The 115,343-nt window shown below is 65.4% G+C and carries 98 protein-coding genes, 1 tRNA gene and 8 pseudogenes (2 of these 107 running past the window's edge); 50 read left to right on the forward strand and 57 right to left on the reverse strand.

The window, feature by feature from the left end; all coding sequences use genetic code 11:
• Both OG874_RS34480 and OG874_RS34485 read left to right on the forward strand, forming a co-directional pair.
• Positions 1 to 1,164 carry the final stretch of an arabinosyltransferase domain-containing protein gene (locus OG874_RS34480; protein ID WP_330251237.1) on the forward strand. Its footprint begins 2,163 nt before the window's first position, so only the last 1,164 of its 3,327 coding nucleotides appear in the window; its start codon lies beyond the left edge, outside the window; its stop codon occupies positions 1,162 to 1,164.
• A 141-nt stretch (positions 1,165 to 1,305) separates the two neighbouring features.
• A complete protein-coding gene (locus tag OG874_RS34485; RefSeq protein WP_330251238.1) occupies positions 1,306 to 1,467 on the forward strand; it encodes a hypothetical protein in 162 nt (53 codons plus the stop codon).
• A gap of 175 nt (positions 1,468 to 1,642) precedes the next feature.
• Here OG874_RS34485 and OG874_RS34490 read toward each other — a convergent pair whose 3' ends face one another.
• The gene (locus OG874_RS34490) at positions 1,643 to 5,008 is read right to left on the reverse strand and encodes an arabinosyltransferase domain-containing protein (RefSeq protein ID WP_442943168.1); all 3,366 of its coding nucleotides are present in this window, start codon (positions 5,006 to 5,008) and stop codon (positions 1,643 to 1,645) included.
• A 245-nt stretch (positions 5,009 to 5,253) separates the two neighbouring features.
• Between OG874_RS34490 and OG874_RS34495 the strand changes: the two genes are divergently transcribed.
• The gene (locus OG874_RS34495; protein ID WP_330251239.1) at positions 5,254 to 5,751 is read left to right on the forward strand and encodes a peptidylprolyl isomerase; all 498 of its coding nucleotides are present in this window, start codon (positions 5,254 to 5,256) and stop codon (positions 5,749 to 5,751) included.
• A gap of 67 nt (positions 5,752 to 5,818) precedes the next feature.
• On the opposite strand, the gene OG874_RS34500 is transcribed toward OG874_RS34495, so the two are convergent.
• From OG874_RS34500 to OG874_RS34580, 17 genes are all read right to left on the reverse strand, one after another.
• Positions 5,819 to 7,378: an acyl-CoA carboxylase subunit beta gene (locus tag OG874_RS34500; RefSeq protein ID WP_330251240.1), complete on the reverse strand. Its 1,560-nt coding sequence runs from the start codon at positions 7,376 to 7,378 to the stop codon at positions 5,819 to 5,821.
• 12 nt (positions 7,379 to 7,390) lie between these two features.
• Entirely contained in the window at positions 7,391 to 12,757 is a 5,367-nt protein-coding gene (gene pks13, locus OG874_RS34505; RefSeq protein ID WP_330251241.1) for a polyketide synthase Pks13, read from the reverse strand.
• Positions 12,758 to 12,865: 108 nt separating this feature from the next.
• Positions 12,866 to 14,782 (reverse strand): long-chain-fatty-acid--AMP ligase FadD32, encoded by a 1,917-nt coding sequence (fadD32, locus tag OG874_RS34510; protein WP_330251242.1) that lies wholly within the window; start codon positions 14,780 to 14,782, stop codon positions 12,866 to 12,868.
• Positions 14,783 to 14,974: 192 nt separating this feature from the next.
• Positions 14,975 to 16,015 carry an LLM class F420-dependent oxidoreductase gene (locus tag OG874_RS34515; RefSeq protein ID WP_330251243.1) on the reverse strand — a complete coding sequence of 347 codons (1,041 nt, stop codon included), beginning with the start codon at positions 16,013 to 16,015 and terminating at the stop codon, positions 14,975 to 14,977.
• Positions 16,016 to 16,205: 190 nt separating this feature from the next.
• Positions 16,206 to 17,198 (reverse strand): cutinase family protein, encoded by a 993-nt coding sequence (locus tag OG874_RS34520; protein WP_330251244.1) that lies wholly within the window; start codon positions 17,196 to 17,198, stop codon positions 16,206 to 16,208.
• Entirely contained in the window at positions 17,195 to 17,722 is a 528-nt protein-coding gene (locus OG874_RS34525; RefSeq protein ID WP_330251245.1) for a DUF732 domain-containing protein, read from the reverse strand. The genes OG874_RS34520 and OG874_RS34525 overlap by 4 nt, the downstream gene beginning before the upstream one ends.
• Positions 17,723 to 17,927: 205 nt before the next feature.
• Positions 17,928 to 19,805 carry an alpha/beta hydrolase-fold protein gene (locus tag OG874_RS34530; RefSeq protein WP_442943169.1) on the reverse strand — a complete coding sequence of 626 codons (1,878 nt, stop codon included), beginning with the start codon at positions 19,803 to 19,805 and terminating at the stop codon, positions 17,928 to 17,930.
• A 181-nt stretch (positions 19,806 to 19,986) separates the two neighbouring features.
• Complete coding sequence (locus tag OG874_RS34535; RefSeq protein WP_330251246.1) at positions 19,987 to 21,024, reverse strand: alpha/beta hydrolase; 1,038 nt, start codon at positions 21,022 to 21,024, stop codon at positions 19,987 to 19,989.
• A 334-nt stretch (positions 21,025 to 21,358) separates the two neighbouring features.
• Positions 21,359 to 22,060 carry an alpha/beta hydrolase-fold protein gene (locus OG874_RS34540; protein ID WP_330251247.1) on the reverse strand — a complete coding sequence of 234 codons (702 nt, stop codon included), beginning with the start codon at positions 22,058 to 22,060 and terminating at the stop codon, positions 21,359 to 21,361.
• A 457-nt stretch (positions 22,061 to 22,517) separates the two neighbouring features.
• The gene (locus OG874_RS34545; RefSeq protein WP_330251248.1) at positions 22,518 to 23,489 is read right to left on the reverse strand and encodes an alpha/beta hydrolase family protein; all 972 of its coding nucleotides are present in this window, start codon (positions 23,487 to 23,489) and stop codon (positions 22,518 to 22,520) included.
• A gap of 407 nt (positions 23,490 to 23,896) precedes the next feature.
• A complete protein-coding gene (locus OG874_RS34550; RefSeq protein ID WP_330251249.1) occupies positions 23,897 to 24,904 on the reverse strand; it encodes an alpha/beta hydrolase in 1,008 nt (335 codons plus the stop codon).
• Positions 24,905 to 25,367: 463 nt separating this feature from the next.
• Positions 25,368 to 27,338: a flagellar motor control protein ZomB gene (gene zomB / locus OG874_RS34555; protein WP_330257552.1), complete on the reverse strand. Its 1,971-nt coding sequence runs from the start codon at positions 27,336 to 27,338 to the stop codon at positions 25,368 to 25,370.
• Positions 27,339 to 27,342: 4 nt separating this feature from the next.
• On the reverse strand, positions 27,343 to 28,275 hold the full coding sequence (locus OG874_RS34560; protein ID WP_330251250.1) for a decaprenyl-phosphate phosphoribosyltransferase: 933 nt from the start codon (positions 28,273 to 28,275) through the stop codon (positions 27,343 to 27,345).
• Between the two features lies 1 nt (position 28,276).
• Positions 28,277 to 28,831, reverse strand: a complete 555-nt coding sequence (locus OG874_RS34565) for a phosphatase PAP2 family protein (protein ID WP_330257553.1) — start codon at positions 28,829 to 28,831, stop codon at positions 28,277 to 28,279.
• A gap of 68 nt (positions 28,832 to 28,899) precedes the next feature.
• Positions 28,900 to 30,834: a glycosyltransferase gene (locus tag OG874_RS34570; protein ID WP_330251251.1), complete on the reverse strand. Its 1,935-nt coding sequence runs from the start codon at positions 30,832 to 30,834 to the stop codon at positions 28,900 to 28,902.
• Positions 30,831 to 32,063 carry a UDP-galactopyranose mutase gene (glf, locus tag OG874_RS34575; RefSeq protein WP_330251252.1) on the reverse strand — a complete coding sequence of 411 codons (1,233 nt, stop codon included), beginning with the start codon at positions 32,061 to 32,063 and terminating at the stop codon, positions 30,831 to 30,833. The genes OG874_RS34570 and glf overlap by 4 nt, the downstream gene beginning before the upstream one ends.
• A 348-nt stretch (positions 32,064 to 32,411) precedes the next feature.
• A complete protein-coding gene (locus OG874_RS34580; RefSeq protein WP_330251253.1) occupies positions 32,412 to 33,134 on the reverse strand; it encodes an SDR family NAD(P)-dependent oxidoreductase in 723 nt (240 codons plus the stop codon).
• Positions 33,135 to 33,239: 105 nt separating this feature from the next.
• Between OG874_RS34580 and OG874_RS34585 the strand changes: the two genes are divergently transcribed.
• Complete coding sequence (locus OG874_RS34585) at positions 33,240 to 33,866, forward strand: TetR/AcrR family transcriptional regulator (RefSeq protein WP_330251254.1); 627 nt, start codon at positions 33,240 to 33,242, stop codon at positions 33,864 to 33,866.
• Between the two features lie 149 nt (positions 33,867 to 34,015).
• On the opposite strand, the gene OG874_RS34590 is transcribed toward OG874_RS34585, so the two are convergent.
• The 5 genes from OG874_RS34590 to OG874_RS34610 all read right to left on the reverse strand — a co-directional run bounded on the left by OG874_RS34590 (position 34,016) and on the right by OG874_RS34610 (position 38,580).
• Positions 34,016 to 34,744, reverse strand: coding sequence for a hypothetical protein (locus tag OG874_RS34590; RefSeq protein WP_330251255.1), 729 nt, complete (start codon positions 34,742 to 34,744; stop codon positions 34,016 to 34,018).
• A gap of 69 nt (positions 34,745 to 34,813) precedes the next feature.
• Positions 34,814 to 35,353: a hypothetical protein gene (locus OG874_RS34595; protein WP_330251256.1), complete on the reverse strand. Its 540-nt coding sequence runs from the start codon at positions 35,351 to 35,353 to the stop codon at positions 34,814 to 34,816.
• Positions 35,354 to 35,413: 60 nt separating this feature from the next.
• A complete protein-coding gene (locus OG874_RS34600) occupies positions 35,414 to 35,608 on the reverse strand; it encodes a hypothetical protein (RefSeq protein ID WP_330251257.1) in 195 nt (64 codons plus the stop codon).
• Between the two features lie 172 nt (positions 35,609 to 35,780).
• Positions 35,781 to 36,542: a MerR family transcriptional regulator gene (locus OG874_RS34605; RefSeq protein WP_330251258.1), complete on the reverse strand. Its 762-nt coding sequence runs from the start codon at positions 36,540 to 36,542 to the stop codon at positions 35,781 to 35,783.
• A gap of 436 nt (positions 36,543 to 36,978) precedes the next feature.
• Positions 36,979 to 38,580 carry a SpoIID/LytB domain-containing protein gene (locus OG874_RS34610; RefSeq protein WP_330251259.1) on the reverse strand — a complete coding sequence of 534 codons (1,602 nt, stop codon included), beginning with the start codon at positions 38,578 to 38,580 and terminating at the stop codon, positions 36,979 to 36,981.
• Between the two features lie 271 nt (positions 38,581 to 38,851).
• On the opposite strand from OG874_RS34610, the gene OG874_RS34615 reads away from it, so the two are divergent.
• On the forward strand, positions 38,852 to 41,092 hold the full coding sequence (locus OG874_RS34615; RefSeq protein WP_330251260.1) for an N-acetylmuramoyl-L-alanine amidase: 2,241 nt from the start codon (positions 38,852 to 38,854) through the stop codon (positions 41,090 to 41,092).
• An 87-nt stretch (positions 41,093 to 41,179) separates the two neighbouring features.
• Here the strand turns inward: OG874_RS34615 and OG874_RS34620 are convergent, their stop codons facing one another.
• The gene (locus OG874_RS34620) at positions 41,180 to 42,019 is read right to left on the reverse strand and encodes an HAD family hydrolase (RefSeq protein WP_330251261.1); all 840 of its coding nucleotides are present in this window, start codon (positions 42,017 to 42,019) and stop codon (positions 41,180 to 41,182) included.
• A gap of 372 nt (positions 42,020 to 42,391) precedes the next feature.
• Here OG874_RS34620 and OG874_RS34625 point away from each other — a divergent pair, with 372 nt between their 5' ends.
• The 13 genes and pseudogenes from OG874_RS34625 (at position 42,392) to OG874_RS34685 (ending at position 58,300) form a co-directional block, all read left to right on the forward strand.
• Positions 42,392 to 43,369, forward strand: a complete 978-nt coding sequence (locus tag OG874_RS34625; RefSeq protein WP_330257554.1) for an ABC transporter permease — start codon at positions 42,392 to 42,394, stop codon at positions 43,367 to 43,369.
• Positions 43,366 to 44,289 carry an ABC transporter permease gene (locus OG874_RS34630; protein WP_330251262.1) on the forward strand — a complete coding sequence of 308 codons (924 nt, stop codon included), beginning with the start codon at positions 43,366 to 43,368 and terminating at the stop codon, positions 44,287 to 44,289. Before OG874_RS34625 ends, OG874_RS34630 begins: the two co-directional genes overlap by 4 nt.
• Positions 44,286 to 46,157 carry an ABC transporter ATP-binding protein gene (locus OG874_RS34635; RefSeq protein WP_330251263.1) on the forward strand — a complete coding sequence of 624 codons (1,872 nt, stop codon included), beginning with the start codon at positions 44,286 to 44,288 and terminating at the stop codon, positions 46,155 to 46,157. The genes OG874_RS34630 and OG874_RS34635 overlap by 4 nt, the downstream gene beginning before the upstream one ends.
• 12 nt (positions 46,158 to 46,169) lie before the next feature.
• Positions 46,170 to 47,861: an ABC transporter family substrate-binding protein gene (locus OG874_RS34640; RefSeq protein ID WP_330251264.1), complete on the forward strand. Its 1,692-nt coding sequence runs from the start codon at positions 46,170 to 46,172 to the stop codon at positions 47,859 to 47,861.
• Positions 47,858 to 49,543 (forward strand): ABC transporter family substrate-binding protein, encoded by a 1,686-nt coding sequence (locus OG874_RS34645; RefSeq protein WP_330251265.1) that lies wholly within the window; start codon positions 47,858 to 47,860, stop codon positions 49,541 to 49,543. Before OG874_RS34640 ends, OG874_RS34645 begins: the two co-directional genes overlap by 4 nt.
• The gene (locus OG874_RS34650; protein WP_330251266.1) at positions 49,540 to 51,213 is read left to right on the forward strand and encodes an ABC transporter family substrate-binding protein; all 1,674 of its coding nucleotides are present in this window, start codon (positions 49,540 to 49,542) and stop codon (positions 51,211 to 51,213) included. The genes OG874_RS34645 and OG874_RS34650 overlap by 4 nt, the downstream gene beginning before the upstream one ends.
• 434 nt (positions 51,214 to 51,647) lie before the next feature.
• A pseudogene (locus OG874_RS44955) lies at positions 51,648 to 52,088 on the forward strand (hypothetical protein); the annotation flags it as partial.
• A 71-nt stretch (positions 52,089 to 52,159) separates the two neighbouring features.
• Positions 52,160 to 52,573, forward strand: a pseudogene (locus OG874_RS34660) (alpha/beta fold hydrolase).
• Between the two features lie 39 nt (positions 52,574 to 52,612).
• Positions 52,613 to 53,335, forward strand: coding sequence for a FadR/GntR family transcriptional regulator (locus OG874_RS34665; protein WP_330251268.1), 723 nt, complete (start codon positions 52,613 to 52,615; stop codon positions 53,333 to 53,335).
• A 113-nt stretch (positions 53,336 to 53,448) separates the two neighbouring features.
• The gene (locus OG874_RS34670) at positions 53,449 to 54,153 is read left to right on the forward strand and encodes a sterol desaturase family protein (protein WP_330251269.1); all 705 of its coding nucleotides are present in this window, start codon (positions 53,449 to 53,451) and stop codon (positions 54,151 to 54,153) included.
• Between the two features lie 303 nt (positions 54,154 to 54,456).
• A complete protein-coding gene (locus OG874_RS34675; protein WP_330251270.1) occupies positions 54,457 to 55,359 on the forward strand; it encodes a hypothetical protein in 903 nt (300 codons plus the stop codon).
• A gap of 34 nt (positions 55,360 to 55,393) precedes the next feature.
• Positions 55,394 to 57,673, forward strand: a complete 2,280-nt coding sequence (locus tag OG874_RS34680; RefSeq protein ID WP_330251271.1) for a heavy metal translocating P-type ATPase — start codon at positions 55,394 to 55,396, stop codon at positions 57,671 to 57,673.
• A 396-nt stretch (positions 57,674 to 58,069) separates the two neighbouring features.
• Positions 58,070 to 58,300 carry a hypothetical protein gene (locus OG874_RS34685; protein WP_330251272.1) on the forward strand — a complete coding sequence of 77 codons (231 nt, stop codon included), beginning with the start codon at positions 58,070 to 58,072 and terminating at the stop codon, positions 58,298 to 58,300.
• A 115-nt stretch (positions 58,301 to 58,415) separates the two neighbouring features.
• Here the strand turns inward: OG874_RS34685 and OG874_RS34690 are convergent, their stop codons facing one another.
• Positions 58,416 to 58,901, reverse strand: coding sequence for a carboxymuconolactone decarboxylase family protein (locus OG874_RS34690; RefSeq protein ID WP_330251273.1), 486 nt, complete (start codon positions 58,899 to 58,901; stop codon positions 58,416 to 58,418).
• 171 nt (positions 58,902 to 59,072) lie between these two features.
• Here OG874_RS34690 and OG874_RS34695 point away from each other — a divergent pair, with 171 nt between their 5' ends.
• Positions 59,073 to 59,963, forward strand: coding sequence for an RNA polymerase sigma-70 factor (locus tag OG874_RS34695; protein ID WP_330251274.1), 891 nt, complete (start codon positions 59,073 to 59,075; stop codon positions 59,961 to 59,963).
• 410 nt (positions 59,964 to 60,373) lie between these two features.
• Complete coding sequence (locus OG874_RS34700; RefSeq protein WP_330251275.1) at positions 60,374 to 61,411, forward strand: alpha/beta hydrolase; 1,038 nt, start codon at positions 60,374 to 60,376, stop codon at positions 61,409 to 61,411.
• Between the two features lie 217 nt (positions 61,412 to 61,628).
• Here the strand turns inward: OG874_RS34700 and OG874_RS34705 are convergent, their stop codons facing one another.
• Complete coding sequence (locus tag OG874_RS34705; RefSeq protein WP_330251276.1) at positions 61,629 to 64,454, reverse strand: aminotransferase class I/II-fold pyridoxal phosphate-dependent enzyme; 2,826 nt, start codon at positions 64,452 to 64,454, stop codon at positions 61,629 to 61,631.
• Positions 64,455 to 64,860: 406 nt separating this feature from the next.
• Positions 64,861 to 65,652, reverse strand: a complete 792-nt coding sequence (locus OG874_RS34710) for a GTP-binding protein (protein ID WP_330251277.1) — start codon at positions 65,650 to 65,652, stop codon at positions 64,861 to 64,863.
• A gap of 157 nt (positions 65,653 to 65,809) precedes the next feature.
• Between OG874_RS34710 and OG874_RS34715 the strand changes: the two genes are divergently transcribed.
• The gene (locus OG874_RS34715) at positions 65,810 to 66,232 is read left to right on the forward strand and encodes a Zn-ribbon domain-containing OB-fold protein (RefSeq protein WP_442943460.1); all 423 of its coding nucleotides are present in this window, start codon (positions 65,810 to 65,812) and stop codon (positions 66,230 to 66,232) included.
• The gene (locus tag OG874_RS34720) at positions 66,225 to 67,427 is read left to right on the forward strand and encodes a lipid-transfer protein (RefSeq protein WP_330251279.1); all 1,203 of its coding nucleotides are present in this window, start codon (positions 66,225 to 66,227) and stop codon (positions 67,425 to 67,427) included. The genes OG874_RS34715 and OG874_RS34720 overlap by 8 nt, the downstream gene beginning before the upstream one ends.
• Positions 67,428 to 67,665: 238 nt before the next feature.
• Here OG874_RS34720 and OG874_RS34725 read toward each other — a convergent pair whose 3' ends face one another.
• A complete protein-coding gene (locus OG874_RS34725) occupies positions 67,666 to 68,064 on the reverse strand; it encodes a PPOX class F420-dependent oxidoreductase (protein ID WP_327094627.1) in 399 nt (132 codons plus the stop codon).
• A gap of 345 nt (positions 68,065 to 68,409) precedes the next feature.
• Between OG874_RS34725 and OG874_RS34730 the strand changes: the two genes are divergently transcribed.
• Positions 68,410 to 68,613, forward strand: coding sequence for a hypothetical protein (locus OG874_RS34730; RefSeq protein WP_330251280.1), 204 nt, complete (start codon positions 68,410 to 68,412; stop codon positions 68,611 to 68,613).
• Between the two features lie 97 nt (positions 68,614 to 68,710).
• On the opposite strand, the gene OG874_RS34735 is transcribed toward OG874_RS34730, so the two are convergent.
• Positions 68,711 to 69,604: a helix-turn-helix transcriptional regulator gene (locus OG874_RS34735; protein WP_330251281.1), complete on the reverse strand. Its 894-nt coding sequence runs from the start codon at positions 69,602 to 69,604 to the stop codon at positions 68,711 to 68,713.
• Between the two features lie 181 nt (positions 69,605 to 69,785).
• Here OG874_RS34735 and OG874_RS34740 point away from each other — a divergent pair, with 181 nt between their 5' ends.
• Both OG874_RS34740 and OG874_RS34745 read left to right on the forward strand, forming a co-directional pair.
• Positions 69,786 to 70,766, forward strand: coding sequence for an aldo/keto reductase (locus OG874_RS34740; protein ID WP_330251282.1), 981 nt, complete (start codon positions 69,786 to 69,788; stop codon positions 70,764 to 70,766).
• Positions 70,763 to 70,969: a hypothetical protein gene (locus tag OG874_RS34745; RefSeq protein ID WP_330251283.1), complete on the forward strand. Its 207-nt coding sequence runs from the start codon at positions 70,763 to 70,765 to the stop codon at positions 70,967 to 70,969. Before OG874_RS34740 ends, OG874_RS34745 begins: the two co-directional genes overlap by 4 nt.
• Before the next feature lie 130 nt (positions 70,970 to 71,099).
• Here OG874_RS34745 and OG874_RS34750 read toward each other — a convergent pair whose 3' ends face one another.
• Positions 71,100 to 71,447 (reverse strand): CAP domain-containing protein, encoded by a 348-nt coding sequence (locus OG874_RS34750; RefSeq protein ID WP_330251284.1) that lies wholly within the window; start codon positions 71,445 to 71,447, stop codon positions 71,100 to 71,102.
• Between the two features lie 272 nt (positions 71,448 to 71,719).
• Here OG874_RS34750 and OG874_RS34755 point away from each other — a divergent pair, with 272 nt between their 5' ends.
• Together OG874_RS34755 and OG874_RS34760 are read left to right on the forward strand one after the other, a co-directional pair.
• Complete coding sequence (locus OG874_RS34755) at positions 71,720 to 72,277, forward strand: alpha/beta fold hydrolase (protein WP_330251285.1); 558 nt, start codon at positions 71,720 to 71,722, stop codon at positions 72,275 to 72,277.
• A complete protein-coding gene (locus OG874_RS34760; RefSeq protein ID WP_330251286.1) occupies positions 72,274 to 72,660 on the forward strand; it encodes an alpha/beta fold hydrolase in 387 nt (128 codons plus the stop codon). The genes OG874_RS34755 and OG874_RS34760 overlap by 4 nt, the downstream gene beginning before the upstream one ends.
• Positions 72,661 to 72,746: 86 nt before the next feature.
• On the opposite strand, the gene OG874_RS34765 is transcribed toward OG874_RS34760, so the two are convergent.
• The 4 genes and pseudogenes from OG874_RS34765 to OG874_RS34780 all read right to left on the reverse strand — a co-directional run.
• Positions 72,747 to 72,869 carry a hypothetical protein gene (locus OG874_RS34765; protein WP_330251287.1) on the reverse strand — a complete coding sequence of 41 codons (123 nt, stop codon included), beginning with the start codon at positions 72,867 to 72,869 and terminating at the stop codon, positions 72,747 to 72,749.
• A gap of 23 nt (positions 72,870 to 72,892) precedes the next feature.
• The gene (locus OG874_RS34770) at positions 72,893 to 73,213 is read right to left on the reverse strand and encodes a YybH family protein (protein WP_330251288.1); all 321 of its coding nucleotides are present in this window, start codon (positions 73,211 to 73,213) and stop codon (positions 72,893 to 72,895) included.
• Entirely contained in the window at positions 73,179 to 73,523 is a 345-nt protein-coding gene (locus OG874_RS34775; protein ID WP_330257555.1) for an NADPH-dependent FMN reductase, read from the reverse strand. The genes OG874_RS34770 and OG874_RS34775 overlap by 35 nt, the downstream gene beginning before the upstream one ends.
• Positions 73,524 to 73,587: 64 nt before the next feature.
• A pseudogene (locus OG874_RS34780) lies at positions 73,588 to 73,812 on the reverse strand (NADPH-dependent FMN reductase); the annotation flags it as partial.
• A 128-nt stretch (positions 73,813 to 73,940) separates the two neighbouring features.
• Between OG874_RS34780 and OG874_RS34785 the strand changes: the two are divergent.
• Both OG874_RS34785 and OG874_RS34790 read left to right on the forward strand, forming a co-directional pair.
• Positions 73,941 to 74,414: pseudogene (locus OG874_RS34785) on the forward strand (sigma factor); the annotation flags it as partial.
• Positions 74,393 to 74,887, forward strand: coding sequence for a LysR family substrate-binding domain-containing protein (locus tag OG874_RS34790; protein WP_330251289.1), 495 nt, complete (start codon positions 74,393 to 74,395; stop codon positions 74,885 to 74,887). The pseudogene OG874_RS34785 and the gene OG874_RS34790, both read left to right, overlap by 22 nt.
• 236 nt (positions 74,888 to 75,123) lie before the next feature.
• On the opposite strand, the gene OG874_RS34795 is transcribed toward OG874_RS34790, so the two are convergent.
• Positions 75,124 to 75,732, reverse strand: a complete 609-nt coding sequence (locus tag OG874_RS34795) for a hypothetical protein (protein ID WP_330251290.1) — start codon at positions 75,730 to 75,732, stop codon at positions 75,124 to 75,126.
• Between the two features lie 286 nt (positions 75,733 to 76,018).
• On the opposite strand from OG874_RS34795, the gene OG874_RS34800 reads away from it, so the two are divergent.
• A complete protein-coding gene (locus tag OG874_RS34800; protein ID WP_330257556.1) occupies positions 76,019 to 76,195 on the forward strand; it encodes a hypothetical protein in 177 nt (58 codons plus the stop codon).
• 139 nt (positions 76,196 to 76,334) lie between these two features.
• Positions 76,335 to 77,284: pseudogene (locus OG874_RS34805) on the forward strand (IS3 family transposase); the annotation flags it as partial.
• A gap of 62 nt (positions 77,285 to 77,346) precedes the next feature.
• On the opposite strand, the gene ltrA reads toward OG874_RS34805, so the two are convergent.
• Positions 77,347 to 78,624 (reverse strand): group II intron reverse transcriptase/maturase, encoded by a 1,278-nt coding sequence (gene ltrA, locus OG874_RS34810; RefSeq protein ID WP_330251291.1) that lies wholly within the window; start codon positions 78,622 to 78,624, stop codon positions 77,347 to 77,349.
• A gap of 548 nt (positions 78,625 to 79,172) precedes the next feature.
• On the opposite strand from ltrA, the pseudogene OG874_RS34815 reads away from it, so the two are divergent.
• The 10 genes and pseudogenes from OG874_RS34815 to OG874_RS34860 form a co-directional block, all read left to right on the forward strand.
• Positions 79,173 to 79,385 (forward strand): annotated as a pseudogene (locus tag OG874_RS34815) (IS3 family transposase); the annotation flags it as partial.
• A gap of 114 nt (positions 79,386 to 79,499) precedes the next feature.
• Positions 79,500 to 80,594 carry an ADP-ribosylglycohydrolase family protein gene (locus OG874_RS34820; protein ID WP_330251292.1) on the forward strand — a complete coding sequence of 365 codons (1,095 nt, stop codon included), beginning with the start codon at positions 79,500 to 79,502 and terminating at the stop codon, positions 80,592 to 80,594.
• A 223-nt stretch (positions 80,595 to 80,817) separates the two neighbouring features.
• Entirely contained in the window at positions 80,818 to 81,753 is a 936-nt protein-coding gene (locus tag OG874_RS34825; protein WP_330251293.1) for an ADP-ribosylglycohydrolase family protein, read from the forward strand.
• Positions 81,754 to 82,223: 470 nt separating this feature from the next.
• The gene (locus tag OG874_RS34830; RefSeq protein WP_330251294.1) at positions 82,224 to 82,358 is read left to right on the forward strand and encodes a hypothetical protein; all 135 of its coding nucleotides are present in this window, start codon (positions 82,224 to 82,226) and stop codon (positions 82,356 to 82,358) included.
• Positions 82,359 to 82,543: 185 nt separating this feature from the next.
• Entirely contained in the window at positions 82,544 to 82,744 is a 201-nt protein-coding gene (locus tag OG874_RS34835) for a hypothetical protein (RefSeq protein ID WP_330251295.1), read from the forward strand.
• A gap of 163 nt (positions 82,745 to 82,907) precedes the next feature.
• Positions 82,908 to 83,198 (forward strand): WXG100 family type VII secretion target, encoded by a 291-nt coding sequence (locus OG874_RS34840; RefSeq protein WP_330251296.1) that lies wholly within the window; start codon positions 82,908 to 82,910, stop codon positions 83,196 to 83,198.
• 33 nt (positions 83,199 to 83,231) lie between these two features.
• A complete protein-coding gene (locus OG874_RS34845) occupies positions 83,232 to 83,522 on the forward strand; it encodes a WXG100 family type VII secretion target (protein ID WP_330251297.1) in 291 nt (96 codons plus the stop codon).
• Positions 83,519 to 85,030, forward strand: coding sequence for an ADP-ribosyltransferase (locus OG874_RS34850; protein WP_330251298.1), 1,512 nt, complete (start codon positions 83,519 to 83,521; stop codon positions 85,028 to 85,030). The genes OG874_RS34845 and OG874_RS34850 overlap by 4 nt, the downstream gene beginning before the upstream one ends.
• Before the next feature lie 18 nt (positions 85,031 to 85,048).
• Positions 85,049 to 85,273, forward strand: coding sequence for a hypothetical protein (locus OG874_RS34855; RefSeq protein ID WP_330251299.1), 225 nt, complete (start codon positions 85,049 to 85,051; stop codon positions 85,271 to 85,273).
• 429 nt (positions 85,274 to 85,702) lie between these two features.
• Positions 85,703 to 86,017 (forward strand): hypothetical protein, encoded by a 315-nt coding sequence (locus OG874_RS34860; RefSeq protein ID WP_330251300.1) that lies wholly within the window; start codon positions 85,703 to 85,705, stop codon positions 86,015 to 86,017.
• Positions 86,018 to 86,984: 967 nt separating this feature from the next.
• Here OG874_RS34860 and OG874_RS34865 read toward each other — a convergent pair.
• From OG874_RS34865 to OG874_RS34880, 4 genes are all read right to left on the reverse strand, one after another.
• On the reverse strand, positions 86,985 to 87,509 hold the full coding sequence (locus OG874_RS34865; RefSeq protein WP_330257557.1) for an RHS repeat-associated core domain-containing protein: 525 nt from the start codon (positions 87,507 to 87,509) through the stop codon (positions 86,985 to 86,987).
• Positions 87,510 to 87,560: 51 nt separating this feature from the next.
• Positions 87,561 to 87,887, reverse strand: coding sequence for a putative quinol monooxygenase (locus OG874_RS34870; RefSeq protein ID WP_330251301.1), 327 nt, complete (start codon positions 87,885 to 87,887; stop codon positions 87,561 to 87,563).
• Positions 87,888 to 87,908: 21 nt separating this feature from the next.
• Positions 87,909 to 88,355 (reverse strand): NADPH-dependent F420 reductase, encoded by a 447-nt coding sequence (locus OG874_RS34875; RefSeq protein ID WP_330251302.1) that lies wholly within the window; start codon positions 88,353 to 88,355, stop codon positions 87,909 to 87,911.
• A gap of 209 nt (positions 88,356 to 88,564) precedes the next feature.
• On the reverse strand, positions 88,565 to 89,299 hold the full coding sequence (locus OG874_RS34880; RefSeq protein ID WP_330251303.1) for an SDR family NAD(P)-dependent oxidoreductase: 735 nt from the start codon (positions 89,297 to 89,299) through the stop codon (positions 88,565 to 88,567).
• Positions 89,300 to 89,424: 125 nt separating this feature from the next.
• Here OG874_RS34880 and OG874_RS34885 point away from each other — a divergent pair, with 125 nt between their 5' ends.
• Entirely contained in the window at positions 89,425 to 90,144 is a 720-nt protein-coding gene (locus OG874_RS34885) for a TetR/AcrR family transcriptional regulator (RefSeq protein ID WP_330251304.1), read from the forward strand.
• Positions 90,145 to 90,432: 288 nt separating this feature from the next.
• A complete protein-coding gene (locus tag OG874_RS34890) occupies positions 90,433 to 91,884 on the forward strand; it encodes an amidase (RefSeq protein ID WP_330251305.1) in 1,452 nt (483 codons plus the stop codon).
• Between the two features lie 305 nt (positions 91,885 to 92,189).
• Here the strand turns inward: OG874_RS34890 and OG874_RS34895 are convergent, their stop codons facing one another.
• The 4 genes from OG874_RS34895 to OG874_RS34910 all read right to left on the reverse strand — a co-directional run bounded on the left by OG874_RS34895 (position 92,190) and on the right by OG874_RS34910 (position 94,703).
• Complete coding sequence (locus OG874_RS34895) at positions 92,190 to 93,080, reverse strand: class I SAM-dependent methyltransferase (protein WP_330251306.1); 891 nt, start codon at positions 93,078 to 93,080, stop codon at positions 92,190 to 92,192.
• A 106-nt stretch (positions 93,081 to 93,186) separates the two neighbouring features.
• Complete coding sequence (locus OG874_RS34900) at positions 93,187 to 93,471, reverse strand: hypothetical protein (RefSeq protein WP_330251307.1); 285 nt, start codon at positions 93,469 to 93,471, stop codon at positions 93,187 to 93,189.
• A 61-nt stretch (positions 93,472 to 93,532) separates the two neighbouring features.
• Positions 93,533 to 93,605: transfer RNA gene (locus OG874_RS34905), tRNA-Gly, on the reverse strand.
• A gap of 222 nt (positions 93,606 to 93,827) precedes the next feature.
• The gene (locus OG874_RS34910; protein ID WP_330251308.1) at positions 93,828 to 94,703 is read right to left on the reverse strand and encodes an SDR family NAD(P)-dependent oxidoreductase; all 876 of its coding nucleotides are present in this window, start codon (positions 94,701 to 94,703) and stop codon (positions 93,828 to 93,830) included.
• Between the two features lie 102 nt (positions 94,704 to 94,805).
• Between OG874_RS34910 and OG874_RS34915 the strand changes: the two genes are divergently transcribed.
• Positions 94,806 to 95,588, forward strand: coding sequence for an AraC family transcriptional regulator (locus OG874_RS34915; RefSeq protein ID WP_330257558.1), 783 nt, complete (start codon positions 94,806 to 94,808; stop codon positions 95,586 to 95,588).
• A gap of 114 nt (positions 95,589 to 95,702) precedes the next feature.
• Here OG874_RS34915 and OG874_RS34920 read toward each other — a convergent pair.
• Positions 95,703 to 96,542, reverse strand: a pseudogene (locus OG874_RS34920) (lysophospholipid acyltransferase family protein).
• Positions 96,543 to 96,550: 8 nt separating this feature from the next.
• Positions 96,551 to 97,303 (reverse strand): lysophospholipid acyltransferase family protein, encoded by a 753-nt coding sequence (locus tag OG874_RS34925; protein WP_330251309.1) that lies wholly within the window; start codon positions 97,301 to 97,303, stop codon positions 96,551 to 96,553.
• Between the two features lie 124 nt (positions 97,304 to 97,427).
• Between OG874_RS34925 and OG874_RS34930 the strand changes: the two genes are divergently transcribed.
• Entirely contained in the window at positions 97,428 to 98,333 is a 906-nt protein-coding gene (locus OG874_RS34930; RefSeq protein WP_330251310.1) for a hypothetical protein, read from the forward strand.
• A 42-nt stretch (positions 98,334 to 98,375) separates the two neighbouring features.
• On the forward strand, positions 98,376 to 99,914 hold the full coding sequence (locus OG874_RS34935) for a Rieske 2Fe-2S domain-containing protein (RefSeq protein WP_330251311.1): 1,539 nt from the start codon (positions 98,376 to 98,378) through the stop codon (positions 99,912 to 99,914).
• A 63-nt stretch (positions 99,915 to 99,977) separates the two neighbouring features.
• Here the strand turns inward: OG874_RS34935 and OG874_RS34940 are convergent, their stop codons facing one another.
• From OG874_RS34940 to OG874_RS34955, 4 genes are all read right to left on the reverse strand, one after another.
• Positions 99,978 to 100,313 carry a BP74-related protein gene (locus OG874_RS34940; protein WP_330251312.1) on the reverse strand — a complete coding sequence of 112 codons (336 nt, stop codon included), beginning with the start codon at positions 100,311 to 100,313 and terminating at the stop codon, positions 99,978 to 99,980.
• 174 nt (positions 100,314 to 100,487) lie between these two features.
• Positions 100,488 to 101,519, reverse strand: a complete 1,032-nt coding sequence (locus tag OG874_RS34945) for a peroxiredoxin family protein (protein WP_330251313.1) — start codon at positions 101,517 to 101,519, stop codon at positions 100,488 to 100,490.
• Between the two features lie 502 nt (positions 101,520 to 102,021).
• On the reverse strand, positions 102,022 to 102,975 hold the full coding sequence (locus tag OG874_RS34950; RefSeq protein WP_330257559.1) for a DMT family transporter: 954 nt from the start codon (positions 102,973 to 102,975) through the stop codon (positions 102,022 to 102,024).
• A gap of 88 nt (positions 102,976 to 103,063) precedes the next feature.
• Complete coding sequence (locus OG874_RS34955; RefSeq protein WP_330251314.1) at positions 103,064 to 104,320, reverse strand: oxygenase MpaB family protein; 1,257 nt, start codon at positions 104,318 to 104,320, stop codon at positions 103,064 to 103,066.
• Positions 104,321 to 104,411: 91 nt separating this feature from the next.
• Here OG874_RS34955 and OG874_RS34960 point away from each other — a divergent pair, with 91 nt between their 5' ends.
• Positions 104,412 to 105,056: a TetR/AcrR family transcriptional regulator gene (locus OG874_RS34960; protein WP_330251315.1), complete on the forward strand. Its 645-nt coding sequence runs from the start codon at positions 104,412 to 104,414 to the stop codon at positions 105,054 to 105,056.
• A 114-nt stretch (positions 105,057 to 105,170) separates the two neighbouring features.
• Here OG874_RS34960 and OG874_RS34965 read toward each other — a convergent pair whose 3' ends face one another.
• The 3 genes from OG874_RS34965 to serS all read right to left on the reverse strand — a co-directional run bounded on the left by OG874_RS34965 (position 105,171) and on the right by serS (position 110,105).
• Positions 105,171 to 106,763: an MFS transporter gene (locus OG874_RS34965; protein WP_442943171.1), complete on the reverse strand. Its 1,593-nt coding sequence runs from the start codon at positions 106,761 to 106,763 to the stop codon at positions 105,171 to 105,173.
• Positions 106,764 to 106,865: 102 nt separating this feature from the next.
• Complete coding sequence (locus tag OG874_RS34970; protein ID WP_330251316.1) at positions 106,866 to 108,728, reverse strand: putative bifunctional diguanylate cyclase/phosphodiesterase; 1,863 nt, start codon at positions 108,726 to 108,728, stop codon at positions 106,866 to 106,868.
• A gap of 114 nt (positions 108,729 to 108,842) precedes the next feature.
• Positions 108,843 to 110,105 carry a serine--tRNA ligase gene (serS, locus tag OG874_RS34975; RefSeq protein WP_330251317.1) on the reverse strand — a complete coding sequence of 421 codons (1,263 nt, stop codon included), beginning with the start codon at positions 110,103 to 110,105 and terminating at the stop codon, positions 108,843 to 108,845.
• Between the two features lie 65 nt (positions 110,106 to 110,170).
• Between serS and OG874_RS34980 the strand changes: the two genes are divergently transcribed.
• The 3 genes from OG874_RS34980 to OG874_RS34990 all read left to right on the forward strand — a co-directional run bounded on the left by OG874_RS34980 (position 110,171) and on the right by OG874_RS34990 (position 113,494).
• Positions 110,171 to 111,889: an aldehyde dehydrogenase family protein gene (locus OG874_RS34980; protein ID WP_330251318.1), complete on the forward strand. Its 1,719-nt coding sequence runs from the start codon at positions 110,171 to 110,173 to the stop codon at positions 111,887 to 111,889.
• Between the two features lie 115 nt (positions 111,890 to 112,004).
• Positions 112,005 to 113,144 (forward strand): septum formation family protein, encoded by a 1,140-nt coding sequence (locus tag OG874_RS34985; protein WP_330251319.1) that lies wholly within the window; start codon positions 112,005 to 112,007, stop codon positions 113,142 to 113,144.
• Positions 113,144 to 113,494: a metallopeptidase family protein gene (locus OG874_RS34990; RefSeq protein WP_330251320.1), complete on the forward strand. Its 351-nt coding sequence runs from the start codon at positions 113,144 to 113,146 to the stop codon at positions 113,492 to 113,494. Before OG874_RS34985 ends, OG874_RS34990 begins: the two co-directional genes overlap by 1 nt.
• Before the next feature lie 88 nt (positions 113,495 to 113,582).
• On the opposite strand, the pseudogene OG874_RS34995 reads toward OG874_RS34990, so the two are convergent.
• From OG874_RS34995 to OG874_RS35010, 4 genes and pseudogenes are all read right to left on the reverse strand, one after another.
• Positions 113,583 to 113,681 (reverse strand): annotated as a pseudogene (locus OG874_RS34995) (enoyl-CoA hydratase-related protein); the annotation flags it as partial.
• A gap of 29 nt (positions 113,682 to 113,710) precedes the next feature.
• The gene (locus OG874_RS35000) at positions 113,711 to 114,208 is read right to left on the reverse strand and encodes a nuclear transport factor 2 family protein (protein ID WP_330251321.1); all 498 of its coding nucleotides are present in this window, start codon (positions 114,206 to 114,208) and stop codon (positions 113,711 to 113,713) included.
• 4 nt (positions 114,209 to 114,212) lie between these two features.
• On the reverse strand, positions 114,213 to 115,085 hold the full coding sequence (locus OG874_RS35005) for an enoyl-CoA hydratase/isomerase family protein (RefSeq protein ID WP_330251322.1): 873 nt from the start codon (positions 115,083 to 115,085) through the stop codon (positions 114,213 to 114,215).
• 102 nt (positions 115,086 to 115,187) lie between these two features.
• On the reverse strand, positions 115,188 to 115,343 hold the 3' portion of the coding sequence (locus tag OG874_RS35010) for an SDR family NAD(P)-dependent oxidoreductase (RefSeq protein ID WP_330251323.1). It continues 537 nt past the right edge of the window; 156 of the gene's 693 nt are visible here — the last part of the coding sequence; the start codon falls outside the window, past its right edge; it ends in the stop codon at positions 115,188 to 115,190.

A 115,343-nucleotide genomic window follows, 5' to 3' on the forward strand; every position in this document is an offset into this window, starting at 1 on the left:
CTGGCCAAGGCGGCGGTCACCCAGTACCCGGCGTACTCCATCGCCAAGTCGAATCTCGAATCGCTGAGCGGCAATACCTGCGCGCTGGCCAACGAGGTGCTGGTCGAGACCGACACCGCGAACTCACTGCTGCTCCCCTATACCGGCTCCCCCGCCGACGGATTGGCCGCGGAATCGAAGGGATTCACCCCGAACGGGGTGGCCGCCGACCTCACCGCCGATGCTGAGGAAACCGTGTCGGGCGGCGCGAATTCGATCAACAAGGATTCGAAGAACAAGACCACCAACACCACCGGTGCAGGCACCGGCGGCGGCACCAGCCAGCAGCCCGGAATCAATGACAGCACAGTGGCATTGCCGTTCGGCCTGGATCCGGCGCGGACGCCGGTCCAGGGCAGCTACCAGGACAGCGAGCAGCAGCAGGCCAAGCTCACCTCGCAGTGGTACCGGCTCGACCTGACCGACAGCATGCGCCACGACCCCGCCTACCAGGTGCTCGCCATCACCGCGGCGGGCCGGATCCGCTCGGTCGACGCCGACGGCGTGGTCACCTACGGGCAGGAACTGCACCTGGAGTACGGCGTCCGCGGACCCGACGGCGAGGTGCGGACGCTCGGTTCGGTGGATCCGCTGGATATCGGCCCCGCACCATCCTGGCGCAATCTCCGTGTGCCACTGGATAAATTGCCCGCCGAGGTCAATGCGGTGCGCCTGGTCGCGGTCGACAACGACATCACTCAGAAGCAGTGGCTGGCCCTCACCCCGCCCCGGCTGCCGCATCTGGCCACCCTGAATTCCGTGGTCGGCGAGAGCGATCCGGTGCTGCTCGACTGGCACGTCGGCCTCGCCTTCCCCTGCCAGCGCCCATTCGACCACCATGACGGCGTCGCCGAGGTCCCCGACTGGCGCATCCTGCCCGACCGCGTCGGCTCCGACGCCTCCAACGCCTGGCAGGACGATATCGGCGGCGGCCCCCTCGGCTGGACCGGCCTGCTCCTGAAATCCCAGACCATCCCCACCTACCTCACCCACGACTGGTCCCGCGACTGGGGCTCGCTCGAAAAGTTCACCTCCTACGCCCCCACCGCCCATCCCGCAACCATCACCACCACCGTCGAACCCGTCAACGGCTGGACCAAGACCTCCCCCATCCGAGCCCGGTGAGAACCCCGAGGTCAGGAAGGCGACGGAGTTGGGTTTTGTTCGCGTCTCGGGCAGGTTACGACAGTGCACCAGCGTGACCATGTCGTAAATGTTGAAGCTGAAATCCTTCCCAGGAGGTGGAGGAACCGTAACCTTTTATGCATGACCGCGGCCTTCGATGATATGGATCTGCGCGACCTCGTCGGACTGCTCACCGAAGAAGAACAACGGGAGCTTCGACCGGCGGTGCTGCGTGTGTTATCCCGCCAACCCTCCCAGGAAATCCTTCGCCGTGAGCTCGGCCTACGCATGACAAAGGTCTGAGCTCACCGCACCACCAACCACACCCACACCTGGCCGTCGCAAGGGCGCGAATCGCCCTCGGCGGCCTTTTCGCTGTCGAGAGCACGTCAATGCGTCCTCGACCAGCGACCGGAAACGACAAAGCCCGTCGATCGACAGAACGTCGATCGACGGGCCTGCGTAACAGAGCAGCGGGTCAGAACACCCGCAGCTGTCCGGGCGACCAGAGCCCGGACCTGGTGGCCGTGCTGGTTTCCAGCTTCGCGGGGGTCGCGCTGTAGTACTGGTCGTACCGCTCCAGCGAACCCCAGTCGCGCGCCCAGTCGTTCTTCATATACGTCGGGATCGTGCTCGACTTGGACAGCATCTGCGAGAAGCCGAGCAGACCGCCGAACTCCTCGGCCTGCCAGGTATTCGTCGAGCTGATGGCCAGCGGCCGGTCCGGCAGGATGCGGTAGCCGGGCACCTCGGCGACGCCGTTCTTGTGATCCAGCGGCCGCTGGCACGGGAACTGCAGACCGACCGCCCAGTCGAGCAGCACCGGCTGCTCGGAGCCGATGAAGGTGTTGAGCGACGCCAATTTCGGCATCCGCGGCGGCGTGAACGCCAGCCACTGATCGCCGATCAGAATCGGGTCATTGGCGACGATGCGCACCGCATCGGCATCCGGCGCGATCTCGTCGAGCGGGACGCGCAGGTTGCGCCACGACGGGAACGGGCCGATATCGCGCGGCAGATAGGTGCCGAGCATCTGCACGCTGCCGTCGGGCAGGTGCTTGCCGTAGTCGACGGTCAGCGACTGGCCGTACCTCATGTCGCCGGTGTCGTCGACGGACAGGATGCGGCCCGCGGCCGAAATGACAACCAGTGGATGATCATCCGAGCGCGGCGCCAACTGGTACCAGCTGGACACCAGATGCGCGGGCTGCTGCACACCGTTCTGGTAGCTGCCCATCACCGGCGTGGTCGCCGGATCGAGACCGAAGGGCAGGGTGGCCCGGCTGCCGTTGACACCGGTGACGCCGAAGCCGCCGTCGGTGCCCGCGTTCTGTCCGTCCGCGCCGACCGGGCCGACCGACTGCGTGGAGGTGTTACCGGTGCCCGGCTTCACCTCGATGGAGTCGGCGCTCAACTTCTCCGGCACGCCATTGGGATCGAAACCGACCGGATCCGCACCGGCCAGCGGATCGCCGTCCTTCGGCGGATTCGCCGGATCGGCGATCGGCGTCAACATGCCGTTGCCCTTGTTCACATCCGATTCCACCAGCACGTCATTGGCGAGACCGCACGAACTACCCTGCAGCGAATCGAAATTCGAACGCGCCAGCGAGTAGGCCGGGTACTGCGCCGCGGCGCCCTTAACCAGCGAGAACACCTCGAGCAGCACCATCATCGCAGCGACCACGGTCAGCGGGATGGCGGCGAACTTGCGAATCCGCTTGCCACGCACCGACTTCGCCGACGGCTGCGGTTTGGCGTAGTCCTCGCGCAACGTGGACCAGCCGACCAGGGCCAGTGCGAACCCGAACAGCACGAGCATCAGCGTGTTCGACTGGTAGCCATGCAGCGAGATCCGCTTGTCGAACCATGGCACGCCGAAGCTGGACACGTACCAATAGCCGTTGATGCCCGAGAACGCGATCGCCAGTACGAACAGCAATCCGGCGAGGAATATCGCGCGATTCTTCCTGGCCCGCAAGGCACTTGCCGATACCGCCACCGCCGTCACCGCGGCCAGCGATCCGGCGATGCCCGCGTACGCGCCGAAGTGGTGGGTCCACTTCGTCGGGTTGAACATCATGAAGAAGATGGTGCCGAAGACAACGCCCATCAGCCGCCAGGTCGGACCGCTCGCGATGCCGGGCACCAGCCTGCGCCGCAACAGCACCAGCATGGTGGTGAACAGGCACAGCAACATGATCAGGAAGGCGAACCGGCGCGACAGCGATCCGTCGACGGTCTCCACGAACAGGTAGTAGTAGCGCAGGTAGTCCTCGTACCAGGCCAGGTTCGGGCCGGTCACCTGACGTACCCGGTTGGCCTCTTGGATACCGGCGAAGGTCTGGTCGCTGTAGACCACGATCAGCACCAGCAACCCCGCGGCCGCGATCGGTGCGAGCAGCGGCAGTGTCGAACCCCATTTACCGGCACCCTGCGCGGCCAAGTGGCGGTGCCTGCGCACCACGATCCGCACCAGCGGCCGAATTCCGGCGAGCAATGCCGCCACACACATCAGACCCGTCGGTGCGGCCGCCAAGGTGAACGCGGCCACCAGAATCGCGATCGCCGCCGGCAACAACCGACCGGTCGCGATGGCCCGCTCGATCGACACCCAGGTCAGCAGCGCACCCAGTGCGACGATCGGCTCCGAACGCAGACCGTTGTCGAACGGCAGCCAGAACGCCAGGAAGACCAGTCCGCCGGTCCACAGTGCCACCTTGCTGTTGCGCACACCGCGGCCGAGACGGGGCACCACCTCGCGGCTGATGACCATCCAGCACAGGATCGCGCAGAACAGCGCGGGCAAGCGGACCCACGGGCTCGCGGTGGAGATCTCCGAGAAGATCTGGACAACGTAGTAGTACCAGCCGAACGGCGCTTCGGGCACGCCGTACCAGCGGAAGTAGTTGGCCATATAGCCCGCGTGCGGTGCCACCCGGACCATGCTGAGGATATAGCCGTCGTCGGAGGTGTTGGCGCCGACGAAATGCCACAGCAGCAGCGTGCCGATGACCGCGCCGTCCGCCCAGGTCGGCTTCAGCCAGTTGGCGGGCAGGAACCGGCGGTGCCCGCGCCCGTCGCTGCCGTCGAGCTTGGCCAGCGCGCCGAGCGCGATCAGCGTGCACAGCACCGCCGCGATCATCGCGATCAATTTGACCGGAGTCGGGCTGGAGGAGAACCGCGTATCCACCGTCATGTGGAACGACAGTCCGGTGGGCACCGCGCCCTTCAGATCGGTGAAGACGCCGACCACCTGCGGCCGCAGATCACCATTCAGCTGCCCCTCGACCGGTACCGCGACCTTCTGCGCCACGCCGGGCGCCGCACCCTCGACCGGCCGCTCGACCATCGTGGTCAGGCCGCCGAACGACGCCCTGGTCCGATTGATATCGGAGCTGATGGTGATCGCGCCGCATTCGCCCATCCGCGCGCGCTCGGCCGAGGCGACCACGGCATTGCGGTCGATCACGTCCACCGTGGCGTCGGAGACCCGCACGAACATCGCCTCCAGCGACGCCCGGTCACCCTGCGGCGGCGCGGTGGCCAGCAGCATGCCGCCGTAGCTCGGCAGCTGATCGACCGCGGCGCACGGGATGCTGGCGTCGAGGTCGATCGGCACCTGCGACATCAGCGGTGCCTGCACGCTGCCGAGCGTGCCGCCTTGGGGCCAGTTCAGCGTCGCGGTCGTCTGGCTCACCGGTAAGAACGGAGCCGCCAGCGCGAACAGCGCACCGAGTACGCCAGCGACCAGCGCGACGAGGCGCGCGGTTCGGAAGTCGCTCGGTGCGACTTCTGGCGCGGCGGGCGGTTTTGTCAAGACAGCAGTAGCGGCGTCGGGCACGGTTCGCAATGCTAGCTGCACGCGTGTCGCCACGGGCGATGGCTGCACACAAGTTGCGCTCCGCTCCCAGCAACTTCTGAGACGACTCCAAGGTGGGCTGCCCGAACTCCCTGTTGAACGCGGAAAAATGCCGCCGAAACCGGATTCATCGGAGGATGCGCGAAGCGGAGCGGCTATTGGAATAGGGCAGAAAAGGTGACCCCGAAGTGCTGACCGGTAACGGGCACGATGGAAAGGTGGGGGGTATGACAAAGGTGAATCTCGAAACCAACTACGGACCGATCGTGCTCGAGCTCGACGATGCGAAGGCACCGGGCACCGTCGCGAACTTCGTGAATTACGTGAACGCGGGCCACTACAACGGCACCATCTTCCACCGCGTCATCCCCAACTTCATGATCCAGGGCGGCGGTTTCACCCCCGACATGCGTCAGAAGGGCACCCAGGCCCCGATCCAGAACGAGGCCAACAATGGCCTGAAGAACGACAAGTACACCGTCGCGATGGCGCGCACCAATGATCCGCACTCGGCCACCGCGCAGTTCTTCGTCAACGTCTCCGACAACGGCTTCCTGAACCACTCCGCGCCGACCCCGCAGGGCTGGGGCTACACGGTCTTCGGCAAGGTCGTCGAGGGCACCGAGGTGGTCGACAAGATCGCCGCGGTGTCCACCGGCAACAGCGGAGGCCACCAGGACGTGCCGCAGGACGACGTCATCATCGAGTCGGCGACCCTCGCCTGACTTCGGCTGCCACGGAACGGAATCGGGCTGCTCCCTTCGGGGCGCGGCCCGATTCTGCCGCTGTTGGTCAGAGTGGGAGCAGGTGGTGTTTGCGTGGGTTGCGGATGAGGGATTTGTCGCGCAGCAGGTGTAGGGCGCGGCGTATTTCCAGGCGGGTGGTCGCCGGTTCGATGACGGCGTCGATGTAGCCGCGCTCGGCGGCGACCCATGGTGTCGCCACCGTCGCGTTGTAGAAGTCGATCATCTGCTGACGCACGGCGGCACGCTGCTCCTGCGGCGCGGCCTCGATCTGCTTGCGCCCGATCAGACTGACCGCGCTCTCCGCGCCCATGACCGCGATCCGGGCCGTCGGCCAGGCCAGATTCACGTCCGCGCCGAGCTGTTTGGAGCCCATCACCGCATATCCGCCGCCGTAGGACTTGCGGATCACCACGGTCACCTTGGGCACGGTGGCCTCCACGTAGGAGAACAGGAAGCGGCCACCGCGCTTGATGACGCCGATCTTCTCCTGTTCCACCCCGGGTAGGAATCCCGGTGTGTCCACGACGAATACGAGCGGAATGTCGAACGCGTCGCATAGGCGCACGAAATGCGAGGCCTTATCCGAGGCCCTGGCGTCCAGCGCACCGGCGGACACCATCGGCTGATTCGCGACCACGCCGACACTGCGCCCGTCCACCCGCGCGAAGCCGGTGATGACATTGCGCCCGGCCGCCGCGCCGATCTCATGGAAATCGCCGTCGTCGAAGATCCGCAACAGGATCTCGTGCATATCGTATCCGGCGTTATCCGAGTCCGGCACAATGGAATTCAGTTCCAAATCCGAGCTGGTGAGTTCCGGCTCCAGACCCGGATTCACGACCGGCGGCACTTCCTGGCAGCTCGTCGGCAGGAAGCCCAGATAGGCTCGCACCCATTCGAACGCGGCCTGCTCGTCCTTGGCGATATGGTGGATATTGCCGTACTGCGCTTGGCTATTCGCGCCACCGAGTTCCTCGAGGCTGACATCCTCGCCGGTGACCTCGCGAATCACATCGGGCCCGGTCACGAACATGTAGGCCTCTTCGGTGGCCACCACCACGTCGGTATTGATCGGCGCGTACACCGCACCGCCCGCACACTTGCCGAGAATCAGCGACACCTGCGGCACCATGCCCGAAAGCGGTTCGACCTTGAGACCGAGCTGGGCGTACCAGGCCAGCGACGTAACAGCCTCCTGCACGCGCGCGCCACCGGAATCGTTGATACCCACTACGGGGCAGCCGACTTTCCCGGCGTACTCCATGATGTTGGCGACCTTACGGCCGAACATCTCACCGACCGAACCGCCGTAGACGGTCTGATCGTGGGAGAACACCGCGACCGGCCGACCCTCGACCAGACCGTGCCCGGTCACCACACCGTCACCGTAAAGCGCCGATGGATCACCCGGCTTGCGCACCAGCGCACCGATTTCCACGAAGGTACCCGGATCGAGCAGCATATTTATCCGGTCGCGGGCGCTGGGAATTCCCTTGTTCGCCCGCTTCTGCACCCCCGCTTCACCCGCCGGTTCCTGCGCTAATTCCAATCTCTTGCGCAGGTCGGCGAGTTTCTCGGCAGTCGTGTTCACTTGGTCTCTCTTCATCAGGTGCACCCACTAAGGGGCAATCACAGCAAGCTTCGCGGTGAGGTCGGCTCCGATCTTTCCGATCCGCGGCTCGTCAACGATCTGGAGGTGGTCACCCGGAATATGAATAACCTCCAGGTTCGGAATGTATTCATCCCAGCCACCATTGGGAAGGCGATGCGCGAAACGCGGCTCCAACTCGATCGCGCCGTCGTGGTAGCGATCAGCGAGATAGAGCACGACATCACCCTCATAGCGGGCGGGCCGCATCTTCTGCAACGCCCGGTTCTCGATCCACGAGGTGCGCTGATGTTCGAGCACACCGCCCGGAATCTTGGTCCCGCTGATCTTGACCAGATCGCTGATCATCTTGAACTGATCTTCGTCGTTCGCCAGTGCCAACTCTTCCAACTGTTCCTGCGGCAGTTCGCCTTCCACGCCGTAGGTCTTCTTGGCGAATGCCTGGTAACGCTGGATACGGCGGATCCGCTCCGCCGGACTGTTGTCCTCCGGCTCGGTCGGAATGGCCAGGTCGATCAGGCCGACCATCCGCACGTCCGCGCCCTCGGCGCGCAGAATGTGCGCGACCGCCATCGCGAGGACCGCGCCCAGCGACCAGCCGTACAGCACGTACGGACCGTCACCCTGGATTTTGCGCAGCTGCGGCACGTACTGCTTAGCACGTTCCTCGATCGCACCGTCGGCCCGTTCGATGCCGTACATCGGAGTGTCAGCGGGCAGTCGCTTCAGCAGCGGCTCGTACACCAGCGTGTTGCCGCCCGCGGGGTGGAATACGAAGACCGGCACCGCATTCGAACCCTCGACGCGCGGCCGCAGCGGACGGACGTACCCGTCCACATCGGCACCGCTGTCCTGCAGCACACGCACGATATCGGCGAGCTGCTCGATGGTCTCGCAGTCGAGCACATCATCGACGGTGACCTCGGCCTTGACCCGCTCAGTGAGTCGGGTCGCCAACTTCTCGGCGACCTCCTCTTCGAGGATCGGCAGGGTATTGAAGATGCCACCCGCCGACTTGCCCGTCACGATCGCCCAGGTGGCAAAGGTCAACCGCTCGGCGGCATCGCGGGGCGGCACATCGTCCTCGTCGGCACCGGAGGGCTGCCCACCGAAGATCGCGGTGGCGTCGGCAGCAGCCACGGCCTCGGCCGCGCCGACCGCGGTGGTGTTCTCGGTGTCGAGAGCTCGTTCGATCGCGGCCTCGTTCGCCTCGACCGCAGCGACCTGCTCCGGCGCGGCCGGAGCTGGTGCGGCAGTGCCTGCGGCGGCACCGGTGATGCCCGCGGCCGTCTCGGCCGCCGCGACAACAGCCTCGGCCTCCGCCTCCACCGAGGTGTTCTCCGCACCCAGCGAAACCCCTTCGGCGGCAGCCGCATTCGCCACCGCAGCCGCCGGGTCCTGACCGGCCGCGACAGCCGCGCGCGCGGCCGCGATGAATCCGCCGTCGACCGCGATTTCCGCGCCGGCGGCCTGCTTGTCCGCCATCGCCCGCACCTCTTCGCGGTGCTCGATGGCGTAGTGCAGCACCTTGGCGACCTCGTTCAGGTTCGCATCACGCACGGCCTGGACCTGCAGCTGCGGAATATCGAATTCGTATTCGACCCGGTTCTTGATCCGCATCGCCATCAGCGAGTCGAGACCGAGCTCCATCAGCGGGATCTCCATCGGCAGATCCTCGACCGCGTAACCCATCGACTCGGCGACGATCAGCGACAGCCGCTCCTCGAGGGTCTGCGTGCCTTCCGGATCCCAACGCTCACCGAAGGTTTCGACGATCTCGATATCCGCACCACCGGTGGTCGCGACCTCGGTGCTCGAAACGGGCACGGCGACAACGGGTTCGGGCAGCGGCGCACCCGAGGCGACGACCGCCTCGAACAACAGCTGGAAGCTCGCACCCGCGCGAGCATGCACCTGCACCGACGCGCCACCGAGGTGCGGCGTCAGCGTGGTGGTCAGGGTTGCGCTGGTCGGCAGCACCGCATGCGGGATCGACGCACCGATCGAAACATCGCTGAGCACCTGTGCCGCAGCGGTTTTCACCAGCACGGCCAGATCGGTGACGGCCGCGGCCTGCACCTCCCACACATGCCGACCGTCGGGCAATGCGACATGCGCGCCCGGCACCCGACCGTTACCGCTGCCGGAAATCATGCGCGCCTTCGGCCAGTACTCCTTGCGCAAGAACGTGGTTCGCGGCACGTCGGCGAACTCGCCGGCGGGCAGCAGCGACGACAGATCGACCCGGTGCCCGTGCACATACAGCTGCGCGAGCGCGGCGATCACGCCCGCCGACTCGTCTTCCTTGCGCTTGAGCGTCGCGATGAGCTGCGCGTCGTGCAGTCCGGCCGCGAAGGTGGTGCCCAGCACCTGCATCAGCGCAACGGAATTCGGCGCCAACTCCAGGAAGGTGGTGTGGCCGGAGTCCACCGCGAGCTTCACCGCATTGGTGAAGTACACGCTGTGGCGCATGTTCTTGACCCAGTAGTCCTCGTCGTGCACCGGATCGCTGCCCGCGCGGTAGAACTGCTCCTTGTTGACCGTCGAGTACAGGCCGACCTTCAGCTTGGTCGGCTCGATACCGGCCAGCTCGGCCGCCAACTCGCCGAGCAGCGGATCCATCTGCGAGGTGTGGCCCGCGCCGCGGGTCTGCAGCACCCGGGCGAATTTGCCCGCCTCCTCGACCTTCGCCACGATCGCCGCGACCTGATCCTGCGGTCCGCCGATCACGGTATTGGTCGGTGCCGCGTACACCGCGCACTCCACGTCCGGGTAATCGACGAGCATCGCCTCGATGGCCTCGGCGCTGAGCTCGACCAGTGCCATATTGCGCACGTCGTCGTCGCTGATCATCGCCTCGCCCTCGCCCATAAGGCGCGAGCGGGCGCAGATCACGCGCACCGCGTCCTCGAGCGGCAGACCACCGGCGAGGTAGGCACCGGCCACCTCACCCATCGAATGACCGACCACCGCATCGGGCCGCGCGCCGTGCGCGCGCAGCAGCGCGGCCAAGCCGAGCTGGATGGTGAAGATGCCGACCTGCGAGGTACCGACGTTGTAGTCTTGCGCGTCGTCCAGGATCATCTCGCGGATCGAGTAGCCCGCCTCGTCCTGCACCAGTTCGTCGACCTCGTCGACGGCCCGGCGGAAGATCGAATTCTCCTGGTAGAGCTGCTTGCCCATCTTGCGGTGCTGCGCGCCGAAACCGGACAGCACCCAGATCGGCCCCTGCGCGGCGGGCGCGTCCGCGGTGAACACACCGGCGCCCGGCTTACCCGTCGCGATGGCACGCAGCCCGGCGACCGCCTCTTCATGCGTCCTGGCGATGACCACACCGCGCGAACGCCAGTGACTGCGCTTGGCCAGCGACCGCGCGACATCCGCCAGCGCAACCTCGCGGCCGGCCTCGGACTCCAGCCAGTCGGCGAGCTCGGCGGCGGCACGGCGGCGACGCGAAGGGAGATAACCGGAGACGGCGAGGATCACCGGCAGCGGCTCGGTCCGATCCTCGGACCATTCGGGCTCGACCACATCGGTCTGCTCAGCGTCCTCGGCGAGAATCTCATCCGCCTCCGCGACCACATCGGTGGTCTCCTCGTCGAGCTCATCGACGATCGCGGGAGTTTCGACCGGCGCGGCGGACGCGGGCACATACTCCTGCAGCACCACATGCGCATTGGTGCCACCGAAACCGAATCCGGAGATACCGACGGTGGCGGTGCCGCTGTAGCGCGGGAATTCGGTCGGCTCATCGACAACCTTCAGATGCGCCTGCTCGAACGGAATGTACGGATTGGGTCCCGCGAAGTTGATATTCGGCGCGATGACGTTGTGCTGGAACCCCATGACCACCTTGGCCAGGCTGGCCACACCGGCACCGGACTCGAGATGTCCGAAGTTGGTCTTTGCCGAACCCAGCAGCGCGGGCTTGTCATCGTCGCGGCCGCGGCCGATCACCCGGCCCAGCGCATCGGCTTCGATCGGATCACCGAGCAGCGTGCCGGTGCCGTGCGCCTCGATGTAGTCGACGGTGGACGGTTTGATGCCCGCGTCCCGGTAAGCCCGGCGCAGCACATCGGCCTGAGCGTCCGGATTCGGCGCGAGCAGGCCGTTGGAGCGGCCGTCGTTGTTGACCGCGGAGCCCTTGATCACGGCCATGATCCGGTCGCCATCGCGTTCGGCGTCGGCGAGCCGCTTGAGCACCACCAGACCGGCGCCCTCGGAGCGCACCATGCCGTCGGCATCGGCGGAGAACGCCTTGATATGGCCGTTCTTCGCGACACCGCCGTTCTGATCGAAGCCGAGGGTGGCCGCCGGGGCCAGAATCATGTTCACGCCACCGGCCAGCGCCAGATCGGCGTCGCCCTCGCGCAGCGCGCGCACCGCCTGATGCACCGCGACCAGTGTGGACGAGCACGCGGTGTCGACCGTCACCGAGGGACCGCGGAAGTCGTAGAAGTACGAGACCCGATTGGCGATGATGCCGGTCGAGCTACCCATGATCCCGTAGGCCTGCGCGGATACCGGCACGTTCGGATCGGGTTCGGCGCCGAGCCCGAGCGCGGCGATCAACATGAAGTCGCTGGTGGACGAGCCGACGAAGATGCCGACCGGCGCACCCTTGAGCTCGCTGGCCGGAATCCTGGCATGCTCCAGGGCTTCCCAGGTCAGTTCCATCATCAGGCGCTGCTGCGGATCGACCCGCTCGACCTCGATCGGCGACATGGCGAAGAACTCCGCGTCGAAGCCCTTGACCACCTCCTGATCGAGGTAGCCGCCCAGGGTGTTGCCCTCGGCGACGGCCTTGGCCACCTCGGGCTCATCGAGGAATTCCGCCCACCGGCCCTCCGGCAGCTCGCGGATCCCGTCGCCGCGGTTGATCAGGAATTCCCAGGTGGATTCCGGGGTGTCCCCGGCACCGGGCAGGCGGGTGGACATGCCGACGATCGCGATATCGTGTGCCTCGCCCGGGGTGTACCCGGCGTAGAACGCATCGTCGGCGGCCTCCTCCGGCGCCTCCGGCTCACCATTGATGACGACCTCGGCCAGCGACGCGATGGTCGGATGCTGATAGACCACCGTCGCGGTCAGCACCACACCGGTCAGCTCTTCGATATCGCCGCCGAGCGCGATGGCATCGCGTGAGGCCAGCCCGAACTCCTCCATCGGCCGGTCCACCGTGATCTGCTCGATCGGTTGACCGGTCGCGTCGGAGACCCAGCGCCGCAGCCACTCCCGCAATTCCGCGACCGACAAACTGGTCACGTAAGCGGCCGGTTTCGCAGCGGACTGCGAACCCTCGGCGGGATCGATCGCGTCCGCCGGAGCGGGCACGATCTCGGTCGTCTGGGTGGGCGTGCCCTCGTTGTCAGCCATCAATTCCTCAAGCTACCTGTCTGCGTACCGGGCGCGCCGTGAATTGACGCCTGGCGTGGGAAGGCCCCGCCGGGCGTCGATCAGGCTGAACACGCCCACCCTGGGCAATTACTCTTCCGGTGCATCGGGGAAGGCCTGCTGGGTGTAACCGCCCCGCAGCGTTCCCTCCAGATAAGCAGTCTTGCAGGCGCGCCGCGCGATCTTTCCGCTGGAGGTCCGTGGAATCGAACCGGCGGGGACCAAGAGCACGTCGCGCACGGTTACGCCGTGGCGCTGGGATACCGCCGCACGGACCGCGTCGGCGATCGGCAGGGGATCGGCCTTACCGGCGCCCGGCCCGCGCTCGGCCACGATAACGAGCTGTTCGGAGGCGTCATCGGCGTCGAAGTTCAGTCCCGAATGGCTGCCCTGTTCGAACACCTCGGCGGGCAGCTGGTTCGCGGGTACCGAGAACGCGGCGACGAAGCCCGGTCGCAGCGCCTTCGAGGCTTCCTGCGCGGAGAACTCGAGATCCTGCGGGTAGTGATTACGGCCGTCGACGATCACGAGGTCCTTCACCCGCCCCGTGATGTACAACTCGCCTTCGAAGTACACGCCGTAGTCGCCGGTGCGCATCCAGTTCGCATCGGCCGGGGTGTCCTCGGCGTGGCTGCCCTCGCCCAGGCGATGGGCGACCTTGTTGCGGAAGGTCGCGGAGGTCTCGTCCGGACGACCCCAGTAGCCGATGCCCATATTGTTGCCGTGCAGCCAGATCTCACCGACCTGGCCGTCGGCCAGCTCATGCCCGCCGCCGTCGGAATCGACGGTCTCCGGATCCACGATGGCAGCCCACTGCGACAGTGCGACATAGCCGCAGGAGACCTGCGCGATGGCGTTCTCGGTGCCCTGCTCGACCTTGATCATGCGACCCGCGTTGAGCTCGTTGCGGTCGACATAGACGACCTTGGCCTCGTCCTCGGCCTTGGTCGCGGAGACGAACAGCGTCGCCTCGGCCATGCCGTAGCAGGGCTTGATCGCGGTCTTGGGCAGGCCGTAGGGCGCGAACGCGTCGTTGAACTTCTTCATCGACGAGGTGGTCACCGGCTCGGAACCATTGATCAGGCCGATGACATTCGACAGATCCAGCGACTCGCCCGGCTTCGGCAGACCGCGCGCCGCGGCGTGCTCGAATGCGAAGTTCGGTGCCGCGGCGAAGGTACCGGCACCGTCGGACTGCGCCGCCAGCTCCTTGATCCAGCGGTAGGGCCGCCGCACGAACGCACTGGGCGACATGATCGTGATGAACTTGCCGCCGACCGCGGGCAGGATCACCGTGAGCAGGCCCATATCGTGGAACAGCGGCAGCCAGGTGACACCGCGCGAGTTCCAGTCCAGGTTGATCGCGTCGACCATCTGCAGCAGGTTGGTGCCGACCGCGCGGTGGGTGATCTCGACACCGGCCGGGACACGCGTCGAGCCCGAGGTGTACTGCAGGTAGGCGATGTCATCGATGGCGATATCCGGGCGCACCCAGGTCTCGCCGACGCTGTCGGGAATGGCGTCGACGGCGATGATGCGCGGGCGTTGCGCGGCGGGCAGCGAGCGGAAGAACTGACGCACCCCGGCCGCCGAGGAGCTGGCGGTCAGGATCGCGGCGGGCTCGCAGTCGCCGAGCACCGCGTGCAGCCGATCGGTGTGACCCGGCTCGTCGGGGTCGAACAGCGGCACCGAGATGGTGCCCGCGTAGATGGCGGCGAAGAAGGAGATCACGTAATCCAGGCCCTGCGGGGCGAGGATCGCGACCCGGTCGCCCGGATTGGTCACCTGCTGCAGTCGAGCGGCCACCGCGCGCAGCCGAATGCCGAACTCACGCCACGTGAGCTCCTGTGCCTCACCATCCCGCTCACGCGAGTAATCGATGTAGCGGTACGCGAGGGTGTTCGCGTCGTTGCGGGTGTGCTTCTCGACGTGGTCTACCAGGGTGTGATCGTCGGGAATACGGATGTTCCCGGTCTCATCCAGGTAATCGTCGAAAGTCTCTTCCATTCCTTCATCTCCTCCGAGGCACACGCAGCAAGACGGCGACATCGCCGCTGTTACCTGTGAGGCCCCGACTCGCTATCGCCCGCGGGTGCTCTACATGCGAGAGCCAGCCTGCAGATTTTATTGCGGTCTGCGCGGTAGACCGCTATTGGCTAGATGTACTCAAACCAGAGTCATGTTACAGAGAAGACCGGGTCACTCATCCCGCAGCAGCGGAATAATCGGCGCGAACGCGTCCATCTGGGTCGGGAACACACCGACATAGGACATCGATGTGAGTTGCCGCACCTGACGGATCTGTTCGGCGATCTCCTCGAATGTGCCGATCGCCACATACGGCGAGGCAAGGATGTCCTCGACCGACAGCTTGACGTCCACCTCGAGGTCCGGGTGCAGACCGCGTTCGATCGCGGACAGCGCCATCTCGGCGGTCTTCTCTCGATCGTCGGTGATGACGATCGCGGTGATGGCCCAGTTCAGTTCGATATCGGCGAAACGATCACCAGCCGCTTCCTTGATCAGGTTCACCTTCTCGATGGTCTTGTCCAAGGTGATGCCGGAGAGCAGACCCTTGCCGTTCTTGGTGGTGACCGGAACGACCGAGACAATATCGGCGTGCTTAGCGGCCAGGCGCAGCATCTTCGGTCCGCCGCCGCCGGTACAGATCGGCGGGCGCGGGCCCTGCCGCGGTCGTGGCGTGCCCTTGACGCCGTGCACCTGGTAGTACTTGCCCTCGAAGGTGCACTCCTGGCCACGCAGCAGCACATCCAGGATGGTCAGCGTCTCGTCCAGCTTCGCCAGCCGGACGCCGGGCGCCTCGTACGGCAGGCCGGCGGCGGCGAATTCGTCCTGCTTCCAGCCCGCGCCGACGCCGACCTCGAGGCGGCCCTTCGACAGCACGTCGATGGTCGCGAGATCCTTGGCCAGCACGACCGGGTGCCGGAAACCATTCGCCAGCACCGACGTTCCCAGCCGGATCCGCTCGGTGGCCTGGGTCAGCGCGCCGAGCGCGGCGATCGGGCCGATCTGGTCACCCAGGTGGTCGGGCACGACGAAGGTGTCGAAACCGTATTCCTCCGCGGTCTGCGCGGTCCGGACGAACTTTCTGGCACCGCCTTCTTGCTTATTTCCCTCGCCCGCTGCCGCGAAGCGGAAAGGCCGAAGAGGAGTACCCAGCGCGGTCACCTCAGCATCCGCTTCACGGCTCGCCGTGGTGGCCGGTGCGGCTTCTGTCATGAACTCATGCTCCTGGCTGTAAGGAAATGTGGGCGCAACGCGGACCCACACCGTGCCCACACTGTTGGGGGCACGGTCGCCCGCGTCGCGATCATCAGGCGCACTTTACAGCGTGCGACGGAACTCCAGTGTGGTTGTCTCAGCACCACACGCTCGAACACAGGTCGAGAGGTGCGATTGCTGTGTGATCTCACGAATGCGCCGGATGGGGCGCCCCGTCGATCAATCCATCGGCCCAGTTCACGGTCCACTGCGTCGCGGTCGTGCCATCGCCGTCGACCACGTACCCGTTGTACAGACTGTGCACCGGGTTGCCCACCGCGCGCATCAGGGTCAGCACGCTGCCCATGATGTTCAGGGGGCTCAACGCATCTCGCGGCGAATCGCAGATCATGTCGCCGGGGGCGCAGATGGTGTAGGTGCGGTCGGCAAGTGAGCCGAAGCCACCCGAGCGCGGACCGGTCATCGTGATACCCGGCACCTTCAGCCCGTTGAGCGCAACCTCGGCGCCGACACCCGTCGGCGCCGTGCCGATCTGGCCGGCCTGGCCCGGCCCGTTCTCACCGGTCCGGCGGCCGTCGGCGATAAGCATCACACCGAGCACCTTGTCCGCGGGTACCGGGCCCTTGTCCGCGCCGATCTGGTTGGCGATATCGCCCGCGATCACCGCACCCTGGGAGAACCCGGCGAGCACATAGCTGGTCAGCGGGCATTCGCGATACCGATTCGCCATCATGTCGACGGTGCGCTGCCAACCCTCCGAGCGGCTGTTGTTGTACGACTGCTGGCCATCCGGCGGGATTGCGATCGGATTGGAGAACTGCGCGACATACGGGGTGGTGTAGACGTCCAGCCGCCCCTGCGCGAACTGCTGCGACACCGGCCCGGAGACATTGAGCATCAACGAGATCGGATTGGCCGTCGGATTGTGCGGATCGTCGTTGCTGTTCGACTCCCAGGTGCCGGGCACCGAGATCATCTGCACATCCGGGCACGAGGCCGGTTGCGAGGTCGGCGGTGTCGGCGGCGGTTTGGGCCCCGGCTTCGGCGGGCGCAGCCGACCGGCGAGCACGAACCACAGCAGCACCGCGATGACGACGACGAACACCGCCAGCGCGATGAACAGCAGACACCCCGCCGGTTTTCGGGACCGGCGCGAGGTCGCACCGCTACGCGCACTCACTGGCAGTACGTCGCCTTAGCCGTGTCGATGTAGATCCTTCCGGCCTGTTCCACCGGCATCTTCGCCGGATCGAAGGACGGGTCCGACCCGGCCATCGCGGTCACGAAGGTCATCAGATCCGCATCGGAGGCATTCGCCGCGACACCCTGACAGACGTAAGTGCCGATGCTCAGCGCGATATCCGGCGAGGACGGGGTGATGCCCGCGGCCTTCAGCGCGTCCAGGAACTTCTTGTCCTTGTCGGTGAGCTTCGAGGTGTCCTCGGGCGGCACGACATTGGTCGGGACGGGCTGCGGGCGCTCGGGCGTCGCCGTATCCGTCGATGTCTGCGCGGGCTCGGGCGCCTGCGACTGTCCGGTCGCACCGGCGCTGGTCGCGGCGGTGGTCGGCGACGTCGCCGTCGTGCTGTGGCTCAGCGTCGGTGTGCTCGACGCGGTCGAATCGTTGTCGCCACAGGCAGCGAGCAAGCCGGTAGCGGCGATCCCCACGACTACGCCGATAACCTTTCCACGGGTCCGATGCATGAATTCGTGTCCTCGATCTGTTCGCTAAGGGGTCGGGTCGCTGCCCAGGGTAGAGGAAACCCATCGCTAGCGACTGCTTGCAGGTCACTCGAAAGGATCAGCGGCGACTGCTTGCAGGTCGCTCGAAAGGATCAGCGGCGACTTCTCGCAGGTCCCTCGAAACGGTCAGCGGGGTGCGATCGGCCGGAAAACAGACCGGTTGGAATTAGATTCCGTGAATTTCGGGTTTGCCGCCGCGCACGGTGATGAATCCGGTCTGGAAATTCTGCTGAGTGCCACCGGGAACAGCGAACTCGTCACTGGTCGGATAGCCGAGCCTGCCGTTCTCATAGCCGACCGCCGACCACATATCCATGATCGGGCCCGAACGCACCGCCCAGGCGCCCGAGAGCGGACTCCAGTAGATATTTCCGCCCTCGAACTTGCTGTAGCGGCCGAAGTCCTTCAGCGGGGTCTCGTCGGCGACCGGGAAACCGAGCGGACTGTCCTCGTAACCCATTTGGGCGTACTTACCCAGGATCATCCCCTGTACCAGGTGCACACCGGTCTTCGCGCTGTAGTAGAACGGGCCGTTCTCGAAGGACTGCACCGCGCCGTCCCGGCTCGGGGTCTTGACCTCCGGCGCCGTGGGATAGCCGCCCGGTCCGCGCTCGAAGCCCTGCCTGCCCCATTCGTCGAGGATCGCGCCGCGCACCACCTGGGCGCCGGTCCGCGGGGTCCAATAGAGCACGCCGTCCTGGAAGGCCTGCATGCGGCCGCGGCCGTCCGGCAGCCCGAACTCGTCGTCGGTCGGCATGCCGAGCGGACCGCCCGGTCCCAGCGCCGCCTGATAGCCGCCGCCGATCATGCCGGCGACCGCGTGCGCACCGCCCGTCGGCGCGTAGAAGACCCGACCGCCCTTGAAGTCCTGCGCGGTACCGCCGCTCACCTGGTACTCGCCGGTGAGGCAGTCACCGAGCCAGCTGGTGCCGCCGGCCAGCGCGCCGATCGCGGCGCCGGCCTGGCAGGCCGGTTTGTTCGGATCGACGCCGAGCGCGGCAGCGGCCTGCGGCCAGGACTGACGCATTTCGAAATCCCAGTACGGCCACGAATGGGTGCCGGAGGGACGGTAATTCACCTGGGCCGGGATCGATAGCTCGGCAAGTTTGGCCACGAAATTCTGGGAGGTCAGCCGGGACAGGACCTCCAGCCCCATGCCCGTGTAGTTCGTGCTGACCCCGGGAATTCCGCTGGCCTGGTCGAACGGCCCGGTCGAGCCGCTGCCGCTGGAGATGTAGAGGCTGATGCCCTTCAGCTTGTCCGCCAGTCCGTAGGGGTCGTGACCTTCCCATTCGGGGCCGTTCGGCGGACCCCACATGGCGGCCGCGTCGAAGCCGCCCGCATCGCGCATGGCGAACTGGATCGCCTGCGGCATGCCGAGCGTGGTCGTGGTCAGCACACCGGAGTACGAGGCGGCGTACTTGACGAAGTTCGGGTTACGCCCGGCCAGGAACATCGCGGCCGTACCGCCCATCGAAATGCCTTCCATGCCACGGACAACCGTGGTCCGCCACTGGCTCTCCAGCAGCGGCGGCAGTTCCTTGGTCAGGAAGGTTTCCCACTTGTAGTTGTGACCGTTGTTCGGCTGCAGCCAGTCCGAATAGAAGCTGGCCTGGCCGCCGACCGGCAACACCACGGTGACGTTCTTGTCGGCGAAGAAATCCACCGCACCCGCCTGGTGGGTCCAGCCGTTCTCGTCATCGGTGGCGCGCAGACCATCGAGCATGTACAGCGCCGGAAACTTCGCGTCGGGCCGGATATTCCAATCCCTGGCGAGCAACAGCTGCACCTGGATGGGCGCGGCCATCGAGGGCGAGTTGATCCACAGCGCAACGCGCCGATCGCCGAGCCACACCACCCGCTGCAGTGTCACCCCCGCGGCCGGTGCCGCGGCGGGCTCTGCGTTTACGGGGGCGGTAATCGGGGAAACACCGGAGGCGAGCGGAATCACGACGGCGGTAGCTAGCAGCGCCAAACGACCGCGGGCCACATATCCGTTGCGCCGCCCGCGCCTTCCCCATCTGCCGAATGCAACTCGTGCCACAAGAGCTTCCTACCCCCGTTCACCTGTGGTTCCGGGTAGGACACGCGGGTAGCGAACCGCGCTGTCTGATTTGTCGACCTCGAAAAAGCCCAGGCAGCGTCACTTTCGGCGCGAAAAGACGAACGGCGCCGCCGCTTCCCGAAGGAAACAGACGGCGCCGTTCGGCGTCTGTACCGCTAGATCACCAACCGCCGGTGGCGTCGAGGATCTGGTTGCGGGAGTTGAACAGCTCGCCCTCCCAGTACTTCCAGGAGTGGGTGCCGCTGGCCGGGAAGTCGAACCGGGCCGGGATGCCGAGCGAGGCGAGGCGAGACTGGAAAGCCCGGGTGTTGACCAGCGAGAGTGCCTCGAGCGCCATCGCGGTACCGGTGTTGAAGACGCCGACCGCCGAGTTCGGCTGATCGAACTGCCCGGGCAGACCGCTGGACGCCGAGATGTACATCGGCAGACCCCGCAACTGCGGCGCGAAGACGAACGGGTCCATCCGCAGCCACTGCGAGCTCCACGGCGCGGCCATCGAGTCGACGTTATAGCGGCCCGCGTCCAGCATCGCAACGCGGATCGCCTCACGCATACCCGGCGCGGAGATGTTCAGGTAGCCGGAGTAGGAGGCGGCGAACTTGAACTGGTCCCGGTGGTATGCCGCCATCGCCAGGGCGGCGGAGCCACCCATCGACAGACCCACGATCGCGTTGTTGGTGCGCGATACGCCATAGCCCGCGAGGAAGTCCGGCAGCTCCTTGGACAGGAAGGTTTCCCACTTGTAGGTGGTCTTCTGGCCATTGGTGTTGCTCGGGCTGTACCAGTCTGCGTAGAAGCTCGACTGGCCGCCGACCGGCATGATCAGCGAGATGTTGTCGTTCCCGAACTGCTGGAGGGCATTCGTCTCGAACGACCACGCATTGCGGTCGTCACGCGCACGCAGGCCGTCGAGCAGGTAAAGCGCCGCGTCGCCGCCGCGCGCTGCCCACTGCACCTGGACCTTGATCGGGCCCATCACCGACGGGACCATCAGATCCTCGAAGCCGCCCGACGGCGTCCGCAATGCGGGGCCGTGCATCGGCGCGGCCATTGCGACGGTCGGGCCCGTCACACCTGCGGCAATCGGCAGCGCTAGTGCAGCGGCTCCGACACCCAGAATTCGATTACGCCAACCACGAGGAGTACCTCGCCGTCCCGACTTGGTTCTCTTCGGCGCGGCCGCCCTGCCGAAACGCATGAATCCTGCTCTCTTTCTGCTGTTGTGGTGCCGCCCGTAGCCCTTGGAGGGCCGGGCAACACCCGTGCTGCCAACGAGACGCGCGTCGCGTGTGATCCCGGTACCCGACATTCCGGCACAAGAGACGGCGCTACAACGATCTGGTCACACTTGCGCTCGCTGGAGGTTATTCGACGTGCGAAGTCTTAGCAAGACCGGGGGTATTCGAGTGGCCGAATTCCGCCCGTTCACAAGCTGTGATCGTGCGGTGACCTTAGCGCGTTCGACCGGAGATGTCGTGCCGGAACGGGAATTTCGGACGGAATTAGGGATCCGTTAGGGAGACCGGATTCGATCACCCTAGGTTCGCGCTCAGATCCGGCAGCATCTTGAACACTTGGTCGGTCCAGTAGGGCCAGTTGTGCGTGCCGACCGCCGGGCAGTCGAAGACCGCGTTGGTCGAGGCGAGCGAGTCCAGCAGCGCCAGTCGCAGCCCCTCGCGCATACCGGGCGCGGAGATATTCAGATAGCCCGAATACGAACCGGCATACCGGAATTGATCTGGGTGGTAGGCGGCCAGCGCCAGTGCCGCGCTGCCGCCCATGGACAGTCCGAACACACCGTTGCCGTACGGGTTGAAGCCGAGCCGGTCGCGCAGCGCCCACCGCAGGTTCTGGGTCAGGAACGTCTCCCAGGTGTAGGCGCGCTGCTGACCGTTGGTGTTGCTCGGCGCGATCCAGTCCGAATAGAAACTGGACTGACCGCCCACCGGCATGACCACGTTGATATTCCACCGCGGCAGCACCTGGGAGATCTCGGTGTCGATCTCCCAGCCGCTGAGGTCGTTGCGGGCACGCAGGCCGTCCAGTGCGCACACGATGCGACGGGTGTTGCCGTCGGCGGCGCGGAAGATGCGGGTCTTGGTCGGGCCCATGCTGGAGTCGACCCAGAAGTCGGATCCGGCCGGGTTGAAGGCGGCCGCGGCGGGCGCGGTGAGACCGACGGCCGCGACGGCGTCAACGCGAGGGCCACTCCGGTCACCGACCGCCGCAACCACCCACCGCCACGCGCCTCGGCAACCATTCCGCTTACTCCATCAGATCGCATCGATTCGCCCATGCGAACACCGTTGATCGCCACTGTCGCGCATGCGGCTCGACAGTCGACACCGACGCTTCCCGCGCACCGAAGTTCTCGGCGTTACCGCTCTTCTATGGGCAAATATTCAAACGACCCGAGCAAAGAGCCGCCGCGATACCGGATCGTGATGGAGTCCAGAGAATTATCGGTGCGGACTCCAACTACGGACCTCCACCAAGCAGGCCACACTGAAATTCTTTTCGTCAGCAATCATCCAGCCACAAGCGGACAAAATACATCAACACGGACAAAAGAAACGAAACCGCCTGGTGTGCAGACACCAGGCGGCTTGTTCACCACCTACTCGCCCACGGGGAGCGGGTCTTACGAGCGACGTTCGCGGCACCGCAGGCGCTGCAAATTGGACACAGCACTCAACCGATGTTGGCGGAGAGGTCCGGAAGCATGCGGCTGAACTCGTCCTGCCAGTTGTTCCAGGCGTGGATGCCAAAGGTCGGGAAATCGTAGACGGCATTGCCACCGCCCAGCGTCGCCATGCGCACCTGGAAGGCCCGGGTGTTGGCCAGCGCCAACGTCTCCAGGGCCATGCCGTTGAGCGTGTTGAAGCTCGGACCGTCCTGGGAGGTCGGCAATCCGCTCGCGGCGGCGATCCACAGCCTGGTGCCGTTCTGCGCCAGGTTGGGCGCGAAGACGAACGGATCCATCCGCAGCCACTGCGGGCCCCACGGCGGCGCCATCGAGTCCACGTTGTAGCCGCCCGCGTCCATCATCGCCACCCTGATCGCCTCACGCATACCCGGCGCGGAGTTGTTCAGGAAGCCGGAGTACGAACCCGCGAATCTGAACTGGTCGGGGTGATACGCGGCCAGCGTGAGTGCGGCGCTGCCGCCCATGGACAGCCCGAAGACGCCGTTGCCGTATGGGTTGAAGCCGAGCCGGTCGCGCAGCGCCCAGCGCAGGTTCTGGGTCAGGAACGTCTCCCACTGATACCGGTAGCTCTTACCCGGGCCGCCCGAGAGCGCGTTCATCGCGCCGGAGCCGGAATTCGAGCCGCTGCCCGCCGGGATGCCGAGAAACTCACTGGTCGCGTTCCAGTCGGCATAGAAGCTCGACATGCCACCGACCGGCATGACGACGTTGATATTCCAGCTCGCCATCTGCTCGGCGACGTTGGTCTCGATCTCCCAACCGCTCAACGTCTCCGGTGCCCGCAGGCCGTCGAGCGCGTACACGACGCGGTTGGTATTGCCGTCCGCGGCACGCAACACTCGGGTCTTGATCGGGCCCATGCCGGAATCGACCCAGAAGTCGAACATCGCGGGGTTGAAGCCCGCCGCTGCGGTCGCGCCGCTGCCCGCGATCGAGATTCCGAGCGGTAACAGCATGGCCGTCGCCACTGCGAGCACACACTTCTTCGCCCACGAACCAGAGGTTGCCCTGTTCGAAGACCTGCATGAGCTTGCGGGCCTACGTTTCCAGCGCGCACTTCGCATTCGACTCGACCTTTCATCCAGGCGGCCAGCCAGCGAATATACGGCAACTTCAACTGACCCCTCATCGGGCATAAACGCGGACCGACCTACGCAAAACGGACGTTTCCACCTGTATGCATGCTGTCCGTACATCAATCGCTAACGAACGCTTCCATGTTGCTGGAAAGCGATCCACCCCACAACTATCGAAGGCATCCCGCAGCTGATTCGTTGTCAACCAGGGTTGCGGACTTGAAGTCGGCAAACGAAAAACCGCCCGATGTGCGAACACACCGGGCGGTTTTCGGAGGCTGGCTATATCAACCGATATTGGCGGAGAGGTCGGGGATCATCCGGTAGACCTCGGACTCCCAGTTGTGCCAGTTGTGGATGCCGACCGACGGGAAGCTGTAGGTGACATTCTGGGCACCCAGCGTCGCCATCCGGACCTGGAAGGCACGGGTGTTGACCAATGCGAGCGCCTCGAGCGGTGTGCCCTGGATGATGTCCAGCGGCGCGGAGGCGTCGGCCGGGCCGGGCAGCGCGCTACCGGCGGCGACCCAGAGCCTGGTGTTGTTCTGGATCAGTCGCGGCGCGAAGACGAACGGATCCATCCGCAGCCACTGTGGGCCCCACGGCGGCGCCATCGCGTCGATGTTGTAGCCGCCGGCGCTGATCATGGCCACGCGCAGCGCCTCGCGCATGCCCGGCGCGGAGACGTTCAGGTAGCCGGAGTACGAACCGGCATAGACGAACTGGTCCGGGTGGTAGGCCGACAGCGTCAGCGCGGCGCTGCCGCCCATGGACAGGCCGAAGACGCCGTTGCGGGTCGGGCTGAAGCCCAGGCGGTCACGCAGTGCGTTGCGCAGGTCGCTGGTGAGGAAGGTCTCCCACTTGTAGGTGTTCGACTTGCCGAGCGTTTCGTTCCAGCCGGAGGAGCCCGTCATCGCGGAACCGGAGGAGGAACCGTTGGCCGAACCCGAGGATCCGGTGCTCATGCCGAGGAAGTTGCCCGGCGCGTTCCAGTCCGCGTAGAAGCTGGACGGGCCGCCGACCGGCATGACGACGTTGATGTTCCACTTGGTGAGCTCACGGGCGACCTCGGTCTCGGCCTCCCAGCCGTTGAGGTCACCGCGGGCCCGCATGCCGTCCAGCGCGTACACCACGCGCCCGGTATTGCCGTCCGCGGCGCGGAAGATCCGCGACTTGATCGGCCCCATGCTGGAGTCCACCCAGAAATCGAAGGCGTCCGGATTGAACGCCGCCGACGCGGAACCCGCCGGACCTGCTACTGACACCCCGAGCGGCAGCAAGATAGCCAGGGACATCAGCACCGACCGCTTGAACCACGAACCGGCTCTTTGGGTTCTCAAACGTCCAACCTGCGTCCCGATCACGCCTCGCATCTAGTTTTCGGCCTTTCGTTAAGCGGTGCGTTACTCGACCGCGTCTCTACGTTGACCACTGGGGCTCGCCCATGTCGAATCGGACACCCCAACGGGCGTACTCACGTACCCTATCGCGTCATCGATGCGCTGGCGTTATCAAAAAGAGATAAAGCGATCTGCGACACGTTTAACGCTGCAGGTCAATGAAACAACTGGGCCCATGGAGGTCCATGGGCCCAGTGTGACTGGAGATGCCGTTTCAAGCGAATCGAGATAGTCGCTGAACGACAATTTCTCCCTAGCTGACCCTTTCGAGCGACCTGCAAGCAGTCGCTAGCTGACCCTTTCGAGCGACCTGCAAGCAGTCACTAGCCGACCCTTTCGAGCGACCTGCAAGCAGTCACTAGCGTTGCGGCTGCGGATACGGATCCACGAGCCCGCACCGCTCGATCTCGTACCGCGGCACCCGATCGATCCGGTACTTCGCGAACCGCAGCGCATTGCGCAGGTTGTGTTCGAAGCGGTCCCAGGTTAGCGGGTCCCGGTAGGAGATCATCAGTGCCTCGGTATCCGGGCATTTCGTGGCGGCGCGGGCCTGGGTTACCCACTTCTCGTCCATGTACCAGGGCATCCACGGATGCTGGTCGACCATGCCGGTATCCACCACGACCCAGTCCGGATACAGGCTCTTGTCGTGCCCGATCCGGCCGTCGGTGAGCCGGTCGGTGTGCGCGGCCAGCGGATAGGCCAGGCCCATCTGGTCGATGACGCGCACGTCCAGCGGAACGTTCATGCTGGTCATGCCGAGGTTCAGGAAGTAGACGGTATGTCCGGCGCCACCGTCGGGAATCGGCTGCGGCGGGGGCGCGATGTACCAGAACATGAACGACGGCGCGTTCAGCAGCAGCCCGCCATTGGGGGTCTCGGCGATGTTGTTCACCATGGCCCGGATGCGCGGGTAGTCCAGGTAGTCCTCGGCCAGGATCGGGTGGTCGTGGCCGGTGTTGAGGACGTAGTAGACGCGCTCGTCGACGATGCCGGACGAGCTGATCTTGGTGCCGGTCTTGATGGCCGTCGTATTGGCGGCGAACAGCGCCCAGCCCGCGGTGCCGACCAATGCGAGCAGGAGTACCGCGAAGGACCAATCCCGCGCCGTCACCGCGCGCAGGCCGCCTTGGCGGTTGACAGCGGCAAGCGGCAGCCGGATCGGCACCACGGCGACCGGCAGCAGCAGGCAGAACAGCTGCGGCAGCAGCATCCGGCCGTGCATGAAGTCGCCGCCGACGCGCAGCGCATAGACCGTGAGGACGACTCCGCTGCCGAGCATGAGCGCGACCACCGCACTCGGCGAACGCAGCCATTCGCGCCCCCGGCGCACCGTCCAGCGCGACTGTCCGTCGGTGGCGGTGTGCGCACCGGCGGTGGCCTTCGCGGCCCGCGACGAGCGAGCCGCGATGACACCGGCGACCAGCAGCACCAGCAGCGGCACCCAGAGGTAGTACGGACCGACCAGGTCCCAGAGGTATTTGAAGCCCTGCCCCCACTTGGCCCCGCCCGCGTCCTTGGCGACCGCGGTATTCGGGTAGGGCAGGCCGTAGTAGCCCATCCGCCAGACCTGGTAGCACATCGGCACCAGCCCGGCGACGGCAACGATCAAGCCGCGCAACACGATCGGGCGCAGCCGGGACTCCGGCAGCGGAGCCAGGAAGATCATCATCAGCGCCAGCGCGCCGACCAGGGTCATCTCCGGGCGGATCAGCGGTGCGAGGCCGGCGAGGAATACCAGACCGAACAGCGCGGGCAGCTTCACCCGCTCGGCCTGACTCCAGCGGATCAGCTGCCACCACAGCAGGCCGAGCCAGCAGATGACCAGACCGCTCTCCAGACCGGAGGTGGCGTAGTCGCGGGCGGGCGGCAGCGCGATGTAGACGAACACACCCGCGGGCAGCAGCAGCGATGACCTGGTCCCGCCCCACAGGCGCGCCGTGCCGATCATGGCGAAGACGATCGCCAGCATCGAGACGGTCAGCGCGACACCGAGTACGACGTACTCGAGCCGGGCCTGGGTGAGCCAGCTGAAGAACCACACCAGGTAGGTCCAGGCCGTACTGGTGTTGGTCTCGACGCGCTCACCCTCGTTGAAGACCGGCCCGTTGCCCGCCAGCAGGTTCCGCACCGTGCGCAGCACGATGAGGCCGTCGTCGGCGATCCAGCGTCGCTGCCAGGCGCCGACCGTGAAGAGCACCACCGTGAGCGCGATCCCACCGACGAAGGTGGCTCGGGATAGCCTCGCGAACCGCGAGAGCGAGCCGGCCCGCGCATCGGCGGGCCGCTCGTTCTCGTCTTCTGTTCGCTCCAATCCCGCTACCAACATCTCGTCAGGTGAGATAGACAGCGACACCTACCGCTCCGATCCAGGCGATTGCGAGGAACTGGAGGATGCGATCCCCCAGCGCGATCTCTTCGGGTTCACCGGCCTCGCCGCCATCGACGTCGACCGCGTAACGCAGGATTGCGATGGTAAACGGAATCATCGAGATTGCGAACCAATTGGTGTGCTTCAAGTTGTCCTGCTGGAACGCCCACAGGCCGTAGAAGACCACCACCGCCGTCGCGGCGAGGGTCCAGATGAAGCGCAGATAGGTCGGCGTGTAGTACTCGAGCGACTTGCGGATCTTGGCGCCGGTGCTCAACGCGATCTGCAGTTCCGCGTACCGCTTGCCCGCGGCCATGAACAGCGAGCCGAACGCCATGATCAGCAGGAACCATTGCGACAGTTCGATATTCGCGGCGGCGCCACCGGCAACGGCGCGCAGCAGGAAGCCCGAGGACACGATGCAGATGTCCAGCACCGCCTGGTGCTTGAGGCCGAAGCAGTAGGCCAGCTGGATGCCGATGTAGACCGCCATCACCACGGCCAGATGCCACGAGGCGAGGAACGATCCGGCGATCGATCCGACCAGCAGCACCACCGAGAGCAGGTAGGCCAGATTCACCGGGACGATGCCCGCAGCGATCGGGCGGAACCGCTTGGTCGGGTGCGCCCGGTCGGCCTCCACATCGAGCGCGTCGTTGACCAGGTAGATGCCCGAGGCCGCCATGCAGAAGACCACGAACGCGAGACCGACATGACCGAGCACGGTCAGATCGGTGGCCGTATCCGGACCCGCCGCCAAGGGCGCGGCGAGCACCAGCACGTTCTTGACCCACTGGCGCGGCCGGACCGCCTTGAACAGTCCACCGGCCAACGTCTTGGGTGGACCCTTGACGACTGCTTCGGCTAGGTCGGTGCTGGTCGGCTCTTCACTCATGTCAACCAAGGTCTTTTCTTCTGCGGTCACTATCGAGTCTCTTTTCGGCGGCAAGCACAACAGCGGCGGACGCGGCGCCGAGCGCGGATCCGGCGAGCACGTCGGAGGGATAGTGCACCCCGAGAACCACTCGGGAGAGCAACATCGGTGGGACGAGCACCGCAGGCAAGGGTAGCCCGGTCAATCTGCCGAGCAACACGGCCGCCGCCGTGGTGGAGGTGGCGTGTGAGGACGGGAAGCTCAGCTTGCTCGGCGTCGAGACGTTGACCTGCACCGATGGATCGTTCGGGCGAGGTCGCCGGACGATGCGCTTGATGACGATCGATGCCGCGTGCGCGCCGACCGCGCCGACCGCGACACCGGCCCACTGTCTGCGCCGCGGTTTGTCGACCAGCCAGCCCGCCGCGGCGATGCCGATCCAGCCGAGCGCATGCTCACCGAAGTGCGACATGCCGCGCGCCGCCTTGATCACCTCCGGCTTGGCGCCGATGCTCGCCTGGACGGCGTTGATGATCTTGACCTCGGGCGGCTGCGACGCCGATGGCACCGCGGACACCGGGCCACCGTGGCCGTTCGCACTCGGTGCGTGCACCGCGGTGTTGTCGTCCGCGGGGGCTTCCAGACTCACTGCTGCTGATCCTTCGTGTCGATGCCGAAAACGTTCTCCCATGCCGCGGTGCTCGTCAACTCCGGGTGGGCCGCGCGGTAGCGCTGCTGCATCTCCGGGAAGCGGGCGGCCAGTTCCTTGCGCAGCCGCATGGCCTCCTTGAACAGGCCGAGGGCCTGGCGCGGATCGCGCTTGCGGTAGACCACGCCGCGGCCGTCCGCGGTGGTGACGGTGACGCCGTCGACCTGCGAGAGCAGGAACCAGCGGGCATCCAGCGTCGGCACATTCAGCTGCGGGCGCTCGTGGTGCGCGGTGAGCGCGGGACGGAAGTTGTGCACCACGCCCTTGGCCAGGCGGACCACCTTGGCGATCGGATTCGCGGGTTCACCGACCGCGCCGACACCGATGTGGCTGGCCAGCGGGAGTTCGGTGGAGGACGGCAGGATGACCGCATCGGGGTACTGCTTGCGCAGCTCGTGCACGACACCGAGCGCCGAGGGCAGCAACTGGAACAGCCGCTCCGGGCCGGCGAGGAAGTCCTTGATCGCCAGGTTCTGGATGGCGACCGTCGAATACTCCAGGCAGAGCAGGTGCTTCAAGGTCGCCTTGACCGTGTTGACGACCATGCCGCGGCCATTGCCCGGCATATGCAGCGAGGCCACGACCAAACGGTTGCGCAGATGGAAGTACGCCTGCCAGTCGATGGCGTCGTCCTTATCGCTCCACGCCATATGCCAGACGGCCGCGCCGGGAAGTGTGACGGTCGAGTAGCCGTGATCGCGGGCGCGCAGGCCGTATTCGACATCGTCCCACTTCAGGAACAGCGGCAGCGGCTGGCCGATCTCCTCGGCGACCTGGCGCGGGATCACACAGGTCCACCAACCGTTGAAGTCGACGTCGATGCGCCGGTGCAGCAGTTTGGAATTGTCGCGGTCCTTGAGCGGGTACTTCGAGAAGTCGTGGTCGTATTCCACATTCGGCGCGGAGGTCCACATGAAGATGCCGCGGTCCACGACCTCACCCATGCTGTGCAGGTGCGAGCGCTCCTGCAGGTTCAGCATCTGCCCGCCGACCAGCATGGGCGATTTGGCGAAGCGGGCGAAGGCCAGTGCGCGCAGGATCGAATCGGGTTCGATCTCGATATCGTCGTCCATGTAGACGATGTACTGCGCGTCGGTGGTCTTCAGCGCCTCGTACATGACCCGGCTGTAGCCGCCGGAGCCGCCGAGGTTGGGCTGATCGCGGATGGCGAGCCGGTCGCCGAGTACGGCGGCGGCCTCGGTGAAGCCGGGCTCGTCGACCACCTTGCGGTTGCCCTGGTCCGCGATGATCACCGCGGCGATCTTGTCCAGCACCAGCGGATCGGACCCGAGGGCGGCCAGGGTCTTCACCAGATCGGTCGGCCGGTTGAAGGTCGGCATGCCGACCGCGATGCTGCCCGTACCGGGCGCCTCGACCGGCGCGTACCAACCGCCCGCCAGCAGTGTGACCGCCGTATCGGTGGTGATGTCGAACCAGATCCAGCCGCCGTCCTCGAACGGGCCGAGATCGGTCTCGAACTCCACGTGCACCGATTCGGTGCCGGGCGCGACCGCGAACTCCTTGCCCTGCACGTGGATTCGCGAACCGTCCGCCTTCGAGCGGTAGACGTCCACGCGACCGTGGCCGGCCAATTCCAGCCGCAGCACCACCGACTTCAGGATGCTCCACCGCCGCCAGTAGCTGGCGGGCAGCGCGTTGAAGTAGGTGCAGAACGACACCTCCGACTCCGCGCCGATCGACAGCGAGGTGCGGGTGGTGGCGTGCGCGCGCCGGGCGTTGGTCGCGGACTCCTCGACATAGAGGGTGCGCACATCCAGCGGTTCACCCGGCCGGGGCAGGATGATGCGCTGCAGCAGCGACTTCGCGCGGGTTTCGGTGGTCATGTCTTCCAAGATCGATTGGGAGGTCATCCGTTGCTTTCATCCACGAGGGGCTCGCCCGCTTCGAGATGCGGCCGCAGGACATTGTCGAACATGCTGAGCGCGCTGCCGATGGCCATATGCATGTCCAGGTACTGGTAGGTGCCGAGGCGACCGCCGAAGAGCACCTTCGCCGTCGCGGTTTCCCGCTTCGCGAGGTTGCGGTAAGCGGTGAGCTTGGCGCGGTCCTCCGGCGTATTGATCGGGTAGTACGGCTCGTCACCGGTCTGCGCGAAACGGGAGTACTCGCGCATGATCACGGTCTTGTCGTTCGGATAGCTGTCGCGCTCCGGGTGGAAGTGCCGCGGCTCGATGATGCGGGTGTAGGGCACATCCGCATCGTTGTAGTTCACCACCGAGGTGCCCTGGTAGTCGCCGGTGTCGAGCACCTCGGTCTCGAAATCGATGGTGCGCCAGCCGAGTTCGCCCTCGCGGTAATCGAAATAGCGATCCACCGGGCCGGTGTAGACGACCGGAGCGTCCGGATTCTCCGCGCGGATCTGCTCGCGCACGTCGAACCAGTCGGTGTTCAGCCGGACCTCGATCAGTTCCGAGGCGGCCATATTCTCCAGCCACTTCGTATAACCCTCTTTGGGCAGGCCCTCGTAGGTGTCGTTGAAGTAGCGGTTGTCGAAGGTGTAGCGCACCGGCAGGCGGGTGATATTGCCCGCGGGCAGTTCCTTCGGGTCGGTCTGCCACTGCTTGGCGGTGTAATCGCGGACGAAGGCCTCATAGAGCGGGCGCCCGATCAGCGAGATCGCCTTTTCCTCGAGGTTCTGTGCGTCCTTGGTCTCGACCTCCGCGGCCTGTTCGGCGATGAGCTCGCGCGCCTCGTCGGGCGTGAAGTAGCGGCCGAAGAACTGGGAGATCAGACCGAGGCCCATCGGGAACTGATAGGCCTGCCCCTTGTGCAGCGCGAAGACCCGATGCTGGTAGCCGGTGAACTCGGTGAACTGGGTCACGTAGTCCCACACCCGCTTGTTCGAAGTGTGGAACAGGTGCGCCCCGTACTTGTGCACCTCGATACCGGTCTGCGGTTCCGGCTCCGAATAGGCGTTGCCGCCGAGGTGGTATCGACGATCGATCACCAGCACCCGTTTGCCGAGTAGCGCGGCGGCGCGCTCGGCGACGGTCAGCCCGAAGAATCCGGAGCCGACGACGATCAGATCGAACTGTGAGGCGGAGTTTGCGGAGTTACCCGGGGACGATGCGACGGTCACGGGAGCCCAGCGTATCGGAAGTCCGCGCGAGGTCCGGGTGGAGTCTCGAGGTGCGGCTCGGGCACGCGGATGCCATCCGAATTTCTCCTGAAGTTTGCCGAAATGGAGATGAAGCGGCAACACAGTGGCTATTACATATCCACGCAAACTGATCGAATGTCCAGTTTGCGGCCTCGCATTGGTTCGTCGACTGCACCAACGACCGACCCGGACGATCCGATCGCCACCGGTTCAGGTAGCGCACATCCAGCGAGCGCCGCACAGGGTTGCAACATATGCGAGGCGCTCGCTGGGCGTGCGGGAGCGTGGGACGTGACCCGTCGAGTCAGCCCGAGGTCTGATCGCGACTCATTCGGGGAAACCGACATCCGACTCGACGGTGTCGCGGGCCGTATACATGCGCCAATAGTGGTCGCCCAGTTCGCCATTGGTCATGCGGGCGATCTCCAGGCCGGCCGGGATGAGTTCGGGGTGCTCGTCGACGATGCGCTCGGCCTGGCTATTGCCGATCAGGACGCCGATGTTGAGCAGGCCCACATAGACGCCGGTGCCCTGGAGTTCGATGGCGAGTTGGCGGACGTAGTTGCGTTGGGCGCCGAGGGCGACACCGACGTTGGCAAGGTACGGCAGCGGGTTCTTGTCGGAGACCCCCGAGGAGAACAGCAGCGCTCCTTCGCCACGCTCGACCATTGCGGGCGCGAGGGCGCGGGTCATCGAGATCGGTGAGTAGACCTTCACCTCCAGCGGCTTTCGGAGTGTGTCGATATCGACGTCGAGAGTCGACGGGATCCGATCGGTCATATCCATGGCCGCGCCGTGCATGGCGACGTCGATGTGGCCGAACTTGTTCGTGATGTCCTCGACCGCACTGCGCAGCTGTTTCTCGTCGGTGAGATCCGCCGGGAAGGCGGCGGCCTCGATGCCTTCGGCGGCCAGGTCATCGACATGCTGACGCGCCTTATCCGGATTCCGGCCGATGACCGCCACCCGGAACCCTTCTCGCCCGAACCGCCGCCCGGTCCCCATGCCGAGCCCCGGCCCGAATCCGAATATCGCGATCGTCTTGGTCATGCCCGCCCCACTAAGTTGAGCCATAGTTCAAGTTAGCTCCGACAGTAGCATTAAGTTGAACCTATGCTCAAGATAAATTCACCCCCGAATTTGTAGGATCGGCGAATGCCCGTGGACAAGCCGCTACGCAGCGACGCCCAACGCAACCGGGACGCGCTCGTATCCGCCGCCCGCGAGGTCTTCGAGGAACGCGGACTCGACGCGCCCCTCAAGGAGATCGCCGCCCGCGCGGGCGTCGCCATCGGCACCCTCTACAACCGCTTCCCCACCCGCGACGACCTCATCGCCGCCGCCGTAGAGGACCGCATCGAAAACGGCGCCCGCATCGCGCAGGAAGCGCTCGACATCGCAGACCCCTGGGACGCTTTCGTCTACCTGGTCGAAAAGGTCTGCGAACTCCAGGCCGCCGACCGCCTACTCAGCGACCTCGCACTGCGCGGCGCCCCCAGCCCCGCGATCGCCCGCGCCCAGGAATACGGCCACGGCCTCATGCGCCGAATCACCACCCGCGCCCAAGAATCCGGCGCGCTGCGCCCCGACTGGGTCCTCGAAGACATCGCCTTCATCACCTGGTCACACACCCGCATCATCGAAGCCACCGCCAAGATCGCCCCCGACGCCTGGCGCCGCCACCTGGCCCTCGTCCTCGACGGCCTCCGAGCCACCGCCGCCCACCCCCTACCAGTCCCCCCGATCACCGAAGACCAACTGATGCAAGCACTTCGAGGCTGATCACACCCGGCATGCGATAAGCCCGCCAACAGCTGCAGCCCTCGCCAACAGCTGCAGCCCGTATACGGCGTGCAGCCTTCGACAAGGCGCGCAACTAGCTTCAGCCGCGATTGCCGCCTAGCGAGGCTGAGACGAGCTGTGGACCAAGGTCACTGGTACGGATAGGTCGGTTGACCGGTAGGAGGCTGCTGCGGGTACGGGTACTGCCCGGCCTGAAAGGTGGGCTGCTGGTAGGGATCCGGCGGCTGCTGGCCGTAAGGTGCAGCGGACGGTTGACCGTAGGGCGCGGATTGCGCATACGGCGCGGCGAATGGCTGCGCCGACTGCCCGTACGGCGCAGGTTGGGTGGGCTGCCCGTAGGGCAACGGTGCAGGCGAACCATATGGCGGCGGGGCAGGCTGACCATACGGCGACAAGGATTGGGACGCAGATCGGCGAGCGGCGATCCAGCGACCGGTCGGGCCGACCGCAGCAAGCGACATCGTGGCGATCATAAGGACGATACCCACTGCTGACGTCGGGCTGAACACCCCGAACAGCGCCACCCCGATCACCATGTTGACCAGCGCCAGACTGCAGCCGAGGATCACCATGACCCGCCCTGCGGTCAATCGGCACAGCAGCAGAACACCGCCCAGAATCAGCAGGAAAGCAATGAATCCGGCTGCGATCGCAGCGAATTGCACCTTGCCGGGGGTAACGTCGAGAACCTTCGCATCGACCGCGGCGACCGCCGCTGCCCCGAGCACGTTCAAACCCCCGATCACTAAGGCGAGTATCCCCGCGGTAATCGCGGTCCCGCCCCCGGCAGGCGGCTGGTAACCAAGCGGCGGCTGGCCGTTACTCGGATATCCCGGTTGACCGTACGGGTACCCCATCAAGATCTCCCTCCCACTTCGATCGCGAAACTGTACCGCGCCGTGGGTGTTTCGCTCGACCGGTGGCGATCAGTGGGTGAGGGCTCGGTGGGTCGGGCGGGCGGCGGTCCAGTGGGCGGCGTATTTGGTGGCGGCCAAGGCGAAGGTGGTGAGGGGGAGGGCAAGGTCTAGTGCGGTGCGGAGCAGGTTTTCCTGGATGAGGGCGGTCAGTTGGCCGACGAAGCCGAAGAGCGGGGAGGTCCAGAGGGGGTGGGCGGTGGTGGACCACCAGAAGATGCCGAGACCGAATTCGTAGTCGGTGAGCGAACAGGCCAGGCCGACAAGGCCGGTCACGATCGAGACGCCTGTCGCGACGAGCAGCATGTATCGACCGGTCTCGTCCCGACGCCAGAGTTGAATACCGCCGAAGATCAGCGCGCAGGCCATCAGGGCCGCACCGAGAGTGGTGAAGATGACGAGCGAATTGTCGAAGCGGCCGCGGTCGCCGCTGAAATCGATCAGCAGATAGGTGCCGCCGATCAGATCGGTCAGCCCGCCGAGTACCGCCAGCACCGCGGCGGTCTGCGCGACCGCACCGCTCGGTGCCCGATCCCCACTTTTGTACAGCATCGTCGACGCTCCTCCCCGATGGTTGCGGACCAGTCCGATCCTACGGCCGCCGGGCTCGGCTCAGTAGCGTCGCGGCTTCGCCGCAATCCAACGGCCGGTGGACGGTACGGCGGCGAGAACGAGCGTGGCCAGTGGCGCAAGCGCGATCATCAGCGCGAACGCCATCAGATCCAATTTATCCCTGACGTGTACGACCTGCGCGATGGCGAAGATCAGACTGAGTGCGGATAACTCATCGAGATTCCCCTCCCACATCGCGAACCCTACCGCCCCACAAGCGATTCGGCTGCCCATCGAACGGGACATCACGGTGCGCCCACTCGACGTTTACCCCGCTCGCAGGCGTCGGTATGGGGATAGTACGAGTAGGGCGTCCGCATGTGATATGCGGACACCCTGATCCTCCTGTGACACGGGAGCTTTCGCGCTACCGCAGGTTGGCCTCGGCATACGCGTTCATCGCGGCACGCACGAATTCGGTTGTGCCCGCACCGTGCTTGTCGTAGTTGGCCGCGAAACGCGGGTCCGCGACGTACATCTCGCCGAGTCCGGTGAAGTACTCGAAGGACGGGCGGCGCTGGGAACCAGCACCGACATAGTTGTAGTGTCGCGCGACGATGGCCTGGACCTCGTCACTGTCGGGGGCGAGCCCGGTCGCGAAGGCCCGGCCGTAGTCGGCGGCGATATCCAGATGGGCCTGGAAGTGCGCCTGCTGCTCGGCCGCACTCAGCGAGCGCCACCAGCGGTCGCCGCTTTCGTAGGCGTCCTTGCCCCAGCGTTCGATCACCTCATCCTTGTACCGAGTGTGGTCGAAACCGTCGAAAACCTCTGCTGCCATGAGTTGTTCACCTCGTTCCGTCTTGTGCAGCGTGGTGGTCACCGATTCGATCTGGCGCCGGATCCGATCCTGTTCCTGCTGAAGCAGTTCTAGGTGCGTGCGCAGCGCGGCTGTGGTGTCCTGCTCGCCGGCGAGGACTTCGGCGATGACCGGAAGGCCGAGGCCGAGCTCACGGAGCAGCAGGATGCGTTGCAGCCGAACCAGGGAGTCCTGGTCGTAGAAGCGGTAGCCGTTGGCGCCGATCCGGCTCGGCGGCAGCAGCCCGAACTGCCCATAGTGGCGCAGGGTCCGGCTGGTGGTACCGGCCGCCTTGGCCAGATCCTGGATGGACCATTCGGTGCCCGATGTCATGACCTGTTCTCCCTTCTTTCTCGTCGGTACAACCAGCTTGCAAGTTGACGCTACGTCAAGGTCAACCCCTTTCGACGTGGACTTTTCTAGCGTGCCTCAGCAACCACCGGCACCGCTTCCGGCACCACCGCGGCAGGTGTGACCCGCGGCCGGCCGACCATCTGGCCGAGCAGGGTGCCGCCGAGTGCGATGACGAGTCCGAGCACCTGCAGCAGGCCGCACCCTGATCGACGAGCTGCTGCCGTTGCACATGGCGAACGAGCAGCGCCTGCTCGCCTCGCTGGGTCAGCAGGATCGCGGCGAGCTGGCAGACCTGCTCCGGACCCTGGCCGAGTCCCTCGGCGATACCGCGTCATCCTGATCGACAGGCCCACCGGAGCAGATCCCGGAACCCCGCAGCGGCAGCTGAGTCGGGGGCGACATCAGCGGCCTGCGACTAGAACTCTTCGTCGGCCGACAGGCCATCGCTTGTCGGCCCGCCGGAGCGGATTGCGGGACTCGGCGGAGGCGGCGGGGTCGGGGTCGACGCGGTTTTCGGCGCGACCGTGTTCCCGGGCGAGGCCGCGGTCTCCGGCGCGAGGGTAATGCCGTGCGCGACGGAACCTGCTGGCGACACGGCACTTTCGGGATCGAGCACACCGCCAGGCAGCGTGCCCGCAGGCGCGAAATTGCCTGCGCCCGCTGGCAAGACATTGCCTCCCGGCGGCACCGCGCCCTCTGGCAAGACGTTGGGCACGGCACCCCCGTTACTGCCCGGCGGCACCGCGCTCGCGGGCGGCACCGAACTGCCCGGCTTGTGCTCCTGCGGGGCCGTCCCGTGCGGATCCGGCACCAACTGCATCAGCGTCGTGAAGTCGACGACCTGGGCACCGAGCGTCGGTGTCGCGATGATGACGCCGTTGGTGAAAAGCCGGTAGGTGCCCGCGTTCTGGGGCAGCGCCATCTCCGGGCCGAGCGGCTGACCGACCGTGCTGTTCGCGCCGCCGAGCCGGCGGTATTCGACCTCGATCGGCGATTCGGCGACGAGGGTCTGCCTGCGCGGGTCCACGGGGGTGCCCGCACCGACCACCGGTATGCCGAGTTCGGCGGGTGTCGGCCCGACATCGAAGGCGTAGATGTCGGCGGGCTGCCCACCGTCGGGCGCGGCGGAGTACTCCGAACGCAGAATTCGCCCGTCCCGCAACAGCACTGTCCCCGCAGTCGCCGTGATGGCGCCGGCCACGCGCGGATCCTCTTTGGCGGTACCGGGATACGCCTGGCAGTCGGTGTTGTCACAGGTCTGCGCATACGGGTAGCGATGCTCGGCCAGCGCATAGGAACGCGACGCGATCGCCTGTGCGCGAAGGGCTTCCGTTGCCCCCCTGTCCGCCCAGTTGGCCTGCACCTCGGCCGGGACCACACCGAGCAGATAGTCCTCCACATCGACGCGATTGACGGTGCGCGCGTCGGCGCCTTCCATCGCCACGCCGAGCGCGCCGCGATACGCCGAACCGCCGCACAGGGTCAGATGTTCGGCGGCGGGGCGGTTGGGCCGCGGGTTGATCGGATAGATCCACGGGTCGGAAGTGGCGGTCTGCCACAGCACCTCGCCGTCACAGCCGACCGTCACGACCACATTCGCGCCGCCATCGGGTAGCGCGGTGAGATGCGCGACCTGGCCGGGCGCGAGCAGTTGACCCGCGACCCGCAATCCGGCGGCGGCATAGGCGTCCAGCGTGGAGTCGTCCTGTGCCAGCAGGCGCACCGCGACGGTGGTCGCCGAGATTTTGCCGAGCGTCGCGCCCGGATAGTAGTGCTCGAGAATGCGTTCGGCCGCCCACCCCTCCAGGGCACTGTCGAACGCGCCGACCTGGCTCATGCCGCGCCCGTGACCAGGTCCGGCCAGCGCCCGATACGGCGTGTCGGTCGGCGCGACCCAGCACGCGACCACGGTTCCGGCCAATATGGCGGCACAACCGGTGACCAGCAGCGGACGGAATATCGGCGATCGCGATATCCGCCCTCGGCCAATTCGCCAGTGTGCCGCTGTCCTTTTCATCCACAATTCTCGCGCCCCCCGTGTGCTGCCATTCCGGTGCTGTTCGCGTCGCATCCGTTCACTCCCACGGTTTTCCAGGACCTGATCGGTTCGATACCTGTCGGCATGTCGTGCCATCCGGCCGCAATCCGAGAGCTACATTCAGGCAATCACATAATTCCTCAACTAGAGGTTTAGATATGTGACAGTTGTTAACTAGTGTGATCGTTGATGCATCAGGAAGCAACCCTGACATTTCTGCAGATGACCGCTCGGTTCGACCCGATTGGAGATGCTCGTGCCGTACCGCAAACCGAAACGTTGCTACGTGCTCCCGGTTGTCACCACACTTGCGGTAGCGGCGCCGCTCGCGACTTTCATGCTCAGCGACTCGCCCGATTACCGCTCGACAACTGGTAGCGAGCTCGCCGCAATTCCAGCGCAACTGGCCGAGGTGGCGCTCACCACGGTGCCCGACATCACCCTTCCGCTGCGCGAACTAACCGGACTCGACCTACCTGATCTGCATCTTTCCGATCTGCGCATGCTGCCGATACCGGAATCCATTCCCGTTCCGCAGGGCCTGCCGCTGCCGCCCGGCGTAGAGCTACCCGAGGAAATTCCGATACCCCAGCTCAATTCGGGACAGAGCACTCCCGGCCAAACCGTCCCGGGCCAATCGATTCCCGGATCCGTGCCCGGTCAAACCGCGCCGGGCCAAACTTCGTACTCCACTCTGGGCCAAAGCCCGTACTCCGCACAAGGCGCTACCCCTGGCCAATCTCTCTACTCGACACCGGGCACCACCCCCGGCCAGACCGCGCCCGGCCGCTCCACGGCCACCGCCTTCATCGCCGACCCCGGCCAACTGGAACCCGGCGTCACCCCGGACACACCGGCATTGACGCCCGGCGCAGTCCCGCCGCAGCTGGTCAGCCAGGTCGGCGCGCAGGTCAAAGAGCTCAGCCGGCCGGAACCATTCAGCGTCGTCGCACTGACCGCGCGCGACCTGACGAACACCAAGGTGATGATCCGGGCCCGCGAGGCCAGCGGCACCTGGGGACGCTGGTACGACACCGAAGCCGTCGACACCCGCCGCAACGATCGCGCGGCGGCGGAGGCCACCACCGGCACCGAGCCGATCTACGTCGGCGACACCAATGCCGTGCAGATCCTGGTCACCCGCAAGCCGACTGTCGCGACCACACCCCAGCCCCCCATCATGGGTGACGCGGAAGGCGCGGTGCCGATGCGGCCGACCCCGGCCGCCGCACCACGCTCCGACGATCCCGCCCAGCAGGGCGCCGCACTCACGGCCGTACTCATCGATCCGGGCCGCGGCGCGATCGACGCCGCGCTCTCCGATGTCGCCGCGACGCTGCCCGGCGGCGGTCCGAACGTCATCACCCGATCCCAGTGGGGCGCGGACGAAGACATCCGCTGCGACGAACCCACCTACGACGACCAAGTCGGCGGCATCACCGTGCACCACACCGCGGGCCGCAACGACTACAGCAAGGCCGAATCGGCCGGCATCGTCCGCGCGATCTACACCTATCACGCAAAGACGTTGGGCTGGTGCGATATCGGCTACAACGCGCTGGTCGACAGGTACGGTCAGATCTTCGAGGGCCGCTACGGCGGACTCGACAAGCCGGTGCAGGGCGCGCACGCGGGTGGGTTCAACGAGAACACCTCGGGCGTCGCGCTGATGGGCAACTACGAATCCGCAGAGCCCTCGAACGAGGCCATCGATGCGGTCGGCCGGTTCATCGGCTGGCGGTCCAGGGTCGCCGGCCTGGATCCCAAGGGCTACACCACGATGTACTCCGAGGGCACCCAATTCACTCCCTACGCGGAGGGTGAGGCCGTCCGGCTGCCCGTGGTCTTCGCGCACCGCGATGTCGGCAATACCGCCTGTCCCGGTGACGCCGCCTACGCCGATATGGACCGCATCCGCGATATCGCCGCGGGCATATCGGTCGCGTCCGGCACCAAACCGCAACAGCAGGCGCGGGCACCGCAGCAGTCGCCACCGCAGACCGCACCGCTCACCGAGACCGACCTCGCCACGCTGGCCGCACTCACCGCCAAGCTGCTCGGCATGGCGAATCAGAACCCGATCGCCGAGCATTGGGCCGATCGGGGCGGACCGGACGGTCCGCTCGGTGCGGCCCAATCGGAGCCGGTGCCCGCCACCCAGGGCCGGCAGTACGTCAAATTCGCCAACGGATATGTCTACACCGGACCGAATGGTCAGGTGTTCGAGGTGATGGGCGCGATCCTGGACCGCTTCCTCGCACTGGGCGCGGATGCCGGCATCCTCGGGCTCCCGCTGAGCAACAGCTACACCGTGCCGAGCGGACTGCGCACCGACTTCCAGTACGGCTCACTGGTTCTCAACCAGCTGACCGGCATCGTCACCACGGTCTGGAAGACCTACAACGACAGCTACCAGCAGCAGATCAACCGCAATCCGGCCGGCCAGGTCGCGGCACCGACAACGCCCGAGGCGCTCATGGCGCCGCAGTGAGTTCGATCCACGCTCGACACCCCGAGCCCAGCTCCGACGCCGGAGCTGGGCTCAGTGCCTTTCCGAACTCGCACTGCAGTCGAGGGCTCAGAGCCACCAGCGCTCGAGCACTTGCGCCACACCATCTTCGGAGTTGGCCGCCGTGACCTCCTGCGCGGCGGCGAGCGCCTCCGGGTGCGCGTTGGCCATGGCGACGCCGTGACCGACCATGGTCAGCATCGGCACATCGTTGGGCATATCGCCGAACGCGATGATCGCCGAATGCTCGACGCCGAGGCGCTGCGCCACCGTCGCCAGACCGGAGGCCTTGGTGACGCCCGGCGCGGAGAGTTCGATCAGGCCATGGTCGGTCGAGTAGGTGATGTCAGCGCGGTCGCCGATCAGCGGCGCCAGGACCGTGCGCATCTCGGCGCTGCTGGTGCCGCGTAGTCGAACCAGCATCTTGATCGCGGGCGCGTCGATGACCTCGTTGCGCGAGACCTCGGTGTCGTCCGGATTGAGCCAGGCGTGCTCGTATTCGGGGGAGCTCACGAATTGCGGCGTCACCGCGTCGTGCGCGCTGGCGCCGACGCGTTCTGCGGCGAGGCCGCAGCCGGGCAGCGCGCGTTCGGCCAGGTCGGCGATCCAGGACAGCGTTTCGACGTCCAACGACCGGCTGGCGAGCACCCGGTCGGCGGCGCTGTCGTAGATCACCGCGCCGTTGCCGCAGACGCACAGCGGCGCGTAGCCGAGCCCGTTGACCACGGGATCGATCCAGCGCGGCGGCCGTCCGGTGGCGAGCACGAACGGCACGCCGTCGGTGATCAGGGCTTCCACCGCCGCCTTGGTTCGCGCGGTAACCCGCTCGTCGTGATCGATGAGGGTGCCGTCCACATCGGTGGCAACCATCTTCGGCTTGGGCAGATGCAGGCGAGTCACCCATTCCATCCTGCCGGAAGACCATCTCGGCGAGGTCGCGGCTACTACGCGGACGGTGGTCGACGCCACTGGGCATCGTCGGCCCGCATCGTCTCATCGGTCCGCGACTTCGCTGGATCAGGTTGCGAGACAGCCGGATGTGGTGCGTCGTGCGAGGCCGCTGGCTGCGGATACTGGATGGGCGAGTCCGGCGTCGCGACTGGCGGCGCGGTCACTCATGACGTTCCCCCTTGGAGCGCCGGGAAATGCCTGGACGCACCTGTGTCGCCAGAATCGAGGACATGCCGATCTCACGCGTGTCACGCACGCTCGCACCCACGTCCTTATGATCAGGGGCTAATACCCGATGCTGGCTCGACCAGCCGTAGGACCAGAGGACTGATGACCGGCTTCCTGCTACGACGCGCGCTCAATTATGTCGTGCTGTTGCTGCTGGCTTCGTTCCTGACATTCAGTCTGGCGTCGCTCACGTTTACGCCGCTGGATAGTCTCGAACAGCGCAATCCACGTCCGCCGCAGGCGGTGATCGATGCCAAGGCCGAGCAGCTGCATCTCAACGAGCCGATCCCCCAGCGCTATATCTCCTGGCTGAAGGGCATCCCGCAGGGTGACTTCGGCCAGACGCTGGCCGGTCAGCCGGTCAGCGAGGAGCTGCCACGGCGGGTGCTGGTGAGTCTGCGGCTGCTGATCATCGGTTCGATCGTCGGCACCGTGCTCGGCGTGTTGATCGGTGCGGCCGGGGCCATCCGGCAATACAAATTCAGTGATTACTTCACCACGGTCATCTCGCTGCTGGTGCTCAGCACGCCGGTGTTCCTGCTCGCGACATTGCTGAAATACGGTGCGCTGGAAGTGAATACGCTCACCGGCTCGCAGATTTTCCTCTATACCGGCGAGACCTCGGCGAACAAGATCAACGGCTTCTTCCCGCAATTGCTCGACCGCCTGCAGCATCTGGTGCTGCCGACGGCCGGTCTCGCGCTCGGCGCGATGGCCGGCTACAGCCGCTACCAACGCAACGCCATGCTCGACGTGCTGCAGAGCGATTTCATCCGCACCGCCCGCGCCAAGGGTCTGACCCGCAACAAGGCGCTGTACAAGCACGGCCTGCGCACCGCGCTCATCCCGATGGCGACGTTGTTCGCCTACAGCCTCGGCGGTCTGATCACCGGTGCGACCTTCACCGAGAAGATCTTCGGTTGGCACGGTGTCGGGGAGTGGCTGGTCAACTCGATCAATGCCCAGGACCTCTACGTGGTCGTCACGGTGACGGCCTTCGCCGGTCTGGTGGTGCTGGTGTCGGGTCTGCTCTCCGACGTGGTGTACGCGATTCTCGACCCGAGGGTGCGTGTGGGATGACAGAAGCCGAGATCATTGTTCAAGGCGCACCCGAGATCACCGCTGCATCGGGTCGACGCAAGCTCGTCCTGCGCCGCTTCCTGCGCAACAAAGCCGCCGTGGCGGGTGTGATCGTGCTGCTGGTCCTGGTCCTGGTCAGCTATGTGCTGCCGTACTTCTGGACGTGGGACTACCAGGAACTCGACGGCACGGCACTGCGCAAACCACCCAGCCCCGACCATCCCTTCGGCACCGACGCCATCGGCCACGACGTACTGGCCCAGACCCTGCGCGGTATGCAGAAATCGCTGATCATCGGCTTCTGTGTGGCCCTCATCAGCACCACTATCGCGGCACTGACGGGTTCGATCGCCGGACTCATCGGCGGTTTCACCGATAAGGCCATCATGTGGTTGGTCGACCTGCTGCTGGTGGTGCCGAGCTTCATCATCGTGGCGCTGTTCGCGCCGAAGACGAAGGGCAGCGGCTCCATCATCCTGCTGATCCTGCTGCTGAGCGTCTTCGGCTGGATGATCAGCGCGCGCATCGTGCGCGGGCTGACGATGAGCCTGCGCGAACGCGAATTCGTCAAGGCCGCACGGTATATGGGCGCGCCGACCAGGACGGTGATCCTCAGCCATATCCTGCCGAATATCGCCTCGATCCTGATCATCGACACCACGCTGTCGGTGGGCGCGTCGATCATGGCCGAAACCGGTTTGAGCTTCCTCGGCTTCGGTGTGCAGTCGCCGGATGTCTCGCTCGGCACGCTGATCGCCTCGGGCACCGCGTCGGCGCTCACCTTCCCCTGGCTGTTCATGTTCGCCGGTGGACTGCTGATCGTCATCGTGCTCTCGGCGAATCTGGTCGGTGACGGATTGCGTGACGCGTTCGACCCCAGCGCAAAACGGGCCCGCTCGCGGAAGAAGGAAAACGCATGACGGGGCCCGATAAGGTCGCGATCGAGAAGAGCTCCACCGCACCGCTGTTGGAGGTCTCCGATCTGCGCGTCTCCTTCCCCAGCGAGGAGGGCCGCATCGACGCGGTGCGCGGAGTGAACTACACGGTCTCCGATGGCGAAGTCCTCGCCATCGTCGGCGAATCCGGTTCCGGCAAATCGGTCTCCTCGCTCGCGGTGATCGGGCTGCTGCCGGAGCAGGCGCGGATCAACGGCTCCATCCGGCTGCGCGGGCGCGAACTGCTCGGCCTGGGCGATCGCCAATTGTCCAAGCTGCGTGGACGGTCCATCAGCATGGTGTTCCAGGACCCGCTCTCGGCGCTGACGCCGGTGTACCGGGTCGGCGATCAGGTCGCCGAAGCGCTCCTCGCACATACCGATATGACCGGCAAGGAAGCCGCCGCGCGGGCGGTGGAGCTGCTGGATCTGGTGGGTATTCCGGATCCGGCGTTGCGCGCCAAGGCCTTTCCGCACGAGTTCTCCGGCGGTATGCGCCAGCGCGTGGTCATCGCCATGGCCATCGCCAACGATCCCGCACTGATCATCTGCGATGAGCCGACCACCGCACTCGATGTCACGGTGCAGGCGCAGATCCTGAATCTGCTGCGCAAGGCGCGCGATATCACGGGCGCGGGCGTCATCATGATCACCCACGACATGGGTATCGCGGCCACGCTCGCCGACCGGATCGCGGTGATGTACGCCGGAAAGATCGTCGAAACCGCCCCAGCGACAGAGCTTTTCGCGGCACCACGGATGCCGTACACGGTGGGCCTGCTCGGCTCCATCCCGCGCATGGACAGTCCACCGCGCAGCCCGCTGATCCCGATCGTCGGCGCGCCGCCCGCCATGCACGCGCTGCCGCCGGGCTGTTCCTTCGCGCCGCGCTGCCCGATCGCGATCGACGACTGCCGCGCGGCCGAGCCGCCGCTGGAGAAGACCGGCCCCGGCCATGCGGCCGCGTGCATCCGCACCGCGGAGGTCACCTCCGCCGATCTGTTCGACGCCTACCGCCAGGAGATTACGGAGCCGAGCGCCGAGGCGGAGACGGATGAACGTGTGGTGCTGCGGGTATCGGATCTGGTGAAGACCTACCCGATCACCTCCGGGGTGGTGTTCAAACGGCGCAAGGGCGAGGTCCGCGCGGTCGACGGCATCAGTTTCGAGGTGCGCGCCGGGCGCACGCTGGCGCTGGTCGGCGAGTCCGGTTCCGGAAAATCCACCACGCTCACCCAGATTCTCGAACTGGCCGAACCGGAATCGGGCACCATCGAGATCATGGGCAGCGATATCGCGACCCTGACCAAGGCGCGCAAACGCGAGATCCGCCGGAAGATGCAGATCGTGTTCCAAGACCCGACGGCCGCACTGGATCCGCGGCTGCCGATCTTCGACGTACTCGCCGAACCGATGCGCATCGACGGCCGTCCGCGCGCCGAAATCGCCAAGCGGGTGCCGGAACTGCTCGAACAGGTCGGCCTGCGCACCGAACACGCCGACCGCTATCCCGCCGACTTCTCCGGTGGCCAGAAGCAGCGCATCAGCATCGCCCGCGCGCTGGCGCTGGATCCGGAGATTCTCGTCCTCGACGAACCGGTGTCGTCATTGGACGTGTCGATCCAGGCGGGTGTGCTGAATCTGCTGCGCAACCTGCAGACCGAACACGGTCTGTCCTATCTGTTCGTCTCACATGATCTTTCGGTGGTCCGCAATCTGGCCCACGACATCGCGGTGATGTATCGCGGGAAGATCGTCGAAGCCGGGGCCGCCGAACAGATCTTCGACCATCCACGCAACGACTACACCCGAGCGTTGATCGATGCAGTGCCGGTGCCGGTCGTCAGCCAATAGAGGGAGAGCGCGATGGGATCGAGCCCAACTCGGGGAACCCGAAGTCGAGTCATGTGGGCGGCACCGGTTGTCGCGCTGAGCCTGATCGCGGCGGGTTGTGGTGCGGGCGGCGATTCGACGGCGGGGCTGTCGGACACGCTGGGCACGACCAACGACATCAACCCGAAGAGCGTCGACGAACTGCGCGATGGCGGGAATCTGCGGCTGGCGACCACGACGTACCCGGCGAACTGGAACACGCTGTCCAACGACGGCAATGACGGTGAAATCGCCGATATCGAGCGATCGATGATGCCGCGCGCTTTCGATACCGATGCCGCGGGCGAATTGTCGATCAATAAGGACTATTTCACCGATATCGCGCTGACCAGCACCAACCCACAGCAGGTCACCTACACGATCAACCCGAAAGCTGTCTGGTCCGACGGCAATCCGATCACCTGGGAAGACATGAAGTCCGAGGCCGACGCGCTCAGCGGCAAGGACAAGCGCTTCCTGATCGCCATCACCAATGGTTTCGAATTCGTGGACAAGGTGGAGCGCGGCGTCGACGACCGCCAGGCCATCCTGACCTTCAGCCATCCCTACGCCGAGTGGCGCGGCCAGTTCGCAGGCAACGCTGCACTGTTCCCGAAATCCGTGACCGCCGACCCGGATTCGTTCAACAACAGCCTGGCCAACGCGATGGGGCCGAGCGCGGGACCGTTCCAGGTCGTCTCGACCGACCGTGCACAGGGTCGAATCGTGCTGGGCCACAATCCGAAATGGTGGGGTAACAAGCCCAAGCTCGACACCATCACCTACAGCGTGCTCGATCACTCCGCGTGGACGACGGCGCTGCAGAACAACGAGCTCGACCTGATACAGCTCACCACGGTCGACGACGTTCAGACAGTGCGCAATACCGGGGGCCTGGTGGTACGCCGCGCGCCGGGTAATCGCTGGCGCCACATCACCTTCAATGGGGCGCCGGGGTCCATCCTGTCGGATCCGAAGGTGCGAGTGGCCGTCTCGAAGGCCATCGATCGGCAGGCGATCGTCACCGCGATCCAGAACGGACTCGTCGAGAATCCGAAGCCGCTGAACAATCACATCTTCCTGCAGGGGCAGGCCGGCTACCAGGACAACAGCCTGGGCTTCGACCCCGAGGCCGCCGCGCGCGAACTCGACGCGGCGGGGTGGAAACTCAATGGCGACGTCCGGGAGAAGGACGGGCGCAAACTCGTCATCCGCGATGTCATGTACAACGATCCGACCTGGGTGCAGATCGCCCAGATCATCCAGCAGAACCTCGCGAAGATCGGTGTGGGGCTGACCATCGATACCAAGCCGGGCGCCGGATACTTCACCGACGTCATCCAGCCGGGCGACTTCGACGCCGCCCAGTTCATCTGGTCCGGTGACGCATTCGCATTCAGCAGTATTCGTCAGGCGTACTACTACGACCCGAACGACCTGCAGGGCAATTACGCCCGCGTCGGTTCACCGGAACTCAATGCGCTGATCGACCGCACCCTCTCGGAACTGGATCCGAAAAAGGCGCTCGAGCTGGCCAACGAGGTGGATCGACAGGTCTTCGAGGAGGGTCACTCACTGCCACTGATGCAGAGCGACGGCAGCTTCGGCGTGCGTGCCGAACTCGCCAATGTCGGTTCCCCCGGCCTCGCGTCCTACGACTACACCAAGATCGGATTCGTGAAATGACCACAGCACGCATCGCCCGGCAGCGCCGGGTCGGAATTCGGATCGCGGCGCCGGCCGTCGCCATCGCGCTGATCCTGTCGGGGTGTGGGTCGGGCGATGACGTGACGGCGGGGTCCAGCACGATCGGCACCTCCAACGACATCAACCCGAAGGACGCGAGTGAGCTGCGTGACGGCGGGAATCTGCGCCTGGCGCTGACGAATTTCCCGGCGACCTTCAACGCATCACATGTCGACTCGGATGCTGAGGTCGCCGATCTGGTCGGGTGGACGCTGCCGAGTTCGGTCAAATCGGATGCGGCGGGCGACATCACCACCGACACCAACTACTTCACCGAGATCAAACTCACCAATACGAACCCCCAGACGATCGTCTACACGATCAATCCCAAGGCCGCCTGGACTGATGGGACGCCGATTACCTGGGAGGACCTGAAATCCCAGGCCGATGCGCTCAGCGGGCGCAATCCCGCCTTCCAGGTAGCCGCGACCCAGGGCTACGCCCAGATCGGCACGATCGAACGCGGTATCGACGACCGGCAGGCGATCATCACCATGGCCCAGCACTACGCGGAATGGCAGGGCCTGTTCAGCACGGTATATCCGAAGGCGTCGACCGCGACCCCGCAGGCCTTCGACGATGTCGACCGCAATGGGCTCGCGGTATCCGCGGGTCCGTTCATGATCACCTCGATCGACAAGGCACAGCAGCGAATCGTGCTGAGCCGCAATCCGAAGTGGTGGGGGGACACCCCGAAGCTGGATACCGTCACCTACAGCGTGCTCGACTACTCCGCCCGGCTGAACGCGCTGCAGAACAGTGAACTGGATTCGGCGACGGTATCCGGCATCGACGAGGTCAAGACCGCCTCGAACGCGCCGGGTATCAAGGTGCGGCGCGCACCGGCGGCGCGGTTCTCGCACTTCACCTTCAACGGCGCACCCGGCTCGATCCTCGCGGATCCCAAACTGCGCGTCGCCATTTCGAAGGGGATCGACCGGCAGGCCATCGCGACCTCGGCCCAGCAGGGCGTCGTCGTCGACCCCAAACCGCTCAACAACCACATCTTCATGTCGGGTCAGAAGGGCTACCAGGACAACGCGGCCTCAGTGGCCTACAACCCCGAACTGGCCGCCAAGGAACTCGACGATCTCGGGTGGAAGCTCAACGGTGACGTCCGCGAAAAGGACGGCCGCAAGCTGGAAATCCGCGATGTGATGTACCAACAGGAGAGCTGGGTGCAGATGGCCCAGATCGCGCAGCAGAACCTGGCCAAGATCGGCGTCAAGCTGGTCATCCAGACCTATCCGGGCAATGGCCTTTTCACCGATGTGGTCGACCCGGGCAACTTCGATATGGTCCAGTTCACCTGGAGCGGTGGCATTCTCCCGCTCGGCGCGCTGCCGCAGATCTACGCCTATGACCCGGCGAACACGCTGAGCAACAAGGGCAAGATCGGTTCGCCCGAATTGAACAAGCTGATCGAGCAGACCATTGCCGAACTGGATCCCGATAAGGCCATCGAGCTGGCGAACCAGTGCGACAAGATGATCTTCGACGAGGGCTTCTCGCTGCCCATCGTGCAGTCCGCAGGCACCGTCGCGGTGCGCGACGGGCTGGCCAACTACGGCGCGTTCGGCCTGGCCTCGGCGGATTACACCAAGATCGGATTCGTGAAATGAGATCGAAAGTTCGCATCAGGTGCGCCATTCCGGTCGTCGCGCTCGGCTTGATCGTGACCGGTTGTTCGGATAACAGCGTGACTCCCGGCACGGTCGATATCGGCAGCACCAATGACATCAACCCGAGGGATCGCAGCGAACTGCGCGACGGCGGCAATCTGCGACTGGCCATCACCAACTTCCCGGAGAACTTCAACTATCTGCATATCGACGGCACGACCGACACCACGGCCTCGGTGATCAATCCGACGATGCCGTCCCCCTGGGTGAGCAATGCCGCGGGAGAACTCACCGTTGATCACAACTACTTCACCGATATCAAGCTGACGAATACCAGCCCCCAGCAGGTCACCTACACGATCAACCCGCAGGCCGTATGGTCCGACGGCAGCCCGATCACCTGGGCAGACCTGCAATCCGAGGCGGCCGCGCTGAGCACCAGGGACCCTGGCTTCCTCATCTCCTCACCCAGCGGGTTCGACCGGGTAGAGAAGGTCGAACGGGGCGTGGATGATCGGCAGGCGATCGTCACCTTCAACAAGCCGTATGCCGAATGGCAGAGTCAATTCAGTCCGCTGTATCCGAAGTCTGTCACCGCCACCCCGGATACGTTCAGCAACGCCGATCACGACACCCTTCCGGTCAGCTCGGGTCCGTTCATGGTCACCGGCATCGATCGCGCGCAGAACCGGATCACGCTGGGCCGCAATCCGAAATGGTGGGGCGATGCCCCGAAACTGGACACGATCACACTCAGCGTGCTCGACGATTCCGCGGTGCTGCCCGGGATCCAGAACAACGAGATCGACTACGCCTATATGTCCGGCATCGAGAATGTGACCGGCGCGAAGAACTCGAAGAATGTGGTGCTGCGGCGCACGCCCGAGCCCAGTTGGTCGCATCTGACCTTCAATGGCGGTAAGGGCGCCCTGCTCGAGGATCCGCAACTGCGCATTGCCATTTCGAAGGCGATCGACCGGCAGGCCCTGGTGAGCGCCGCCCAGAACGGTGTCGTCGACAATCCGACGCCGCTGAACAACCACATCTATATGAAGGGCCAGAAGGGCTACCAGGACAATTCGTCGCCCATCGCATTCGACCCGGATGAGGCGGCGCGGATGCTCGACGCGCTCGGGTGGAAGCTCAATGGCGATGTCCGCGAAAAGGATGGCCGCAAGCTGGAACTGCGCGATGTGATGTACCAGCAGGAAGCCTGGGTGCAGACCGCGCAGATCGTGCAGCAGAACCTGGCGAAGGTCGGGGTGAAGCTGACCATCCAAACCGTGCCGGGCCAAGGGTTGTTCAAGGACGTGATCGATCCGGGCAACTTCGATATCGCCCAGTTCAGCTGGGGTGGCAGTGTGCTCCCGCTGGGGGCGCTGCCCCAGATCTACGCCTATGACCCGAACAACCCGAACAGTCAGTTGAGCAACAAGGCTCGGATCGGTTCACCGGAACTGAATGCGCTGATCGAAGAGACCATTGCCGAACTGGATCCGGCAAAGGCCATCGAGCTGGCGAACAAATGCGATCAGATGATCTTCGCCGAAGGCTATTCGATCCCTCTGCAACAGGCCTCGGGCACTTACGCCGTGCGCGATAACCTCGCCAACTACGGCGCGTTCGGCCTCGCCTCCCCCGACTACACCAAAGTCGGCTTCCTGAAGTGAAATTCGGACCGGGCCAGCCTCTGGCCTACCCGATCGGCGTGACGATCGGCGCCCTGGCCGTATGCCTGGCCTGGGCGCCGTTCGCCTACTTGGACCAGCTCGCGGCCTTGGCGACGGTGGGGTTGGCCATCCTGGGCTACACGGGTTTTCAGCTCGCCATAGCACTGGGGCTTGTGTCGAATGGATTGGCGGACATCTACTCGCGCCGGGCGGACGGCACGAATGCGGCGCGCGGCGGCGCGGGCAAGGACCCGAACATTAGCGACGCAGACACCAGGAGCAGCGACGACGGAAGCAGCACCCCCGACGCAGCCACCGGCGGCGACATCGAAACCAGCGGCACCGACGCCGGCAGCAGCGCTGAGGCAGGCACGGGGAGCATCGGCGGGCGGAGCACCTCCCATAGCGACGAGGCGCGCACCGTCGAGATCAAGCGGCTGCGGCAACAGCACCGGCTGGTCAGCCGCTCCTGGCTCGAGATCACCGAGAACTACCGAACACGCTGGCTGCCAGTGTTTTTCGATCCGGCACTAGTCGAGCTGACCGAGACCGAAGCCAAGGTGACCGGCCGATCCGTCGATACCACCACCATCCACTTCTATCCCTCCGGTAGGGCCCGCGCCGCCGAACCGCCGGGCCGCCTGATCGACAATCCGTCCCGACTGGACCCCGACGCCCCGGTCCTCGCCACCGACTCGGCTCGGCTGCGCCGCCGCCTGCTCCTCGACGCCCAATCCACCGTCGCCGCCCCCTTCGTGGCCCTGATGTGGGTCTATGTGGCCGCGGGCGGTTTCGTCGCCTTCCTCGCCGCCACCTCCGTCGCCGCCGCCACTGCCATCTGGCTGGCCGCCATCCGCGGCTCTGATCCCAGCTGATCTCGCGGTCCGCAACTCCGCCCGGGTTTGCTCGGCGGGCATGCTCCATCCACACCCAGGGCCCAGCCGTCGTGTTGCTGCACGGTTGGCCCGAAACGTGTTGGGCCTGGAGCAAGATCGCGCCCGATCTCGCCAAGGACCATACGGTGATCGCCATCGACTTGCGCGGCTTCGGCGACTCCGGGTTCGCCGGAACCGACGACGGCGGCTACACCGCACCGGTCGTAGCCAGCGATGTGCATGCCGTGGCACAGCAGCTCAACCTTGGGTAGTTCGACCTGATCGGCCACGACTGGGGTGGCGCGATCGCCCTGGGCTACGCCGCCCGGTACCGCTCCGACCTGAAACATCTGGTCGTCCTGGAGGCGCCGCCGACGACCGACTACCTGAATCTCGTCCAGTCCAGGCCCGGCGTGCTGTGGTGGGACTGGTTCGCCAACGGCCCCAAGGGTGACCTCGCCGAACAGCTGATCCAACTGGTCTGACCACTTGACCTCCTGACCTTTGTGGCGCACAGTGCGGGTATGGCGTTGCAACCTGTGGTCAAGCGGTCGGTGTCGGCGGATGTGTTCGAGCAGATCGCGGCGGATGTGCTCAGTGGGGAGTTGGCGCCCGGGGCGACACTGCCCAGTGAGCGGCAGCTGGCCGAGGCGCTGGGGGTTTCGCGGCCTGCGGTGCGGGAGGCGCTGCAGCGGCTGGCGGCGGCCGGGCTGGTCGCGGTGCGGCAGGGGGATGCGACGACAGTGCTGGACTATCGGCGGGGAGCCGGGCTGGAGGTTTTGCCTCGGTTACTAGTGCAGGCGGGTCAGCTGGATCCGAAAGTGGCGCGCAGCATTTTGGAGGCGCGGCTGCACAACGGGCCCAAGGTGGCTGAACTCGCGGCGAACCGGCTCGGGAAAACCGACTCCGCCACGGTGCGCGCCGCATTGGCGCACACGGTCGAAGCGCTTGCCGCCGAACAGGATCCGATCGCACAGCAGCGATACGCGATGGAGTTCTGGGATCACGTCGTCGACGCGGCCGACTCCATCGTCTTCCGGCTGATGTTCAACATGTTGCGCACCGCCTATGAACCCGCGCTCGCGGCACTGGCCCCGATCATGTCCGCCGAGGTGGGCAATGTCGAGGCCTATCGCGAATTGGCCGCCGCCATCGTGGCGGGTCGGCCGAAACAGGCCGCTACCACGGCCCGGGCGCTACTCGAACCGGCGACCACCGCCCTGATCGACGTATTGGGAGGGCACTGACCGCATTCATCGCCGACATTGCCATCCGGCGTCGGCAATCCGGATCACTCTCGGCGGTTCGGAACATCTTTCACTCGGTGCACCACGGCACCGGCAAGCTCCAAGGAAAGACCATGACGAAACCCCAGTCATCCAGCAAGGATTCGACCACCGCGAGCGTGCGTCAGGACGAACGGCCCCTGCGTCGCGGCCTCACGCTCGGCGCCGCGTTCCGCGAATTCATTCGGCACCCCTCGCCCTGGCTGATCGGCGGCACCCTGCTCGCGGCCCTCATCGCCCGAATCATCGTGGGCGACTGGCAACTGACCGATGCCCTGGTGCCCGCGGTAATGCTCGCGTTCTTCCCGGTTTTCGAGTGGATCGTGCACGTCACGGTGCTGCACTGGCGGCCGAGACAGCTCGGCTCGATTCCGATCGATAGCGAACTGGCCCGCAAACACCGTGAGCACCATGTGGATCCGCGCAATATCCCGCTGATCTTCATCCCGACCAAGACGCTCTCGGTTCTGGTCGTCGTCCTGATCGCGCTCGCCACGCTGGCGTTTCCCCGCCTCGGTCTCGGCCTGACCTTCCTGCTGATGATCACCCTCCTCGGCTTCGGCTACGAGTGGACCCACTACCTCATCCACACCGACTACAAGCCGAAACGCTCGCTCTACCGGGCGGTTTGGCGCAATCACCGCCACCACCACTACAAGAACGAGCACTACTGGTTCACGGTGACCACCTCCGGCACCGCCGACCGTATCCTCGGCACCTATCCCGATCCGGCGAACACGGAAACTTCCCCGACAGCCCGCCACCTGCACTCGGCCTGAAGGCGGCACGCCGGAAGCAGACCGCGTCCTCCCGGCCGCTGCCGCCCTAGCCGTCGTCCGGCCAGGCGGGATCGTTATCCACCATTCTCAGCTCGCCGCGAGCAGACCGCCCCGAATCCTGAGCACGACCCACACAGAGCCCGGCCCGATGATCATTCGATCGACGAGCCGGGCTCTCGGCGCATCCAGGGCTTTGGTTTATACCCTCACCGGGTACCGCTATCTTCTTGACTTTGTACCCTAGGGGGGTATGGTAAGAACGAATTCGACGGCAGCGGCCGTCACCCGGACAGGAGCATCCCGATGAACGCATCCAGCAAGTTCGCCGGATTCGCCCTCGGTCTCGCGGCGATCTTCGGGATCGCGCTCACCGTCGGCGCCACGATCGGACCGGAACCCAGTGCGCCGACGCATGATTCGAAGGCGCACGAGGCGATGGGCACGTCCAGCGAGGTCCCTGCGGGACTCATGGCCAGCGAGAACGGATACACCCTGCGCCTGGACACTCCGCAGACCGCAGCCGCGGCAAATGTCGCGGTGCGCTTGCGCATCCTGAACCGCGATGGCGCACCCGTCACCAACTACGTGCGCAGCCACGACAAGGACCTGCACCTCATTGTCGTCCGCCGGGATATGACCGCTTTCCAGCACGTGCATCCGGTGCTGGACCAGGCCGGAACCTGGAGTGTCCCGCTGGATCTCACTCGCGCCGGTGACTACCGGGTCTTCGCCGACTTCACCCCCGAAGGCGGCGAGAACCTGACCCTCGGCGCGGACCTGCGGGTCGCGGGCAACTACGATGCCCGCGCGCTGCCGGCGCCGTCGACTACCGCGCAGGTCGGCGACTACACCGTCACGCTGGACGGCACGGTCACTCCGGGGCAGGCGTCGAAGGTGGTGCTGTCGGTCAGCCGCAACGGCAAGCCGGTCACCGATCTGCAGCCTTACCTGGCGGCCTACGGTCACCTGGTGGCCTTGCGCGCCGCCGACCTCGCCTACCTGCACGTCCATCCGGAAGGCAGCCCCGGTGACGGGGTGACTCCGGCCGGCCCCGGCATCACCTTCTACGTCGACGCGCCGAGCGCCGGAGACTACCGGCTCTTCCTCGACTTCCAGCACGAAGGCGTGGTTCGCACCGCCGAATTCACCGTCTCGGTCGCCTCCGGAGCCACTGCGGCGACCCCCGCCGCAGGACACGGCCACTGATCCCTACCCTGAGTCGCACAGAACGGAGCACACGATGACCATCGCGACACAGCCGTCCACCGGACAGGTCGAATTGGTGATCGGTGGCATGACCTGCGCGTCCTGCGCCAATCGCATCGAAAAGAAGCTGAACAGGCTCGACGGCGTCACCGCCACCGTCAACTACGCGACGGAGAAGGCGCGGGTCGAGGTCAGCGGGGACATCTCACCGGAGCAGCTGATCGCCACCGTCGAACAGGCCGGTTATACCGCCGAGCTGCCCGCGACCGCGGTGCCTGCGGAAACCACTGCGAGCGACCCGGATCCGACGGCATCGCTGCGGACCCGACTGCTGGTCTCGCTGGTGCTGACGGTGCCGGTCATCGCGATGGCGATGGTGCCTGCGCTGCAGTTCACCAACTGGCAGTGGCTGTCGTTGACACTGGCCGCGCCGGTCGTGGTGTGGGGCGCACTGCCCTTCCACAAGGCGGCGTGGACCAACCTGCGTCACGGCACCACCACCATGGACACCCTGGTGTCGATGGGCACCCTAGCGGCGCTTGGCTGGTCGCTGTACGCGCTGTTCTGGGGCACCGCCGGGACGCCGGGCATGAAGCACCCATTCGAGTTCACCATCTCGCGAATGGACGGCACCGGCAGCATCTACCTGGAGGCAGCGGCCGGCGTAACCACGTTCATCCTGGCCGGACGCTTCTTCGAGGCGCGCTCCAAACGACGGGCGGGTGCGGCATTGCGGGCGCTGCTGGAGCTCGGCGCCAAAGAGGTTTCGGTGCTGCGCGACGCACAGGGACGACAGCCGATGGACTGGGCCGGCGCCGTCGAGCAGCGAATCCCGGTCGAGCAGCTGGCCGTTGGTGACCGGTTCGTGGTGCGGCCGGGCGAGAAGATCGCCACCGACGGTGTGGTCGTCGAGGGTTCCTCGGCCGTCGACGCCTCGATGCTCACCGGTGAATCGGTGCCGGTCGAGGTCGGTCCCGAGGATGCGGTGGTCGGCGCGACGGTCAATGTCGGCGGGCGGATCGTGGTGCGCGCCGGCCGAATCGGTTCCGATACCCAGCTCGCCCAGATGGCGAAGCTGGTCGAGGACGCACAGACCGGCAAGGCGCAGGCACAGCGGCTGGCCGACAAGATCTCCGGCATCTTCGTCCCCATCGTGATCGCGCTGTCGGTCGCGACACTCGGATTCTGGCTCGGCACCGGCGGTTCCATCGCGGCGGCCTTTACTGCCGCAGTCGCGGTGCTGATCATCGCCTGCCCATGCGCCCTCGGTCTTGCCACGCCGACCGCGTTGATGGTGGGCACCGGTCGCGGTGCGCAGCTCGGCATTCTGATCAAGGGGCCCGAGGTGCTGGAGTCGACGCGACGCGTGGACACCGTGGTGCTCGATAAGACCGGCACCGTCACCACCGGCAAGATGACGCTGCTGGATGTCATTGCCGCCGCCGGCGAGGACACCGGCGAGGTGCTGGCGCTGGCCGGGGCGCTGGAGGATTCGTCGGAGCACCCGATCGCCCAGGCGATCGCCAAGGGTGCGCGCGAGAAGTTCGGCGAGCCGGCCCGTGTCGAGGACTTCGCCAATATCGAGGGTCTCGGCGTTCAAGGTGTGGTGGACGGCCACGCGGTAATCGTGGGCCGCGCCCGGCTGCTCGCCGACTGGTCCCAGCACCTGGACGCCGATCTGGAGCGGGCGATGCGGGCGGCCGAGGCCGAGGGCAAGACCGCCGTCGCGGTCGGCTGGGACGGTCGGGCACGCGGCGCGCTCGTGGTCGCCGATGCGGTGAAACCCACCTCCGCCGAAGCGATCTCGCAGCTGAGGGCGCTCGGACTCACCCCGATCATGCTGACCGGCGACAATACCGCCGCCGCGAAAGCCATCGCGGCACAGGTGGGCATCGACGAAGTGATCGCGGAGGTACTGCCCGCCGACAAGGTCGACACCGTCGAGCGACTGCAGGCCGAGGGCAAGGTGGTCGCGATGGTCGGCGACGGCGTCAACGACGCCGCGGCCCTGGCCCGAGCCGATCTCGGCCTGGCAATGGGCACTGGCGCCGATGTCGCCATCGAGGCCAGCGACCTGACCCTGGTCCGCGGCGACCTGCGTGCGGCCGCCGACGCGATCCGCCTGTCCCGCAGGACCTTGGGCACCATCAAGGGCAACCTGTTCTGGGCCTTCGCCTATAACGTGGCCGCGATCCCGCTGGCCATGGCCGGTCTGCTGAACCCGATGCTCGCCGGTGCCGCGATGGCCTTCTCCTCGGTCTTCGTGGTCAGCAACAGCCTGCGCCTACGCGGCTTCCGCTCCACCGCTCAGTAGCAGCAATCGCAAATCGGGCGGGACGGCAGCAACGCCGTCCCGCCCGACTCGTGCACGATTGCTTCACTGCAGGACGTTGCTGTTCCCCAGTGCCATTGCTGCGCTTCCAGTGGCCCAGGTGGCGACGGCGCTACCCGTCGCAGCCAAGATAGAGAGCAGAATCATCGGGTCCATCTTTCGTAAGGAAAACTACTGGCAGCCCGAAAACTACTGCCGCCCAGATTCTTCCGCAATCAGCGGGCGAATACTCTCGGGAACCTCTCGTCACATTGCCAGCCATTTCCCAGCGAGGATTCGTGCGGTCTCGTCGTCGAGTTCACCGCTGGCGGAAAGTCCGTCCCTAGAGTCCTGGATAGGCTGCGGTTTGTAATCAACCCAAAAGCGAAAGGCAGCAATATGATCCGGAAGGTTCTGCTGGCGGTCACCGCTGGCGTCCTGATCAGCGCACCCGCGACAGCGTCGGCCGATGTCGCGGTGCACGATGTCGTCGCCGATAAGCCTGCCACCGCGCAGGAGGTGGCGATCAGCACCGGATCGGGGGTAGCCGACACCATCATCAATGGATTGATAGCCGTGATCTTCGGCCCGAATGATCCATCGACGTGCAAGTTCCCCTACTGCTTCTGAGGATGTGCCGCTGAGGCACTTCATACGGACCGAGGTTGCTCCGCCCGTGCGCCGGCCATCGGCGAGCCCGCCCCGGTTCGAATGATCCTGGACCGGGTCAGGACTCGTGCGCCGATCAGTTGAGCACGGCGTCGAACATGCCGGGCTCGTAGGCGCCCCCCTGCTGGCGCACGATCACGCCGAGCCGGTTGGCCGCGTTGATCTGGGCGACCAGCGCGACCAATGCGGCGATCTGATCGTCGTCGTAATGCTTGCGCACTTCGGCCCAGGTCTCGTCGGACACGCCGTGGTGGGCGTCGGCGAGCCGGGTGCCCTCCTCGGCGAGCGCCAGCGCGGCCCGCTCGGCCTCGGTGAACACGGTGGACTCGCGCCAGGCGGCCACCAGGTTGATGCGCACCCAGGTCTCCCCGGCTTGCGCGAGGTCCTTGCTGTGCACATCGGTGCACCAACCGCAGCCGTTGATCTGACTGACGCGCAGCATCATCAGGTCCTGGGTAGCCTTCGGCAGAGTCGACTGGATGATCAGCAGGCTGGCATTGCCGAACCGCTTGGCGAACTTAGCGCCGATCTCAGTGTCGACCAGGTTGAAACGGGGTTCCATGACTTCGTCCTCACTCGCGGTGTTGCTCTGAACGAACACAAGATGCCGACGACCCGACCCCTGTGACAGCGCGACTATGTGACCTATGCCACTGATCGCGGGTGTCACAAATCGGCGGGAACCGGCGTCTTGTGCCCGACACAGTCGAGAGCGAACAGACAGGAGCCACCCATGAGCGAGCGCATGGACTCCGCCACCGAGGCATTCGTCACCCACCGCAACCTGCTTTTCACCGTCGCCTACGAGATGCTCGGCTCGGCCGCCGACGCGGAGGACGTTCTGCAGGAGACCTGGCTGCGGTGGGTGGACGTCGATCTCGACACGGTGCGCGAGCAACGTGCCTACCTGGTCCGGATCACCACCCGCCAGGCGCTGACCCGGCTGCGCACCCTCGGCCGTCGCAAGGAGTCCTACGTCGGCCCCTGGCTACCCGAGCCGCTGCTGACCGCACCCGACGTGGCCGAAGACATAGAGCTGGCCGACAGCGTATCGATGGCGATGCTGCTGGTGCTCGAGACACTCGCGCCGACCGAACGGGCAGTCTTCGTACTGCGCGAGGTGTTCGGTCTGGAGTACGACGAGATCGCCGAAGCCGTCGACAAGACCCCCGCCGCGGTCCGCCAGATCGCACACCGGGCGCGCGCACACGTCGCCGCACGCCGACCGCGCGGGGTCGTTTCCCCCGCCGAAACCCGAGACGCGCTCGAGGCGTTCCAACGGGCCATCGAAACAGGCGATCTACAGGGCCTGCTCGACATGCTCGCACCGGACGTCGTCCTCCTGGGTGACGGCGGCGGCGTCAAACAAGCCGTGCTGCAACCCATCGTGGGCGCCGACCGAGTTGCTCGCTTGCTGTCGGTCGGCCTGCCCAAGCTCGTCGGCACGGCATCGGTCGAGCCGGTGCAGATCAATGGCTACCCAGCCCTGATCGTCCGGATCGACGGAGAAATCGACGATGTAGTAGCGGTGCGAACCGACAACGGGCTGATCACCGGCCTCTACATCGTCCGCAACCCCGAGAAGCTCTCCCGCGTCGAGCAGGAAACCGCCGTAACCCGCTGAGCATTGCGAGCACGTTCCTCGATGCGGGCGGCCCCGAGCACCTACGTGCCCTGCCGTTGCGACCGCAAGTGGTGACAGCCGGTCGTGGTCGCCGACCACCCCGTCACCTGGTAGCGCTCGAGTCCCGACCACCGGCCGTCGCCGCCGGCGAGCTCGGCGCAGTGTCGCGGGCACCGCGCGTACGTTGCCCTCATCCGATTTCGAGCTCTCCACTTTTGACCGGCTCACGTTTCAAATCATCTGAGAATCGATTAGGGTTGGCGAACACCCGTTCAGCGCCCCCCGAGGACTAGGGGCTTCCGGCGGCATCCGGCGTCCGATTCGATCTACCTGAGTAACGATTGCTCGCTTGGTGGATTACCGAGGGAGTTGAAGCGTTGCGCGAATGCGATATTCAGGAGAGACGCGGTATGCGATTCAGAGTTCTCGTTGCGGCGGCCGCCGCTGTGACGGTCGTCGGCACGGGGGTGGGCTACCTGGCGCCTGCGGCCTCGGCCGCACCGATCAACAGTGCGGCCAAGGCACCGGACGGGTCCTACATCGAGAGTGTGCAAACCCTCGGCGACCGCAAGCTGCAGCTGGAGGTGCACTCCACGGCCATGGATCGGACGTTCCCGGTCCTGGTGAATCTGCCCGCGGACAACTCGGTCCCGCGCCCGACGCTGTATCTGGTCAACGGGGGCGGCGGTGGCGTCGACGGTAACGCCTCATGGGACCAGAAGACCGACGCCAAGGAATTCCTCGGCGACAAGAACATCAATGTCGTCGAGCTGATCGGCGGCCGGTGGAGCTACTACGCCGACTGGCGCGCGCCCGATCCGGTGCTCGGCACCAACAAATGGCAGACCTTCTACACCGAGGAACTGCCACCGATCATCGATGCGGCGCTCGGCACCAACGGCAAGAACTCGATCGCGGGCTACTCGATGGCAGGGACATCGGTCCTGATGCTGGCGATCACCAAGCCCGGCCTGTTCCAGAATGTCGCCGCCTACAGCGGCTGTGCGCAGACCAGCGATCCGATCGGACAGAAGTTCGTGCAGACCACGGTCGAAACGTGGGGCGCCGGTGACTCACTCAACATGTGGGGACCCGCCGACAACCCGCTCTGGAAAACGAACGATCCGGTCCTGCACGCGGACAAACTGCGCGGAACGAACATCTGGGTTTCGGCGGGCGGCGGTCTGCCCGGCGAACACGATGCTCCCGGCAACCCGTACATCATGGGCGACGACAAGTACAACCCGATCAGTGTGGCCAACCACGTCGTCGTTGGCGGCATCATCGAGGCGGCGATGAGCCTCTGCTCGCACAACCTCCAGAACCGGTTGAACCAGTTGGGAATTCCGGCGACGTTCGACCTGCCCCCCACCGGCACCCACACCTGGGGCTATTGGCAGGACAACCTCAAGCAATCGTGGCCGGTGCTGTCCAAAGATCTCTACTGACCGACCTCGCCCGGCAGTGACCACCAACCCATGCGACGGTAGTCACTGCCGGCCGACCTGCGTTCGACAACCTCAGGGACCAGGTCATCAAGAACGGGGTCGGTGTCGTCATCGGCGTCATTGTGGGCGGTTTCATCGGCGCCCTCCTGGGCTTCGGGATCCTGTCCCTGATCACCGCGCCCATTGGTTGGGTGGTCGGCGGATACCTTCAGGGCGGTCAGGAATTCCTCGACGTGGGTGAATCGTTACCGCCGCTACGGCGAGTGACGGTGGCTGGTGCTGGTGTCGGCGCACCGCCAGCCGCCGTGGCACTTGCGTGCCGAGCCGCGGCCAGCCGCGCGAGCGCGGCCTCGGTGAAGATCGACAACCCGAGGTCGGGGTTGTATCCGTGAATTTCCTTGACATCGAGCTCGGCCAGGAAATACAGGATCTCCGTCGAGATCACCTGGCCCGGGACCAGCACTGGGAAGCCGGGCGGGTAGGGGACGACGAAGGTGGCGGACACCAGGGTCTTTCCCTTGGCGAGCCGTCGTCCGGCGTCGCCGAGCAGGACGTGTTCGCGGTCGGACTCCTCATATCCGGCGTAGAAGGCCGATCGCATGTCGCCGAACGAGCTGGCGCCGTCGGGACGAAACGTGCTGTCGAACTCGCTGAAGTCGGGCAGCGCTGGCAGGTACTTGGTGATCTCGTCAATCCGGCGCTGTTGCAGGGCGCGATCGGCCGTACCGGCCGCGTTCTGGCTGCGCTCGAAGTCGGTAGCCACCCGACGCAGCACGTCGAGTAGGTAGTGCACGCTCGACCAGGTGACGCCGATCGTGAAGATCAACAGCACACTGTTGATCGAGGTCTTGTTGATCTGGATGCCGAACCGGTCCATGAGGATCTTCTCGCGGAACTCGTACCCGTTCATGCCGGTATTGCCGATGAACAGGGTCACCCGTGTCGGGTCGAGCACGAACTGATCGGAGCGCCACGCCTCGTTCCACTGTGCCAAGCCACCCTGCCTGACCTGCCGGTACGAGCTGACTGCAGAGTGCCGGAACTCGTCGGGCACCAGGTCGGCCTCGTCGAGGATGCGGAACCACTTGCCGATCAGCCGGTCTTTGCGGACGCGGTGACGGAAGACCAGCGCCATGTCGTAGACGTGCCGGACCAGCTGGAATCCTTCGATGTCGACCTGCCGACGCGCCAAATCCAACGACGCCAGCAGTTGCTGGTTCGGCGACGTCGAGGTGTGGGTCAAAAACGCTTCATCGAATGCCTCGCGGATGAGAGCTTTGAAATCCTGGTCGCGGACATGGATCATCGACGCCTGCCGGAGTGCCGACAGCGACTTGTGGGTGGAATGCGTCGCGTACACGCGCACCCGCGCGCGCCCGGGGTCGGGAAGCAGCCGGTGGTTGGTCCACTCGGCACGGTCGACTCCCTGCATCGACGCACGCCACTCGCGGTACTCCTCGGCATACCCGGGCGAGGACAACATCGATTCGAGTTGCTCGGCGGCAACCATCGCGGTCCGCTGCCGGGCCCACGGCACCGCGGTTGCGAACGCGTACCACGCCTCGTCCCATAGGAAGCAAATGTCCGGCTTGATCGCCAGGACCTCCGCCATCACCCGCCGGGGGTTGTAGACGATGCCGTCGAAAGTGCAGTTGGTGAGCAGCAGCATGCGTACTCGGTCCAGTTGTCCGGCCGCCTCGAGGTCCAGCAGCGCCTTCTTGATGGTGTGCAGGGACACGGCTCCGTAGATCGCGAACGGCTCGAGCGGGTAGGCGTCCAGGTACATCGGGTACGCCCCGGCTAGCACCAGGCCGTAGTGGTGCGACTTGTGGCAATTGCGGTCGATCAGAACGATGTCGCCCGGCCGGGTCAGGGCCTGCACGACAATCTTGTTCGCGGTGGATGTTCCGTTGGTGACGAAGTACGTCTGATCGGCACACCACGTTTCGGCGGCTTTGTCCATCGCCGCCCTGATCGTGCCATGGGGGTCCAGCAGTGAGTCCAGCCCGCCGGAGGTGGACGACGTCTCGGCCATGAAGATGTTGCGGCCGTAGAACTCGCCCATGTCCTGCAGCGACTTGGAGTTGAAGATGCTGGCGCCACGCGCGACGGGAAGGGCGTGGAATTGGCCGACCGGCGCGGCCGCATAGGCACGCAGGGCGTCGAAAAACGGTGTGGCGAACCGGCTCCGGACGCCGGCGAGCACCGTGCTGTACAGGTCGGTGACATCGTTGAGCCGATAGAACGTGCGATCGTAGACGTCCGGCTCGTCCTCGGTCTCCGTGGCGATCGACTCGTCGGTGAGCAGATACAGGTCGATATGAGGCCGCAACTCCCTGATCCACTCACCACATTCAACCCAGTCGTGGGCGCGGTCGGTCACGACCACGTCGTCGTTGGCGCCGAGCAACGTGGTCATCAACGGCACCCGGTCGCGCGAACGAAGCGGCAGGTCATGCCGGATGATCGCCGCTTGAATCTCGCCGTTCAACGCGACGGCGGTGATGGCGTCCTCGATGCTCGCCACGACAAGCAGCTCGAACTGCACATCGTCGGACGGGTCGCGAAGCGCCCGTAGGCTCTGCGCCAGGCTCTCGGGAGCCTCGGGCGGGGAATCGTCGCCGAGCAGGACGGTGTAGAACTGCTGCTGTTTAGCCCGCGCCACCAGTTCCTGATCGGCCAACGGCGCGCATGTGTCGAACACAGCTGTGCGGTCGCCGTACTCGGAGAGCAGGCGCACGGCCAGCGACACCTCCTCGGTGAGCCTCGCCGTGGCAAGATCGGCGATATATCCGCGAAACGTCGCCAGTCTCGCCGCGCCTGGATACAGCCAGTACCGCTCGTAGGTGCCGAGACGATCGAGGAGGCGTCGCACCCGGGCGATGTTGTGGGTGGTGTCCAGCCCGGCACGATTGACATCGGCGAGCTGCCGGCACGCGTCGTCGAGCAGATTCCACGTATCGATTCGCGAGTACGACGGGTTCGCTACCGCCGCCAGCGCGGAAACACAAAGCCCTTTCGGGCGCTCTCCGTCTCGATGCATGTCGTCAGTCCGCCTCCAATCAGTGCAGGCGAGGTGATCTGCCGACCACGACAGATCACCCTGGAACATTCATCCCTACATATTGTGTCCCGCCGTCGAGCAAATTCCTAGCTGCCGAGTGCGGTCGACCGCGACGAACTGATCGACTCCGCGGCTACGTCAGCGACACCCTCGATGACCTGGGACAAGATCGCGGGCCTCGGCTACAGACCCATCCAAGACTTCGAAGAGAGTTCGGCGAAGACGGTGTGCTGGTACCGCGACCATCCCGACCAAACCTTTCACGACCAGGAGGTAAGCGACGTTGTCACAGCGGCGCTCGCGGTGGTCGGCGCGGTCGGGTTGTGCTGTGTGCAGGGCTTCGTTCGCGGCAACACGACAGGTCCGAGTGTGGTCCCAGCGTCCGTCAATAGTCGAGGGCATGTTCCGGTTGACAGACGTGCATCGGAGACGGCAGATACCGGACGATGGCGTCCAGAAGCGGGGCGATGTCGTCACTCCATGGCGCCGCATCACACAGAACGGGCACCGCGTCGCCGATGCGCGTGAGGCAGCGGATGCGCTCGTGCAAGTGTTCGGGTGGGATCTCTCGCAGGCCGAGGATGGCGTCCGAATCTGCCGGGTCCTGTTCCATCACCGTGGCCACGAGGTCGCGGTACCACTGCTCGGCGACTTTCCAATGGCTGCCGTAGAATTCGACGGCCATCCGTTCGAGCGCCCACATCGGGACCAGATCGATGACACCTTCGAACTCGGTGCCGATGCCGATAGGAATCTGCAGCGTCAACGGCACCGCCCCGCGCGTCTCGGCGATCGTGCGGACGCGGCGGTCGAAGTCGGCGGCGGGATGACCGAGTCCGGTCACCAGACACAGCCGTGCGACCTGGTGGTCGTCGGCAAGCCGCAGTATCGTCTCGAGTCGCGGCGTGCTCTTCACGGCAGCGTTCACGACCGCGATCACCCCGTCGGCTACCCGGATGGACCGCTCCAAGTCCGCGATGGGCGCGTGGCTCGACAGCTCGGCGATATGGATAGTGTGATCGACGCGGCTCGTCACCCAATGGACCGTGGCCGCCGTGCCGGACCCGGTCCTGGCGAAACGGCGGAACAGGCGGTGGACGACTCGCGTCGTCTCGTCGGGGTCTCCGATGATCGTGACGTTGCGGATCGACTGCGGGTCAATGGCTTTGGTGCCCATCGGTGTTGTGGTACTCCAAGTCGATTCGAGGGTCTCGTCGCGTCCTCAATCCGCACTCACCGTACCTCCGCGCGTACATCGCCGGAGCAGATTTCAGCCCCAAAATAGAACATGTTCCTATAACGTCGGATTTGTGCAGAAAGAACAACGCCCCGCGGTGGCAGACTGGTTCACTGCGGACGACGGCGCGGTACGTCTCGTGGGAAGTCGCTGCGATGTGTGCGGCACACCGTATTTCCCGCGGAACACGCTGGCCTGTCGCAACCCGCAGTGTGCAAGTCCGAAGGACGGCTCCGAGCTGGTCGAGTACCTGTTCTCCACGCGTGGCCGGATCTGGTCATACGCGGATGCCCGGTACAAGCCGCCCCCGCCCTATATCTCACCCGATCCGTTCGAGCCGTATGTCGTCGCGGCGGTGGAGCTCGAGGTCGAGCAGATGGTGATTCTCGGGCAGGTCCAGCGCGGCCTCACGGTGGACGACCTGGCCGTCGGCATGCCGGTCGAACTGACCCTCGGCGTGCTGTACGAGGACGAGGAAGCGGAGCACACGGTGTGGATGTGGAGGCCGGTCGATGCCTGACACGAATGATCGCGACATTGCCGTCCTCGGTGCGGGCATGCACCAGTGGGGCAAGTGGGGGCGCAATTTCGTCGAATACGGGCTGGTCGCGGCGCGCGCGGCGCTGGCCGATGCCGGGGTGGACCACCTCGACGTCGGCTACATCGCCGGTGCGGACACGATCCGCAACGGATACCCCGGTTTCGTCTCCGGTGCGACATTCGCCCAGGCGTTGGGCTGGTCGGGTGCGCGGATCTCGAGCAGCTACGCCGCCTGCGCCTCCGGTGCGCAGGCCATCGCCAATGCGCGTGCCCAGATCCTGGCCGGATTGACCGATGTAGCGCTGGTGATCGGCGCGGATGCCGCACCGAAGGGCTTCTTCCAGCCGGTCGGCGGTGAACGCCGCGACGATCCGGACTGGTTGCGCTTCCACCTGCTCGGTGCCACCAACCCCATCTATTTCGCGCTCTATGCCCGCCGCCGGATGGCGCTGCACGGCGCCACGCTCGACGATTTCGCCGCGGTCAAGGTGAAGAACGCGAAGCACGGCCTGAACAACCCGTACGCCCGCTACCGCAAGGAGGTTTCGGCCGAGGAGGTCGCGGCCTCAGCGATCGTCTCGGACCCACTGCGGCTGCTCGACATCTGCGCGACCAGTGACGGCGGTGCGGCACTGGTGCTGACGTCGATGGAGTACGCCCGCCGCCACGGCGTCACCGACCCGGTCCGTATCCGGGCGCTGTCGACGGTCACGCCGACGTTCCCGAAAACCGTCCTCGACCTGCCGGATTTCGCGACGGACTCCGCCGTAGCCGTCGAGCCCCCGCCGCACACGTTCCGTTCCGCCATCGCGCACGCCGCGTATGAGGAGGCCGGGCTCGGGCCCTCCGACCTGTCCTTCGCGGAGGTCTACGACCTCTCGACCGCTCTGGAGTTGGACTGGTACGAGGACATCGGGCTCTGCGACACGGGCGGCGCCGAGGACCTGCTGCGCAGCGGCGCAACGACTTTGGGTGGACGCGTGCCGGTGAACCCCAGCGGTGGGCTGGCCTGCTTCGGTGAGGCGATCCCCGCGCAGGCGATCGCTCAGATCTGCGAACTCACGTGGCAATTGCGCGGCCAGGCCGACAGCCGCCAAGTGGCGAACGCCCGTGCAGGCATCGCGGTGAATCAGGGCCTCTTCGGTCACGGCTCGGCAATCATCGCCACCCGCTGAGGCCGATCCACGCTGCGGAAACCCCGGGCCATGCCCGGGTTTTCGTATATCGACCGCGATGAAGCCGTGGTCGCTGGATGTTGACCGATGGTCCTGCTGAATCAGATCCCCAGTACCGTAGCGAAGGTCGGCGTAACCGATGTCGTGGTGCCCGGTCTCACTCGCTGACGCGGTCCATTCCGCTCACTACCGGACGGTCGGTGACGGCCTTTCTTGTGGGATCGCCCACGATGCCTGACTACTCGGCGCCGCGACTGGTGAAGTCGAAGGATCCGCTGTCGATGCCCCAGGAGATGACCCGTTCGGGGTGAATTCGGATGACCGCGCGTTCCTGGGGTTGGAACGGCGGCTCCTCGTCATCGAGCGCCTCGGCCGTGCCGCGTACCTCGATGCCGCGAATCACGTATGGCTCCAAGGAAACCTGTTGGTCGATGACGAACGACACCCGGCTGCCCGCCTCGACATTGCGGTACTTTCGACTGGCACGCATCCGCATGCCCCCGATGTCGATCGTGCCGTCGGCGTTCACCCGATAGCTGGTCGGGTTATTCTGCACAACGCCGTCGGGCGACACCGTGGCCAGCCGACCGATCCCGGCCTCCGCGAGGAACTGCTGTTCATTGATGGTGAAGGTCATGTCAGTTACTCCTCAGTGAATTCGATATCAGGTGTGCCCCCGGCGATCAGCCGGAAGTTGTTGGGTGCGGAAAGCGCAAGCTGTTGCCTGCCGCGTCCCGCACGTTGCGTCGGCGGTTCAGCGGGACCGCGACATCGCGGAGGATGGCTACCTCCTCCGATCTTGATGTCAGCTTCGCTGGTGACGAACTCGTACTGCGGCTGGCCGGCCTCGCCTACCTGCCCCTCCCTAAAGTCTAGCAGCGCTAGATACTGGAGCAACGGTAACATCCGTCCACTAGCTTGTCTAGCGTTGCTAGATTTCAGCTCGTTACCGCGGGATCGCGCTCGGATCAGCAAGCTGCACATGCCCGTTCCGGCCGAGCGGCCGCTGTCGCCCGGCAAGCCGGTCACCGAACGCTGGCAGATCTTCGGCCTGCTGGTTCCGCTGGTGGTGCCAGGGCTCATCGCGGTCCCGGTCCTCGTCGACCGGGGTTTCAGGCAGCCTGACCGCGTCGGGGTCGGCGCTCGATGGCGCCTGGCAACCCCCGCCTCGACGCCGGTGAGCTGACCTTCCGCCCATCACCGCCACTTACCGCTGCGAGCCACAGGCAGGTAACGCCCGAACCCGGCTGCGATGTCGCCTGGTGAGGGCTGGTCGGGTCAGGTCAGGTTTTCGGGGAACTCTGGGTCGGCGCCGGGTTCGAGGGTGCGGTCCAGCTGGCGAGTAGTTGGATCGCGTCGTGTTCGGAGGTGCCCGGTTGTGGGGTGAACACGGTCAGCACCTGGCCGCCGACGGCGTCGATGGTGAGGTTCTCATAGGGCAGGACGAGTTCGCCGAAGAGAGGATGCCGGAAGGCTTTGGTGCCCGCTCTGTGGGTTTTGACGTCGTTGGCGGCCCAGCGGGTCCGGAATGTCCGGCTGTGGGTGGATAGGGTTCCGATGAGGGCGATCAGTTGCGGGTCGTCGGGGTGTCGGCCGGCTTCGGTGCGCAGGATGGACACGGTGTCATCGGCTATGCGTTCCCATTCGGGGAACAGTGCCCGGGCGGCGTGTTCGTCGAGGAATATGAATCGTGCTGTGTTCTGCGGGTTTTCGACGTCGAGCATGCTCGCGTAGAGGGCTCGTCCGAGGTCGTTGACGGCGAGGACATCGAGGCGGCTGTTGAATACCACGGCCGGTAGGTGGTCGATCGAGTCCAACAGGACTCGGATCCCGGGGCTGACGGTGTCTTTGACCGGGGGTTTGCGGTGTTTGCGGGCTTCGGGGGTCAGTGCCGCGAGTAGCCGGTCGAGGTGGGCACGTTCGTCGTCGTCGAGTCGCAGCACCGTGGCGACGGCATCCACGACCCCGGGTGAGGGGCCGGTGGCTTTGCCGCGTTCGAGGCGAATGTAGTACTGCGGGCTGACACCTGCCAGCAGCGCGACCTCCTCGCGGCGCAGACCTTTCACGCGACGTCGGGTACCGGTCTCAGGGAGGCCGACATCGGCAGGAGAGACTCGGTCGCGGCGGGTGCTGAGAAACTCGCGGACCGCGGTGCGCGCTGCCTCCTTCTCGTCCATGGTTACGAGCGTAGATGCAGGCAGGACCCCTGAAGGGTCACCGTGAGTAACCCTCTCGCCAGGCTCTGTCTCGACCGCGGGCCACGGTGTTGGCTGGAGTCCAGGGAAACACCGACAGGCTTGTACTCCGGTGGGGCACCCCGGCCTCCCTGACTATCTCTCACCGACGAAGGAGAAACCGATGAAGCACGCTTCTCTCGGCACCTTGCAGGTATCCAGGATCGGTCTGGGCGCCATGACCATGGCAGGCACCTACACCTCCGGCGGCGGTCTGGACGACGACGAGTCGATCCGCACCATCCACCGCGCGCTCGACCTGGGTGTCACCCATATCGACACCGCCGAGATCTACGGCCCCTTCCACAGCGAGGAGGTCGTCGGCCGGGCCATCGCCGGCCGTCGCGACGAGGTCGTCGTCGCCACCAAATTCGGCCTGGTCTCGCATTCCGGAGGCGGACCCCGCGTCATCGACAGCAGCGCCGCGAACGTGAAGGCCGCGGTAGAAGGTTCCCTGAAACGGCTGGGCACCGACCGGATCGACCTCTACTACCAGCACCGCGTCGACCCCGGCACACCGATCGAGGAAACCGTGGGGGCGCTGGCCGAACTGGTCGCCGAGGGCAAAATCCTGCACATCGGACTCTCGGAGGCATCCCCGGAAACCATCCGCCGCGCCCACGCGGTGCACCCGGTCGCGGCGCTGCAAACCGAGTACTCGCTGTGGACCCGCGACCCCGAGAACGAACTCCTGCCGCTGCTACGCGGCCTCGGCATCGGGTTCGTGCCCTACTCCCCGCTCGGGCACGGCTTCCTCACCGGTCAACTCCGCTCGCCCGCCGACATCCCCGACGACGACTGGCGCAAGACCAATCCCCGATTCATCGGAGAGGCATTCGACCAGAATCTGCGCCTGGTCGATGAAGTCCGGGCAGTCGGGAACGAGGTCGGCGCTACCCCCGCACAGGTCGCACTCGCCTGGCTGCTCGCCCAGGGCGACGACATCGCCCCCATCCCCGGCACCCGCCGAGTCGCCCGCGTCGAGGAGAACACCGCCGCCGACGCCGTGGTCCTGTCCACCGACCAACTCGCCCGGCTCGACCAGCTCACACCCGCGGTCGGCGCCCGCCACGACGACGCGAACATGGCCACCATCGACCAATGACGACCGCTCCGCACCACAAGCGTCTGGACAACGTCGAGACTCGCGGAACCGCCATCATCCGCCGCCCCTACCACGACGAAGTGGTGACAGCTGTCCCGCTGATCGTCCGTTCCCGTCGTATGGGCGCATCGACAAAAGCACTCCCCGGTCAAGGCGCCCATAACAACCGTCTCAGCAGCGGCCATCCGTCGTCCGGTAGCTGATCACTACTCGGAAGGTCCGCCGCATCGGTGGCCCGCACCCGCGCCGGCTCGTACACCATGCCGGACGTTGGTAGTTGCCGGTTGGTGCGGGGCGTAGTGCGCTGACCGAATCGCAGAAAGGCCCGGGAAGTCAGCTGCAGGAGACGAATTGCTGGACGAAGATGCCCGCGGGGTCGGTGGTGTCGAAGCCGGGGCGGGCGGCGCCGGCACGGACACCTACACCGAGCTTGGTGACGTTGCCGTCGAGGATGTTGGCCTTGTGGGTGGGGCTGTTCATCCACCAGGTGACGGCTGCTCGGGCGGTGGTGAAGGTGTTCGAGCCCCAGCCTGCATAGGTGTTCTCCGACCAGCGGTTCACGTCGTGGCCATCGCCCTGGTGGTAGGTGCAGGGGTTGTAGGACTTCACGCGGCGCTGGATCTGGGTGAGCACCGGGACACCGGCGACCCGGACGGCACCGCCGATGATCCTGCGGCTCATGGTCTTTCAACTCCGTACGTTCGAGGAACCAATGGGCTCCTCGAGCATCGGCGCCGAGACCAACAGTCCACCAACGGAATTCCAATGGGCGCCGGGCGCTCGAATCGGCTCCTTGCTTCATCGTCACGGAGGACGTGCTGGTGGCTCCTGGTCTGACCTCACGGCGCGCGCTGAGGAGAGCGTTCCGATTACGAAATGGGTTACACCTCATCACGTCGGCGGGTGCTGTCTCGTCCTCTGGTCGAAGACATCCACCTGCCACGGAGTACCTCATGCGATTCAGAATCCGCTTCCGCCGCCTGGCCCTCGGGCTCGCCGCCACCCTGACCGCACTGTTCGCGCTGGCTCTTCCGGTCGCCTACGCCTGGGAGCCGCCGAGCTCGGACCTGCCCTCGCACTACCTGACGCGCATCGACTCCCGGTATGTCGAAACTGATCTCGCTCGGTTCCACTACACGGTCTCGGGTAGCGGATCACCCGTCGTCCTGATCGCCGGTGGCGGCCTGTGGGGCTACTCCTGGCGGGAGGCGGTCCCCGCGCTCGCCCGGCAGCACACCGTCTACGCGGTCGACCTGCCCAGCCAGGGCTACACCGAATTGCACAGCGCCGGTTTCGCCTTCGACCTGCCCGCCATGGCGGACGCCATCGCGACCTTCCTCGACGCCGTCGGCTTGAACCGCACCGCGCTGGTCGGGCACTCGTGGGGTGGGGCCTGGAGCCTGTACTTCGCCGAACAGCATCCGGAACGCGTCGAGCGGCTCGTGCTCCTGGACGCCCCCGGCCTGGACGCCGAAAAGCTCCGATCACACCACTGTTCAAGACGCCAGTGATCGGTGAACTGACCACCAATCTCACGACCCGGTCCTTCTACGCCGACAGCATCCGCGGCACGTTCGCGCACCAGGATCTCGTCACCGACGAACTGATCGACGAGTTCTACCCGCCGTTCTCCCGGCCCTCCAACCGTGACGGCTTCCTGGCCCTGTGGCGAAATCTCGACTACCGCCTCACCGACGCCGGACTGAACCAGGTGACCGCACCCACCCTGGTGCTCTGGGGCGGCGACGACCAATGGCTGCCGTCCTCACAAGCAACACGACTGGCCGACCGCATCCCCCACGCCGAGGCGGTCATCCTGCCCGGCTGCGGCCACACCGTGCACGAGGACTGCCCCGCCGCGACGATCCCCCGGATCACGACCTTCCTGAACTGATCACCACGAACGCGAGCAGCCTCGCATCGAAAACTAGTGTCCAATCAGTCGTAGGCCGCGCAGCCATGGTCGGTTCCTGCGACCCGTCAGGGCTCGAGGTCGACCACACCTTTGCCGCTCGGGATGTCGAGCGGCACCGACACCTGATCGTGCGCGATCAACCAGGTGTCGTCGATCTTCCGCATGCCGTACGTGACCCGGACCCACATACCGCTCGTTGTGGCCCCGTTCTTCAGCGTGCCGCTGAGACGAGCAAAGGCGTGCCGAATGCCACATCATCGCCTACGGTGAACGTCAGGTCGCGAACCTCATAGGTCACATTCTCGAAGACCGTGAAGACTTTCGACCAGTTCTCGAGTTTCGCCGCTATCCCGACATGCTGGAGCGGCGGCTCGACATCGAAGGACACGACGTCGGTTGTGTACAGCTGTTTCACGGCCTCGAGATCCCTGGCGCGCAGTCCTTCGACTACCTTGTCGATTTGCCGGCGAATCTCGACTTCATCTACCTCGATACGGTCAGCGCGTGACTGAAAGTCGTTCGGGCTCGTCATGATTGATTCCTTCGGAGTTGATGTGCGGGGTATCGGTGGCGGGCCGCCGTAGCGGCGCCAGAGCGGTGCTCCATGCGATGAGCTGATCCAGCAAGGTGTTCAGCGCTGTGGTGTGGCGGTCGCGCGGTGTAAAGGTGGTGTGGTTCTCGAAATCGGCGAGCACCGAGATCTCCACCGGACGGCTCACATCGGCCATGCCCAGCGTGCTGCAGACCACCCGCAGCTGCGCCACCGCGCGGGCGCCGCCGCTCACGCCGTAGGAGACGAATCCGACCGCCTTGTCGGTCCATTCCGTGCACAGGTGGTCGATGGCGTTCTTTCAGCACCCCGGGGGCGCCGCCGTTGTACTCCGGGGTCACCACCACGAAGCCGTCGAACGGGGCGATTCGCTCAGCCCAGGCGCGGGTGTGCGCATGCACCGACGGGCCGAACATCGGCGCCACGGGCTCGTCCAGATGCGGCAGCGGGTGGTCGCGCAGATCGATCAGTTCGAACTCGGCGTCGCCACGCTGCGATGCCGAGTCCAGAACCCACTGGGCGACCTGCGGGCCGTTGCGGTTGGGCCGGGTACTGCCGAGGATGATGCCGATTCTGATCATTTCCGGAACTCCTGATTTGCTGAAAGTGTCACGACCTTCCGACGACACAGCCGTCCGGAATGTCAGGCCGCCCCACAAATCGGGTCGCTGATTCGTCGATTTCGGTGAGGGACGCACAAACCCCGACCATGACTGACCCGCACCTGCCCGGGGTGATCGGTGAACGCGGTCAGCTGATCAATCTGGCCTACCGGCTGCTCGGCTCCCTGGCCGAGGCCGAGGATGTGGTGCAGGAGACTTACGCGCGCTGGTACGCGCTGTCCGGGCGGGAGGTGGCGGCGCCCGGCGCGTGGTTGACCACGGTCGCCAGCCGGATCTGCCTCGATCTGCTCGGCTCGGCCCGCGCCAGGCGGGAACGCTATGTGGGCGATTGGATTCCGGAGCCGGTACCCGGCCGGTCCGAATGGCTCGACGGCCCCGGCTCCGTCGATCCCGCCGACCGCGTCACCCTCGACGAGTCGATCAGCATGGCCTTCCTCGTCGTGCTGGATTCCATGACACCGGCCGAGCGGGTGGCGTTCGTTCTGCACGACGTCTTCCGCTACTCCTTCGCCGAGGTCGCCGACATACCGAGCCGTTCATGGCGGTGCTGCCGGTCGATCACCCGCTGGCGGACCATGCCACCCTCACCGGCCCCGACCTCGCCGACGACCCGCTGGTGTTCTTCCCCCGGGCCGCGGGCTCCCATGCCCACGACAAGAATCTGCGACCCCTGGTGGAAGCTGGTTACCGGCCCCGCATCGTGCAGGAGGGCAACAACTGGACCACCATCCTCCACCTGGTGGGTGAGGGGCTGGGCGTCACTATCGCACCGCGCAGCGCGACGTTCACCGCGCCGCAGACCGTGCGCATCGTGCCACTCACCGAAACCACCGCCACGACAACGGTTTACGTGGCTCACCGGGTCGATGACGATCGGGCTCTCGTTCGCAACTTCCTTGCGCTACTGCCGAAGGATGACGCTCGGGCGAGCGGCCCGGAGGATCGGACGGCATATGCGGCAGCAGATCTGGACGTAGTGCCGGAAATCACGGCCGCAACCACCGAGGCACGTAGCGATATCGGGAGCGGCTGATTCCCGGGGCGTCGCGGTCTCTGCCGAAACGAGCCGTTCGATCCGCCACTTTCGCTGTTACGCCGACGGTGACCCGGAAACGGTCGCCAGGTAACTCTCGATTTGTCACCTATCCGTGCAGCAGTCCCGACATTGCAGATATTGATGCGACTCTGACGACACTGGATACGGGGTTCCGCGCGGTCCGGTCTACCACTCGCTGCGACCTCTCCCGATCCGTCGCGCCCACAGGTGCATCAACTTCTGCGCGTCGCATCCACTACACAGGCATCCACGGCTCGCACCCGCTCGTCTGCCGGCGAAATACTCAGCGGTGACGACGAGGCTTTCGGGAATTGCGAGTTGCTGCGTGCGCCACCGGTGGAGGCGTAGACGACGTGGTCGCGCAGGATCCACACGTCCGAACGCTCTTCCATCTGTCCGGATGCGTCGAGGGTCGTCGCGCCGAAGAACGTGAGACGACCGTCAATGATCACCGTGGCATTGGTGAGCCGGTAGCCATCCATGGTCAGGCCCGCTTGCACCTGCGCGACAACACTGTCCGACGCTGGCGCGCATCTCGGATCCGACAGAGACACCGGCGCAGCGGCCGGTGTGGTTGGCAGCGCGGTAGGGGCTGAGCTGCTCGTTGTACTCGCCGCAGTCGATTCCGACTCTTCCGCACCCAGGCCGAGCGCCTTCGAGACGAGCACGACGACGACTAACAGTGCGAACACACCGACAACGCTGCTGATCAGGGCGCGCACCACAGCATTAGCTTGCCCGCGTATGCCGAGGCGTTCGTCTGGTTCGATGGACATGGGAATCCCTTTGTGCGATTGACGGATTGACCGCGCCGCGAGCACCTATTGACCCTGCGCACGAGGCGCAGGAATCAGCCTGTTCACGGCACGCCATGGCAACGTTAGCGCCATAGGAACCCGAGCAGCGCGCCGATCTTCACTCACGAAATCGTGCACGGCGCGACCAGCAACGAAGTGTTACAACAAGTTTGGCCGTCTGTCGCCTGCCAGTGGAAGGGTTATGCGTGCCGCGTTTGTGGCCCGAGCATCCGATGACTGGTACGCCTGCTGTGGTTCAACCGCCGCAGATGCCTCCTGCTGATTCGTCATCGTCGACGAATGCCACCACATCGCCGCATCCGCCTTCACCGAAGTCCTCAACCAAATACCCGCCCGATACTGGCTCGGACTCACGGCCACCCCCTACCGGCGCGATCAGCTCAACGACCTGATCTACCACCAACTCGGCTCACGCACCCACACTGTCGACAGTCCCGCGGCAGGACAACTACCGACCATACGGTGAAACGCCTGCCCCGCCCCGTGCTCAAGATTCATCCGACGCAATCGGGACTGCCCTGGCTTCGGTTGACTCCTTGACCTGCCCCAGGGTTCAGTTACCCGTTTCGGTGTGAAGATCGGCCTTTGCTGAGAGGCTCCGATCCATGCCCCGACCGTATCCGCCGGAGTTCCGATTCCGAGCTGTCGCGCTCGTACGAGCCGGCAAACAGATCACCACCGCCGCCGCCGAGCTCGGGATCAGCGCCGCCGCTCTGCACAACTGGGTCCGCCAAGACCAGATCGACCGCGGTGAACGCCCCGGCACGACCACAGCGGACAACGCCGAGCTGGCCAAGGCCAACAAGCGGATTCGTGAACTCGAAACCGAGGTCGAGATCCTGAAGAAGGCAGCCAAGCTGCTCGGTGAGGATCGCCCTGCCCCAAAAGGGTTCACCCGGTAATCGACACTCTCGTCGATGCCGGGCACCCGGCCAAGGTGTGCTGTCGGCTCCTCGGGGTCAGCAGCCCCGGCTACTACCGATATCGGACGCGCCCGCTGTCGCCGACGAAGATGCGCCGCCAGTGGCTCACCGGCCTGATCGGGGAGGTGCACAACGCATCTCGTCAAACCTACGGATCGCGAAGAGTCCATGCGGAACTGACTCGCGGAATGGGCATCGTGGTCAGCGAGCACCTGGTGGCCGAGCTGATGAGCCTGGCGGGCATCGCCGGTCTTCCCGGCCCGGCCAAGGTGAAGCGACTCCGCGGTGTTGCTACTTCCGATGATCTCGTGCGCCGCAAGTTCCACCGACTGTCGCCAAATGAGCTGTGGGTCACCGACATAACCGAACATCCGACCCGAGAGGGCAAGGTCTACTGCTGCGCAGTCATGGACACCTTCAGCCGCAAGATTGTCGGCTGGTCGATCGACAATTCCCAGGACTCGATCCTGGTCGTGAACGCGCTCGACATGGCAATCAAGAACCGAAAGCCGGTGCCGGGCGGGATCGTTCACGCCGACCACGGGGTTCAGTTCACCTCTTGGGCGTTTACGAACAAGATCCGCTCCGCCGGGCTGATGCCGTCGTTCGGCACCATCGGTGACGGGTATGAGGTGAGTCGGCGGCGGGAATCGCACCCACCGCCGCTCTCAGAACCGTGCTTAACAGTCTCCCGTTACACGGCTCCCGCTGTTGAACCAGTAGGCAATGCGCCGTGCTTCCAGTGCGCGAACATGCCCGGATAAACCGAAGCTATCTCGGCGAGTTGCCTCCGGGCTTTCCCGGATGCACGGCGAAACCGTTTGTACTTCCTCCTCGCCCATTTCACGAGGAACGGATTGATCCTTTGCTCGAGGAATCGGATCAACTCGGACTTGTAGAAGCGCCCGTAGTAGTTGATCCAGCCCGCCACGACGGGGTTGATCATCGCGGCGATCTCCTTGAAGCTCAGCGCGGTCCAGCGACCCAACTGCCAGTTCCGGATGGTCCTGGCCATGGACTTCCTCGCCTGCTTGCTCACCGAGGGCAGGAAGCCGGATTTCAGCCTCCCGTCCCGCAAGCGAGATGCCCGGCACCGGAACGTGAACCCGAGGAAGGTGAACTCCGTGACCGGGAAATCCAGGTCACGACCCTCCTGCTTGCAATACACGATCCGGGTCTTGTCCGGGTGCAGATTCAGACCGAATTGCCGCAGCCTGCGCCCGATCGCGTCGCGGACGAATTCCGCTTGCTTCTCACTGGCGCAATGGATTACGGCGTCGTCGCAGTACCGCTCGAACCTGATCGACGGGAACTCTCGATCCAACCAGACATCGAAAGCGTAGTGCATGAACAGATTCGACAACAACGGCGAAATCGCGGACCCCTGCGGAGTCCCCTTGTCCCGCCCAAAGAGCGTCCCATCGGTCTGCTGCATAGGCGCGATGAGCCACCGCTTCACATACAGCACAACCCACGGCAACTCGGTGTGTTTCTCGACAGCGGCGACGATGGGACCATGCGGAACGTTATCGAAGAAGCCCTGGATATCGAGATCGATGACCCACGGCTGTCGCCAACACCGTTGCTTGCACGTTTCCACCGCCTCCCACGCCGACCGGCCCGGACGATAACCATACGAATCCGGGTGGAACACCTTCTCCACCTCAGGATTCAACACCATGGCCACCGCAGTCTGAGCTATCCGATCGGCGACAGTCGGGACCCCGAGGGTCCGGACCCCGCCACCATGTTTCGGGATCTCCACCGCCCGAACGGGCGGCGGAAAATAGCTTCCCGACGACAGCCGATTCCAAAGCTTGAACAGGTTGTTCTTCTCGTCCTGTTCGAACTCCGCCAGCGACTGCCCATCAACACCGGCCGCTCCCTTGTTGGCCTTGACTCTCTGATATGCGTTCCACACCAAAGTTTTCGGGATATCGAACGGCTTGCCTACCGATCTCGTCTCGGTCATCAGATTCCTCCCATTACTGGTTGATCAGCGATCGAAACCCAACAACACGCCCCCTTCGCTCCGCCCCCATTACAGGAGCTTCACCGCTACTACGGGGCGTTCCGCCCTCCTGACACGCAACCAGGTTCTGCACCCGTCTCGCGCCCACCTCAACCAGCGGACACCGTTTCACGTCGAGGAGTTCTCCTGTTCCGTTGTGGAGCCCGGACCGAGCTCGCGCCACCTTCATGCCGGACACCACCAGACCAATCAGCAGGCACTCGTCTGACTCATCCCGGGACAGCATTGAGGCCCCGGTTTCGATGTCACTTACATCTAACGACACGTCATCAGTGGTTCACTCACGTTCGCCTTCTCAGCCCATACCTGCCGCATCTTGTGCCGCTTTTCCCACGACGCTCACCACCACGACTCATTCACCGCAGCAGCTCGGGGCGGTTTGGTACCTGCACCTGCATGCCGATACCGAAGGACCTTCCTTCATCTCCACAACAGCACGGCGACAACAAGATTCGTGCTTCTACATCACGACCTTCCTCTCACCTTCAGGACACACCAACGCGATGATGGAATCGTTCTGGTCGAGCATGCAGATCGAGCTGTTGAACCGGAAGAGATGGCGGACCCGCCTCGATCTGGCGAACGCGATCTTCGACTACATCGAGATCTTCTACAACCGTCAACGCCGTCACTCCCAGCTCGATTATGTGTCGCCGATCGAGCACGAACTACGCTACGAACATCTATCCGTCACCGCCTGAGATTCACACTCCGACGGGTAACCAAGTCCTGGGGCAGGTCAGCGAGTCAATCAGATCCGGGGCAGTCCCGATCCACTCCGCTTGGCCGACAGGTTCAGATCGGTGCAAGGATCGGTGGCCGTGCGGGAAGACGAGAAGTTATTCGATCGGGTGCGTGGGGCGATGTTGGGTGGGGCGGTTGGTGATGCGCTCGGGTGGCCGATCGAGTTTTTGCAGTTGGCGCAGATCAGGGAGCGGCATGGGGTGGCCGGCGTCACCGATTTCCTGCCTGGCCTGATGCCCGATGCGCCGCAGCAGATTACCGATGACACGCAGATGACGTTGTTCACCGCCGAAGGCTTGCTGCGTTGTCCGCCCGGCGCGGATCCGGCTCCAGTGCTGCGGCGCGCGTATCTGCGCTGGCTGACCACTCAGGAGGAAGCCAAGCCCGCGCCCGAACCCGACGGCTGGTTGGCGGGGCGGCAGTTCCTTTATGCGATGCGGTCGCCGGGCCATGCGTGCACGAGTGGGTTGCGGCTCCAAGCGAAGGAATATCGGGCGCCGCATCTGCCCGGCGAGCCGGGGCCGGTGAATCCGAATTCGAAGGGATGCGGGACCGTGATGCGGTCAGCACCATTCGGTCTCGCCGCGCTCGGTCCACACAAGGCGTTCGACGCCGCGATGCGATGCGCCCAACTCACCCACGGCCATCCGACCGGCTATCTTGCCGCGGGAGCGTTCGCGGCCCTGATCGACAGCGTGCTGGGTGGGGTCGAACTGCCGATCGCCGTGCGCGACATCATCATCCGACTCACCTCGATGCCAGCAGACAGCTCCGAGACGGTGTCCGCCCTGACCGGTGCGCTGGCGTTCGCACATCTCGGCCCGCCGACGCCGGAGCGGGTCGAGCAAGTCGGGCAGGGCTGGGTCGCCGAGGAGTGTCTCGCCATCGCCGTCTACTGCGCGCTATACGCGTTCCGGACCGGCGACGTGCGTGGCGCGCTGCTGCTGTCGGTGAACCATTCTGGCGACTCCGATTCCACCGGCGCGGTGGCCGGCAACCTTATCGGTGCGGCCCACGGATTGTCCGCCCTGCCGCACGAGTGGGTATCTGCGGTCGAGGGCCGCGACGAATTGGTCCAGATCGCCGACGATCTCGTCCTGAACTTCTTCTACCGAGACCGTTCCCGCCTCGGGACTCGCTATCCGCCCGATACTTCGGTGAACTGAACTGAGCACCAAGCGGCTTCGAGGTTTCGGCGCCGTCGTCATATCGCGTGTACATCTCGTACACGCGCTCGACCTCGCGAGCGCCTTCGATAGGCAACTATCCGGAATTTCCGGATAGTTGCCTCGATCACACATTCGCCATCCGCGTAGATCGTCTTCCCCTTGGCTATCATCGGACGCAATGCATGTCGACTTGATGCTTGATTCTTTGGATGGACTGTCCGTGGGGGACGCTTTGGGGCAGCAGTTCCCGATCATGCGCCGATCCATCGCAGATCTTCGGGCAGGTAATCTTCCTGCCGGACCGTGGGGGTGGACCGACGACACCGAGATGGCCTGCTCTGTGGTTACCGAGCTGTGCAGTCGCGGCGGGATCGACCAGGATCGGCTTGCTACCGCTTTTGCGCGACGCTTCGACCCGGGCCGTGACTACGGCTTCGCCACGGTCGGCACCTTGCGTCGAGTCCGCGATGGCGTGCATTGGCGCAAGGCGGCCGGGGCCGCGTTCGGTGACGAGGGTTCCTGTGGCAACGGTGCGGCCATGCGGGTTGCCCCGTTGGGTGCCTTCTATGCCGGCGATCCGGAAAAGGTTGTCGCCGAAGCGGTCCGGTCGGCGCAGGTGACACATCTGCATCCCGAAGGGGTCACCGGTGCCGTCGCGGTTGCACTCGCCGCAGCCCAAGCCGCGCATGCCCGCCTGAACGGAACACGGCCCACGCCAACCGAATTCATTACCAACGTCCTGGACCGCCTCGACCACAGTGACACGACCCGGCTGATCCGCCGCGCCCGCACCCTGCTCGGAGCCCCCGCCGCCGAGGCCGCGAACGAACTCGGCAACGGATCTCTGGTCACCGCGCAGAATACGGTGCCGTTCACGATGTGGGTCGCGGCCACATATCTGGACAACTACCCGGCCGCAGTCACCACATGTATTGCGGCAGACGGAGATATCGACACCACCAGCGCCATCGTCGGCGGGATCGTCGCCGCCTACACCGGCAACCGCACGGGTCCGATCGTTGGGATACCCCAGACGTGGCTTGCCGCACGAGAGGCGTTGCCCCGCTGGTGCAACGCCATCGATCGAACACGCGGGCGCAAGAATTCTGTATTCGGCCGCGCTCGACGTTGGCTGTCCGGCGCATCGTCGAGATGACCACGATTGACCGGCCGGCATGCGCGGCCCGGAAACCCTTCAGCCAACGCTCTTCTGTGGCTGATCTCCATCGTCCTCGGCAGTTTTTCGCAAACGCTCGGCCAGTTCGCGCAAGTTGCTGGTTGCCCGGGAATCACGACACCAGGTGTCGAGCTGGTCGGCGAAGTGAGCCAGGGCACCCCGGTCTGCTGCAATGCGAGTTCCGCCTCCACCGCGGCGAACGCTTCGAGAAGGTGAGCCACCTCATCCGAATTCGCCCCGTTGGGCACCGAAAGACCGCTGCGGCGCAACGTGTTATCCGTCGCTGACAGCCGTTCGCCGTACTCGAGAATTCGACCGAGCAGGGTCCGCGCCGCCCGATGCGCGGCGACCCGATCGCGCAGCGTCGCGGTCTTCAGCACCGGCATCGGCCACGCGGCATCCAGCCGATCCAGTAGGCGGCGGCAGGTCTCAGTTTCCAGAAACACCAGATGCTCGCCCCGGGTCGGGATCCGACCGTCTACCCGAATATGTTCGAACAGCGGCTCTTGGCTGCCAGGACCGCCGTCACCGTTGCGGTGGGCACCTACGAACCAACCGGCCCGGTTCGCCACGGCCAGATGTAACCGACTGAGGGGATCACCGTACTGGGCCGTCACATCACGCCTGCCTATCACCGTGGCGATGACAGCGACGCGCACCGGTCTGATGTCGTCCTGATTCCCGACCGCGGTCAGCCGGTTGATCGACAACCCCGAGCACGTCCTCGATCGACACCATCCACGCCGCCGCTCGAGCCCTGAAGCTCAACGTGCGCGATGTCGCGCACTGGTCCAGTATCGCGCTCGAATCCGACGAGGCATACACCCCGCCACCGGAAGCAGCTCTCCTCGGTCGAGAGCAACGCAAACTCGTCAACGACCTCATCCGCGCGCTCGCGGCGACGAACCGACATCCACGGCCGCCCTTGAAGTTTCAGACCACCGGAATTGTCGTCCTATCCGGCGACTAGCTTGTTAACGAGTGGCCACCGATGCGTGGTCCGGATCGAGAGGTCTCTGATGGAACCGTACGTGCGTGGTCCGCGTCTAACCTACTGAGACCAAGACCGACCGACGACTGAGAGAATGTGCATGGCTGAAGGTTCACCAACCACGGGGGCGCCGTTTGCGATTGTGCCTGACCATGTTTCGGATGCCGGACAGTATGTGCAGCGGACCGCGCAAACTCTCGTCAACGGTGTGCGGTCGGCCGACGCAGACGTGCAGGGGCTGATGACGAGCTGGAAAGGTACTGCGGCCACCGCCTATTCGACGGGGTGGGAGGAGACCCGGGACGGCGCCTTGCAGGTGCTCGAGGCCCTGAACACCATGGCTGAGCTGCTCGGTGTGGTAGGTGTCGAATACACCGGCACCGACACCACCAACGCCACCGGGCTGCGGCAATCCTCACTGGATCTCCCGTAGCTGATTCCGCGCAACCGAACAGGACTGTGGCACATGAGGTATCAGGTCGATCTCGACCACCTGGACGACGTAACCGCCCGCATCGGCGGACTGAACGACTTCCTACGGGAATCCCTGCGCGAGATCGATGAACGCATGGCCGTAATGCAACAGAGCTGGAACGGCCACGCCGCCGACAAGCAAGCCGAAGCGCATCAAGAATGGGCTACTGCGGCGCAGGAAGTACGGGAGGGAATCGAGGCCATGCAGGCCGCAGCCCGCACAGCGCACACCGCCTACAACGACGCGGTAACCGAGAACCTGCGCGCTCTGGGACGCACGTGACCGCAACCGTTCTCGATGTCGACACCAGCGTCTACTACGACGCCGGTAACAAGCTCGTCTCTCTGGCCGCCGGCTGGTTCGCCTCCGTTGATTCGTTTTGGCCGACCCTCGACCAATGCCACGCCATGACCGGGTCGTACGACGAGGCCAAGAAATGGGCCAAGACCTACGACACACGTGCCGAAGAGCTATTGGACATGTCCAATGACCTCGCCGAAGCCGTGCACGCCTACGGGTGCGTGTTGCTGGACATGGGCTACAACCACGCCGTTGCCGAATACAACGCGACGGTCGGCACCGACACCCCGGCACCGGATAAACCGGCCACCCCCGGCCCCGTGGCATACCTGTGCCGGGTGCCGCTGCCGAGCGCCGGAGGACCCGGCCAGGGCCTGATCGATGGCGGTGTGAAACTGGCCGAAGCCATCGGGATCACCATCCCGGACGGCAATGTCGATCTGCTCGCGCGCGCCGCCGACACTTGGACCAAGATTGCCGACGCCGGACCGGTGGCAAAGATGGCGGGGGAGTTGGAACGGGTCGCCTGGTCGTTCGAGGCGATTGTCAGCCCCGAATACGAACATATCGATGAAGATCTGCGCGCCCTGCGTGACGCCGCCCTGACCACCACCGCCGCATTCTATGAACTGTCCGCGAGCGCGAAAGACCACCACGACGGCCTGGTCGAGCTGCGCGAAAACATGAAAAAGGTCCTCGAGGATCTGGGCGAAGAGCTGCTCAAAGAGCTGCTCATCACCGTCGCAATCGCCATCGCGGCAAGCGTGGTGACCTTCGGTATCGGTGCCGCCGTGGCCAGCGCGCGTGTCGTGGCCATTGCCGCCCGATTCGCGCGCCCGATTCGCGCGCTCATCGATGCGTTCAAGGCCAACCGGGCCATCGCAAAAGGGGTGAAATCCGAACAAACCCTTGCTAAACATGCGAAAGAACTGAAACGCATCAAGGATTTGAAGGCCAAGGCGACGCCGAAGATGGAGCCGAAAGCGGCACCGAAAGAGTTCAAAGCGCCCACCGCGCAAGAACTCGGCCTCACCGATGAGGAATACGCCGCGATCAGCCGCTACACCGGAAGCGGATACAAGGATTTGAACGCGGCGTTGCGAGACGGACACCTCACCGAGGAGCAGGCCGCCAGAGTGCGCGAACTGGATCAGGCGCTCGATAAGCTGCCCAACTATGAAGGCGATGTCACCCGGAGGGTTCAGCTGCCCGCCAACGTGATCGAAAGTTACCAAAAGGGTGAAGTCATTACAGAAGATTCGTTCGTTTCAACGTCCCGGTTCGGCGAGTCCAGCAAATTCGACGGAAATACTGAATTCACCATTATTTCCAAGACTGGTAAGCCGATCGAGAACATGTCGAATTACGGGCCGTGGTCGGGACAGAACGAGGGTGAAGTCTTGTTCAAGTCGGGTACGAAATTCCGGTGCTTGGAGAACACTGTGGACCCGAAGACCATGCGCAATGTGATTACACTGGTGGAAGTTTAGGAATTAGGAGAAATAGACATGGCCAAGAGGATTGCGGGCAAGCTGTTTCAGACCGCCGAGGAGGCGGGTGTTCCGCCGTTGACCGACGAGGAGACGGCCGCATACCTGGCCCGCGCGGCCGCGCACCGTGCACGCATGGCCGCGGTTCCCGAGTCCGAACGTGTCGACCTATCCGAGCGGTTCCACGATGACTTGTCGGGCACCGAGTACGAGGGATGGACCCCCGAAGACGACAAGAAGTGACGCGCGGAGAGGATCGAACCAGGTACAGCAGGGGCCGACGCTGAAGCGGCCGCCGTGACCGCCTACACCCCGGCCCTGGATCGGGAGGCCGCCAGGCTGGCCGCCGAGTTCGCAGAAATCACCACGACTGTGGCCGCCGCGCTCGCCGATGCCGCCGAGGCCAGCCACCACAGCGCGCGCCATCCGCAGCGTCGCGCCCGGCGACGGCCCGCCCACGGCCCCCGGCCTGGCCTGACCGGCTTTGGCCACCCCCGAGAGAGACGCCACGAAGCCCCCGGAGAACCGCTCTCCGGGGGCTTCCTGGTACCTCGGGCGGTCAGTCCACCGAAGTCATGTTCAAAACGGAAACAATTCTACTGCGAGAGCAAAGTGCCCGATCCGGAAACGGGTCGCATCATTATCACGCTGACCGAACGATAGGAGACACCCATGCCGGAACCGGACTCGGAAAAAGTCGGCCGTTTCACCTTCTACAGCCGCGAGGAATCGGAAGCACGAGGCTTGATCCCTTCTGATGAAGAACGGGCGCGCAATCGCGAGATACTCGCTGCATTCAACGAAAAACGCCGCAATGCCCCGCCCGAACCTGCACGGTCCCCCTCACTCGGCCTGGGGGAACGCTGGGGGGTCGACAGCCTGATCGGCACCGAATTCGAAGGCTGGACCCGCGACGCGAACGGCCAGTGGTACGACAAGGACGGTCACCCCACCAGCCACGACCGCGACGCCAACCCCGGCAACTGAGCCGCAATCAGCACCGAGCACAGCACGGCGGGCCATTCGGCCCGCCGTTTTCGCGTCCGGACCAGGGCGACCGTGGCGGCGCCCAGTCACCTCGTCCGGCACGAAGCCCGGCCATGGCAGCGTGCACAACGTCACCGCCGACCCGAGCCGGATACGAACCAGCCGGCCCGGTTCGCCACGGCCAGATGTAACCGGCTGAGGATGGCTGTGCCACAGGCCGTCACATCACGGCTGGCCATCACCGTAGCGATGACGGCGACACGCACTGGTCTGATGTCGTCCTGATTTCCGCCATCGGCATCGCACCGTGAATGATATGGGTGCCTGCCGATTCGCGCTCAATGCCCTCGCCATTGATTCGAAGGGTTCTTGCTCCCGGGTGCAGGTATTTGATCGCCCGAGCGGCCGAGCTGGCCATCCGGACCGCTTCAGAGGGTTGCTACGCGGTCCACCATGCCGAGATTGACCAGATAGTGCTGGAGAGGGTTTCCGGTTGCGTCTCGTCGTTTTCAGTAATCACTCGACTATCCGAGCAGCGAGTTCTGTAATATTTGTACCCAGTGGAATCGTTCTTGATTTCTTCAAGTTCTATACCACGAGAGCCCAGTGCGTGCACGAGATCCGGTGTAGCGACTTGTTCGGGGAATCTTCCGTACTTGTGCGAGATCTCTTCGGGGACTTGAGTATCATACTTCAGTCTATGTACCTGCACCTTCGCGCTTCGGCAGCGCCATTCGCCGGATTCGTCTCGCTCCAGAGCGAACTCCACCAGTCCGTAGTCTCGGCGAAGGAACCTCTTTCGCTTATCGGTATCATCGATGTATCCTTCGGAGCCGATTGCTCTTTCGATGTCAGTGATCGATGCTCCACTCTTTATACCCATAACCGAGCCGGTGCGTACGACGTCTGCGAGAAAGTCTGCATAGTTCGGCAACCTTGGATCACCCCATCTTCTCGAGTGCTTTTATTAGGAATTCATTTCTATGGCCCGATTCAGAGAATTACCCCAATTGTCGGCATTCATTTCTGTCATGGCCGCTCGCGCTTTCGCGATCATATCCGCACGAAGTTTCGGATCTGATGCGAGAAGATCCTGCACTCGCTGCATTTGCGCATCGGTCGGCACGCCATGGCTCATTCGAATTGGATCGACTCCTATGCCTCCGCTGCCATCTGGAAATACGCGGACCTCTTTGCCGTCGATATGGACATGCGCGCCCTTCGTGGCCCAATCGGAATCCATGGGCGACACGGTGACCTTGCAGGCGTCGGGCATGAGGCCGAGAGGATCGGCCCACACGGTGGGATTGTGTAGATAGACGCCAGGGTTTGGAGCTGGCACGAGCCCGAACGGATCTTGGGTCAGGTAGCGGCCGGTCGAAGGATCGTAGACGCGGACCAGATTGTAGTGGAGCCCGCTCTCAGGGTCGTGCTGCTGACCAGGAAATCGGAGTGGGGTTCCGACTCGGACTCTTCGCCGGTCAGGTCTGATCTCGGTGCTGCGGGCCCCGGCGACGCCGTCGGAGCCCGCAGCAGTACCCGACTACGCGGAGAACGACTCCTTCGGATCGCCGCCCAGCGATACCGACCGGAGCAAGACCGGAGGGTCGGGCGGGGACGCGAGCAGCGGAACCAGCCGCGGGATGTTCGGCGCCATCCATTCGCCGTGCTTCTCGAAGCCGGCGACCGACGTGTGGGCCTGGATGACGGTCAAGGGCGTGGCTTCGTCATCGATCGGCTCGTGGACCGAATAATGAAGGCATTCCGGGTCGGCGTTGATCGAGTCGGCGAACTCGCGTAGGAGGCCGATCAGAGCGTCGCGCTTACCGTCCGCCGGCTGGAGCCGGTTGATAAATACCACCGTGGCCATGTTCACTCCTGGAGAGAATCTTCAGAGGACCTCGGCGCCCAAGGCGATGTCGAAGCCGGCGCCGTTGCGTGCCAGGCCCACCAGGAGGAATGCCTTCACGACGTGTGCGCCCTCGGGGGCGGCGGCGGCGATCTGCTGGGACACCGAGTTGCCCGCGGTAGTCACGAGTCCACTTGCGTCGGCGTTGAACGGGTTGGTGATGTCGACGAGGATCTTGCCGGCCAGCGCATCGCCGTAGTGCGCGACCACTTCAACCGCGCCGGTGTACAGGACGGCCACGATGACGATGTCACCCGCCGGCCTTGCGCCGAACGTGCCGACGGTGGCTCCGTTGCCGATCTGGTCGGCGAGCGCCTGAGCCTTGGCGGTGTTGCGGCTCATGAGCTCGATGGTGTGGCCGTGCTTCGCCGCCCGGGTGCCGATGGCGGTGGCCATGTTGCCCGAGCCGATGATGCTGATGGTGGTCATGACGTGTGTTCCCTTGTTGTGTATGGATCAGTTGGTCGTGGGGGTCTTACTGGCGTGCTGGGCCGGGGTGTCGAAGGTTCGCCGGCGCCCAGGTGTCAGATCGGCCCGCTGACGACCTGGTCGACGGGCTCGGGCTGGCCGGCCTCGTGGTAGAGCCGGGTGCCGCCGCGGATCAGGGCACTGCAGATGACGGCATCCGCCCGACGCGCTCAGATCACTGTGGTGCCGCCGTCGACAACCAGCTCCATGCCATTGACGTAGCTCGAGTCGTCCGAGGCGAGGAACAACGCGACCGACGCGATCTCTTCAGGGCGGCCCATCTCTCGCCGCGGGATCACGGATTCGAACTGCGCCTTCATCTGCTCGTCCATCACCTCCTCCAGAATCGGCGTGGCGACCTGGCCGGGGGTCAGCACGTTCACCCGGATCTTCCTGTCCCTCAGCTCGGACACCCACACCCGTGCGTAGGCGGGCAGCACGGCCTTGCTCGCTGCGTACACACTCCAATCGGGGTAGCCCCGGAGCGAAGCGTTTGACCCGGTCATGAAGATCGAGCCTCCATCGTTGAACAGCGGCAGCGCCTTCTGGACCGTGAACAGCGTGCCGCGCGCGTTCAGCGAGAAGGCGGCATCGAACTGCTCCTCGGTGATCTCGCCGAGCCTGCCCTGCTCGCCCATCCCGGCACTTGCCCACAACACGTCGACCGTGCCCTTTTCCTGCTTGACCGTCTCGAACAAACGGTCCAGATCATCGAGGTCGGCCGAATCGCCCTGCACGCCGGTCACGTTCCGGCCGATCAGCTTGACGGCTTCGTCCAGCGCGTCCTTCCGCCGGCCCGAAATGAAGACGTGAGCTCCTTCATCAACGAACAACTTCGCACCGGCCAGCGCCATCCCACTTGTTGCGCCTGTGATCACCGCAACCTTGCCATCGAGCTTTCCCACGACCACTCCATTCACATGCCGTGCCGATGTTATGTACACCGATCTGCGTACTTAACTTATCGAACAGTCGCGCGGGACGCAAGCTATGCACACCGAGCGGTACCCAAATGGGCTACGCTGGGCGTGTGACGGAGTTGGAGAAGGGGCCGCGAGGCCTGCGCCGCGGCAGGGGCGCACGAGAGCGCATCCTCAGCGCGTCACAACAACTGTTCCGCGATCAAGGCATCAACTGCACCGGCATGGACCAGCTCTGCGCGGTGGCCGAGGTGTCCAAGCGCACGCTTTACCAGCACTTCACCGGCAAGGACGAGCTGATCGCCGAATGCCTACGCCGATTCGATCCCGACATCCTGCCCGAAGTGTTCGACCGCACCGACCTCACACCTCGCGAACGACTCCTCGCCGCGTTCGACGTGCACGCGCCCCTGTGCCCATTCATCGCGGCGGCCGTCGAAATCCCCGACCCGGGCCACCCGGCACGCGTACACGCCCGCAACTACAAAAAAGGCTTTGCCGCCCGGCTCACCGATACCGCCCGCGAGGCCGGCGCCACCAACCCCGAACAGCTCGGCGAGCAACTGGCGCTGCTCCTGGACGGCGCCTCGGCCCGCAGCCGAGTCCTCAACACCGAAGCGTTCACCACCGCCGCCGCCATCGCAGCCGTCCTCGTCGACAACGCCATCCCCACGGCAGCGGCACCGGCCGGCGCAAGCGCTGTCGAGCAGCACGGCCAGGATGATGACGATGACGCCGGCCGGGGCGGCGCCCCACGTTCCAGCCGTGGCGCCGTTGCCGAGCACCCTGGCCAGGGCCACATCCTTGACCGCATCACGGAGCAGATGTGATCGGGACTTCCAGGCCGACACCGATCCCGCCGCGCGTCGCCATCGCCAGCCGTCGGGCGAATAGTCTGTGGCCGGGGGAACATGATGAGTATTGAGACATCCATCCCGTTGCACGAAGCGGCATTTCATGGCTTGTGCCAGTGGAGTTGGTCCACTGTCGACACTGCGACCTGGGGCAGACCTTCTACGAAGGCAGAACGAGTGCGTGACTTCGGCGGCCTGTTCGACTTTCCCGTTGTGTGAATCGGCATTTTATGGCTTCTGCGGCGCGCCGATACCGTCGGATTCATGGAATGGAATCTTCAGTCGGCAGAAGAACTGTTGGCGGCGTTGCGGGCCGGTGAAGTGACCTCGGTAGAACTCACCGACGAGGCGATCGCCCGCATCGAGCGCGACGACAAGGCGATCAACGCGATCTGTGTGCCGGACTTCGACCGTGCGCGGGCCGCCGCACATCGTGCCGACCAGGCGCGCGCCCGCGGCGAGGACCGGCCGCTGCTCGGTATTCCGGTGACGGTCAAGGAGTCCTACAACATCGCCGGGCTACCCACGACCTGGGGCATGCCGCAGCACGCGAACTACGTACCGACCGAGGACGCGGTACAGGTGTCGCGGTTGAAGGCGGCCGGCGCGGTGCTGCTCGGTAAGACCAATGTGCCGTTGATGCTGCGAGATATCCAGAGCTTCAACGAGATCTACGGCACCACCAACAATCCGTGGGATCACGGCCGCACGTCGGGTGGGTCCTCCGGCGGTTCGGCGGCGGCCCTGGCGGCCGGATTCGGCGCGCTGTCCATCGGCTCCGACCTCGCCGGTTCGCTGCGCACCCCCGCGCATTTCTGCGGTGTCTACGCGCACAAGCCGACACTCGGGCTGGCGGCGGCCCGCGGTATGGTCGCGCCGCCAGCGCCGGCCTTGCCGGTCGATCTCGACCTCGCCGTTGTCGGTCCGATGGCGCGCACCGCCCGCGACCTCGCGCTGCTGCTCGACGTGATGGCCGGACCGGACCCGCTGACCCACGGCGTCGCCTACGACGTCGCACTGCCGCCCGCGCGTCACGAGCGGCTGTCGGACTTCCGTGTCCTGATCATCGAGGACCATCCGCTCATTCCGACCGGATCGGCGGTGCGGGCGGGCGTGACCCGGGTCGCCGAGGCGCTCGTCGACGCGGGCGCCCGCGTCGAACGGCGCAGTCCGCTGCTGCCCGATCCGACCGAAGCGGCGACGCTCTACATGCTGCTGATGCTGTCGAACGCCGCCGCAGGTCTTCCCGTCGACGTGTACGAACAGCTGCGGACCCACGCCGCCGCCCTGAGCGCGGACGACCGGAGTCTCGATGCGGCGCGGCTGCGCGGCATGGTGCTCAGCCACCGCGACTGGGTCGAGGCGAACAACCGTCGCGAACTCCACCGCCACGGCTGGCGGCAGCTCTTCGCCCAGTTCGATGCCGTGGTGTGCCCCATCACGCCAACTCCCGCCTTCCCGCACGACCACAACGGAGGTCTGGAGAACCGGCACATCGACATCGACGGCATCGAGTACCCGTACTTCGACCAGCTCGTCTGGGCCGGTGTGGCGACCATGCCCGGTCTGCCCGCCACCGCCATCCCTGCGGGCCGGTCCCCCGAGGGGCTGCCGGTGGGAGTGCAGCTCATCGGTCCGATGTTCGAGGACCGCACCCCATTACGGCTGGCCGAACTGCTCGAGCAGCAGCTCGGCGGCTTCCTGACACCGAAGTAGGGCGTACTACCCGGGTGTCCGGCGAGGACGAAGTGCGGATGACGAACGACAAGCTGGTCGCACAGAGCACGGTCGATGACGTCGACCGGTGGACCCGCACCACCGACGGCGACAAGGCCGTGACGATCCCGGCTGTCCGGACGGTTGGCCCGACGAGTCAGTCGTCGTCGGCGCTGTCGGGGTCGCGCAGCGGTCTATGGACCCCGCCGACGACGAATAGCATGCGCGAACGACTTAGGGTCTCCGGAATCACCCGAGACCGGCCGCGGCTGGGCCTGCGCTGGCAAGGAACTTGCGGGGAATCCTCAGCGGCTCGCCCGTAGTATGCGGACAGGGCGCAGTGCCTGGGGTGGTTCGCCCTCGAATTCCGCGGATCCATCGAGGTACCCAGCGATGAGGTCCGCAGCGGAGTGGTCTTCGACGTCGGTGAAGCCGAGCGCGCGCAACTGTGCGGCGATGTCGTCAGGAGTGAAGTAGCTGAACCAGGGTTCGCCGACAGCTGCCGCTCGATTTGCGCGCACCTGCAGCTGCGCACGATCCTCGTCGGTGTCTGCCGACTGCAGGTAGTCGAAGATCACCTCGACCGGCTCGGATTGACGAGCAATGTATTCGAGGGTGGTGCGGGCGGCGTCCGGGGTCAGATAGAAGACGACACCGAGCCACACGAATACGGCCGGATCGGTACGGCTGAATCCGGCGGCCTCCAATCGTGTTGCCAGTGTGTCGGTTTCGAAGTCGACCGGCACGAAAGTCAACCGCTCGGGCTGGTCGATACCGGATGCGGCCAGGCGTTGGTGTTTCCACGCTTGGGTAGCGGGATGGTCGACCTCGAATACACGCAGGCCAGGATGAGGGTTGCGGTAGGCGAAGGTATCCAGGCCCGCGCCGAGGATCACGACCTGTCGCACGCCGGCAGCGACGGCTTCGGCCACACGATCCTCGGCGAAACGGGCACGAGCAGCAAAGAACAGGCGGCGCGGCCGATCACTGACACCCAGCCGCAGAATTCCCGGGCCGACACCGCTACCGGGACGATCCTCTGCGGGCCGGCCCAATTCGGTCAGCTCATCCACAGTGACACCCAGCAGACGTGCCGCCAGTGGATCGGTAAGAATCCTTGGCCGGTCAACAATTTGATGATAGGCACGGGCGTAAGCAGTCACGAGCGCTGTCCGGCTGGGTCCCTCATTGTCCATACTCAAGAAGCTACTCACGAACACGACGCGAGCACCGTGAACTCAGCCACACCAGCTACTCCGTCCCCTGCGCGAATGCGGCCGCACGGCTTCATACCCATGCCCGTCAGTATGGCGCGAGGGTCCGACACGATGGGCCGGTCGGCGAGCCGTGCGCGGAGAGGAATCCGTGTTTGTTGTGGATGGTTTTCGCGCCGTTGCCCTTGTCCTGTTCCAGGTGCACGATCCAGGCCGCGTCGAGATCCTGGGTGAACGCGGTGATCGGCAGGGACTCGCCCATGAACGGAGCGATGTCGAGATCGATGTAGCGGGTGTAGTCGTGGCGTGAGCATGCGTCGGCCTCCAGTGCCTTCGTGCCCTGAGAAGCCGTTGTGACCGCAAGTGGTGACATAGGTGGTGACCTACGTCCCGCTCCAGGCTAGCTCAACACTGCTGACCTGGTCTTTTATGAGAGCGGATGACGGGATTCGAACCCGCGACCCTCACCTTGGCAAGGTGATGCGCTACCAGCTGCGCTACATCCGCGTGCACTTCGATGCGTGGCCCGGGGGCCGGGCCTTGCATCATCGTGCGTCCAAAACTGTAGTCCGACACCATGCACAAAGGAAAATCGGACATTCGACGCGAGGGTTCCGCGCCCAGCGCCTATTCCCGTCGAAATCCGGGTGTGCACACCGTTTGCGTCGAGCGCACACCCCGTACGCGGGGTGTGGAGGGTGCTACTCAGGAAAGGCGCTCGGGCCAATCTCAGCGGGCGCTCTGGTCGGTGAGCGCCGACGTGAACGCCGAGGCGTGGTCGGCGGCCCACTCGGCGTAGCTGCGCGGCGGGCGGGCGAGGATTTGGCGGATATCGTCGGTGATGATGGCGTTGCGGCCTGCTCGAACATACGCTTGACCCGCCAGTGCGCCGTCGACGTACTCGGGGGACATACCTGCCGCGGTCATGTGTTCGCGCGCAACGTCTTCCGGCACGTCGACCACGTCCAGCGGTTGGCCGAGGACGGTTGCCAATGCGGCGGCCTGGTCCGCGGCGGTGAGGAGTTCGGGGCCGGTGAGGGTGTAGGTGTGACCCGAGTGTCCGGGCGTCGCCAGTGCCTCGGCGGCGACCGCAGCGACGTCGCGTGGATCGACGACGCCTTGACTGCCGGTACCGGTCAGATTTGCCACGGGCCGGCCGGACCGGATGGCATCGGCCCAGCTCAACGTGTTGGAGGCAAAGGTACTCGGGCGCAGGATGGTCCACTCGAGGCCGCTGTCACGGGCCGCGACCTCGCCCGGCAGATGCCAGGTGCCGACGCGCCCCAGTTCCGGATCGCCGGTGCCGATGGCGGAGAGCTTCACGATGCGGCGCACGCCCGCATCGCGGGCCGTACCAACCAGTGCACGGTCGGTCTCGGCATCCTCGGGGCCGAGGACACCGACGATGAAAACGGCATTCGCGCCGGCCATCGCGGCGGCCATCGAGTCGAGATCGTGGTAGTCGCCCCGGATCACCTCTACTCCAGCGGGCACCTGCGCCTGCTCCGGATTCCGCGTCACCGCGCGAACCGGCGCACCGCGCGCGGCCAGCTCACGGACAATTTCGCTGCCGATGGTGCCCGTGGCACCGGTGATAACGATCATGGGGAAAGCCTGCTGCCACAGCCACCTCGGTCGATAGGAAATTTCGGCACGACTCGAGGCGCTGTATTCGGCCGTGAGCTGCTTACAGTGGGTCGAGTGACCATGCCGACCACCGACCTCATCGAGTCCACGGTGCCCGCACCCGAATCGCTACGCTCCTGGATCACCGAGCTCGGATGCATCCCCCGCGTCACCGATGTGTCCACACCGTTCACCCATGTACCGCACGCGGGCACGACGATCGTGCTGCCGACCGATATGGACCGCCGCGACGCGCTGGTCCTGGGCCCGCAAACCCGCGCCTCCTATGCGATGGCCGAGAAACCCGCCGGATGCGCACGCCTACGCCTCGCCCCCGGCGCTACCTACCAGCTGCTCGGGGTCTCGGCCGCCGACCTCGCCGATCGCGTTGTCCGCCTGGCCGACCTCCCCGGCGTCGCCGCCGATCTGGTGAACGAGCTCGCGGCGCTGCCGACGGAGGAACTCCTGCCGTTCCTGGAAGAGGTGCTCCCGCAACGCATCTCCGAGGAATCGACCCAACGCGCCCACCGCGAGCTGCTCCGCGACGCCGTCGCCGCCATCCCCACGGCCCCAACCATTCAGGGACTCGCCGCTGGCCTCGCAGTCAGCGAACGCCAACTCCGCAACCTCTTCAGCACTGGCATCGGCATCTCACCCAAGCATTTCGCCCGCATCAGCCGCGTCCGCCGGGTGCTCACCAACGCCGGTAACGCCCCCTGGTCGCACCTCGCGGCAACCAATGGCTACTTCGACCAATCCCATATGACCGCGGACTTCCGCACTCTCATGGGCGTTGCGCCGACGTCTTTCCTGCGCGGCGATCTCCCTGCAGCCACGCCCTGCCAGGTCCCCACCCGCTTCTAGCCGCCGAAGGGACGCATGCGTCAGCGGCGGCGACGACGCCATCGCCAGCTCACCTCTCGCCGAGCAGGTCGGCCGTCGACTTCACCCGTGGGCTGTTGTACATCCCTCGAAGCTCTACCGATCTTTGGCCGTTCGAGACTTCTTATCCGCTTCGGCGCGACGCCGAGCGAGTTCTTCCTGCTCCAGGACGGCAGCCTCGGCGAGGGTCGGGGCACCACCACCGAGACGGGCCGGAACCCAGGGCGCACCCGCGGGCATCGCGTAGCCCGTTTGCGCTTCCTCGAGCAGTTCACCCATCCGAGCACGGACTTCAGCGGTCAGCTCATCGCCCGGTTCTGCGGCCGCAATCGGTTCGCCGATGCGGATATTGATCGGAAACCGATGGCGGCCGAGCTGTTTCGGACAACCCTTGGTCCAGATGCGGTGCGCGCCCCAGATGGCGATGGGGATGATCGGGACATCCGCGTCGATCGCCATTCGCGTCGCACCGGACTTGAAGTCCTTCAACTCGAAGCTGCGGCTGATCGTCGCCTCCGGGTAGACCACAACCAGTTCACCGTCGGACAGCGCCTCGACCGCCCGACGGTAGGAAGCCGCACCAGCCGTGCGATCGACGCCGATTGCCTTGCAGTGCTTCATGAGAAAGCCGACGATGCCGTGTTCGAGCTCGGCCTTCATCATGTAGCGGACATTGCGGCCCGAATTGCGCCCGACCAGCCCGACCTCCATGAAGTCCAGGTAGGCGGTGGCCTCGCATACGCTCGTCCAAGCGCAAGAGACTATCGACGGACTCCGTCCGACTGCACCCTATCGAGCAGTGTGATTCACGGCGAGTACCGCACCACCGGTGCGCGGAATCCGGTCCTGTCCAGCGATATCGATGCGCAGACCCTGAGCCGCGAAAACAGTGCGGACCAATCCCGTGAGAATGTCATAGACCGGCTCGAGCGACATAGCTTCCCCTACAACGAATCCTCGACCGCCCGGCGCGCCGCCTTCTCCTCGGCTTCGGCGGCATCCATGGCATCGGCCTCTTCGAGGGTAGGCGCGCTGCCACCCAAACGTGCGGGCACCCAGTACGCGCCGGGTTCATGCGCGTAGTCCTGCTGCAGATCCAGCAGCATCGCCTGCATGGTGCCGCGAAGTTGCGCGGTGAGGTCGGTGGCGGACTCATCGGGCTGGATCGGCTCGCCGACGGCAATGGCGATCGGAGTGTTGGTGCGGCCCAGACGCTTCGGGAACCCCTTGGTCCACACCCGCTGGGCACCCCAGATGACAATCGGGATGATCGGCACCTGCGCCTCGATCGCCATCCGCGCGGCACCGGATTTGAACTCCTTGATCTCGAAGCTGCGGCTGATGGTCGCCTCGGGGTACACGCCGACCAATTCGCCCTTTTGCAGGTATTCGACCGCCGCCAGGTACGAGTCGGCGCCCGCGGACCGATCCACCGGAATGTGCTTGAGCGCCCGCATGATCGGGCCGGAGATGTTGTTGTCGAACACCTCTTTCTTGGCCATGAAGCGGATGTACCGCTTGGGCGTGCGCACCGGCAGTCCCGCGTAGGTGAAGTCCATATAGCCGGTGTGGTTGACCGCGATGACGGCACCACCCCGCGCGGGTATACGTTCAGCGCCCTTGACGGTGAACTTCAGACCTTCGACGAAGAAGACGGTACGGGCCAGACCGATGATCGTCCGGTAGACGGGTTCCACAATTCCGCTAGCGTAGTCGCAGACTGTCCCACCCGGCACAGCCGCCGCGTCCACGCGCGCGTCGAGCCGGAACCGCAGCCGTACAACAGGCCCGACCGCACGCCTACGAAAGAGGACCTTCGAAGTGGAACGCGCCCGCCCGATACCGCGTGAACGCGACTGGAAGGACCCGCGGGCACACGACCGGAGAGGGCTACTGGCGATAGCGGCCGGCCTGGCACTGACCAGCGCCGTTCTACTCACCGGCTGCGATTCCGTCTCCGGCATTCCCGGTGACGAGCCGGCCGAAGCACCAGCGCGGGCGACCACCTCATCGGCCGCGATGCCGACCACGCCGAGCCAGACGCTGACCCAGGCGTTCACGGTGCCGGTCGGCGAGGCCCCCGGCCTGCCCGGCGCGGCGGAGGTCGCATCGCGCTTCGGCGCCACCCTGGAGCGCGCCACACCCGTCGAATTGCGGTCCGCGTGCTGGATGATGGCTCCCGGCAACGTGTCCGACATGTCCACCGGCAAACGGGCGATTCTGAACGCCCTCGCCCAGCCCGCGACCGTCACGCGGAGCCTCGTCACGTGGCAGAACGCGGGCACCACGGTCACCTTCGATCGAGGGGCGATCGCGTCCGGCATCGAGAACGCGAAGCAAACTGTCTGCCCATGGGTAGCGCAGGACGGCGCGGAGGCCGGACCCAATGAAGCCGACGCCAGGCATACCGTGCGTCGCTATCTGGCCCGCCTCGTCAGCAAGCCGCTCGACCCCGCCGACAAGGAGGGCGACTTCCCGCTGATATGCAAGGCGAACTGGGACCCCAACGGGACCGGCAGCCCGACCCCGGCGCCGCTGGCGAACAACTCCAGCACCCTGACCGGCGCCACGAAATTCGCCGATCAAGAGATCCAGTCCGAGCAGCTGCGCTCGGATTACCTCGCGGTCCACGTTCCGGTCACCAACTCCTCCGGTGTGACACAGACCCTGACCTTCACGTTGACCGCGGGGCCCAAGGGCTACTGCATCGGCGACGTTTCCCCCTAACCACTACCCTGGATGGCTGGTAACGGTCAGGAGGAGCAGCTCGTGCAGATCACCAGCGTGGGACACGCCGGATTCCACATCCGCACCGCGGCCGGGTCGATCCTTTGCGATCCCTGGGTCAATCCCGCGTACTTCGGTTCGTGGTTCCCGTTTCCGGACAACACCCAGCTGGACTGGGACGAGTTGGGCAACTGCGACTTTCTGTATGTCTCGCATCTGCACCGCGACCACTTCGACGCAGCGCACCTGGCCGAGCACGTCAACAAGGACGCGACCGTCCTGCTGCCGGACTACCCGGTGCCGGATCTGAAGCGCGAGTTGGACAAGCTCGGCTTCCACAAGTTCTTCGAGACCGAGGATTCGGTCAAGCACACGGTGCGCGGTCCCGGCGGCGCGATCGACATCATGATCATCGCGCTGCGCGCGCCCGCCGACGGACCGATCGGCGACTCTGGGCTGGTCGTATCCGATGGCGAGACCACCTGTTTCAACATGAACGACGCCCGCCCGGTGGATATGGATGTGCTGCACGACGCGTTCGGCCACATCGATATCCACCTGCTGCAGTACTCGGGCGCGATCTGGTATCCGATGGTCTACGACATCCCCGCACGCACCAAGTCGAACTTCGGCAAGCAGAAGCGGCAGCGCGGTATGGACCGCGCGCGCAGCTATATCGAACAGGTCGGTGCCACCTGGGTGGTGCCGTCGGCGGGTCCGCCGGTGTTCCTCGACGACGAACTGCGCTACCTCAATGACGACCGCGGCGACGAGGGCAATATCTTCCCGGATCAGATGCTGTTCCTGGAGCAGATGAAGATCCACGGGAACGAGGGTGGAATCTTGATGATTCCGGGTTCGGTCGCCGATGTGCGCGGTGCGGAACTGTCGCTGACCCATCCGTTCGAACCCGGCCTGATCTACGACAACAAGGCCAAGTACATCGAGTTGATGGCGCAGCGTCTCGCGCCCGTGCTCGCGGCCGAAAAAGCTTCGTGGGCAACGGATGACGAGCCGTTGCTGGAACCCTTGAAGGCGCTGTTCGAGCCGATCATGGGCCAGAGCGATCTGATCTGTGACGGCATCGGATACCCCGTTGGCCTGGTCATCGGTGACGAAACCGTGGTGCTGGACTTTCCCAAGCGCGTGGTGCGCGGTCCGATCGACGGCGAGGGCAGGTATCGCTACGGTTTCCGGATCGCGCCGGAGTTGGTGCGGACCGTGCTACGCGATAACGAGCCGGACTGGGTGAACACCATCTTCCTGTCCACCCGGTTCCAGGCCTGGCGCATCGGCGGGTACAACGAATTCCTTTACACGTTCTTCAAATGTCTCACCGATGAGCGGATCGCATATGCGGACGGCTGGTTCGCCGAGGCGCACGATGATTCCGCGTCGACGGAATTGGCCGGGTGGGAAGTTCAGCGGCGGTGCCCGCATTTGAAGGCAGACCTGTCGAAATTCGGTGTGATCGAAGGCAATACAATTACCTGCAATTTGCACGGCTGGCAGTGGGATCTGGAATCCGGTCGATGCAAGACCTCCAAGGGGCACGAGCTGCGGTCGCGCAAGCTCGGCTGAGTCGCGGATGGTTCCGGCCGACCACACCCACGTCGACCGGAACCGAGCGGGTTTCACCCCAGGTCAGGCGACTTCGCGGGTAAGTCTCGACGACCAAGAACACCAGAAGCAGCCGGGCAGGAAGGGGCCGCACGCCTCGTCGAGATGATCCTCGAGGTAAACGATGCTCGAGTCGCAGACCTCGATGGCCATGGTGAAGAAGGTGATCGTTTCCGGGTCGAGATGGAAGCTCCAACCCGGGTTGTAGTCGGTCTGCGTTTTCCTTATGCGGCCCATGACGTGGGTCGACATCTGTTCCTCGCCGGACAGGATCCGGCGAGCCTCGGCGATTCGCTGTTCGTTGTTGAGTCGAATGATGAACTCTTTGCCTGAATAGTCCGTGAATGCGAAGTCCGCCATGATATTTCCCCTTCGTCGAGCGTCTCGATGGGTCGCGGATAAGTGCATCTTGGCTATTCGATCGTATCGACCGCCCAGCCTGGTCGCTATCAGTTTGCTATAAATTGATTGACTTCATGAGAATTAGAAGAGCAGTCGGTTTCGGGCCACTGAATAGGCGGCGTATACGGGAAATTACCGACGAGCCCCGGCAGGCGTACCGTTGCATTCGGGCGTTTGCAGCCGTACCACCGTTTTCGTGGACATGATCAATTCCCGGGTGGCGATGGCGCCGCGCGCGACCGGCGCCGCCATTCGTCCGTCCGCGTCGATCAGCACGGCCGAGGGGGTGCCGCGGACGCGATATCGCAGGGCGGCCTCATTACCCTGCTGTACCAGGACCGGGATATCGCCCACCTCCACTTCCCGCCCCCAGGCCGCGTGTTCGGCGGCATCACCGTTGCCGACGAGCACGATTGTCAACGATTGCCGCGTCCGCGCATGCCAACGCGGCAGTTCCCTGGCCAGTGCGGCGCACATCTCGCAGCCGGGGTGGATGAACACCAGCAGCACGTTCCTACCCTGTGCCAGCAGAGACTCCAGACTTGTCCGGTCACCGGCGACATCGAGCAACTGGAACTCCGGCGCTACCGCACCCACCGGCAGACCCTCCGCACCGAGCGTCGAGAGTGCCTGTGCGTCCAAACGCTTGCGCAGCGTGTCGACGGTGCCGAACAGCCAGATCAGCAGCGCCACCAGCACGGCAACCACCCCCAGACCCACCGCATTGTCGGCGGGCAGACCAGCGGGCACCCGCGGATACCGCAGGGCACCCCAGCCGACGATCGCCGCAAGCACCATCAACAACCCGTTGCGCACCAGGGTCCGGACACCGATCGGCGCGGCACTCAACGCGCCGAAACATGAACAGGCCGGCCGTTTCCCACGGGCGAGCAGTCTTGCGATCGCCGCGGTGAACCCCGTGAGCAGCAGAAACGCGATGAACGCGGCCCATGCAGCGGTCCAGGGCGGTAACACCCCGGCCGCGACCACCGCCTCCACCGCCGGCAGCCCCCACGCCACCGCGGGCACCCACCGAATCGGCACCCCGAAATCGGCGACCGCCGTCCTGGTCCCGACCCGATCCGCCAATTTCCCCCACGCCGAAAGTCCGAAGACCACACCGACCACCAGCCGCGAACCCCACACCCCGTATTCGATCAGCATGACCGCACCATCGCACAAGGCTATGCCACGTGAAATGTGAATGACCGGAACAGCTTTCGTGTCCGGAAAGACCGGGGATCCGGTTTCTTTCGACGCGAATTCGAGGACGGCCGACAGGCTTTCGTACCGTGATAGCTCACGAACGCACGCTGGCGGAGGCCGGCCTACCACCGAAGCGCGGGACGGCCCGAACACCGGCCACGCACACGCTGGCCGAGATCAGGGTCGCGGGCGCGTGACCGCGGGGATCGGGACAAAAAGTGAGGGTGCAGCGCCGAATGGCCAGACATCTGGCGCCGGAGTCACACGCACATATACCGGGATCAGGTTCACGAACACACGCGGACAACAACCACGACAAAGGCGAGGGTGGACGGCTCATATCTGCCCGTGGCCACGCACGCACACGCCGGGATCAGGTTCGCAAATGCGCGCCCACCACAAAGAGCGGGTGAGAACCGAATGGTGGGCGACTCAGACCTGCCGGGGGCACACGCTGGGATCAGGTTCGCGAACGTGTAGCGACGAGGACCGCAACGAAGGTGAGGGCGCAGCCGATTGCGGCGGTGCGGGATAGTCCGGCGCCGGTTGGGGTGAGGATGTCCAGGGTGACCGAGGCGAGGAGTTGGCCTGCTATCGAGGTGAGGCCGAGGAGGAGAACGCCGATCCAGCGGACGGCGAGAGCGGCAAGGGCGATGAAGGCGACGCCGATGAGGCCGCCGAGGTAGAGCCATGGCTCGCTGGGGAATTCGGTGGGCCAGCCGGTGCCCACGAGGACGCAGACTTCGATGGCGACTAGGGCCGTGGTGCCGACGCCGAAGTTCACCAGGGTCGCCGAGAAGGGACCGCCGACCGCGCCGACTCGGCCGTTGACCGCCTGTTGCCAGGCCAGACCGATACCGGCGAGCGCGGGCAAGACGACCAGCAGTGCGGTGGGTCCGGTACGCAGCCATTCGGGCACCGCGGCCGACCCGACCGGAGCACCGGAGCGTCCCGCCGCCGCGAGAACGACCGCGACCATGGCCAATACCGCGCCACCCACGCGCAGCATCGTCACCGGGGTGCGGCCGCTCGGAGCCAATCCGAGCCGGTCCACCACCAGGCTGCTCAACAGTTGGCCGCCGACCGCAGCGACAGTGAAGGCGGTGACACCGATCGCGGCCACCGTAAGTCCTTGGCACGCAACGAAAAACGCACCACACAGCCCACCGAGCAACTGCCATGGGCGCAGCTCACCGCTCGACACCGCCCCCCGGACCCGCCCCAGCCCAGCACGCAGCCGCCGACTGATCGCGAAGGCGATCACCAACACCACGAGCCCGAGTCCGAAACTGATACAGGCCGCCGCGATCCCATCCTGCAACCGCACCCCCAACGCGCCATTGATCCGGCCCTGCACCGCCACCCCGGCCCCGATACAGAACCCGAAGGCCAACCCCACCTTCGCCCGCGCCATCACCCCCGCACCGTACCGCCACCCACCCCCACCACCGCTCGAGCCGCCACACCGCCGCCACCACATCCCGATCGACCGTAATCGCCGGCTATCCCGCGCGTAGGGCGGTGTCGCGGCTGGCGAAGGTGTCATGGCGGGCGTAGGTGCGGTCGCCGCCGTTGCGGGCGATGGAGCCGCGGACCAGGCGGGAGCGGAGGCGGGCGCCGAGTTTTTCTTGGCAGCGGGTGGCGCCGGGGATGAGTTGGCGGGGGACTTCCAGGGCGCCGTTGACGACGGCGGTGGCCATGACGGCGCTCTGGAAGAACTTGCTGTTCTGCAGGCCGAGGAAGTCGGAGTTGGTGGGGCCGAGGACGATTCGGCTGTAGGCGACCATGTAGCTGGTGATCGCCCGGCGGATGAGGCGTTGGACGGCGGTGTCGGTGCCGATGAACAGGCCGCCCGCCGCGGGAACCAGGGCCTGGGCCAGGCGGCGGGAGTCGTCGTCGGGGATGAATTCGGTGTCGGCGAGGATCCAGAAGGCGCGCCAGGTATCGGTTTCGTTGGTCGGCAGGATTTCGGCGTCGATACCGAGCAGGAAGCCGACATAGCGCCAGAGATGGAAGACGGCGTCCTTCTCCCCGGCCGAGAAGCGCAGGCCGAGCGCCTGTGCGCCAACGAGATTCGCCATCGAGAACAGCCCGAGCGTGCCGACGGTCAACACCTGGTTCACCGGATGGTCCCAGGCCTGGTAGTCCCAATCGGGTCGGCGATTCATACCCGCGCGGACCAGCGCGTGCATCAGCCGCACCCGCAGCACGCTCTTGTAGCCGACCTGGTTGCGTCCCAGCCCACCGGGCGTCGTCACATCCAGCCACCACTGGGTGGTTTCGGCCAGGCGGCGCGGTGCCATCGCGTCGAGGTCGCCGGTGCCGACCAGCGTCTTGTCCGCGCGGGCGGCGAGATAGCCGCCCATCAGCGCGAACATCCCCATCGCGATACCGCCCCAGACGCTGGTGCGTTCCACGACCCGGGCACCGCGATCGATTTTGGTGCGATCCAGCCAGTACGGATCCGCCTCGACCTGCCCGAAGAACGCCACCAGCTCGGCGGGTGCGTCCGGCAGCGCACCTATACCGCGCTCGACGGCGACCTCGAACATCCGCCGCCCCTCGCCGACCGGCAGCCGCTTGAACATCGCGACCACATTGTCCGCGAGCGGATCCCCGACCTGCGCGAACCGGCGGAACGAATCCCGCTGCGCCGCGGTGCAGCGCAGATCGCCAGGTGCCAGCACCGGCACCGCGTACCGGAACGGAAACTCCGTGAACAGCGGCGGAGTGGGCAATAGCTGGTCGTCATGCGTCATTGCATTGCACCCATCGGATCGAGGCTCATTCTGACAAGACCGTCTCACAAATTCAGATATCTGGCAATGTTCTATGCCAGAATGGAGCGCAATGGCTACTACCTCGCGTTCCTATGGCGGCGTACCGATCGAACAGCGCCGCGCACGTCGACGTGCCGCGCTGCTGGACGCGGCCTTGGAGATCATCGGAACCTCGGGTTTCGCCAAGCTGACCGTCTCCGGACTGTGCACCCAGGCCAAACTCTCCGAGCGGTACTACTACGAGAGTTTCAGCGACCTCGACACCGTGTTCAGCGAGTTGTTCGACGGCATCGTCGACGAGATCGGTCAGGCCGTGGTCACCGCATTCATGACGCCGAGTCGCGACATCCGCGCCAAGACCCGAGCCGCCATCGCCGCGGCCATCGACCTGATCGCCGACGACCCGCGCAAGGCCCGCATCGCGACCGTCGAGGCACAGCTGCACCCGGCTCTGCTCACGCGCCGCGCCGAGGTGATGCGCTCGTTCGCGAACATCATGATGGCGGTCTGCGCGGAAGAGATCGGCGCGGACGTCGTCGAAAGCGCGGGCGAACAAGCCGAATTCGCCGCCACCCACCTGCTCGGCGGCCTCTGGGAAACCACCAACAGCTGGCTGTCCGGCACCCTCACCATCACCCGCGAAACCCTCATCAACAGCTCCACCGACCAATTTCTGCGCACCGCAAGCCACCTCATCGGCACCCCCCTCCCCTGAACTCCTGGACGCCCGATCACCATGCACTGATGCAGGCAAGCGAGAGCAATCCTGCATCAGCGCATTCTCGAGAGACTCCATTCCCGGGGTGGCGCGCCACTTGCCGGGGACGACTCAATTGGATCGTTGCGGGAGCCATGAGGGCGTGACCAGGGCGATGGCGAGGAGGAGTGCGCCGAGCAGGGCCACCGTCGTGGACATCGACAACCACATTGTGGCCAACGCGGCGAAGCCGAATACCGCTAGTGCGACTACCTCGGCGGCGAGGCCTGATACCGAGGTGACGGTCGCGCGTGCGGGGCCTTCGATCGCGTCCTGGAGTCGGGCGCCGGCCACGATACTCGCGTTGTAGACGATGCCGTAGGACGCGCCGATCGCCGTAAAGCCGAGGCCCGCAAGCGCATACACCGCGCCTGGCCATCGAACGGCGAGGCCCGTGGCCAGTGCGCCGCCGACGAACAGGACGCCGCCGATCCCGACCGCGAGAGCCATGGTCCGCGCGGATATCCCTTCGGTACGACCGGCCAGCACCGAGCCGACCAGCGAGCCGAGCACCGTGACCCCCACCAGCAACGGCACTATGGCAGTGGCAACACCCACTTCCTGGGCCAGCAGGGCGAAGTACTCGTCGAATGCGGTGATCCCGAACAACAGCGCGCCGAGCATGACGCCATTGCGCAGGACACGCACCCGAATCGCCTCCTCGACACCGGTTCGCAGCATGCTCAGGTATGTGACGAATGGTCTGGATACCGTCGCACATTCGTCGGATGCAGCGCCGCGGTAATCCGACGTGGCAGTTCCACCAACCGCCCGTTGCGCGCGACCGTCACGTCCTTCTTCATTGGGGTCGACAAACAGAGGCAGCGTCGACTTCCGCACCACCGGACCAATCGATGTCGCCGTAACCGCCGGGTTGGCGCTGTCCACTCGTCGGCGTGAGATGGATGAGTCGATCGAGTCATCCTCGGCGATGTCATCCAATCGCCCAGCACACCTCGCCCGTCGCTCAGCTGCGGTCACGTCGGCCGCGATCTCCGCTACACGGCCGGCTGGCTGGTGCCGCTTCGATGCACCGCTCGAATCACCCTCGACCGCATCATCTTCCAGCTCCTCGATATCGGCCGCGGACACCGCCTTCGGTGCGCTCGGCAGCGATAGCGCGACCAGGGTGTGCACCGCCGCGAACAACACACTCGACCAACCCAGCAGCGGATAACCACCCCAGATATAGAGCGGAGTCGCGGCAACGATCGCAACAACGATCGCGGTTTCCGATGCGGCCCTGGCATATCCGATGATCCGCGGATACGCATGCCGCGCACCGCGCGCCACGAGCTCGTCGTAGAGCAATGCCTCGAACGTTCCCGAAACGAGCGCACCCGAGATGCCCCACAGTACGAAGCCGAGCGCAAACCCGAGATAAGTCGGCAACACCGTCCACAGCGCGAATCCGGCGGTCAGCAGTACACCGCTCAGTACCAGCAGCCCCCGCCGCGACACGGTATCGGCCCAAGCGCCCGACGGCACCTCGAGCAGGAACGCGGTCACCGACCAGACCGCCAGCAATGCGGAGATCTGCCCGGTGCTCAGCCCGTGATCGGCGAACAGCACCGCGTAGAGCGCGTACAGCGGGATCAGATCACCGATGCCCTTGAACAGCACCGCCCGCACCGTGAGCGCATGAAGTCCGAGGTCACCCGGCAACCGGGCACGCGGCGACCTTCCGAGTCAATAGCTGTAAACAAGCAAACGCATGCCCTCAGCCTGACCAACCCGCCCCCGTCACGTCAAGCGATTTTCGGGCACTCAGCCGAGAGGCAACCACCCGTTGGCGGCATGCAAGTCCCCGTCGCCGAGTTCGCGATCGGTGAGCCCGGGCCCGACTCGCCCCTGATGCTCGTTCAGGTCGGTGATCAGTTCCGAGACGGGATGCGAATCGCTGTAGTGATACCCCTGGGCCAGCGCGAAACCGAGTTCGGTCAGTACCGCGGCCTGGTATTCGGTCTCCACGCCCTCGGCGATCACCTGCAGGTCCAATGCACTGCTGAGCGCGGCGATCACGCCGAGCAGCGGGGGTGCGGGCGAGTCCGAGCGGATCGCGGCGACGAAGGACTGGTCGACCTTGAGGATATCGCTGGGCAGCGTGGCCAGGCGACTCAGCGAGGAGTACCCGGTGCCGAAGTCGTCGATGGCGATCCGCACGCCGCGCTCGCGCAGGATGTGCAGATTGCCGATGGCCGTTTGGGATTCGGCCGCCAGCTCGCTCTCGGTCACCTCGAGCACCAACTGGTCGGCGGGCCACCCCGTGCTCGCCAGAATCCCCGCGACGCGGTCCGCATAACCGGCCTCGGCCAGTTCCAGTCCGCTGACATTGACGTTGAGCGTCAGATCCAGCTGCGCGAAGGTCTCCTGCAACCGGGCCGCGTCCGCACAGGCCCGACGCAACACCAATTCGTCCAGATCGGAGATGAGGTCGTACTCCTCGGCGACCCGGATCAGCCCCTCGGTGGTGACATCGGGCTGCGCACTCGACGACCACCGCAGCAGCGCCTCCACCCCGACCGCCTTGCCGCCGCCCTCGGTGAGACTGACGATCGGCTGATAGTGCACATCGAGCGCGCCGCGGTCGATCGCCTCGCGCAGTTCGACCGCCAGCGGCAGCTGCCGCGACGACTCGAGCACCGTCCGGTTGCGCCCGGCCTGCTTGGCCCGGTACAGACCGACATCCGCGCGACTGACCAGCAGCGAACCGGATTCCCCCGGCTGCCACGAGGTGACACCGGCCGAACATCCGGTGGTCACCGACGCCCGCAGCTGCTCGGTCAGCAGAATCGCCGCCTGCTCGGTGGTATTCGGCAACAACAGCGCGAAGGCGTCGCCGCCGTAGCGCGCCAGTCGCTGATCCGGCGCGAGCAACTTCGACCAGGTGTCGGCGACGCGCCGCAGCACCGCATCGCCGGCGCGGTGGCCGAGGTGATCGTTGATCTTCTGGAAGCGGTCGAGGTCGACGAGCACCAGTGCCAGCCCCTGGCCGGTACGGGTGGCGGTTTCGATCGCGCCGTTCAACGCCCGATCGAAACCGCGGCGGTTGAGCAGTCCGGTGAGCACATCGATATCGGCCTCGGATGCCATTCGGGTCAGGATGCCGACGACCACGCCGACGCCGAAGGTCACACCCGCCGGAATCAGCCCGGACCACCACGGCAAGCCGGGATGAACCGGCCTTATCGGCATCACCCATAGGCACATGGCCATAGCGAAGGCTATGTGCGCGAATGCCTGTGGCCATGCGAAGAACAGCGCGGCATCACAGGCCACGAAAACATAGAACGAGGCGAGGCTGATCGCGCCGACGGTATTCGGGAACGCGTATACCGCGATCGTCACCAGTACCGTCGCTATCGCGACATAGCCGTGATGGATGCCATGCGGCAACCGCGGACCCCAGCCGAGCAGGCTGAGTCCGAGCAGTAACGCCACCGCGGCGGCGGTACCCACCAGCGCTCGATTGCCTTCGTTGCCCGGGGCGATCCCGGTGATCAACAGGCCGAGCGCGCCCCCCATGACATAGAAGGCCCCGGTGGTCCGGGACATGACCATCGCCGTCGCCAGCGCAGACGCGGCCCGCACCCGGGTTCGGGTATCGCCGCGAGACCCGATTCCTCGCACGGGGAATAGCCTAGACATAACAAATACCGACAGTTGCCACATCCCGTGAATCCAGCATGGCGAACCCCTAGCTATTTACCTGTTGGCAATGTGGAACGGGCTATTCAGCGTGCTCTACCGCGGCGGTGTCAGCACCTCGGTGCCGACGAACGGGACCAGCGCGGCGGGCACCCGCACCGAACCGTCGGCCTGCTGATGGTTCTCCAGGATCGCCACGATCCAGCGGGTAGTCGCGAGCGTACCGTTCAAAGTGGCTGCGATCTGCGGCTTTCCGTTCTCGTCGCGATAGCGCACGGCGAGACGACGAGCCTGGAAGGTGGTGCAGTTCGAGGTCGAGGTGAGCTCGCGGTAGGTCTGCTGGGTGGGCACCCAAGCCTCGCAGTCGAATTTGCGCGCGGCCGAACTGCCGAGGTCACCGCCGGCGACATCGATGATCCGATAAGGCACCTCGACAGCGGCGAGCATTTCCTGCTCCCACGCGAGCAGGCGCTTGTGTTCGGCCGCGGCCGACTCGGGCGTGGTGAATACGAACATCTCGACCTTGTTGAACTGGTGCACCCGGATGATGCCGCGGGTGTCCTTGCCGTAGCTGCCCGCCTCCCTGCGGAAACACGACGACCAGCCCGCATACCGCTTCGGGCCGTTGCTCAGGTCCAGGATCTCGCCCGAGTGATAGCCCGCCAGTGGCACCTCCGAGGTGCCGACCAGGTAGAGGTCGTCCTCCTCGAGGTGGTAGACCTCGGCCGAATGCTGGCCGAGGAAGCCGGTGCCCGCCATGACCTCCGGGCGCACCAGCACCGGCGGAATCATCATGGTGAAACCGTTCGCGACCGCCTTCTGCGCGGCCAGCTGCAGCAGGCCCAATTCCAGCAACGCGCCGTATCCGGTGAGGAAATAGAACCGCGCGCCCGACACCTTCGCGCCGCGTTCCATATCGATCAGGCCGAGCGATTCGCCCAGCTCCAGGTGGTCCTTCGGCTCGAAGTCGAATTCCGTTGGTGTGCCGATGGTCTCGAGCACGAGGTAATCGTCCTCGCCGCCCGCGGGGGCGCCCTCCTGGATCACATTCGAGATGGCCCGGTGCGCGGCGTCCATATCGGCGTCGGCCGCATGCTGCGCGACTTCGGCCTCCTTGACCTTCGCCGACATCTCCTGCGCCTGCTCGAGCAGGACGGCCCGTTCCTCTGGCTTCGCCTTGCCGATCAGCTTGCCCATCACCTTGTGCTCGGCGCGCAGGTTGTCAGCGGTGGCCACCGCCGCACGGCGCGCCGCATCCGCCTCGAGCAGGGCGTCGACGAGGGCGGGGTCTTCGCCGCGGGCGCGCTGCGAGGCGCGGACCGCGTCGGGGTTGTCCCGCAGGAATCGGAGGTCGATCATGGGTGACCAGCCTAATGGTCGCGATATTGCTGTTTCACGCCGATATCCCAGGATGCGGACTTTGCATGGGTTCGCGCGCGCATAGTTGGCTTGTGGGCACAGCATTCGACGACTCCGCAATCGATGACGCAGTGGCCGATCTGGTCGCGGGTGAGAAGACGTGGGCGCATACTCCGCTGCGGCGCCGCCGCGAACTTCTCGACGATATCCACACGCGCACCGGCCGCTTCTCCCACGAGTGGGTGCGGGCCGCACGCACCATCAAGGGCTTGGATCCGGACTCGCCGCTGGTCGGCGAGGAGTGGATGTCGGGTCCGATGCCGTTGCTGCAGGCCACCGCCGCGCTGTCGGCCACACTCACGGCGCTGGCGGCGGGTCGCAGCCCGCTCGATGGCGTCGCGCTGGCCGAAGCACCCGGCGAGCGGGTCGCGGTGCCGATCCTGCCGTTGGATCGCTACGACCGGTTGCTGCTCAGCGGTTTTCATGGGGAAGTGTGGTTACGTCCCGGCGTCGATGCCGATACCGCGCGCCGACGCGCCGGACTCGCCCAGCTCGATCCGACCGTTACCGGTGGCGTCGGCGCAATCCTCGGCGCAGGCAATATCACCTCCATACCCCCGCTGGACGTGCTGTACGAGCTCTACGCCCACAACCGGGTGGTCGCGCTGAAGCTGAATCCGATCACCGATCCGCTGTACACGGTGTTCGAGATGGTCTTCGCGCCGCTGATCGAGCTGGGCGTGCTGCGGATCCTGACCGGTGGGGCCGAGGCGGGCGGGTATCTGGTGCAGCATGCCGACGTCGCGCATGTGCACATGACCGGCAGCATGCGGACCCACGACGCGATCGTCTGGGGACCAGAGGGCAAATCCGGTGGACAGCCGCTGCTGGACAAGCCGATCACCAGCGAACTCGGTGGCGTCTCGCCGACAATCGTGGTGCCGGGTGAATGGGACGGCGCCGACCTGCGCTACCAGGCCGAACATATCGCGACCCAGCGACTGCACAACGGCGGTTACAACTGCGTCGCGACCCAGGCGGTGGTGCTCAGCGCGGAGTGGCCGCAGAAGGACAGGTTCCTGGCCGAGCTGCGGGACGCGATCGAGCGGGCACCGCGGCGCCGTGCGTACTACCCGGGCAGCGACGACCGCGTCGCGGCCGCGCTGGATTCCTATCCGGATGCCGAACGGCTCGGGCCTGATCACGGACGCCTGCTCGTGCAGAATCTGCCGACGAGCGCAACGCCGCTGCTGCGCACCGAATACTTCTCCCCGGTACTCGGCGTGGTCGAGCTGCCGTATACCGGCGGTGAATTCCTGCAGCGCGCGGTGGATTTCGCCAACGACGAGGTGATCGGGACGCTCGGCGTCAACGTGATCGCCCACCCGGGCACCATCAAGCGGCTCGGCACCGCCTTCGACCGCGCCATCGAGCGGCTGCGCTACGGCGCGATCGCGGTCAACGCGTGGACCGGGCTGGTTTTCTTGACCCCGCGGGCCTCGTGGGGCGCCTATCCCGGCCACACGCTCGATGACGTGCAGAGCGGAATCGGCGTGGTACACAACGCTTTCCTGCTCGACGATGTGGAGCGCACGGTGGTGCGCGGGCCGTTCCGGCCGTCGCCGCGGTCGCTGTTGCGCGGGGAGTTGGCACTGTCGCCGAAGCCGCCGTGGTTCGTCGACAATGCGACCGCAGCGGCGACCGGACGCATGCTGACGGAGTTCTACGCGACCGCCAACCCGGCGCGGCTGCCGGGCCTGTTCCTGTCCGCGTTCCGCGGTTAGGTCGCGCTGCTACGCACGGTAGACAGGCGGATTCGACCCTTTCGAGCGACCTGCAGGCAGTCGCTAGCGGCCAGGTCGTAGCACCGGAGAACAGACGCTGACATGATGGGTCGCGATGTCTGCTGATGATGTGACCAAGGACCCACAGGAATCCGAGCCGTACTCGGGCGGGTCGTCGCGCGCGGAATCATTCCCGCAGTCGGTGATCATCGACCGCAAGGTCGTCTCCGACGGCAAGCTGCATTTGTCCGCGCCGACGCTGCGCTGGGTGCTGCTCGCCGCCGCGGTGGGCGCCGTCCTCATCTCGCTGTTCGGTCTGTTCATCACCGGCTACAAGAACGAAACGGGGCTCGAGGCGCACAATCCCGGCTCACCCGCCGAGACCGCGCTGGACAAGGAATTCGGCACCGCGGCCAAGGGTGACTGCCTCAGCTGGAGCAAACAGGACCGCGGCGATCTGGTGAAGGTCGCCTGCTCGAACCGGCATCTGTTCGAAGTCGCGGCCGATGTGGATATGGCCAAGTACCCCGGCGTGGAATTCGGTCCCGGCTCACGTTTTCCGGATTCGCTGCGGCTGACCGAACTCAAGGAAGAACACTGCACCCCGGCGGTAGACCAGTATCTCAACGGCAGGTTCGATCCGCGCGGCCGCTATGTCATCGGCCTGATGTACCCCAGCCCGGACGGCTGGAAGCACGGCGACCGGACCCTGCGCTGCGGGCTCCAGTTCTCCGGCAGCACCGGCACCCCGCTGCCGACCACCGGCAGTGCCGCCGAACACGATCAGTCGAAGATCTACGAACCGGGCACCTGCCTCGGCATCAACCAGAATCTGCCCACCGATCCGGTGGACTGCGCGCAGGCGCACGCCGTCGAGATCGTCTCCACCGTCGACCTCGGCCAGCACTTTTCCGGCGGTCCGCCCAGCAAGGACGAGCAGGACAAGTTCATGGAGGACGAGTGTGCGCGCGCGGCCACCGACTACCTCGGCTCACCTGACGTGGTGCGTAACAAGACGCTGACGTTGTTCTTCGACTACCTCGACGCGCGCAGCTGGCTGTCGGGCAGCCGCAAGCTGGACTGCATGATCGGCAAGGGCACCGACCGGGAGGGTTTCGCGCCGATCACCGGCTCGGCGAAGGGCGACATCCTGATCAACGGCCAGGCGCCGGTGCCGCCGCCGAACTCCGGTCGCTCGACGCCCGCCCCGCTGCCCGGTGCCGCGCCGCTGCCGCCGCAGCCGCAACCTCGCTGATGTCGGTGACCATGTCCGCGGACCGGTTCGAGGAGCTGGTCGGTGATGCGCTCGATCTCATCCCGCCGGAGCTGGCCCGCGCCATCGACAATGTGGTCGTGCTGATCGAACCGCACAATCCGGAGGATCCACATCTGCTCGGGCTCTATCACGGGATCGCGCTGACCGAGCGCGACAGCCAATACGGCGGCGCCCTGCCCGACACCGTGACCATCTATCGCGAGGCGATTCTGGCCATCTGCGGCGATGAGCGCGAGGTCGTCGAGGAGGTGGCGATCACTGTGATCCATGAGATTGCACACTATTTCGGCATTGACGAAGACCGGTTGCATGAGCTGGGTTGGGGCTGACTCTGAACCAGGAAAACCCGCCCCACCAGACAAAAGTCGCGGCGCGTCGGAAAGTAGCGGACAGCACGCTCGTAGACGTTTGCCCGTGTTTCATTGCGACTACCAGATCGCAGCACAGGACGAGTTCGAAGCCACCGCCGAGGGCGAAGCCTTCGACCGCGGCTATCAGAGGCTTGGTTCTGTTCCGGTTTGATCAGTCCGGCGATGCCGACGCGTTCAGTCACCTTCCGCTTGGTAGCGGTTGTATACCTCGAGCCATTCCTGGATGACGGTTCCGAAGTTTGCCGGGTTGTAGATGTCTTCTTCGCGAGAGAACAGGCCGCTGCCCGCATAGTCCAGCAGAGTCCAATTTGTTGATGTGTAGGACTTTCCGTCGCCTGGATCGGCCATGTGGGTGCGGGCCGAGAAAACGACTCGCGCGTTCTCGTCGTCGAAGAACACCCAATCATGGGTGTATCGGACCATTTGGTTGTTGGGAAAGTCCTTCATGAGGGGCACGATCCAGGCTAGGACCGCCCCGCGACCATGCATCTCACCGAAACAGTGTTCGACGTAGACGCAGTCCTCGGTAAAGAGGTCGGCGAAGGGACGATAGTCGGCTGTGTCCGCGCATCGGTCCGAGACCGTTTTGAATCTCTCGTACGCTTGCCGAAGCTCTTCGGGTGGATATTTTGGCACACTCTTCTCCTTCGCTTCGAGTGGTGAACCAATCATTGGGTTAGCGGCGCTGGTCTGCCCAGAAGGTGCGGGATTGGTTGCGGAGTGTGGCGAGGTCCTGGCCCTTTTCAGCGAAGGAGCCGATGCCGTGCGCGTCCATCGGACCGGCGGCGGGGTCGATGGGCAGCTCGAACGCCGCGACCTGGCCCATGGGCCCGTCGGCGGCGCGGTTGAGTACGTGTTTGGACCGCCGGATAGCGTATTTGCTTTTCTGGAGCATGAGTTCGGCGAGGCGGTTGACCTCGGTGTCGAGCTCTTCTCGTTCGACCACCCGGTTAGCGAGGTCCCACTCCAGGGCTTGGCGCCCGCTGAATTCGTATCCCAGCAGGTTGATCTCCTTGGTGCGGCGGCGCCCCGCGAACCGCTGCAAGCGGGTACATCCGCCCCAGCCGGGGGTGATCCCCATGTCGATCTCGGGCATGCCCCACCGCGCGTTCGGGGTGGTCAGCACGAAGTCGCAACAAAGGGTCAGTTCGAGCCCGCCGCCCATGCACACGCCGTCGACGGCGGCGATAGTGACGACGTCGGTGAGATTTTCGAGCAGCGCGGCTGTTTCCTGGAACATGCTGACGATGAGGTAGGTGCTCCACTCGGGGTCACTCGATGGTTCGGCAAGCGTGGTCGCCGAGTCGAACGAGAGCTTGCGGGTGTTCAAAATCGGCATCTCGGCGATGTCGTCACCGGCGCAGAACGTATCGCCGGCGCCTCTGATGATCAGGACCCTGGCTTCCTCATCGAAGCGAACGGCGCGGATGGCCTCGTGCAGTTGCTTCTGCATGGAGACATTGAGGGCGTTGTGCTTGGTGGGTCGGTTCAGGATGATCCGGCGGATCGGGCCGTCCTTCTCATAGCGGAGCTCGTCGTCGAATTCCATTGGTCCTGCTTTCCTTGGGGGTCTTGATCGGACGATTAGTGCTTGATTTCAACGATCCGGATCATTGCGGTACACCTTCACGCACGGGGGCATCCGGGAGATTCAACGTGTCTGGGCCGTCATGCCGCCGTCGACCGGAATGACTGCGCCGTTGATAAACGAGGCGTCCTTGGCGGTCAGCGCTACGATGACGTGGGCAATCTCCTCCGGACGGCCGTAGCGACCTGCCGGGATCCGGCGGCGCGCGAAGACCATACG

The organism is Nocardia sp. NBC_00565 (assembly GCF_036345915.1).
In the GTDB taxonomy this organism is placed as follows: domain Bacteria; phylum Actinomycetota; class Actinomycetes; order Mycobacteriales; family Mycobacteriaceae; genus Nocardia.

Coding starts and splice junctions, on each gene's coding strand:
- OG874_RS34730 (WP_330251280.1), top strand. CDS start 68,410: ATGCCCGTTCCGGCCGAGCGGCCGCTGTCGCCCGGCAAGCCGGTCACC.
- OG874_RS34650 (WP_330251266.1), top strand. CDS start 49,540: ATGAGATCGAAAGTTCGCATCAGGTGCGCCATTCCGGTCGTCGCGCTC.
- serS (WP_330251317.1), bottom strand. CDS start 110,105: ATGATCGACCTCCGATTCCTGCGGGACAACCCCGACGCGGTCCGCGCC.
- OG874_RS34535 (WP_330251246.1), bottom strand. CDS start 21,024: ATGCGTTTCGGCAGGGCGGCCGCGCCGAAGAGAACCAAGTCGGGACGG.
- OG874_RS34720 (WP_330251279.1), top strand. CDS start 66,225: ATGCCTGACACGAATGATCGCGACATTGCCGTCCTCGGTGCGGGCATG.
- OG874_RS34745 (WP_330251283.1), top strand. CDS start 70,763: ATGACGACCGCTCCGCACCACAAGCGTCTGGACAACGTCGAGACTCGC.
- OG874_RS35000 (WP_330251321.1), bottom strand. CDS start 114,208: ATGATTGGTTCACCACTCGAAGCGAAGGAGAAGAGTGTGCCAAAATAT.
- OG874_RS34615 (WP_330251260.1), top strand. CDS start 38,852: ATGCTCGTGCCGTACCGCAAACCGAAACGTTGCTACGTGCTCCCGGTT.
- OG874_RS34955 (WP_330251314.1), bottom strand. CDS start 104,320: ATGACGCATGACGACCAGCTATTGCCCACTCCGCCGCTGTTCACGGAG.
- OG874_RS34990 (WP_330251320.1), top strand. CDS start 113,144: ATGTCGGTGACCATGTCCGCGGACCGGTTCGAGGAGCTGGTCGGTGAT.
- OG874_RS34765 (WP_330251287.1), bottom strand. CDS start 72,869: ATGTGGGTCCGGGTCACGTACGGCATGCGGAAGATCGACGACACCTGG.
- OG874_RS34570 (WP_330251251.1), bottom strand. CDS start 30,834: ATGACCTCCCAATCGATCTTGGAAGACATGACCACCGAAACCCGCGCG.
- OG874_RS34665 (WP_330251268.1), top strand. CDS start 52,613: ATGGCGTTGCAACCTGTGGTCAAGCGGTCGGTGTCGGCGGATGTGTTC.
- OG874_RS34915 (WP_330257558.1), top strand. CDS start 94,806: ATGCCGACCACCGACCTCATCGAGTCCACGGTGCCCGCACCCGAATCG.
- OG874_RS34585 (WP_330251254.1), top strand. CDS start 33,240: ATGCCCGTGGACAAGCCGCTACGCAGCGACGCCCAACGCAACCGGGAC.
- OG874_RS34485 (WP_330251238.1), top strand. CDS start 1,306: ATGACCGCGGCCTTCGATGATATGGATCTGCGCGACCTCGTCGGACTG.
- OG874_RS34725 (WP_327094627.1), bottom strand. CDS start 68,064: ATGACCTTCACCATCAATGAACAGCAGTTCCTCGCGGAGGCCGGGATC.
- OG874_RS34595 (WP_330251256.1), bottom strand. CDS start 35,353: ATGCTGTACAAAAGTGGGGATCGGGCACCGAGCGGTGCGGTCGCGCAG.
- OG874_RS34985 (WP_330251319.1), top strand. CDS start 112,005: ATGTCTGCTGATGATGTGACCAAGGACCCACAGGAATCCGAGCCGTAC.
- OG874_RS34960 (WP_330251315.1), top strand. CDS start 104,412: ATGGCTACTACCTCGCGTTCCTATGGCGGCGTACCGATCGAACAGCGC.
- OG874_RS34545 (WP_330251248.1), bottom strand. CDS start 23,489: ATGCTGTTACCGCTCGGAATCTCGATCGCGGGCAGCGGCGCGACCGCA.
- ltrA (WP_330251291.1), bottom strand. CDS start 78,624: ATGACCGAGACGAGATCGGTAGGCAAGCCGTTCGATATCCCGAAAACT.
- OG874_RS34980 (WP_330251318.1), top strand. CDS start 110,171: ATGGGTTCGCGCGCGCATAGTTGGCTTGTGGGCACAGCATTCGACGAC.
- OG874_RS34940 (WP_330251312.1), bottom strand. CDS start 100,313: ATGGCGGACTTCGCATTCACGGACTATTCAGGCAAAGAGTTCATCATT.
- OG874_RS34710 (WP_330251277.1), bottom strand. CDS start 65,652: ATGGGCACCAAAGCCATTGACCCGCAGTCGATCCGCAACGTCACGATC.
- OG874_RS34700 (WP_330251275.1), top strand. CDS start 60,374: ATGCGATTCAGAGTTCTCGTTGCGGCGGCCGCCGCTGTGACGGTCGTC.
- OG874_RS34610 (WP_330251259.1), bottom strand. CDS start 38,580: ATGAAAAGGACAGCGGCACACTGGCGAATTGGCCGAGGGCGGATATCG.
- OG874_RS34770 (WP_330251288.1), bottom strand. CDS start 73,213: ATGACGAGCCCGAACGACTTTCAGTCACGCGCTGACCGTATCGAGGTA.
- OG874_RS34500 (WP_330251240.1), bottom strand. CDS start 7,378: ATGAAGAGAGACCAAGTGAACACGACTGCCGAGAAACTCGCCGACCTG.
- OG874_RS34620 (WP_330251261.1), bottom strand. CDS start 42,019: ATGGAATGGGTGACTCGCCTGCATCTGCCCAAGCCGAAGATGGTTGCC.
- pks13 (WP_330251241.1), bottom strand. CDS start 12,757: ATGGCTGACAACGAGGGCACGCCCACCCAGACGACCGAGATCGTGCCC.
- OG874_RS34875 (WP_330251302.1), bottom strand. CDS start 88,355: ATGACCACCATCAGCATCATCGGCTCGGGCAACATGGCCACCGCCATC.
- OG874_RS34590 (WP_330251255.1), bottom strand. CDS start 34,744: ATGGGGTACCCGTACGGTCAACCGGGATATCCGAGTAACGGCCAGCCG.
- OG874_RS34910 (WP_330251308.1), bottom strand. CDS start 94,703: ATGATCGTTATCACCGGTGCCACGGGCACCATCGGCAGCGAAATTGTC.
- OG874_RS34845 (WP_330251297.1), top strand. CDS start 83,232: ATGAGGTATCAGGTCGATCTCGACCACCTGGACGACGTAACCGCCCGC.
- OG874_RS34950 (WP_330257559.1), bottom strand. CDS start 102,975: ATGGCGCGGGCGAAGGTGGGGTTGGCCTTCGGGTTCTGTATCGGGGCC.
- OG874_RS34600 (WP_330251257.1), bottom strand. CDS start 35,608: ATGTGGGAGGGGAATCTCGATGAGTTATCCGCACTCAGTCTGATCTTC.
- OG874_RS34790 (WP_330251289.1), top strand. CDS start 74,393: ATGGCGGTGCTGCCGGTCGATCACCCGCTGGCGGACCATGCCACCCTC.
- OG874_RS34895 (WP_330251306.1), bottom strand. CDS start 93,080: ATGGACAATGAGGGACCCAGCCGGACAGCGCTCGTGACTGCTTACGCC.
- OG874_RS34900 (WP_330251307.1), bottom strand. CDS start 93,471: ATGTCACCACTTGCGGTCACAACGGCTTCTCAGGGCACGAAGGCACTG.
- OG874_RS34870 (WP_330251301.1), bottom strand. CDS start 87,887: ATGGCCACGGTGGTATTTATCAACCGGCTCCAGCCGGCGGACGGTAAG.
- OG874_RS34890 (WP_330251305.1), top strand. CDS start 90,433: ATGGAATGGAATCTTCAGTCGGCAGAAGAACTGTTGGCGGCGTTGCGG.
- OG874_RS34685 (WP_330251272.1), top strand. CDS start 58,070: ATGATCCGGAAGGTTCTGCTGGCGGTCACCGCTGGCGTCCTGATCAGC.
- OG874_RS34495 (WP_330251239.1), top strand. CDS start 5,254: ATGACAAAGGTGAATCTCGAAACCAACTACGGACCGATCGTGCTCGAG.
- OG874_RS34525 (WP_330251245.1), bottom strand. CDS start 17,722: ATGCATCGGACCCGTGGAAAGGTTATCGGCGTAGTCGTGGGGATCGCC.
- OG874_RS34755 (WP_330251285.1), top strand. CDS start 71,720: ATGCGATTCAGAATCCGCTTCCGCCGCCTGGCCCTCGGGCTCGCCGCC.
- OG874_RS34560 (WP_330251250.1), bottom strand. CDS start 28,275: ATGAGTGAAGAGCCGACCAGCACCGACCTAGCCGAAGCAGTCGTCAAG.
- OG874_RS34750 (WP_330251284.1), bottom strand. CDS start 71,447: ATGAGCCGCAGGATCATCGGCGGTGCCGTCCGGGTCGCCGGTGTCCCG.
- OG874_RS34830 (WP_330251294.1), top strand. CDS start 82,224: ATGCTCGCCCCGGGTCGGGATCCGACCGTCTACCCGAATATGTTCGAA.
- fadD32 (WP_330251242.1), bottom strand. CDS start 14,782: ATGGAAGAGACTTTCGACGATTACCTGGATGAGACCGGGAACATCCGT.
- OG874_RS34605 (WP_330251258.1), bottom strand. CDS start 36,542: ATGACATCGGGCACCGAATGGTCCATCCAGGATCTGGCCAAGGCGGCC.
- OG874_RS34945 (WP_330251313.1), bottom strand. CDS start 101,519: ATGCTGATCGAATACGGGGTGTGGGGTTCGCGGCTGGTGGTCGGTGTG.
- OG874_RS34855 (WP_330251299.1), top strand. CDS start 85,049: ATGGCCAAGAGGATTGCGGGCAAGCTGTTTCAGACCGCCGAGGAGGCG.
- OG874_RS35005 (WP_330251322.1), bottom strand. CDS start 115,085: ATGGAATTCGACGACGAGCTCCGCTATGAGAAGGACGGCCCGATCCGC.
- zomB (WP_330257552.1), bottom strand. CDS start 27,338: ATGTTGGTAGCGGGATTGGAGCGAACAGAAGACGAGAACGAGCGGCCC.
- OG874_RS34515 (WP_330251243.1), bottom strand. CDS start 16,015: ATGACAGAAGCCGCACCGGCCACCACGGCGAGCCGTGAAGCGGATGCT.
- OG874_RS34740 (WP_330251282.1), top strand. CDS start 69,786: ATGAAGCACGCTTCTCTCGGCACCTTGCAGGTATCCAGGATCGGTCTG.
- OG874_RS34860 (WP_330251300.1), top strand. CDS start 85,703: ATGCCGGAACCGGACTCGGAAAAAGTCGGCCGTTTCACCTTCTACAGC.
- OG874_RS34630 (WP_330251262.1), top strand. CDS start 43,366: ATGACAGAAGCCGAGATCATTGTTCAAGGCGCACCCGAGATCACCGCT.
- OG874_RS34695 (WP_330251274.1), top strand. CDS start 59,073: ATGAGCGAGCGCATGGACTCCGCCACCGAGGCATTCGTCACCCACCGC.
- OG874_RS34580 (WP_330251253.1), bottom strand. CDS start 33,134: ATGACCAAGACGATCGCGATATTCGGATTCGGGCCGGGGCTCGGCATG.
- OG874_RS34625 (WP_330257554.1), top strand. CDS start 42,392: ATGACCGGCTTCCTGCTACGACGCGCGCTCAATTATGTCGTGCTGTTG.
- OG874_RS34735 (WP_330251281.1), bottom strand. CDS start 69,604: ATGGACGAGAAGGAGGCAGCGCGCACCGCGGTCCGCGAGTTTCTCAGC.
- OG874_RS34680 (WP_330251271.1), top strand. CDS start 55,394: ATGACCATCGCGACACAGCCGTCCACCGGACAGGTCGAATTGGTGATC.
- OG874_RS34670 (WP_330251269.1), top strand. CDS start 53,449: ATGACGAAACCCCAGTCATCCAGCAAGGATTCGACCACCGCGAGCGTG.
- OG874_RS34675 (WP_330251270.1), top strand. CDS start 54,457: ATGAACGCATCCAGCAAGTTCGCCGGATTCGCCCTCGGTCTCGCGGCG.
- OG874_RS34690 (WP_330251273.1), bottom strand. CDS start 58,901: ATGGAACCCCGTTTCAACCTGGTCGACACTGAGATCGGCGCTAAGTTC.
- OG874_RS34635 (WP_330251263.1), top strand. CDS start 44,286: ATGACGGGGCCCGATAAGGTCGCGATCGAGAAGAGCTCCACCGCACCG.
- OG874_RS34550 (WP_330251249.1), bottom strand. CDS start 24,904: ATGTCCCTGGCTATCTTGCTGCCGCTCGGGGTGTCAGTAGCAGGTCCG.
- OG874_RS34705 (WP_330251276.1), bottom strand. CDS start 64,454: ATGCATCGAGACGGAGAGCGCCCGAAAGGGCTTTGTGTTTCCGCGCTG.
- OG874_RS34645 (WP_330251265.1), top strand. CDS start 47,858: ATGACCACAGCACGCATCGCCCGGCAGCGCCGGGTCGGAATTCGGATC.
- OG874_RS34640 (WP_330251264.1), top strand. CDS start 46,170: ATGGGATCGAGCCCAACTCGGGGAACCCGAAGTCGAGTCATGTGGGCG.